Here is an 88,871-nt window from a genome sequence, read left to right as displayed (position 1 = left end):
CGGAGGATTTCACCCTCGACAACCTCCTCGAACGGTTGGAGAACACGGGGTCGACGATGCGAGGCGAGGCCGTGAAGGCGCTCGCGCACGGCAATCCCGACCTCGCCCAGCGAGCGCTCAACCGCGAGCGACAGGCGAACAAGATCTTCGTGCTCCTCCTGCGGCTGATCTTCACGGCGTACCAGAACCCGAACCTCGCCCGCGCGGTGGGACTGGAGGAGGGGTTCCCGCTCATCGGCTACCGCTCGGTCGCGAAGAACCTCGAACTGACCGCCGACAACGCCGAAGACATCGCCGACATCGTGATGGAGGCCGACGGCCACACGCTCAACGTCGACACCGCGACGATGCGGCAGATACGCGAGTTCACGGATCAGGTGGACGAGCTGACCGCGCTCGCGGTTCGTGCGGTCGTCGAGCGCGACTACGACCTCACGGTCGAGTGTCGGAACCTGTTCGCCCGACTCGAAGACCGCGAGCAGGAGATACTCAGCGAGCTCCCGGACGATCTGGACAACGAGACGCTCCTGATGACACGGGAGGTACTGGTCAGCCTTCAGCACACCGCCGAGTACGCCATGCGAAACGCCGAGATCGCCGCGAACCTCGCGCTCAACGAGCCCTCGGACCACGTCGAGATCATCTGATCTCGCGGGGTCGAGGTCGACTCGTAACTGCGGCGCTGATTCGCTCGCATCACATAAACTAAGTAGTCGCCCGCGAAGCGACGCGTATGAGCGAGGGATCCATCGGATCGGACAAGGAGGTCGGCGTGGCACTGGTGTTGACGGCGGTCGCGCTGGTCGGTGCCGTGGTACTGTTCGGATACCCGACGCAGATCGGACGCGCGTGGGGATTCGCGGCGGCGTTGGTCTTCGCAGTGCTCACGGTCGTCGCCGCACAGGTATTCGATTGAGTTCCGACCGACGAGAATAGTGCAGCGACGAGAAACCGTTAAGAACGTCTGACACCTATCTTCAGGTCATGGACGAGTACACCGAGGAGGAACAGCGCATCCTCGCGTACCTCACGGACAGCGTCACCCGCGGCGAGCGCTACGTCCGGTCGAAGACGATCGCCGACGCCATCGGTCTCACCGCGAAGCAGGTGGGATCGCGCCTCCCCCGGCTCGCTGAGAAGTCGGACGACGTCGACATCGAGAAATGGGGGCGCGCCCGGTCGACGACGTGGCGCGTGACGCCGCAAGGGTAGGTTCGCGCACGTCCGGTTCGGCTCACCGGCGCCGAGGACGCGCGTGTTTTTAACCCCGGTAGCCCCAACGGAATCGTATGACCGTCCGAGTCTCCCGGACGTTCGAGTTCGACGCGCCCCCGGCCGACGTGTGGGCGTTCATCTCGGACGCCGAACAGCGCGCAGGGGCGATAAGCGTGGTCGACACCTTCGAGGTCCACGGCGAGGGCCGCGCGACGTGGCACGTCGCGCTCCCGATACCGATGATCCGATCGACCATTGCCGTCGAGACGGAAGAGGTCGCGAGCGAGCCGCCGAACCGAGTGAAGTTCGTCGGGAAGTCGCGCGCGTTTCGCGTGACCGGTGAGCACGTCATCACCGAGACCGACAACGGCTGTCAACTGGCCAATGAGTTCGTGGTAGACGGGCGACTTCCGGGCGTGGAGTCCTTCTTCAAACACAACTTCGACGCCGAGCTCGACAACTTAGAAGACGCGCTCCGCGCGTCGCTCGGACCGACCGCATGAGACTCGCCTGCGTCCAGCTCGGCGTCGAGGGGGGTGCCGTCGCGGCCAACGTCGACGGGGCGATCGATCGGGTCCGAGCGGCGGCCGCGAACGGGGCGGACCTGGTCGTTCTCCCGGAGCTGTTCGACGTCGGTTACTTCGCGTTCGAAACGTACGCTCGCGCGGCCGAAAGCGTCGGTGGCGACCGCTTGGCCCGGATCGCGTCGGTCGCCGCGGACGCCGACGTCAACGTGCTCGCCGGGACCGTCGTCGAGGATCTCGCCGCGTCCGCGGCCGACGGGATCGCGGTCCCGGCGGCGTCGGGGCTCGCGAACACGGCCGTCCTCTTCGACCGCGAGGGCGAGCGGCAGCTCGTCTATCGGAAACACCACCTGTTCGGGTACGGCTCGGAGGAGACCGACCGGATGGTGCCGGGCGAGTCGGTCCCGGTGATCGACCTTGAGGGGGTACGCATCGGCGTGACGACCTGTTACGATCTCCGGTTCCCGGAGCAGTTCCGCGAGATGGTCGACGACGGGGTCGAGTGCGTGCTCGTTCCGAGCGCGTGGCCGTATCCCCGCGTGGAACACTGGCGGACTCTCGGCCGCGCGCGAGCGATCGAGAACCTCGCGTACGTCGCGGCGGTCAACGGGAGCGGCGCCTTCGGCGAGGACGCGCTCTGCGGTCGGACGACCGTCTACGACCCGTGGGGGACCACTCTAGCGTCGGCGGGCGAGGAGCCGACCACGGTGACCGCCGAGGTCGACCCCGAGCGCGTCGCGGCAGTTCGCGAGGAGTTTCCCGCCCTGCGGGACCGTCGGTAACTGCCTCGACCCCACGTGATCGTCGGTAATCGCGGACCGTCTCATTTATACCTCCGAAGCGACAACTGGTAACTGCCGAGGTCCGACGCTTTTCTCGTTGGAGTTCGGCGACAACAACACGCCCGTCCCGACCACTCGGGCGGCGACGCCGAAGACAGCCTGGGGGTCCGCTGTTCGGCCGCCGCCCGCCCGCCTCCCACCATCTCGTTCCGCCGCTCCGCCGTTCACCGCTTCCATCCGAGTGCCGCACGTTCCCGTTCGCCGGTTCTCTGTTTCCGCGTCGAGCCTCGTCTGTCGCGATTCCGGGCTCTGTGTTCACTCCTCACTCGCCCGTCGCCGCCCCGATATCGTATCGTTCGTGATAATTCGGCCGATAGTTACTTACACCGATTCGGACTCGGCTCAAACGCCGCGGACGAACCCGGTCGACCCCATCCCGTTTCGGGCGGGCCGACCGGACGCTCGCTTCCACCGTCCGTCGTCCGTTGGCTTCCGGGTTCGGGTCCACCCGCTCCCACACCGTACCCGAGCCCCACTTCTCATCGCGCAAGCCGGTACGCGGAGCGGAGCCCTCAGCGCCGGTGAAGCGCAAGGACGAAACCCCCGGATTCCGAACTGACGGTCGAATGTTCCCCCGCGAGTACCGCGGCGTCGCCTTCGTCGTCGGCCTGTTCCTCGCCGTCCAGCTCGGCGCACTGGCGCTGGTCCCCGAGTTCGCCGAAAGCGGCTATCAGGCGGTCGAGGATCCCGACAACCCGACGAACAGCCTCCTGTACATCGTCGCGATCATCGTCATGGCGGGGCTGATGCTCGCGGCGTTCCGTTACGACTTCGATCAGGGGATTCGGCTCCTGATCGTCGGCGTCTCCGCGTGGCTCTCGTGGTACGTCTTCTCCGCGCTGGTGTCGCCGCTCGCGGCCGCGGTGCCCGCCGTCGTCGTCGGCGTCGCGCTGCTCGTCCACCCCGAGTGGTACGTGATCGACATCGCCGGGGTGTTGATGGGCGCCGGCGCGGCGGGGTTATTCGGCATCTCCTTCGGACTGCTGCCCGCGCTCATCCTCCTGTCGCTTCTGGCCGTCTACGACGCGATCTCGGTGTACGGCACCGAGCACATGCTCTCGCTCGCGGAGGGCGTGATGGACCTGAACATCCCCGTGGTGCTCGTGATTCCGCTGTCGCTGTCGTACTCGCTGCTCGACGGCGACGCCGAGCAGCCCGAGCAGAGCGCGGACGGAGACCGCGGCGAGCGCGCGGACGCGGGGGCCGACACCGACACAGCGGAAGGCACCGACGCTGGGTCGGCCGAAACCGAGACCGACGTTTCCGAACCGACCGATATCGAGGACCGCGACGCCTTCTTCATCGGACTCGGCGACGCCGTGATTCCGGCGGTGTTGGTCGCCAGCGCCGCGACGTTCTCGCCCGCGGCGAGCCTCGCGGTCCCGCTCATCGGCGTCAACCTCCCGGCGCTGCTCGCGATGGTCGGGAGTCTCGCGGGGCTGCTCGTCCTGATGAGTTGGGTTATTAAAGGCCGACCGCACGCCGGACTCCCCCTACTGAACGGCGGCGCAATCGGCGGCTACCTGATCGGCTCCGTCATCGCCGGCGTCCCGTTGATCGAGGCGCTCGGCGTCGGCGCGTTCTTATAAGGAGACGCTCGACATCAGCGCTCGGCCGTCTCGTCGCCGCCGTCTCGACCCGTGGGGTCGCCGACCCCGTTACGTACTTTGACGGCCGCGCCCGAGTGAAAGGCCTCGGCCTCGGCGCCCGACAGCTCCGCGCGCCCGACCGCGAACAGGGTGTCGTCGTCGTCCACGACGAGCACCTCGTCGCCGGGGCGGATGCCCTCGTCGGCCGCCGTGACGAACTTCGCGAACGCGTTCCGCCCCTCTCGGACGAACGGCTCGCTCTCCTCGCCGACGACCATCCGGTGCCGCGGCGCGTCGAACTCCCGCTGGAGGGCTCGACCGCCGGCGACACCGAGGGTGAACCGTCCGTCGGTCCCGTACGAGACGAGTCGGTCGCCCTCGGAGCTCCCCGGCGTGTCGTTGACGTCCCCGCGGATCACCTGTCGCGGGCGGCCGCCGCTCGACTGGCGAACGGTCAAGGTGTCGTCGTCGGGAAACAGCGCGTCGCCCGCGCCCGCGCCGAACTGGTAGTCGGCGCCGGTCCGAAGGTCCGCGAGCACGTCGGCGTCGGTCATACCTCCGGTAGCCGTACCGTCCGGAAAGCCGTTGCGACACGGGGCGGGTAGGGGACGTTGGAGGAGGCCGCCTACAGCTCGATCCGGTCGACGATCGGCCCGTTGCCGTCGCCGTCGCGGTGCGTGTTGATCGCGATCGTCCGGATCTCCGACTCCAACAGCGACCCCTCGATCTTCGCTTTGAGCAGCGAGTCGACCTGGTACACGCCGGCGGCATTGTTCATGTGTATCACGACCTGTGCCGGCGTCTTGTCCCCCTCCCGGAGCGAGACGCGCTCGATCGCCTGCGAGGAGACGGTGTTGATCCCGCGACCGCCCTCCTCGTAGGGGACCCGCGAGCGCCCGCGCTCCATGTCCAGTCCGTCGGCGATCCGAACGATTCCCGCCTCTCGGGTGAGCGGCTCCTCCTCCGTATGATGACAGAGGATCGCGTGGAGCACCTCCGCCTTGATCCGGACCTGCTCCGGAACCCCGTAAAACGAGGGAAGGAAGTCGTCGAGGAGGTCCGCGGCGAGCGGGATCGAGTAGTACGGGTGGTCGTGTCGGTGGACGACGTGGCCGATGTCGTGGAGCGTCGCCGCGAGCGCGATGATCACCGGCTCGTCCGCCTCGTCGAGCCCCTGCTGGCGCGCCCCGTTGAATTCGACGCCGCCGGATTTCAAGAGGTCGTACAGCCGGAGCGCTCTGTCACGGACGATCTCGACGTGTTTCGTGCCGTGGTCGTTGAACCCCTTGCGATCGACCGGGTTGACGTTTTGCGCCTCCAGGTACGCCTCGATCTCGGCGTCCGACGTGATCCGGTCGAGCACCTCGTTGAGTCGCTCGTCTGGAAACGCGTGCTCGCTCTCGGGGTCGTACTCGCGTCGATCGGCGTCCTCCTCTTCCAGCGGCGTCGCGGCGTCTGGCACGGACTCTTCGTCCGCCTCCAGTGGATTCACGGCCTCACCGTCGGGATCGGAGGGGTTCTCGTTCATGGAGTAGGGAACGCGAGCCACCCCGATAAGGGTGTGGCTGCTCGGTTCGCGTGTCGAGGTGGCTACCCGGTCCGGAGATCTGCAGGGGTCAGTACCCCAGCCGCAGCGCTCTGTTGAGTGCAAGTGCACAAAACGTCGCGGCGAGCAGCGCGCCGAGGACACCGAACGCGACCGCCCAACCGAACAGGTCCGCGAGGGCCCCGACGACGACGGATCCGAGCGAGGCGATCATCATGTACACCGTCCGAACGAGCCCGAATCCGGCGTTCTCCTCTTCGGTCGAAAACTCGCGCAGGAACCGCGGCATGAGCGCGGCGCCGAAGCTCATCGACACGCCGAGAGCGACCATCGCGGCGAGCAGCGCGGCCCAGCTCGACTGCGTCACGGCCGTCGCGATCCCCAGCGTTCCGACGATCATGCAGCCCGCCAGCGTCCGATCGCGACCGATCCAATCGGAGACGGCACCGACGCCGACCTGTCCGACCCCCTGCGAGACGAAGTACGCCGAGAAGAACGCGCCCGCGGCGGTCGTCGAGAGCCCGTGGTGCGCGATCAGAAACGTCGGGAGAAACGAGGCGATCCCCTGCCACGTGAACTCACCGACGACCGCGATGGCGAGCGTGAACGCGATCGGCGGACGCGTCACGATGTCCCGCGCCACCGAGAACTGGACCCGGTCCCGGAGAGGAGTGTCAGGGCGTCGCGGTGGAGTCGGGCGGATTCGTCTCGCGAAGAGCACCGCGGCAGGGACGCCCACGATGGCGACCGTCGCGACGGCGACGCGCCAGCCGAACCGAGTGGCGATCCACGCGACGGCGACGGGCGTGAGCAGTCCGGCGACCGTCGCGCCGGTGTTGTGGATGCCGATCGCGGTGCCGACGTTGTCGTACGTCCGCGCGAGCAGCGTCGTCGCGACGCTGTAGTGGAGCCCCGCGACCGCACCGAGCAGGACCGTCCCGAAAAAGAACAGCGCGAAGACGGGAGCGAAAGAGAGGACCACGGCGGCGACGGCCGACCCGCCGACGGCGACGAGGATGACCCGCCGCTCGCCGTACCGGTCCGCGAGGATCCCGCTCGGGTACTGCGCGAGCCCGTACGCCAGCCACATACCGGTCAGCGCCAACCCGACGACCGCGTTCGAGACCGCGAACGTCTCGACGACGAGAGGGAGGACAGGGCTGACCGCAAGCCGGCCGACCATCGTCACGAAAAACGCGAGGGTACACAGCGCGAGGACCGTCTCGCGGTATCGCCATTTCATCGGTGATTCGGTCGTGCTCGTCAGAAATCGGAGCGGTCACTTATGCGGATCGGAAGACGAAGGAGGGAGAAGCCGTCTCAGGAACAGGTGTCGGTTCGGTTTCCACCACGGTTCCGGCAGTATCTGGGCGCGGACACAACGTATAAGCGGGCGAGGGACACACCTACCGATGTGACTCGACCCGCGTCCGTACGCGGCCCGCCGACGCCACCAGCGACGCGGCTCTTCTCGAAAAAACGCGCGTGATCCGTCCACCGGCGGGAGTGGCGACCCCGTCCCGGACGACCCCTGACCCGCGCGCACCGGTCCGCTGACCGATCCAGACTCACCGCAGTACCCATGACAGACACGACCACCACGACACCCTACGACGCACAGGACGCGACCGATCGATATCGAACCGACGAGCCGTTCGAGGGCGTTTACCCGGCGATGACGACCCCGTTCACCGACGACAACGAGATCGACCACGACCAGCTCGCAGACAACGCCCGCTACCTCGAACGCGCCGGCGTCGACGGCGTGGTCCCCGTGGGCTCGACCGGCGAGTCCGCGACGATGACCCACGACGAGCACGTCGACGTGATCGAGACGGTCCGGGACGCCCTCGAAGACGTGCCCGTCATCGCCGGAACGGGGTCGAACAACACCGCCGAGGCGCTCTCGCTGTCCGAACGCGCCGCAGACGCCGGCGCCGACGGCCTGCTCCTCATCTCGCCGTACTACAACAAGCCCGAGCCGCAGGGATTCTTGGAGCACTACCAAACGATCGCCGACGCGGTCGACCTCCCGCAGATCGTGTACAACGTCCCGAGCCGGACGGGCCAGTCCATCCCGGTCGACGTCAGCGTCGAACTGGCCGGACACCCGAACATTCGAGGGTATAAGGCAGCCTCCGGCGACCTGAACCTCATCAGCGAGGTGATAGAGCGCACCCGGGACGAGGCGTTCTCGGTGCTCTCGGGCGACGACGGGCTCACGCTCCCCGTCCTGTCCATCGGCGGCACGGGAACGATCAGCGTCGTCGCCAACGTCGAGCCGGAGCGCTCCTGCGCGATGGTCGGCTCGGCGCTCTCCGGCGACTACGACCGCGCGCGTGACCTCCACCACGAGCTGTCGCCGCTGGTCCGGGAGCTGTTCGCCGAGACGAACCCGATCCCCGTGAAGGAGGCGATGCACATCCGCGGCCGGGGGAGTTCCCACGTCCGTTCGCCGCTCTCGCGGCTCTCCGAGGAGCGGCGCGGTCCGCTCCGCGAGCTCCTCGCGGAGTACGAGAGCGGAACTCCCGACCCGGCCGAGGCCGCGAGCCCCTCGGAGGGCGCGGAATGAGCGGCGGGCGCGACGGACGCGGAGCGAGCGGCGAGCGCGACGGACGGGCGGGCCCACTCCGCCTGGCCGTCACCGGCGCGGGCGGCCGGATGGGCCGCGAGGTGATCGAGGCCGCCGCCGACCGCGAGGGCGTCGCCGTCGCGGTCGCGGTCAATCGCACGCCGATCGACCCCGTTTCGGGCGTCGACGTCGATCCGGCTGACCGCCTCGGAGCGCTGCTCACGGCCGAGGAGCCCGACGCGCTCGTCGATTTCACCGGGCCCGAATCTGCCGTCGGGTACGCCGAGACCTGTGCCGACGCCGGCGTCCCGCTGGTCACCGGAACGACCGGGTTCGACGACGGAGGGCTCGACCGCCTCCGAGCCGCAAGCGGGGCGATCCCGGTGCTCAAGGCGTCGAACTTCGCGCGCGGCGTCGCCGCGCTTCGCCGGGCGGTCCGCGAGGCGGTCGCCGCGCTCCCCGGCTACGACGTGGAGCTGACCGAGACGCACCACAACGGCAAGCGCGACGCCCCCTCCGGCACCGCGAAGTCCATCCTCGACGACGTGGAGGACGTCCGTGGGGACCTCGACCGACGCGTCCACGGCCGCGAGGGCGACGCGCCGCGCGAGGCCGACGAGATCGGCGTTCACGCCCGACGCGCCGGCGACGTGACCGGCGAACACGAGGTGCTCGTCGCGGGTAACCGCGAGACGCTCGAACTCACCCACCGCGCCGGCGACCGCGGCGTGTTCGCGGAGGGCGCCGTCGACGCCGCCGCCTGGCTCGCCGACCAAGACCCCGGTTGGTACGGGTTCGACGACGCGCTAGACGCGGGCGGGGCCGACGAATAACCCGAGCACATACGCACATCGACGAATAAATACCGACACTCATCCATACACCATTCAATGACACTCCGAACCGACGTATCCGACCTCTGGGATCGCTACCAGGACGGGCTGACCGTCGCCGATTCGACCGACGACGACGCCGCCGTTATCGACGAGTTCCTCGCCGCGCTCGAAGCCGGCGAGGTCCGCGCCGCCGAGAAGACGGGCGACGACGTGACCTCGTGGGAGGCCAACGAGTGGGTCAAGCGAGGGATCCTGCTGAACTTCGGCCTGCGAGAGACCGAGGCGCGCGAGTACGGCGGCGTGACGTACTACGACGTGCTCCCGCTGCGCGACACCGCCGACCTCGGCGAGCGAGGTACGCGCAACACGCCCGACGGCACCGCGATTCGCCGCGGCGCGTACCTCGGCAGCGACTGCATCATGATGAGCCCCTCGTTCGTCAACATGGGGGCGTACGTCGGCGACGGCACCCTCGTCGACTCCTGTGACACGGTCGGCTCCTGTGCGCAGCTCGGCGAGAACGTGAAGCTCGGGGCGAACACGCTGGTCGGCGGCGTCCTGGAACCGGTCGAGGACGCGCCGGTGATCGTCGAGGACGGCGTCTCGCTCGGCGCGGGCTGTCGCGTCACGAGCGGATTCCGCGTCGGCGAGAACTCGATCGTGGGCGAGAACACCCTTCTCACGCCCCGGATCCCCGTCTACGACCTCGTCGAGGAGGAGGTAATTTACGGACACCTCCCGGCCGAGCGCCGGGCGTTCACCCGGATGGTCGAGTCGTCCGTCGGCGACCACGAGCTGTTCGAGGGCGGCGCGTACAAGCCCGCGGTGGTCGCGACTCACGTCGAAGAGGACACGCTCGAAGCGACCCGGCGCGAGGACGCGCTCCGGGAATGAGCGACCGCGACGCGGCCGCCGAATCCCCTGTGAACCCCTCGATCCGACGCGTGAGCGACTGGAACGCGGACGGCCTCAGCGACCTCGCTGGCGAGCACGACACCCCGCTCTACGTTCAGGACCTCGATCGCGTCCGCGAGAACTGCGAGCGGCTGCGGGACGCCTTTCCGGACGCCGACATCCGCTACGCGGTGAAGGCACACACCGGGCGTGCGGTCTTGAAGGCGGTCCGCGAGGCCGGTCTCGACGCGGAGTGCGCCTCCGCAGGCGAGCTCGACCGCGCGCTCGCGGCCGGCTTCGGCGGGGATCGGCTCCACTACACCGCGGTCAACCCGCCCGCCCGCGACCTCGACTACGTCGTCGGCGTCGCGGAGGCGGAGCCCGATCTGACGGTGACGGTCGGCGCGGTCGACACGCTCGACCGGCTAGCTGACCGGGGGTACGACGGCCGCGTCTGCGTCCGAGTCAATCCCGGCGTCGGCGCCGGACACCACGAGAAGGTGCGGACCGGCGGCGCGGCGAAGTTCGGTGTCCCGTACGACCGCGCCGCGGCTGTGACTCGGTCTGCGGCCGAGCGGTTCGAGGTCGTCGGGATCCACGCCCACGCGGGCTCCGGGATCGACCCCGCACAGCTGGACAGCCACCGAGAGCTGGTCGCGCGGTTGGGCGAGCTCGCGCGCGACCTCCTCTCCCCCGCCGAGGGCGACGCCGCCCCCCTCGACCTCGAGTACGTCGACGTCGGCGGCGGGTTCGGCGTCCCCTACGAGGAGGACGAACCGCCGCTCGATTTGCCCGCGGTCGCCGATGCGACCCGCGAGGCCGTCGCGCCCCTCCCCGCGGGCGTCGACCTCGCGATCGAGCCCGGACGGTACGTCGTCGCCGACGCGGGCGTTCTCCTGACGCGAGTGAACACGGTGAAGCCGACGCCAGACGAGCGCGTCGTCGGCGTCGACGCCGGGATGACTGACCTGCTCCGCCCCGCGATGTACGGGGCGTACCACCCGATTCGGAACCTCGGCGGGGCCGACGGGGCTCCCGCGCCCGACGAGCGGGACGCAACCCCTGTCACGGTCGCAGGACCTATCTGCGAGACCGGCGATACCTTCTGTAACGACCGAGCGCTCGCCGATCCGATGCGCGGGGACCTCCTCGCGGTCGGCATCGCGGGCGCGTACGGATACGAAATGGCGAACCAATACAACTCACGGCCGCGACCCGCAGAGGTCGCGATCGACGACGGCGAGGCGGCGATCGTTCGGCGACGAGAGCGCATGACGGACCTCACGACGGTCGAACGAACGGTCGAGGAGGAGGGACGATGAGTACCCACGCCGTCCCGGTCGAGAAGTACCACGGCACGGGGAACGACTTCCTCGTCGTCGATGCAGACGCGGAGAACGTGCGGGACCGCGCGGCGTTCGCGCGCGCGCACTGCGACCGCGAAACCGGCGTCGACGGACGCGACTTCGACGCCGACACGGACGAACTCAGCGCAGACGGGCCCAACGCGGACGAACCCGACCGCCGCGGGGCCGACGGCGTCCTCTTTTTAAGCGTCGAGGAGCGTTTCGACCCGACTCGCGTCGTGATGTCGCTCGTGCAGCCCGACGGCTCGACGGCGACGATGTGCGGCAACGGCGCCCGCGTCGTGGCTCGGTGGGCCCACGACCGCACCGGCGACCGCGAGTTCATGATCGATACGCTGGCCGGGACGCGCCGCGCGTGGGTGAACGACGACGCCACGGCGGCGACGATCGAGATGGGCGAGCCGACGTTCGACCCGCGACGCGTCCCGGTCGACCGCGCCGATCCGCTGATCGACGAACCGGTCGAGGGGCTCACCGTGACCGCGCTCAACACCGGCGTCCCGCACGCGGTGTCGTTCGTCGACGGCGGCCGCGACGACCCGGACGGGATCGACGCGGTCGACCTCGACCGGGTCGCCTCTCCGGTCCGTCACGCCGCCGTCTTCCCCGACGGCGCGAACGTGAACCTCGCGAGCGTCGTCGACGACGGGAGCGGTGACGGGCCTGCGATCCTCGACCAGCGCACCTTCGAGCGCGGCGTGGAGGGCGAGACCTTATCGTGTGGCACCGGCGCGGTCGCGATCGTCGCCGCGGCCCGACGACTCGGTCTGATCGAGGGCGAGTCCGCGGTGGCCCGGCCTCCGGGCGGCGAACTCGAGATCACGGTGCCGGACGCGGGCCACGCGACGCTCACCGGCCCGGTCGCCCACGAGTTCTCCGGGACGCTGTCAGCGGACCCGCGATGAGCGGGGGCAATCGCGAGCGAGCCGAATCGCCCCCGAACGGGCCCTTCGATCCGGTCGCTTTCCTCGAAGATGCGGTGCAGATCCCCTCTCACGAGTCGGTCGAGGAGATGCGGGCGTTCGTCGTCGAGACGCTGGACCGGTTCGGCGTCGAGAGCGAGGTCGTCGCCGGCGGCTGCGTGATCGCCGAGAAGGCCTCGCCCAGACCGGACGCCGGGCCGCACCTCGTGGCGAACACCCACCTCGACACCGTGACGCCGCACGTCCCGTTCGAGCGGGGAGCGGCCCGCGAAGACGAGACGGCGTCAGGCACCGCTGGGACAGAGACGGCGATCCGCGGCCGCGGTGCCTGCGACGCGAAGGGACCGCTCGCCGCCCTGTTGGCGGGCTTTCTCGCCGCCGAGCCGGAGCGAGGGCGACTCACGCTGGCGCTCACGCCCGACGAAGAGGTGCTGTCGCTCGGCGCGGCGGCGCTGACCGGGCTGTCGCCCGGCACCGAGGACCGACTCGACGGTGACCTGTACCTCGTCGGCGAACCGACCGGACTCGACGCCTGCACGGCGGCGAAAGGGAGATTTCAGGGAACCGTCGAGCTGTCGGGCGTCGCCGCTCACGCCGCCGAGTTCGCCGGGGCGAACGCGGTCGCGGCCGCGGAGGGCGCGCTGGCCGCGATCCGGACGTTCGACGAGGAGGCCGACCCGCACCCGCAACTCGGGCCGCCGAAGCTCACGCCGACCGTCATCGAGGGCGGCGAGGCGACGAATCAGGTCCCGGCGGACTGCGCGATCACGGTCGATCGGCGGAGCGTGCCGCCCGAGTCGGCCGAGGAGTTCCGGTCGTCACTGGCCGCGACGGTGCGCGAGGCGGTCCCCGAAAGCGTCGACACCGAGGTGGCGCTGACCGACCGAGAGTCGCCGTTCTTCGAGGCGTTCGCGACGGACCCGGACCACGAACTGGTCGCGACGGTCGCGGAGGCGGCGCGCGCGGCCGCGAAGTCGAGCGGGCTGCCCGCCGAGCGCGGCGGCGCGGTCCGCCCGTTCGGCGCGGCCACGGAAGCGTCCTACTTCGCGCCAGCGCCGACGGTCGTGTTCGGCCCCGGAGACCTCGCCGACGAGGCGGGCGCGGTGGCGCACGCGGAGCGGGAGTACGTCCGCGTGCGGGAGGTCGAGGCGGCGGCGGCTGCGGTCGGGAAGACGATTGCGGCACTACTCGGGGACGTGGAGACTGAGGGTCAGACGCGAACCGAAGCCTAGAGCAGGAACGTCTCCTCCTGCTCGGCGAGATCGACGAACTCGTCAGCGGCGTCGATCAGTTCGTCGGCGGCGGAGTTACCGAACCCCATGGCCTCGACGCGAACGCCCTCGTGACGGAGGTGCGAGCAGAGGCGGGCGAAGTCGCCGTCGCCGGTACAGAGCACGACGGTGTCGACGTGGCTCGCGAGCGAGACGGCGTCGAGGCTCATCCCGAGGTCCCAGTCGGCCTTCTTCGACCCGTCCGCGAACGTCTTGATGTCCTTGATCTTCGTCTCGAAGCCGATGTCGCGGAGGGCTTCGAAGAAGCTCTCTTCTTCCGGCGAGTCGGCGCGAATGACGTACGCGATTGCGCGAACGAGCGCCCGGTCGTTGACGGCCTCCGCTAAGAGTCCGGAGTAGTCGATGTTCTGCGAGTACACGCTCTGTGCAGAGTGATACAGGTTCTGCGAGTCGACGAGGACCGCGACGCGCTGGTCGGGGTGAATCTCGGTCATACCGGTCGTTCGCAGGCATCCCATAGGGGCTTTGGGATCTGACGGCGACCGCATCGACGCGAGCGGTGTCCGTTCACCGAAACACGTCCGCGACCGGGACGGAACGGGCCTCGGGAGCCGTCTCTTGGCCCTCGGCGACGACGGCGAGATCACCCCGGGCGTCGCCGTCGGTCCCGCTCGGGTCCGTCAAGACGACCGTCCCGCCCGCGGCGAGCGGCGCGACGATTCCGGCCGTCACCGCGCCGACCGTCGCGAAGCTGCCGCGCAATACGACCCGAGTCTCCTCGTCGATGTCGTGCGCCTCGATCACGGACGCGGCCGCGGAGAGCACGTCGGCGTGAGAGACATCCCGATCGGCGTCGCGGACGAGGGGATCGGTCGACTCCACCGAACTCGGCGGCATTCCCGGGTTCTCGCTCCACAGATCCTGCTCCCAGTGGGTCGTCTCGGCGCGCTCCGGGGGGCCGTCGAAGACCGCGAGGTTGGTGCCGGGCGCCGGGTCCGTCCGCTCCTCGTCGGCGACGTCGACGAGCACCACGCGATCACCGGCCGCGATCCCCGCGTCGGGATCGAACCGGACCGCCGCTCCCAACCCCGCCGCGCCCAAAAAGGCGAGCGTCGTGTGGAGCCGGGGCGTCGGCTCGACGGCGACGGTGGACCCCTCGCGCGCGCCGAGGTACCGGAGCACGTTCGCGGCCTTGTACGCGTTCGTGATCAGGTCGTGGTAGGTGCGCTCGCGACCGTCGGCCGTGACGAGCGCGATGTCGCGGCTCCGCCTGTCGCGTGCGAGTAGATCGCCGACGACGTCCATACGCGTTGCTCGGGGCGGCCGAGACTTAAAAACGCGGAGGCGCTCCCGCGAGCTGGAGCGGTTCGGCGGCGTCTTGCGAACCGGATCCGCTCGGCGGCGGCCACCGCTCAGGGCGCGCCGGCGATGACCATCTTCGAGCCGTCCGCCGCGAAGGACAGCGTGCGGGCGGAGTCCGCGTCCACGCGCACGGCGTCGCCCGGACTCAGCTCGACGTCGTCGCCGTCAACGGTCAGGGTCGCCTCGCCGTACAGTAGCACGTACACCTCTTCCTGGCCGTCCTCGGCGTGATCGTGTTCCATGCCCTCCCAGCCGGCGTCGGCCTCGACGACGGTCACGCCGAGCCCCTCGCAGTCGAGCGCGTCGCGGAGGAAGTACATGCCCGGGGCGCGCGGTTCGACGTCGTCGTAGGCGGTCGCGTCGTAGCCCATGGGTGACGGAACGGGTCGAACCGCGGAAAAGGTACGGGTCGACGAGGGGACCCCGAAGCCGGGGATTAAAACGAGCTCTTCAGCCGCTCGAAGAACCCGCCGCCGACGTCGATGTCCTCGCCGCCCGCCTCGGCGAACGCCTCCAGCGCCTCGCGCTGCTCCTCGTTCAGCGACTCGGGGATCACGACGCCGACCTGCACGTAGAGGTCGCCGCGGCCGCGCCGCCGCAGGCGGGGCATCCCCTTCCCCTTCAGGCGGAACGTCTCGCCGCTCTGCGTGCCGGCGGGCACGTCCATCTCGACGCTCCCGTCGACGGTCTCCACTTCGATCGTGTCGCCGAAGACGGCCTGCGGGAACGAGACCGCCTCGCTCACGCGGAGGTCGTCGCCGTCGCGCTCGAACCGGTCGCCGACGTCGACGTCGACCTCGATCAGGAGGTCGCCGTTGGGGCCGCGGTTCTCGCCGGGCGCGCCCTCTCCCTCCATCCGAAGGCTCTGGCCCGACCGGATCCCGGCCGGAATCTCGACGGAGAGCGTCGCCTTCTCGCGGACGACGCCGTCGCCGCCGCAGTCCGCGCAGTCCTCGCTGTACAGTTCGCCCTCGCCCTCACAGCGCGGGCACGTCGAGGTCTGTTGAACCCGGCCGAGCGGCGTCTGCTGGACCTGCTGGACCTGCCCTTGGCCGTTACACTGCGGGCACGTCTCCACGTCCGCGTCCGGCGGGTGACCCGCGCCGTCACAGGTGTCACAGGTCGTCGGCCGCCTGAGCGTGACTTCCTTCGTCGCCCCCTCGAACGCCTCCTCGAGGTCGATCGTGAGCCCCGTCCGGAGATCGCGACCCTGGCGGGGGCGGTTGTCCGGACCGCCGCCGCGGCCGCCGCCGAAGAACTGGTTGAAGATGTCCTCGAAGCCGCCGGCCCCGCCGGCCCCGCCGGCTCCGCCGAACGGACCGCCGGCTCCGCCCGGGCCGCCGCCGGTCGCGCCGCGCTTGTCGGCCTCGGTGAACCGATCGTGGCCGAGCTGGTCGTACTGCCGGCGTTTCTCCTCGTCGGTGAGCACCTCCTTGGCCTTCTGGATCTTCTTGAACCGTTCCTCGGCGTCGTCGTCGTCGCTGACGTCCGGGTGGTGTTTGGCGGCCTTTTTACGATACGCCTTCTTGATCTCCTCCTCGCTGGCGTCCCGCGAAACGCCCAAGACGTCGTAGAAGTCCTCACTCATTCGTTATCGACTGTAGCCGACTCAGATACTTCAAAAGCCCGGGTCGACGGCCGCCGATCCGTAGCGTCCACGCGCCAGGGAACGATTAAGTCGGAGCAGACGGAACTCGCCGAACATGACAGCTGACCAGTACGTACCCGTCACCGACCTCGACGACTTAGTCGCCGAGGGGCGGGCGGTCGTCTCGGCGGGCGGGCAGGCCGTGGCGCTGTTTCACCACGAGGGCGACGTGTACGCCGTCGACAACCGGTGTCCCCACATGGGGTTCCCGCTGTCGGAGGGGACCGTCGAGGAAGGAGTGCTCACCTGCCACTGGCACCACGCGCGGTTCGAACTCGAGGCGGGCGACACGTTCGACCCGTGGGCCGACGACGTCCAGACGTTCCCGGTGGAGATCCGTGACAGTCACGTGTACGTCGATCCGGACCCGGAGCCGGACGTTCCGCCGGCGACCCGATGGCGCAACCGGCTCGCCGACGGCCTCCAAGAGAACCTGCCGCTCGTCATGGCTAAGTCGGTGGTGGGACTCGACGACCACGGCGACGGGTTCGTCACGCCGCTGGAGACCGCGGTGAATTTCGGCACCCGATACCGTGCCAGCGGATGGGGGCGGGGACTCACGACGCTCGGTTGTCTGGCGACGCTCCACGACCACCTCGGGGGTCGAGACCGACGGCGGGCGATGTTCCACGGGGTCCGCGAGGTAGCGGCTAACTGCGCCGGCGAACCGCCGCGGTTCCAGGGGTACTCGTTCGACAACCGCGACGTCCCGAAGCAACGGCTCAAATCCTGGTTCCGCGACAACTGTGAGGTCCGCGACGGGGACGGCGCGGAGCGGGTGCTGTTGACCGCGGTCGACGCGCTTCCTCCCGCGGACGTCGCGGACCTGCTGTTCACGGCCGCCACCGACCACCTCTACATGAACAGCAGCCACACGCTCGATTTCATCAACACCGCGTTCGAGACGCTGGACCACGTTGGCTGGACGGAGCACGCCGACGCCGTCCTCGCCTCGGTCGTCCCGGCGATCACCGACGCGAGTCGAGCCGAGGAGCGCTCCTCGTGGCGGAGCCCGGTCGACATCGCGGCGTTGTGCTTCGACGCAGCCGACCGCCTCCCGGAACTGGTCGCCGAGGGCGAGGGCGCGCGTTGGGAGCGTCCCGAGGGGTTCGTCGAGACGCTCCTCGCTGCGGACCCCCGCGAGATCGTCGAGGCGCTCACCGGCGCGATCCGGTCCGGGGCCTCGTCGGAGCAACTCGCCGATGCCGTCGCTCGGGCCGCGACGCGACGGGTGGCGTACTTCGCGACCAACAACGAGTTCGACGACTGGAACACCGTCCACCACACGCTGTCGTACGCCAACGCCGTCCACCGAGCGACGACCCGAACCGATACGACGGCGCTGTACCGCGCCTGTTTCGACGGCGCGATGTCGGTGTACCTCGACCGGTTCCTCAATTCGCCGCGGGCACCGGTCCCCGAACCGGGCGAGGGCGACGACGACCGCGACCCCGAGGCGATCCGCGAGGACCTGCTCGCGTGTTTCGACGAACACGGCGCGGTGAACCGCGCCGGCAGGCTGGTCAACGACCACTTCGACGCGGGCGGGGACCCCGCGGCGCTCAAGCGGACGCTGGGTCGCGGGCTCCTCCGGGAGGACGCCGGCTTCCACGCGATTCAGAGCCTGGAGGCCGGGGTCCAGCGGTTCGAGGCCATCGACGACGAACGGGGGCGACGGCTGGCGCTGATCGCGCCGGCTCGATACATGTCCGCGCACTTCCCGACCCGCCGCGAGAACGAACAGACCTTCTCGATCGCGACGCGGCTCCACCGCGGCGAGAAGCTTCACGAGGCGACGTGACGGTCGCTCGAAAGGAGAATTGGACGTAACAGAACGGGAACTCGACCGCGGATCGAGCGGTTCGGCGTCGTGTCGCGCTCAAGCGAACACCGCCCCCGCGGAAGAATCGGGCGGGGACTACGCCACGTCGCCTGCGCGGATTACGTCTCGCCGCTCGCGCTGATTTCGCTTCTTCGCTCGCGCGGATTACGTCTCGCCGCTCGCGCGGACTACTCCTCGTCGTCTTCGTCGTCCACGTCCTCGAAGTCGGCGTCGACGTACTCCTCGTCGTCCTCGTCGGGGCCGGCTCCGGGGCCGGCCGCGCCACCGGGACCGGCACCGCCGCCCATGCCGCCCATACCGCCGGGACCGGCACCGCCGGCAGCGCCGCCGGCACCGCCCGGACCGGCCTGTGCCGCCTGCTCCTGGTACATCTGCTTGCCGATCTCCTGGAGCGCCTCGGAGAGCGCCTCGGTGACGGACTCCAGCTCCTCGGTCTCGGCGTCCTCGTCTTCGAGCGTCTCCTCGACGTCCCCGATGGCGGCCTCGATGTCGTCGACGAGGTCCTGTTCGAGGTCCTCCTCGTTCTCCTCTAAGAGCGTCTCGGCGCGCTGGATCGACGTCTCGGCCTCGTTGCGAGCCTCGATGTGTTCACGGCGGGCCTCGTCCTCCTCGGCGTGCTTCTCGGCTTCCTCCTGCATGTGCTCGATCTCGTCGTCCGAGAGCCCGACGCCGCCCTCGATGGTGATCGACTCGGCGTTGCCCGAGCCCTGGTCTTCGGCCTCGACGTTGACGATGCCGTTCTCGTCGATGTTGAACGAGACCTCGATCTGCGGGGTCCCGGCCGGTGCCGGCGGGATCCCGGAGAGCTGGAACGCGCCGAGCAGCTCGTTCTTGTCGGCGATTTCGCGTTCGCCCTGGAAGACGCGAACGTTCACGGAGGTCTGATTGTCGGCGGCCGTGGTGAACACCTTGGACTCCTCGGTGGGGATCGTGGTGTTCTTCTCGATGAGTCGCTCGAAGAGGCCGCCCTTCACCTCGATACCGAGCGAGAGCGGGGTGACGTCCAGCAGGACGATGTCGTCTACGTCGCCGGAGAGCACGCCGCCCTGCACGGCCGCGCCGAGCGCCACCGCCTCGTCGGGGTTGACGTTCTTTTTCGGCTGCTGGCCGACGAGTTCCTCCACTTTCTCCTGGACCTGCGGCATCCGGGTCGAGCCGCCGACGAGGATGACCTCGTCGATGTCCGACTTGGCGTAGTCGGCGTCGGAGAGCGCCTGCTCGGTCGGGCCGACCGTCCGCTTGAGGAGGTCCGACGTGAGCTTCTCGAACGTCGCGCGGGTGACCGACTGTTCGAGGTGGACCGGACCGCTGTCGGTCGCGGTGATGAAGGGGAGGTTGACGGTCGTCTCCTTCTTGCTCGACAGCTCGATCTTGGCCTCCTCGGCGGCGTCTTTCAGCCGCTGGAGCGCCTGCCGGTCCTCGCGGAGGTCGATCCCGTGGTTGTTCTCGAACTCGTCTGCGAGGTGGTCGATGAGCGCCTCGTCCCAGTCGTCGCCGCCGAGGTCGTTGTCCCCGTTCGTGGCGACAACTTCGTAGACGCCACCGCCGAGGTCGAGGACCGAAACGTCGAACGTGCCGCCACCGAGGTCGTACACGAGGACTGTCTGGTCGGACTCGTCGTCGAGGCCGTACGCCATGGAAGCGGCGGTCGGCTCGTTGACGATCCGTTCGACCTCGAACCCGGCGATCTCGCCGGCGTCTTTGGTCGCCTGCCGCTGCTTGTCGTTGAAGTAGGCGGGAACCGTGATGACCGCCTTCTCGACGTCGTCGCCGAGGTACTCCTCGGCGTCGCGTTTGATCTTCTGGAGGATCATCGCCGAGACCTGCTCAGGGGTGTAGTCGTCCTCGCCGATCTCGACGGTGTAGTCGTCCTCGCCCATGTGCCGCTTGATCGACTGGATCGTGCGGTCCGGGTTCTGGACGGCCTGGTTCTTCGCCGGCTTCCCGACGAGCCGTTCGCCGTCGTCGGCGAACGCAACCACGGAGGGCGTGGTCCGATCGCCCTCCGCATTCGCGATGATCTCGGGCTCGTCGCCCTCCATTACTGCGAACGCAGAGTTGGTGGTACCGAGGTCGATACCGAGGATCTTGTTGCTCGCCATCTTAGCCAAAGTTAGCGTCTTGCGTCGGTTAAAGGTTACTAGACGGCGCGATCTCAGCGGACGGCCGATGCCTCTCACGTCGTGCGGTTTCTCCGATCGTGTGAACCGATCGCATCGGTGTCTTTATCATGATCCGCAAGCGCAGGAACCGGCGTCGGTCTCCGTCGAAGCGTATCTCGTTCTTCGCGAGATGGCGCTCGGTCTCCAGAAGGTCGCGCTCAGATTCCGGACACGAGGTCTTCGAGCGCCGCCCGCGGGTCGTCAGCCTTCGCCACGCCGGACGCGAGCAGGATGCCGGAGGCGCCGAGGTCACCGGCTGCGGCGACGTCGTCGCCGGTGGAAACACCGGCGCCACAGAACACGTCGACGTCGGAGTCGACCGCGTCGGCGGCCGCGACCGCGTCCTCGACGATCCCGGGATCGGCCGTCGAGACGGAGACGTCTCCGCCGATGAGTTCGGGCGGCTCGACGGCGACCGCGTCGGGGCCGAGCGCGGCGGCCGCACCGACCTGCGCCGGGTTGTTCGCGCAGACGATCGTCTCGATGTCGGCCCGCTCGGCGGCGCGGACGGAGCCGTCGATGTCGGCGAGTTTCAGGCGGTTCTCGGAGTGGTTAATGAGGGTGCCTTCCGCGCCGTTATCGGCGACGGCCTCGGCGAGCGTCGAGCCGGTGTGCGAGCCGTGGGCGTTCGGCGAGACGTGCTGGGCCCACGTCTCGACGCCGGTGTCAGCGACGCGGGCGATGTCGGCCGCCTGCGGGGAGACCGCGATACGCGCGCCGGACGTCTCGGCGACGTCGCGGGCGGCCGTCGCGACTTCGATCGGATCACACGGGTACGCCTTGAGGTTCACCAGGATGAACATGGCTGTACTCGGATGCCCGAGCGCAAATAGCTTCATACTCCGGCGACGTTCGACCACCGAAGATCCCCTACTCGTGTCGGCTTCGACCGCTCACCTGGCCGCGGGAGCATAAACGACCTTATACCCCGATACTGTGGGTTCGACAAGAGATGTCCCTCATCGAGCTCATCGCCGGCGTGGAAGCTCACGAGGCCACGCTGACGGTCTTCAACGCGGACTCGGCGGTCACAGCGACCCTCCGAGAGCACTTCGCCGACCGCAACATCGAGATCGCGGCCGCCAAAACGCCGTCAGGCCCGGAGAACTACGCCGTCCTCGAGCGTGACGGCGCGTTCGTCACGGCCGTTACCGTCGACGAGCTGTTGCCGCAGAGCGGCCCGGAGGACGCCGGATCCGTCGAGTCGGGCGGTGACTCAGCCGGACAGGGGGTCGAAGATATCGACAAGCGGTCACCGCGCCGGGTCGGTCAGCGGATCCTCGACCACCTCGACGAAACGATGTTCACCTCGTACTCGCGGGCGGACATGGTCGCCGCGTCACGGGAGATCGAGGACCGCGCGTGGCGCGTCGGTGACGGCGAGCTTCACGCGGGCTTTCAGACGCTCGACGTGCTCACCGGTGAGAGCGATACGTACGACCTGCTGGGCGAGAAGGAGGCGCTCGACGTCCACGCGTACGCCGCCGACGAGGGTGACGCCCCGGACGTCGAACACTACACCGTTCACATCGGTCAGACGGCTGAGATACGCGAAACGTGGTTCGTCGCGTACGACGGCGGCGGCATCGACGAGGCGAAGTGCGCGCTGCTCGCCGAGGAGCGCGCGCCCGGAGAGTTCTTCGGCTTCTGGAGCTACGACCCCGAGACGGTCGATTACATCATCGACTACCTGACCGACCGGTACGGGACGGTGAACGGGGAGCAGACGGAGGGTGACGCCGGACGGAGCCGATAGCGCCCGGACGGAGCCGGTAGCGCTCGAACGGAGTCTCAGTCTTTTCGCTTGACGACGTCGCCGAGCGTCATGGTCCCGGAGTCGCCGCTGTCCCACTCGGCGTCCTCGACGGACTCGCCCTCGACGAGCGAGATGTCGAGCTCGCGCTCCAACTTCCGCTGGATGTCGTCGGTGGGGAGGGTGTCGCCGCGTTCGAGCTTGCGGATGAGACTCGCCTTCTCGTTGAGCTGGTCGGCCAGTTCCTCTTGGCTGAGACCGCGGGACTCGCGGGCGTTCCGGATCTGGTCGTCGTAGTCCGTGGCGATCTCGTCCATGTTGTCGAACATGTCTCGGGGGCGCGTCGATCCGCCGCTGGAGCCGCCGGAACCGCCGGATCTGGACGACGAGGAAGACGACGACTTCCCGGTGCTCGAACTCGTGGAGTACTTGCCGCCGCCGGAGCTGGGTGACTCATCGCGGACCTCGGTACCGAAGTCCGTACACGAGCTACACAGCTCCAGTTCGGCGCCTTCGACCTTCGTCGTCGTCAGCGAGGCCTGGTCGGCGCCACACATCTCACACTGGGGCATACGCGACGGTAACGCTCCCGGTGGTATAAAGGAAGCGCCGGGGACCGCAGAGGTTGGATCTGACGCCGAACGGATCCGTTCACGGCGCCGCAATCGTGCCGCAGCCGGTACCGACTTGTCGCCGCGGCCGGCACAGGAGATATGGACGTTCACGTCACCAACTCGACCGTGCGCGGGTCGACCCGCGCGCCGCCCTCGAAGAGCTACACGCACCGCGCGCTGCTGGCCGCGGGGTACAGCGACGGCGCGATCGTCGAATCACCGCTCGTCTCGGCCGACACGAAGGCGACCGCCCGCGCCGTAACCGCGTTCGGCGGCGCAGTTGCGCCGGAGTCCGCAGACGCTATTGACGACGCCGACGCCCTTGTCGTGGACGGGTTCGACGGTCGCCCGTCCGTCCCGGACGACGTGATCGACTGCGCGAACTCCGGGACGACGATGCGGCTCGTCACCGCCGCGGCCGCGCTCGCGGACGGGACGACGGTGCTGACCGGTGACGGCTCTCTGCGGTCGCGGCCGCAGGGACCGCTCCTCGACGCGCTCTCCGACCTCGGCGTGCGCGCGGAGTCGACCCGAGGCAACGGGCAGGCGCCGCTCGTCATCACCGGGCCGCTCGCGGGCGGCGAGGTTTCGATTCCCGGCGACGTCTCCTCGCAGTACGTCACCGCGCTGGTGATGGCGGGGGCGGTCACCGACGACGGGATCGATATCGAGTTGACGACCGAACTCAAGTCCGCGCCCTACGTCGACATCACGCTCGAGCTCCTCGACGAGTTCGGGATCGAGGCGACGCCCGTGGGAGCCGACGGCGAGGCGCTCGACGGCGCCGCGGGCGCGGAGGGATTCCGCGTCTCCGGCGGCCAGTCGTACGCGCCCGAAGGCGGGGGCTACACCGTTCCCGGGGACTTCTCGTCGATCTCGTACCTCGTGGCCGCGGGCGCGGTCGCCGCCCAAGAGGATGAGGTCGTGCGCATCGAGGGCGCGAAGCCGAGCGCGCAGGGCGACGCCGCGATCGTCGACGTCGTCGAGCGGATGGGCGCCGACATCGAGTGGGACCGCGACGCGGGCGTCATCACCGTCGCGCGCTCCGAGCTGTCGGGTATCGAAGTCGACGTGGGCGACACGCCCGACCTCCTGCCGACCATCGCGACGCTCGGGGCCGTCGCCGACGGCGACACGCGGATCGTGAACTGCGAGCACGTCCGATACAAGGAGACGGACCGGGTGTCCGCGATGGCCGAGGAGCTGGAGGCCATGGGCGCGCAAACGACCGAGGAGCCCGACACGCTCACGATCCACGGCGACGAGAGCGACCTGCGCGGCGCGACCGTCGACGGGCGGGCCGATCACCGGATCGTGATGTCGCTCGCCGTGGCCGCCCTGGTTGCCGAGGGAACCACGACGATCCGCGGCGGGGAGCACGTCGACGTCTCCTTCCCGAACTTCTTCGACGCGATGGCCGACCTCGGGATGGCGGTCGAACGCGACGACGCGAGCGAGTAGCCGGTAAATACGTCTCGCCCGGCGAGCGTCGTTGTATATAACGAACATCGGCGTGCGCCTGCGAGCGGGCCATCGGCCCGCGAGCAGCCCGCGCGAGGGAGGCAGCGGTCCGGCGCGGCTACGCCCGCGCCGGGCCGTCTGCCGAGGCTGGGGAGGCGTGAGGCCGCGGTTGCTGTGTGGTCGGGTGGGACTCAAAGGGGTAGCCGCGAGGGCGAAGCTCGGCGACGGAAGCACCGCAGCGAAGGAGCGACAGCGACTGAGCGAGGAGCGTGGTTCGAGAGAGCGGAGCTCTCTCGTCATCACGAGACGCCTTCGGCGTCTCGAACGACACCGAGCCGCGCGAGTCGTCGCGGCTGGGGCTTTGGAGTCTTCGCCGCGGGTCAGTAGTCAGTAGTGATAAACGAGCCGCCGGGCCGTTGGAGAAGCTCGTAGCGACAATATGGCGCCTCAGACCGTTCCGTCGCTACAGTCAAAAGTGTCTCCGTTGAAGTCATCTGAGACAGTCAGGACAACCTGCTGGATACAGAAGATGCAGTCAGCACGACGGCTGTGTTTGGAAACACCATTTAAATGTGGGCTTGGTGTCATTAATAGGCGCTTAGTTTGTTCCTGTCTTCAGAAAACCTGGAGAAGTATCTCGATTATGCTGACTGACGTTGATTAGCTAATAATGATATTCAAATTTGACAACTAGTCTGAATGATATACTTTACTATGTATTTGTAGGGTGAGAGCTAGTCACCCCTAACGGGGAGGATTACAAATGACCAACGACCCAGACAAGATCGAGTGGGGAATAGATCGACGAACTGTACTGAAGAGCGCGGGGGCGGCCTCTGGCGCAGCACTCGTCGGAGGGTCGTTCAGTGGCGTGGCTGCAGCTCAGAGCGGTGGGAAACCCTGCTACAAGGCCTTCGACAGTACTGAAGGTGATGCCTACGTCAAATTCGAGTTCGTTACCGAGACCGATGAGGATGGAAACGTCATTGGTTGTTATTTCGAGGAAGAGACAGACACTGGACTCGTCGAGATAACGGACTGGGACAGCAAAGACGGGCAGGACTGCGAGCCAGTCTCCGTCGAATGGGAGGCAGACGGATACGTCGCGGCGACGGTGATGGCCTTTGGCGGTAACGACTGTGACACTGTGGATGATCCGGGCACCGCCTACACATCGAGCCTCGAGAACAACGGCGGGAACACAGCTGCTATCAGCAATCTCCAATTCTGCCTCGAAGAGACGCCGTTCCCGCAATGTCCGTTCTATGGTACCTCTCGGGAGGACCCAACGTCCATCGTCAGCATCAGCTACGATCCGGACGCCGGCGAAATCACTGAGACGATAGTCGGTAATATCCCAGACGACTTCTCGAACAGCAACTACCCGAACGGGCTGGCCTTCGACGACGATAACGACGTCTGGTACTTCGCCGAGGAGAACGGTGTTCTCAAGACGATGAACGAGGACGGCGCACTCGGCATCGAAACCTACGGCGTCGTCTCACCGAACGGTGAACCTATCGCCGGGGCGGCCTTCCACGATGGGCTCTACTACTACATCCCGAATGGCAGTGATGAGCTCTGGACGGCAGACATCAGCGGTGGTTCGGCCAGCGGAGCCAAGTTTGCCGATCTGGACTGGTCCAACGTCGGACTCGGGGACCTCGCCATCGACGAGGACGGGATGCTCTACGTGAGCACCACCAACTCGAGTCTCGGGCCGATCTTCTTCAGCGTCGACCTGAGCGACACGTCCGATCAGCAGTTGATCGTGCAGGACAGCGCGGATTCGACGAAATTCGCCACGGGCAAGCAGCTCGCCTTCGAGAATGAGACCCTCTGGGCCCACGAGGCGGGCGGTGGCGAATGGTATACGGTTGACCCGACTGACGGCAGCCTGAGCGACGTCGTCGCGATGACCAACGAATACACCGACTTGGCCTCGTGTGGCGAAGCCGAGTGGGAGCTCCAAGGGTAGCCCGAGAACCAGCGGGTCGGCCACCGCTGTCGATTACCAGCCAGATCAGTATCGGTGGTCTCAGATCATTTAAACTGTAGGCGGAGTAGGGCAGTGCCGCTCGGTACTGTCCTCAATCTACTTCTTGGAATTGATTATACCGATCTCCGCTGATTCAGGATCCGTGATACTGGTACCGAGCAACACGCTGCATACGCGCTCTGTATTCAGCACGGCCCAAGAGATCTGTCATCGGCTGAAGAGTTCGACGGAGCCACAAACACCACCCCCTACCTCTCGGGACCGACGGGTACACAAACACCCCCCGCCCACTACCTCGCATGGACAATATCGACGTCGAGCCCGTGGATCGCGTCGACGAGCCGGAGATACCGGACGACGACACTCACGAGCCCGCTGAGACCGATCACACGGTCCAAACCGGCGAGGCCACCGATCTTCCGCAGGGCGTCGACGCTCCCGACTACGTCCTCTACGGTGGGAAAGGCGGCGTCGGAAAGACGACGATGGCGGCCGCGACCGGGCTCTCGTCGGCCGCGGGCGGCGTCCGCACCCTCGTCGTCTCGACCGACCCGGCCCACTCGCTGTCGGACACCTACGAGACCGATATCCCGGCGGAGCCGGCGCGCATTCGCGAGGACATGCCGCTGTACGCCGCCGAGATCGACCCCGACGACGCGATGGAGGAGGGGATGTTCGGCGCCGACGGCGACCCCCTCGGCGGGATGGGCGAGATGGGCGATATGCTGGGCGGTATGGCGGGAGCTGGTGGCGCGGGCGGCCCGAGCGGAACAGGTGGATCGGCTGGCACGGGAGACACCTCCGACGGCGAGGAGGGGCTCGGCTCGCTGCTCGGCGGGACGATGCCCGGCGCGGACGAGGCCGCCGCGATGCGCCAGCTGCTCGAGTACCTCGACGACCCGCGATTCGACCGAGTGATCGTCGACACCGCGCCGACGGGTCACACCCTTCGACTCCTCCAGTTGCCCGAGATCATGGACTCGATGATCGGGCGCGTGATGAAGCTCCGCCAGCGCTTCTCCGGAATGATGGACGGGCTTAAAGGGATGTTCGGCGGCGACGACGAACAGGACCCGTCCGCCGACCTCGACGAGTTGCAAGCGCGGATCGAGCGCCTCCGAAGCGTGCTGCAGGACCCCGAGAAGACCGACTTCCGCGTGGTCACGATTCCGGAGGAGATGAGCGTCGTCGAGTCGGAGCGGCTCGTCGCGCGCTTGGACGAGTTCGGTATCCCAGTGAACACACTGGTCGTCAACCGCGTGATGGAGGGCGTCGGCGGGATCGCCGACGTCGACCCCGAGTGGATCGTCGAGCCGAATCCCGAGACGTGCGACTTCTGTGCCCGACGCTGGGAGGTACAACAGGGCGCGCTCCGGCGGGCGACGGAGCTGTTCCGCGGACGCGACGTGAAGCGCGTCCCGCTGCTGGCCAACGAGGTTCGCGGGGAGGCGGCGCTCCGCGTCGTCGCGGCGTGTCTGCGCTGAGGACCGGCTGAGGGCTGTCGCGATAGCGATCAGGGTGCCCGCGCCGACTACTCGTCCGACCGCTTATCGCCACGGAGCGAGCTACCGAACAGCCCGTTCCGGACGTTCTCAGCGGTCCCCGAGAGGTGCGCCTGACCGAACGTCGCCACGATCAACGCTCCGAGCGTGTTGTACATCGTGTCGAGCACCGTGTCGTCGAGTCCGTGCTGCGCGAGCGGCATCGTGATCCCCGTCTCGTCGGCCACGAGGTCCAGTCCGAACTCGAACAGCTCCCACACGACGCCGAACGCGAGGACGACGACGAGGATGAACACGAACGCGAAGCGGGTCGGGATCCGGATCGCCTCGTTGTGGAGGTCGACGGCACGGAGCGTCGTGTACCCGGCTCCGGCGATGAGCGACGCCGAGAGGGCGTGCGTGAGATGGTCCCACCACGCGAACTGTTGATAGAACCCCGCAGATCCGAGGGTGTGGAGGAAGACGGCCGACGTGATCCACACGCCGAGCCACGGGTCGAGCGGGATGTCGTAGTTCCGTTCGAGCAGCGCCGGGAGGAACGTGACGAACAGCCCGAGTCCGCCGTTGGTTATCGCCTTGGGCGCGCCCGCCACGACGCCGTAGAGAACGATACCGAGGAGGACGACCTGCATCCCGCGCGTGAGTCGCCGCTGAGTCGTGACGGACGGTCGCGGAAGCGGGAGGAACCGACCGATATTCATTGGCGCACCACCCGCCAGATGGCCCGGCGGAGCCGCAGCCCGCGCCGACGGAAGTAGGCGTCGAAGAGGACGCCCGCGGCGAACCCGGCCAGCGTCACGTAGAGCCATTCGATCATCAGGGCCTCGTTCGTCGTGAGGTAGGAGGTTCCCAGCATTCGATCCATGTTCCAGCGGAGGATCGTCCACACCGCCGCGGTCGCCATCGTCGTCATCACGACGAAGACGACGGCGAACCAGTGAGTCACCCGCAGCGACGTGAACATGTGTAACTCGACGGTGATGATGAGCGCTAACGCGGCGATCGCGAGATACGTCGCGAACACGCCGACCTCGCCGCCGAGTAGGGCGCGAACGAGCACGGGCAACAGCGCGAGTCCCAGCACTTCCCACGGCAGCATCACCTGTGGGTTGCGGGCCGCGACCGCGGGGGCCACGACGACGACGCCGATCACCGCGATCAGGATCATCGGCAGGAGATCGAAGTCTAAGAGGCTCTCGACGAACACCCCGACCAGCACCGCGATCATCGACCACGCGATCACCGCGTTCGTCCGCCCGTCGCGAAACAGCCGCGCCAGCCGGTCCTCAACCCCTGATTCCTCGGGGATCGGAGAGTCGAGCCCCGCAGGAACCTCCCGCTCGGCGTCGTCGGGGAGGTCCGCCTCCAACAGCGCGGCTGCGCGTGACCCGGCCGCGTCGGCGGCGTCGCGGCCGCCGTCTGTGGAGTCCGCCTCGGAGCGGTCGGCGTTCATGTGTCTTCTCACGGCGGCGGCCACTAATATGGGTTGCTCTGTGGGTCCGGCGGCACGTCATCGAGTCCCAGCGATCGTCTCGAGCGATTCACTCCGAACGAACGCGCTTTTACCCGTCACGCGCCTCCGTTGGGTATGAACTGCAGGCGGTGTGGAACCCCCCTTCGCAAGCCCGGGGATTACTGTCTCACCTGTGACACCGCCAACGCCGACGCCGTCGTCGTCGAGTTCGCCGCGGACCGCGCGCACCTCACGATGCTCGACGAGGACGAAATCGTCGGCGAAACGACGGTAACGACTCGGCCCGAGCGCGACGAGCAGCTGAGCGAGATCCAACTCCGCAACTTCGCCGGCCGAGTCGCCGACGAGATCCGCCGCAAGCGACCCGGCACCGTGTACGCCGCTGGCGAGCGCGAGCCCCTCCGAGAGACCCGCGCGCAAGTCCACCACGAGTTCTATCGCGTGCCGGACGCGGAGGCGGGCCGGGACGGACAGCGCGACGCCGCAAGCGATCCCGCAGGCGACGCGACCCCTGTCGTCGCGTGGGTGCTCGACCGCCGCGGCGAGCGCGCGCTGGAGGTCGTCGAGACGCCGCCTCGCGAGAAGATCGGCGGCTCGCACTCGACGCTCATCGGCGACCGCAAGGGACGGAAGGCTGTCAGCACGGTCGCGCAACACCCCCACGTAAAGAAGATCGTTCCCGGCCCCATCGACGCGGGCGGCACCGGTTCGCGGACCGGGCTCCGCGCGAAGGCGACGCGCGCGGGGACCAACGGCAACGTCCGACTCCTCCTCCGAGACGGCTCCAGCGTCCAGGAGAACCGGATCGTCACCACGGCGATGGACCGCGAGACCGGCGAGCGCGTCCGCGAGGACCTCAACGAGGCGCTTCGGGAGGCGGGATTACAGGACGAGTGAGGAACCTCGTAAGCGACCCGATCGTTGGCAACTCCCGAGACCGTCAGTGACTCCTGGTACCGTCAGTGACTCCTGGTACCGTCAGTGACTCCCGGTACCCAGACCGCTTCCCGGTAGCTATTTCCGGCACCGTCGCCGATCGCTTATAAATGCTGAGCGACGTCATGGAGGACTACCTGAAGGCGGTGTACGTTCTCCAATCCGAGCATGGGCCGCCCGTCTCGACGTCCGCTATCGCGGAGTACCTCGACAAGACTCCCCCCTCCGTCACGGACATGCTGGGGAAACTGGAGGACCGCGGGCTCGTCGAGCGCGAGCCGTACCGGGGCGCGGAGCTCACGGCGGAGGGGGAGGCGGTGGCGCTCGAAATCGTCCGTCACCACCGGCTGTTAGAGGCGTTCCTCGCCGATCAGCTCGATTACGACTGGAGCGACGTCCACGACGAGGCCGACGCCCTCGAACACCACATCTCGGAGGAGTTCGAGCGACGCGTCGCGGAGGCGCTCGGCGACCCCGTCGTCGACCCCCACGGCGACCCGATCCCGAGCGCCGACCTCGAACCGGTCGACGAGGGGAGCGGTCCGCGTCTCTCCGATCACGGCGAGGGGGAACGGCTGGTCGTCACCCGCGTCTCCGACCGCGACGAGGCGGAGCTGGAGTATCTCGCGGACGCCGGGATCACCCCGGGAACCGAGATCGAGATCGTCGACGTCGCGCCGTTCGGGATGGTGACCGTCAGGACGGCGTCCGGCGAGCAGAGCCTCCCGGCCGAGATAGCTCGGTCGATTCGGGTCGAAGCGCGCTGACGACGGAGGCGGGCGCGACCGCGGCGGATCGTATTCACGAGCCGACCGATCGACATATCTGCGCATCGATGTCCTTCCGGCGACGACAGCCGCCACGTCTCGTTCGCGGGGCTTTTCACGAAAACGACCGTTTAAACCGACGTGAGTCTCCTCGCGACGCTGGCGGTCGGTGCCGTGTTCGGCCTGGCGCTCGCCGCGCCGCCCGGACCGATGAACGCGGTAATTGCCGAGGAATCCGTGCTGCGCGGCCGATTCGCCGGCTTCCGGGCCGGTCTCGGGGCCGCGACCGCGGACGTGGTATTTCTCCTGCTTGCGTACGTGGGCGTCGTTGCAGTCGTCGAGTCGTACCCGCTGCTGCGGGCCGTTATGATCGCGGTCGGCGGCGTGCTGATGCTGTACTTCGCCGTGGGCGCGGCCCGGGGCGCGCGGGCGTCGTTCCGCCCGACCTCCGGCAACGAGCCGTCGCTCGCGGCGGGGAAGGGGTTCCGCAAGGCGCTCGTGCTCGCGCTGACGAACCCGTATCAGGTGCTGTTCTGGCTCACTGTCGGCGTCGGCCTCCTGCGGCCCGGCGAACTCGACGTGCTCGCGTACCTTCCGATCGTCGGCGACGACCTCACCGGGGTCCTCGTCGTCGCCACCGGCTCGCCGACCCTCATCGCGGGCTTCTTTCTCGGCGTGCTGATCTGGATCGTCGGCTTTCCGACGGGGCTGGTCGCCGCCGAGCGCCGGATCGAGACGTTCGCGCCGATCGTCGCGATCGGGTCGGCACTCGTGCTCGCCGGGTTCGGCGTGTTCTTCCTCGTCGACGCGGCGACGACGTTCGCCGCGCTGTGAGCCGATCACGGCGACGGCGCTTGCACCGCCGTGAGCCAGTCGGGGCGACCCGCAACACGAGTCGTCATGGACAACGGCTTTGGCCCGCCGGCGCAACCGCCCGGTATGTTCGAGAAGTCCACGTGGATCAAGCTCCCGCGAAACGTGCTCGTCGGGCACGACGTGCTCGACGACCTCGGCGAGGCCGTCGGCGAACTCTACCTCACCGGTCGGCCGCTTATCGTGACGAGCCCCACGCCGAACGATATCGCCGGCGACCGAGTGCGCGCGCAGTTCGACGATCCCGCGACCGCCGTCGTACGGGAGGCCTCGTTCGACGCCGTCGAGCGACTCAAAGAGACCGCCGAAGCGGTGGACCCCGGCTACCTGATCGCGCTCGGTGGCGGCAAGCCGATCGACATCGCGAAGATGGCCGCCGACCACCTCAACGTCGGCTTCGTCTCCGTCCCCACGGTCGCCTCACACGACGGAATCGTCTCGGGGCGCTCCTCGATTCCCGAGGGCGACACGCGCCACTCGGTCGCGGCCGACCCGCCGCTGGCCGTCGTCGCGGACACGACCCTGCTCGCGAACGCCCCGTGGCGGCTCACCACCGCGGGCTGTGCCGACATCATCTCGAACTACACCGCCGTGAAGGACTGGCGACTTGCTCACCGGCTCCGCAACGTCCAGTACAGCGAGTACGCGGGCGCGCTCTCGGAGATGACCGCGGAGCTCCTCGTCGAAAACGCCGACATGATCCGCCCCGGCTTAGAAGAGTCGTCGTGGGTCGTCGTGAAAGCGCTCGTCTCCTCGGGCGTCGCGATGTCGATCGCGGGCTCCTCGCGGCCCGCCTCCGGCGCGGAACACCTCATCTCGCACCAGCTCGACCGGATCGCCCCCGACAAGGCGCTCCACGGTCACCAAGTCGGCGTCGCTTCGATCATGACGGAGTACCTGCACAGCGGCGAGAACGGGCGGTGGAGCGCGATCCGAGACGCGCTCGGGGAGCTCGACGCCCCGACCACCGCCGCGGAGCTCGGGGTCGACGACGAGGAACTGATCGCGGCTCTGACCACCGCACACGAGATCCGCGACCGCTACACGATCCTCCAGGGCGGGATCAACGAGGAGGCCGCCGTCGAGGTGGCGACCGCGACGGGCGTCATCGACCGATAGCTGAATTCCGACTCCCCGTTCGGCGGGAGGAGCCGGGGCCGACTCCCCGTTCGGCGGGAGGACCCGAAGCCGACTTATCTCTCCGTTCACTTCTTGTGGTATGTCCACCGCCAGCGTTCGCGAGAGCGTCAAACGTCGGCCCGGGGCGACCGTGCTCCTCCTTACCGTCGTCGGCTACGGCGCGGTGCTCGGCGCGTTCCTCGTTCCAGGGTTTCAGGCGCTGTTCCCCGACCTCTCGCGAGCGACCGTCGAGTTTCTCACCCACGCCATCGCCGCCGTCAACACGCTGACCGTCGTCACGCTATCGCTCGGGTGGTACTTCATCCGGCGCGGCGAGGTGCGAAAACACGCCGCCTCCATGATCACCTCGTTCGGCCTCATTCTCGTGTTCCTCGGGATGTACGTCCCGCGCGTCGCCGGCGGCGGGACGAAGTACTTCGTCGGCCCCGACCCGGCCTACTACGCGTATCTGATCATGTTGGCGATCCATATCCTGCTGTCCATCGTCTCCGTCCCCGTCGTCTTGTACGCCATCGTACTCGGACTCACGCACACCGAACGAGAGCTCCGCGAGGAGACCCCGCACGCGAAAGTGGGACGGATCGCGGCCGGCGCGTGGCTGCTCTCCTTAGTCCTCGGGGTCATCGCGTACGTCCTGTTAAATCACGTGTACGACTCGACGTTTCGGGCCGCGGAGGCCGCGGCGGTCCTCGTCCCGACCGTTCCCGGACTGTAGCACGCCCGACACCGAATACAGTTCCGGCCCCGTCCGCCGTCACCGACCGCCGCTTCCGACCCGTCCGCCGTCACCGACCGCCGCTTCCGACCCGTCCGCCGTCACCGACCGCCGCTTCCGGCGCCGCCCGCCGCCACCGTAACGCTTGACTCGTCGCCGACGCACCCTCAGCCATGACTCACTGGATCGGCGACACCTTCACCAGCGACGTCGGCTGGACGCACCTCGAATCGCTCGTGGACGTCGGCAACCGGATGGCCGGCTCCGAGGGCGAGCGCGAGGCCCTCGAACTGACGCGAGACGCCCTCGCGGCTGTCGGCGCGCGAGACGCTCACGTCGAACCGTTCGACATCCAAGGGTGGGAGCGCGGCGACAGCGAGATCCGGCTGGGCGACGGTCCGATCGCGAGCGGCGCCAACAGCTGTATCGCGCTCCCGCGCAGTCCGAGCGGCGAGGCGACCGGCGAGTTCGTCGACCTCGCTCACGGGGTTCCAGAGGACTTCCAGGAAGACGTTGAGGGAGCGGTCGTGATGGTCTCGTCGGACACTCCCGACTCCGTCGACCGGTTCGTCCACCGGCGAGAGAAGTACTACCACGCGGTCGAGGCCGGCGCCGCGGCGTTCGTCTTCGCGAACCACGTCGAGGGGACGCTCCCCCCGACCGGAAGCGTCGGCACCGCGGACGCGCCGATCGGTGAGATTCCGGCCGTCGGCGTCTCGAAGGAGACCGGCTCGCGGCTCGCGCGTCGGCACGCTGGCGACGAGTTGACCGTCGAGGTCGACTGCGAGACGCCGGACGCGACGAGCGGGAACGTCGTCGCCGATCTCGGTCCCGACACGGAGGAATATCTCGTCGTCTCCTCGCACGTCGACGCCCACGACATCGCGGAGGGCGCGATGGACAACGGCGCCGGCACGGCGACGATAGTCGAGGTCGCCCGCGCGCTCGCAGCGCGTGAAGACGAACTGGACACGCGCGTCCGGTTCGTCGGCTTCGGTTCCGAGGAAGTCGGGCTCGTCGGATCGTCGCTCGTCGCGGGGGACGCTGAGCCGTCGCGCGTGAAAGCCGTCGTCAACGTCGACAGCAACGTGTTCGGCCGGACGCTCAAGCTCGATCACCACGGCTTCGACGCGCTGGAAGCGGCCGCCGAGCGCGTGAGCGATCGGTTCGATCACCCGGTCTCGCTCGGCGGAGAGCTGGTCCCGCACAGCGACCACTGGCCGTTCGTCCAGCGCGGGATTCCGGGCTACATGGTCTCCGGCGAGACGGAAGGACGCGGTCGCGGGTGGGGCCACACCGGTGCCGACACGCTCGACAAACTGGAGTCGCGAAATCTCCGCGAACAGGCGATTCTGCTGACCGAGTTGGTCGTCGAGCTCGTCGACAGGGACGTGACGACGACCCCGAAGACGGACGAGGAGATCGCGTCGGCACTCGAAGCGGAGGGGAAGGCGACGGGCATGAGAATCACCGGCGACTGGCCGTTCTAGTCGAGAAACGGGGGCAGGTCGTCGTCTGTCGCTACGCGACGACGAACTGGTTCCAGACGCCGGACACGAGGAAGAACAGCGCGTAGTAGGCGGCGTACACCACGACCAGGAGCGAGGCCGCGATCGCGCTCTTCGGGGCCTCGATCGGCATGTCGTTGCGGGCCTCGACGTTACGCGCCTCGAACTCGAACAGGTCGGCGATCAGCATCGTGATCACGAGGATCGCGAGGAGCGTTCCGCCGACGGGCGCGTGAAGGACGAACAGGAAGCTCAACAGCAGTAGTCCGATATTGGTGAACGCGTGTGGATCGTACGCGTCAACGCTGTCTTCGTCGGCGCCCTGTTCGACGTGTCGTTTGTACGCGACATGCCGAGTCGCGAGGTTCGCGACCGCCATCACGAGTATCGCGTACGGCAACACCGGTCCGACCGCGGCCAGCCAGCCGAGGGGGACGAGGAACTGCAGTGGGTCCATACCGACACATCCGGCCACGAGTTATTAGAGTGTTTCCGATCGTCGCGCTCGTGGCCTCGTCGCCGACGCTGGCGCGAGCGCGGCGACCCGAGCGACCGTCTCGATCCGTATCGACCGATCCGGCTCGACGGGCCCGCGGGCGGCGCCGTCCACGACGAGCGACACCGGTTCCTCGTCGCGCTCGACCGAGAGCGTCACCCGCCCGTCGACGACCCGCGGTCCCGTCCGCGTGCTGAACGGTGCGACGGGGACGACGGCGAGCCCGCCGCCCGGTTCGACCACCGGCCCTCCGGCCGCGTTCGCGTACCCGTCGCTCCCGAACGGCGTCGCGACGACGACTCCGTCCGCCCGGAACGACCCCTCGCGTCGCCCGGGGTCACCGATCCCGAACTCGGAGATCCGTGCTGGCCTCTCGGCGACGAGCGCGACGTCTGCGACCGCCCGGTAGACCGTCCCCGCTCCGGCGTCGACGCCGAGTACGGGGTGGGTCACTCGTCGAACGTCGTCGATCTCGTCGACAGGGACAGACCCGTCCGCGTCGATCAGTCCGCCGATCACCTTCGCGGCGTCGTCAGTCCCGAACGCGTATCGACGGTCACCGACCGGAATCACGAGGGTATCGGATACGTGCGCGAACGTATCGTGGATCGCGTTTGTGCCCACCGCGAGCAGTGCGTCGGCATCGGTCGACGCGTCCGCGGTGTCGACGACCCGACCGCCGGTCGTCCGGACCCTCTCGCGGAGGGTCGCCGCTCGGGCGTCGTCTCCGACGACGGCGACGCGCCGTATCGACTCTCCCATACCCGAGGGGTGCGCCCGGCGCGCGTGAAAACCTCCCGGTTCGGCGCCGTCGCTCGACGACCGATCGCGATAGCAGCGAAGATCAGGGACCACAAGAGTCGGACTTCCGGCAGAACGGAATCGCGTTCGCGGTTTAGTTCGCGGCCTCACCGTCGTCGTCGAGCGCGCGCCGGAGTTCGCGACTCGCCGGGACGAGCACCCAGAACGTGAGCGCACCGAGGACCATCAGCCAGAAGAACGCGTCGCCCGCGAACAGCCCCACTTCTTGGTAGACGGTTTCGACGCCTTCGGGTGGGTTGACCAGCTGAGAGACTTCGTAGTACGTCGGCGTTCGGTACCAGCCCGCGAACGTGATCCATCCGAGACCACCGAGTGCGAACAGGGCGAACCCCTTCATGAACTCGTCTGCCATTACCCTACGTTTCGCTGGCGTCGTCTTGAGACTTTCCCATCCCGCGGCCGCGGAACCGCGTTCCCAACACGTACACGGCGGTCCCCGCGACGATACAAGCAATCCCCGTGATCGCCAGCGTCGCGACCAACACGTCGTCTGACGGGAACAGACCGACGCTGTTGAGCACGTACACGATCGCGGTTCGAACGAAGCTGATCTGCAGCGTGGCGGCGTCGATGAGCGTGAAGCCGACGAAGTAGGCGACGACCGCGGCCAGCGTGGAGAACACGGTGACCGCCTTGTACAGCCGGAAGGGGACGACGATCTCGCGGCCGTCCGGACCGACGCGAGGACCGGTAGGCTCGTTGCGGGGGTCGTCCGGGTCGTCTTTCGCGACTGGGTCGCCCGTCTCGTCGAACGCCTGTGTGTCGTCGCGGTCTGTGGAAGATGACATCGGAGCTGTGTGAGGGGAGGAGCGAGAGACGGGGCGGTAAACTGTGTCCGGAATCGGATGCGGTGGCGGGACGTTACTTCACTTCGGCGGCCGCAGCATGTAGTACCGGCGGTTCAGGTCGTACATGTAGCCCTCACGCATCGTTTTCAACACGGCGTAGGTGAGGATTCCCCCCACCACCGGGAGCATGAACGTGAGCGTCACGATGAGCTCCAGCTGCAGCGGGAAGAAGTTCTGGATCGCGAGCGCCGCGAGCGTGAACGACAGGATGACGCCCGTCACGCCGACCGCGGCCCAGAACGGCTGCTCCACCGGTCTCCGCGCGCTCCCCTTGTTGAGGAAGGGAACGAGCGTGATGACGCCGAACACGATCCCGTGCGCGACGATGCCGAGCAGCTCGTTGGACATCACGATGTTGCCTCCGAGCACGGCCAGGTCCGGGTTGAGGGGGTCGAGCTTCAGCAGGCCGAACGACCAGTAGAGGTACCAGTCGGGCAGAATGATCGCTGGCGTCGTTCCGGGGTTCGCGGGATCCCCGAAGTGCGGGGGCAGTATCGCTGACACCAAGAGGATCATCCCGACGAAGAAGCTCGTGATGGCGAGGTTCCGGATGGTCTCGTGCGGCCACGTCGGGAAGCCGAGCACGTCGCGCTCGACGTACGTGGACTCGGCCCGGAGGTCCTCGTCTTCGCGGCGCGAGCGCTCGAAGTACTGGTACGTGAGCTGTGCGAGCCCTTGCGAGCGCTCCTTGCGCTCTGACCACGCCGGCGTCTCGTCGTCGGGCGGCACCGTCGCCGGCGGCCCGCCGTCCGTGCGTGCTTGTTCGTCTGTCCCGCCGTCCGTCATGGGAGTAGTGTCGTCGGTCATTGGATTAGTGCGGCTCCGCGATGCCCTGCACCCACACGATACCGACGTGGAGCGCGATGAGCCCCGTGACCACGAACGGTAACACGAAGACGTGCAGGATGTACATTCTCACGAGCGTCGCCTGTCCGAGCGTGAACCCGCCGAACAGGAGCTGTGCCGCCCACTCGCCCACGAGGGGCGTCGCGAGCGCCATCTCGACGCCGATCTGTGCGGCCCAGAAGGACAGCTGCTTCCACGGGAGCACGTAGCCGGAGAACCCGAACAGCAGTGTCAGGCCGATGAGCACGATCCCGAGGATCCAGTTGACCTCGCGCGGCTCCTTGTACGACCCGGTGAAGTACACCCGCAGCATGTGCAGGAACACCGCTGCCACCATGAACTGGGCGGACCAGCGGTGGATAGAGCGGAGCATAAAGCCGAACTGGACGTCCTGCATGATCTCGACGAGAGAGTCGTACGCGGCCGTCGGGTCGCCCTGTGCGACGGCGCCTGCCGTCGACGGAGCGTAGTAGAACCCGAGCAACGCGCCGGAGACCGCCGCAACTAGGTAGGCGATGATCGAGAGCGAACCGAGCGAGTACAGGGGGTACCAGTACCAGAACTTGTTGTCGAGGTCGTACTGTTCGGTGTGGCTCTTCGGCATCTGGAGGTTCGCGCGGTAGTACATCGTCTCCAGCAGTTCGAGGTAGTCGACGATGCGCAGCCGCTTGTCGAGCCAGATGAGCGTGGTGAGGAACGCGGTCTCGATAACCGTTAGATCCTGCGTTTTGAGCCACGCGTTGTGGTCCATCTCGTCTTGTTTTTTGAGACTCATTGTCGGATCACTTCTTGTAGTACGGGTAGACGGCCCGCTTGATCGTCTCCACCGCGTTGCCGGTGTCGACGCCGACGCCGTCTTTGTCTTCTTCACGCACGTACAGGTCCTCCCACTTCCGGCGACGCTTCTTCACTATCATCACGTCCGGGAGGAACTCCTTGCGGTATAACAGGAGGATGAAGGCGAGATCGACGAATATCAGCGCCAACAGCGCACCCGTGTACATGTTTCCGAACTCCGTCGACGCCCACGCGGACATGAGCCCGTAGACGAACAGCGCGACGAACACGACCTCGATGATCGTGAGGAGCACGATCGCAATCGCGGCGGCGGTGCTCTCGCGTGCGGGTTCGTACCGATGAATATCACCGTACGAGGAACCGCCGGAACTCATTGGTTCCCCCCGTGTCCGGTGTGGGCGGACTCACCGTATTTGAGCATGTAGAACGTGAACACGAAGGTGAGTCCGATGCCGAGCATCGAGACGATGCCGACCCAGTGAGCGTGGAGGGGGATCCCGACGTAGGCGATGTTCTCGGGCCACCCGGTCGAGGCCCCGCCGACTTCGACGGTGTCGATGTCGTCGCCGACGGCGATGCCGGCGTGCATCCCGACCGCGTCGTGAGGCACGCAGTGGTAGTGGGTGATCCCCGCGTCCTCTTCGGTCACCTCGTACTCGTAGGTGTGCCCTTCCTCGTCGACGGCGTCACCGCTGTCCAGGTCGGCCGGACCGTCGACCGTGACGACGTTGTGCGCGCCGCCCGCGCCCGTCCACTCGAAGACGATGGTCGTTCCCGGATCGACCCACAGCTGCGTCGCGTCGTACGCCAACCCGTCGGAACCAGCCCCGACCGCGACCGTCACCTCGTCTTGGCCCCGAGCGTCCTCGTAGGTGCCCAAGTTTCCGCCGGTGACACCGCTCGGCCAGTCCGGTTGTTCTTCCTGCGCGGCGGCCGATCCGGTGGCCGCGGTCGAGGCCGCGACCGCGGCGGACGCACCGCCGGCCGTCCGCACAAATTCCCGCCTTTTCATACAGGTTCACTCAGGACGGTGTGTGCTTAAACCCACCGACTGAACCCGTTGACGTGGAGGGCTTTACAGGGTCTGTATGTCCCGATATCGGCCGTTTATTCGTCCGGGTCGTCGTCGTTTACGACCCCCCCTTCGACCGGCACGAAGTCGGGGCGTTCCTTCGCCTCGCGAAGGGCGCGCAGCCGGTTGCGGTACTCCTCGGATCGGAACCGATCGGAGAGCCGCGCGTTGGCGACGATCACGAACAGAAACAGGCCGATGAGCACGAACACGATCCCCATCGCCGGCGCGACGACCGTGTCGAGATCGGTGAAGATCGTGGCGCCGATCAGCGCCGCTCCCGCGAGCAGCTGGATGGCGGCGATCACCTGGACCATCAGGTTGCCGAACTCGCCGGACCCTTCCGGAACCGTGTCCGGGTGGGGGAGCGACCAGTCGTCCGGCGGCTCCGGCACGTCGTACGACTCCATCGCCGCGAGCGCGACGATCGGCTCGATGTCTCTCAGCACCGTCCCCTGTCCCGCGATCTCGCCCGTCGGGCGAACGATGGCGTAGCCCTCGTCGGAGTAGACGAGGATCCGCTCTTCGCCGTCCTCGCGGACGCGTTCGAGCACGCCGAACACGTCGCGACGGGCGATCCGAGACTTCAGCTCCGCCTCGGCGCGGTCCAACAGGCGGTCGCCGGTGATCCACGAGTCGGGGTCGAAGGCGGCGTCCCACTCCTCGGGGCTCATCCGCGCCATGTCGGCGGGACCGAAGTCGTCGAAGTCGTACTCCGCCTCGACCCGTTCGCGGAGTTCGTCGAGATCGGCGGCGGCGCCAGCCGAATCCGGCTCGTCGACTGCGTCGTCGCCCCCCGTCTCCGGCTCGTCCGGTCGCGGCTCCGGGCGCTCGGCCGGCTCCGATCCCGTCGAGGTATCCTCCATTGGTCCCCCGTACGGGCTCCGGACGCTAACTGTTTTCGTCCGCGGGCGTGACACAGTTCCTTCGCGGGCGTGACACAGCCGAACGTGTTCGGCCGCCGCGTGTGGCGGATCGGGGAGTTTTACGCGGCGGAGCCCATAGCGACGATCGATGGTTGACCCGTCGGTTATCGCGACGTTGGCCGGGCTGTCGGTGACGGCGAGTCTCCCGTTCCTCCTCTACGGGGCGTGGATCATGATCGACGCCGAGACGGTCACGTGGAACGTGTTGATGCACCACCTGCGATACATCGTCGTCGGCCTGACGCTCACGACGGTGCCGATCGTCGGGTGGATGATCCCTCGCATCCTCGAACAGCTGACCGGGTTGGCGGTGTTCCACGCGTTCCTCGGACTCCAAGCGTACGCGCTTCTCGGGTTCGCGCTGACCGGGATCGTCCGCATCCTCCAAGCGAAGCGAAACGCCGACGCGTACGACGACCCAACCGTCGACATCGACGAGATTCACGAGGATATGGGCCACTGGCGCAGTCGCCTTCGGGTCGGCGTGGCGGGATTCATGGTTCTCTGGATCTGTGCGTGGCTGACTGGCCTTTACCGGCTGTACACGCTGCATCTGGCGTCGCTAGTGTGAGCGTCACTGTGTCTGACCACGTGGTGTGAGCGTCACCGTGTCGGATCGCGTGCTGTGTCCGAGCGTGCGTGACGCAGTCGGGGGACCGACAACTTCAATCCCGTTTTGCCCGTAGTGGGGATATCGTGGCAGTCACATTCGATCTGTTCGGGACGCTCGTCGATGTCGAGTACCCGTCCGACCCCGCAGAGGTCGTCGCGCGCGAACTGGAGTCCCGGGGCGTCGCGGTGCCGGACGACTGGCACGTCGCGTACGGCGAGCGACACGTCGACGCACCGGCGGGCGCGGAAGTGCCGCTCCCGGCGCACGTCGCGCACGCGCTCGACTCCCGCGGCGTCGAGGTCACCGACAACGTCGCGCGCCACGCGGTCGTCGCGGCGTTCGACCCCGACGTTACTCGACGCGACGGCGCGCTGACGGCCGTCCGAGACGTCGCCGATCAGGGCCCGGTCGGGATACTGTCCAACTGCGCGGTCCCCGAACTCGTCTCGAAGACGCTGATCCGCGCCGGGCTCCGCGGCGAGTTCGACGCCGTCACGACGAGCGTCGGCTGCGGCTGGCGGAAGCCCCACCCGAACGCGTTCGAGGCCGCGGCCGACGCGCTCGGCGTCGCCCCCGCGACGCTCGTCCACGTGGGTGACGACCCGGCGACGGACGGCGGGGTCGAAGACGTCGGCGGCCGGTTCGTCGACGTGACCGAGACCCCGCTGTCGGCGATAGCGAGCGAACTCGAAGCCGAGCCCTGATCACTCGTCGGTCCGTTCGGTCCGCGTCGACCCGATCCGCTCGGTCCATACCGGACCGATTCGTCCCTCCGTGAGCAGCTTTTTCAGGTGTGCGACGACCGTCGCCCGCGCGAGGTCTTCGACGCCGGTGAGATCCTTCTCGTAGGCGGCGTCGACGACCGCGTCCACGTCGCTTGCACCCCCCTCGACGGCGGCCAGGACGGTCCGCTCGCGAGCTAGCCGGTGACCGATCAGCCGCTGACAGGTCTCCGCCGGATCGGATATCGGCGGACCGTGTCCGGGGAGAAGCCGTTCGTATCCGGCGTCTCGAACGCGTTCGAGGCTGTCGAGGTACGCCCGGAGATCGGCGTCCGGACCGCCCACGACGACGCTTCCCTCGGCGACCGCGAGATCGCCGCAAAGCAACGCCTGAGAGCCCGTGCGGTCATCGCTCCTGACTTCTCCGCGCTCTTCGACCGCGAAGGCGACGTGGTCGGCGGCGTGTCCGGGGGTAGCGACCGCGCGAACCCCGGTGTCGCCCACTCGCTCTCCGCCATCGAAGACCCCGTCCGGCTCGACTCCCGCCGCCGCGACGAACCGGTCGACGTGGGCCGCGTGCGCGAACACCGTGGCGTCCATCAAGTCGGCGTACTCGGCGACCGCGCCGACGTGGTCCGGGTGGGTGTGTGTGACCGCGATGGCGTCGACGCCCTCGGCAGCGGGTTCCAATGCGTTTGCGACCTCGGCTGCCGCGTCTGTGACATCGACCGCCGCGTCCCCGACCCCGACCGCCGCGCCTCCGACCCCGACCGCCGCGTCCAGCGCGTCGGTTCGCGCGGCGGGATCGACGAGGAGCCCGTCGACGACGTACGCGTTGGTCGTTCCACCGGGCGCGCGGGTATCGACGGGGACCTCGATGCGAGCGATCCCGGGACCATCGCCGTAACCGGTCATGGGTTCAGTCGCCGCGACCGAGTGAGGACGCGTCCCGGCTATCGAGCCTCGACCGCGCCTCCGAACCGGGGCCGGACCCGGGGCGCTCGCGGCCGGGGATCGGCACGTCGACGTCGTCGACCACGGCGAACCGCGAGAGGTCCACGACGCCCGCGTCGACCTCGTCGAGGGAGGCGTACGGGCGCCCGACGACGACGTCGCCCGCCGTGCTCCGATTTATCCCGGGGATCGCGGTCAGCTCGTCCATCGACGCGGCGTTGACGTCGAGCGGATACGGTACCCCGGTGACCGACCGGTAGCCGTGGTCGGTGATCGCCACGTCGATGGCGGTCCCGAGCTCGCGCTCGCCGGGAACCGCGACGAGGAGGGCGTACGTGCCGAGCTGCCGACCGAACGTCTTCCCGTCCTGGTGGTACTCCAGGTGCACGTCCGGCAGGACCGTCCCCGGCGGGACGACCCGTTTGAGCATGGGGTTGTCGATGGTCTCGCGGACCTCCCGTTTGTACGCCTGGAACTGGTCTTTGTGTTCCTTCGCGATGTCCGCGCCCGTCTCGGCCATCTCGGTCCCCGCGAACGCCATCACCTGCCGGACGTTGATGCGGCGGAGCATGAGCCCTTCGTCGTAGACGGACTGGAGGAACGCCTTGTTGTGCTCGTACGTCTCCGGGCGCTCGCCCGCGAGCCCGTGCACGAGGTTGATACCGGGGAGCAGCTTCGGAAGCCGCGGACTCGCGTCCGGACCGGTCGACGGGCCGCGGAGGCGGTCGTCGCCGCCCGGCGTCGCCTCCGGCGTGTCGCCCGGACGCCAGCCGCCCTCCTCGTTGACGACCCGGACGGCCTCCAGGCACTCCTCGGCGGTGACGAGCAGGTTGTTCTGCTCCTGCACGACGGGATCGGCCGATTCGAGGCCGAACGCCGCGGTGTCGCCGGGCGTGTTGTGCTCGGCGATGACCCGGATCGCCTCGCGGGACGCCTCGGGGTAGTCCGTGATCGTCACCGGGTTCATGTTGTCGAGGTGTAGCGTTTTGAGACCGGGCGCGACCTCGCGGATTCCGGTGTACAGCTCGCGCAGTGCGTCCGGATTTGGGGCCTCGCCGTCGCCGCCGAACGCGAGGATGTCGGCCTGCCGACCGAGTCGGAAGTGCTTGACGCCGCGGTTCGAGAGCGCGTCGACCTCGTCGACGACGGATCGGGCCTCGCGGAACGCCGGACTCCCGTACAGCGGCTCCGTACAGAAGGAACAGCGGTACGCACAGCCGCGAGAGGTCTCCATCTCGCAGATGAGGTAGTCGGGGTGGTTCGGGTGCTGTTCGACGACGAACGCCCCCTTCGCGGCCCAGCGGTCGATTTCGGCGTTCTCGCGCATCCGGTTGCCGAACCCCTCTAACCCCTCGCCCACGAGGTCGTAGGCGGCGGCCTCGACGTCGCCCATGGCGACGAAGTCGTAGTCGAGGTCGTCGCGTTCGGTCTCCTGTGCGCCCGCGTTCTCCTCGCCGACGCCGAACCGCACCGGGCCACCGAGCAGGGTGACGCCGTCGGCGGTCCACCCCAGTTCGCGGACCTCGTCCGGCTCCGCCGGGGTGCCGCCGACGTACTTGCCGGGGACGGTCATCCCGCCGACGTACACCATGAGATCGGCGTTCGCGACGTCTGCGTGTTTGCTCCGGTCGTCGCGAAGCTCGTCGATGGTGTGGTAGGTGATCTGTGCTTCGGGGACGCCCGCGTCGACGAGCGCGCCGGCCGTGTACCGCGGATACGTCGAGACGTACGGCGGCACGCCGAAGTGCGCCGGCTCGTCGACGTACCCGTCGACGATGGTGACGGAGAGATCGGCCGGGTCCGGCGGCAGCGAGCCGCGACCCGACGCGGACGAATCGGTCATGTTACGCCACCGTAGTCGGCCGAGACGGGAAAAGCGTGCGGAACGTCTGGGATTCCCCGGATCGCTTATAAGGGCTCTCGCGGAACCGGCCGATATGCCCTCCGAAGCCCCTCCGGACCCGGACCCATCCCTAGCCGACGAGTCCCCATCCCCAGCCGACGAGTCCTCTCGCTGGCAGCGAGTCGGAAACTACGTCTCGTTCGCCGCGGTCTCCGCGCTCGCCGCGGGGGAGTTCCTCGGTACCGACCCCCGGCCGTGGGGACTCGCCGCCGGCTGGGCCGCGGCGACCGCAATCGCCCTCGGGCCGATCGCGTGGCTCGCCCGCGACCGCCTCTCGCCGGATCGGCTGGAGACGCTGACGTACGTCGCCTTCGGCGCCGCGGTCCTCGCCATCCTCGTCGCGGTGGGGGTCGCTCTCGCATTCGAGGTCCCGTATCTCCCGTATGGTCCCGGCTTCCTCGCCGGCGCCGCGCTCGGTACCGCAGTCGTCTCGGTCGCCGAGCGCGCGGTCGTTCCGGAGCGGCTCCGCGGATCCGGGATCTGACCGGCCTCGCGGAGTCGACGCGCCCGCTCGATCGGACCGCCGCCGCCACGCCGTTTAAGCCCTCGCCGACACAACGGTATCGCATATGCCATCGACGATGGAGGTCAAGTGCGAGGCCGACGACTGCGAGCTCGACATGTTCGAGAACCACTACACCTACGACGTGCCCGACGACCACGCGGTCGGAGACCTGTCGTGTCCGTACTGCGGCGGGAACGACCTCGCCGAAATCGAGGTGTAGCCCGTGACCAGACTGCTCGAAACGGGCCGGTCGGTGTTCCGGCAGGCCCTCGAACGAGTCGGTCGCGGCTGGAGCAAGATGCAGGAGCGCCGCCCGCTCTCGTACGACCTCCTCGAGAGCGACGACGCCTACCTCGTCGTCTTCGACGCTCCCGGCGTCCGCGGCGAGGACCTCAACGTGACCTTCCTCGACCGCACTGTCGAGGTGGAACTCGACCGTTTCCGCGACTTCTACGACGGCTACGAGATGCGGTTCCCCGGCCGCGGCGTTTCGCTGTCCGGCAGCGCGGAACTCCCCGCGGACGCGAACGTGACGCCGCAGGGCGCGAACGCGACGCTGACCCGAAACGGAACGCTACAGGTCGAGATCCCGAAGGAAGACGACGCGAGCGACGTCGAGGTCGTCGAGGAAGGTGAATCGGACGACTGAAACTCGCGAAGACGCCTGACAGCCGCCGTCTTTGCTTACTCACCCGCGCGCCGCTCGACCGTCATCCCCTCCACGATCTCGAACTCCTCGTCGCCGTCGAAGCGGTCGGGATCGAACGCGTCGATCCACGGTGCGGGCTGCGCGTGTGACGCTCGCGTCCGTGCACCGGTGGCCGTACCGCTCGCGTCGAGCGACGCCAGCACCCCCTCCGCGAGGTGTTCGCCGATCGCCGGTGCGCGCATGAACCCGTGTCCCTGCCAGCCCGCGGCGACGAACACGCCGCCAGCGTCGAGGCCGTCGACCGGGCCGACCAGCGGATCGCCGTCCGGAGTCGCCGTGCAGAGCCCGGCCCACGCCCGGTCCGTGTCCGGGTCGTGGCCGACGCGGTGACGCAGCGTCTCCGAGACGGAGTCGACGAACCAGTCGTCGCCAGCGCGGTCGTACCCGTCCGGATCCGCCGGAACCGGCTCGGTGCCGTCGCCAGCGAGCAGGCCGGTCGGATGCGGCCTGAAATAGGCCCCCGCGGTCGCGTCGTACACCATCGGTCCGTCGTAAGCGACCCGGCTCGTGAGCGCCTGCACGCGGTAGGGGACGACCGGGAGGTCGACTCCCGCGTCGTCGAAGAACTCGGCGGTGTGAGCGCCGACGGCGACGACCACGGCGTCGAACCCCGCGAGAGGCGTGCCGTCCCCTCGGACGAGTCCGTCGTCCTCGAACCCCACCCGAGCGCCCGTCTCGATCCGGACCCCTGCCCGCCGCGCGCGCTCTCCCATCGCGGCGACGTAGCTCGCGGGGTCACACCAGCCGCCCCCGTCGGCCACCGCGGCGGCCGCGAGGTCGTCGGTGCGGAGCGGGTACCGCTCGCCGAGAGCCGTCGGGTCGACGACCGACACCTCCCGGCCGTGGGCGCGCATCCGGTCCACCATCGTCGGGATTGCGTCCGCGTCCGGGTCCCCCTCGCGGACCGCGATGACGTAGGGACACGGCGTGAACGAGAACCCCGGAAGCGACCGGTCGAGCGCGCGAAAGCGATCCATGGCGCGCGCGGCGAGCGCGGCGTCGACGTCCTCCGCGTACGCGTCGTACAGCACGCCCGCGGCTCGGCCGGAACTGCCGCTGGCGAGTTCCCCGCGGTCGTACAGCGTGACGTCCGCGCCGCGGGCGGCCAAGTCGGCCGCGGCGGTGACTCCGACCGCCCCGCCGCCGACGACGGCGACCGCCGGGGTCCCGCGCTCGGTGCGCTGATCTCCGTCCGGCGACGCGTCTCGGTTCATGCCGACTCGTCGCGGTGCGTCGTGTTAAAAACCGCGGGGGTCGCTACGAGAGGAACTCGTCGATGCCGCGCGCCGGGTAGCCGACCACGTGGTCGACCCCGGCCTCGCGGAGGTCGTCGACGCGCTCGCGGACCGTCTCCGGCGACCCGACCAGCGCGAAGTCGCGCGCGGCCGCGGACAACACCTCTCGCGTCCGACCCGTTGCTGCAGAGTCGGTCGGCGGCGTACCACCGGCGTCGGCACCGTTACCGGTGCCGCCGTCGGATCTGGGCTCTCCCGGCAGCGCGCGGGCGACCGGACGGCGCCGAGAGACGTAGGCACCGACCGCGTCGAGGACGGCGTCCTCGTCGTCGGTGAGAACGGTCGGCGCGTACACGGCGACCTCGCCTTCGAATCCGGCCGCCCGAAGCGCCCGCACGTCGCGGACCGTCGACCGGGAAAGCAGCTCGAACTGGGTTCCACCGGCGGCCAACGCCACGCGCTCGACGCCCTCGGTACCGACCCACGCGTCCGGCGCGTCGCGCCGTGCGGCCCCGATCCGAGGTGCGACCGCTCGCGACGACTCCTCGTCCGTGAGGTACGCGCCGTGACCCGCGACGAGCACTCGGCGGGCGCCGTCCGGAAGCCGATTGAGCAGCGAGTCGTCGCCCAGCGGGTCGAACCCGTCCGCGCGGACCGGCGTCGTGACGTACAGCGTCGTCTCGTCGGCCACCCGGTCGAGCGCGTCTGCGTCCGGGAGGTGTTCGCGGCCCTCGTAGTCGATCGTCACCCGGTCGACCGGTAGCTCGCCGGCTCGGGTGACGTCGCACTCCGCGGGCTTCAGGGCGACCGCGTCGAGGCCAGCGCTGACGACCGCCTCGCGGCCGGTCAGCATCGGTCACCCTCCTCGGCCGAACGGTAGCGTTCGCTCATGCGGCGTCGGTCGTCGACGGGACAGGTTGTACTACTCACGGAGAAGACCTCATCACGATCGCGGAACGCGATCCATCGCCTGTGCGGCCATGACTGATCACGCGTAACGTCGTGGAACTGATAAACCCGTCGCGACGCGGCAATATTCCCCTCGCTCAAGCCGTGACAACTCTCATCGCTCGGGCCGGTGACACACACGTCCCTACCCACGTTATGCGGCTGGCTCCCCACGTGTGCGTATGAACCAGCTTGTCGACGGCGAGTGGCGAACGGACACGTACGAGGCGACCGACGAGGACGGCGCGTTCCAGCGCGGCGAGACGACCTTTCGCAACTGGATCGCCGGCAGTGACGTACCTGACCACGTCGACGCCGAGCCGGACGATCGGTTCCAACCGGAGGCCGGACGGTATCATTTGTACGTCTCGTACGCGTGCCCGTGGGCGCATCGCACGCTGCTCGCGCGGTCGCTGCTCGGACTGGAGGACGCGATCGGCGTCTCGGTCGTGGACCCGTACCGCGGCGAGGGGGGCTGGCAGTTCACTCCCGAGAAAGCGGGCTGTACGCCCGACAAACTCCACGGCAGCGAGTACCTCCGCGAGCTGTACGTCGCCGCCGACCCGGACGCGACCTGCCGCGTGACCGTTCCGGTCCTCTGGGACACCGAAGAAGAGACGATCGTCAACAACGAGTCCCGGGAGGTCCTCCGAACGCTCTCGACCGCCTTCGACGGTCTGGGCAACGACGTCTCGCTGCTGCCCGGTCCCGAAGACGAGGCCAGCGTCGCCGACGTCGACGAGGCCATCACCGAGATCTACGAGCCGGTCAACAACGGCGTCTACCGCGCCGGATTCGCGACGTCGCAGGCGGCCTACGACGACGCGATCGAGGAGCTGTTCGGCGCACTCGATCACTGGAACGACCGCCTCGCGGAGCGGCGCTACCTGGTCGGCGACTCGCTCACCGAGGCGGATATCTGCCTGTTCACCACGCTCGTGCGATTCGATCAGGTGTACCACACGCACTTCATGTGTAACCGGAAGTTCATCCACCAGTACGAGCACCTCTGGCCGTACCTGCGCGACCTGTACCAGACGCCGGGGGTCGCCGAGACCGTGAACATGGACCACATCAAGGAGCACTATTACACGACGCATCCGGACGTGACGCCGACGGGGATCATCGCGCGGGGTCCGGACTTGGACTGGGACGCGCCGCACGACCGCGACCGGCTCGAAGGGGCCGCTCCGACGCCGAACGCCGCGGAGTAGGTTTCTGTACGAGTCCCGCTAATCGTACGTGAGCACCCGTATCATCCCGGTTTCCATGTGATACAGGTGGTGACAGTGGAACACCCAGCGTCCGGGGTTGTCAGCGACCAGGTCCAGCGTGCGCCGACCCATGTGACCGGGAACGGTCACCGTGTCCTTCACGGCGTCTCCAACGGTGAAGTGGTGACCGTGGAGGTGCATCGGGTGTCGCACCGGACTTCGGTTCGTGATCCGGACTCGAACGTGCTCTCCCTCTTGAATCGGAAGCGGGTCCGCGTCGGGAAACGATTGCCCGTTGATCGTCCACGCCGGGTCGCCGTCGGCGTCCGTTCCGGCACTCAGCGTGAGGTCGACGGTGCGGTCGGGTGACCCGTCGAGCCCGGGCTGGGGCGTCACCGACCGGAGGTCGGACAGACGGAGCGCGCGCGATCCCGCCGTGCCGTCTGAGGATCCCCCGTCGACCGGCTCTCCGTCCGGCGACGGGTGGCCGAGGAGCGCTCGACCGGCCGGTGTCGAACCGTCGAGCGGCTGCGCCCGAACGGCGAACGGGCCTTCCGCTGTGATCTCGACAATACAGTCGTAGCGCTCCCCCATACCGATGTCCACCGCGTCAACTACGACCGGCTCGACCGCCGGGCCGTCCGTGTGCGTGACCTGCATCGAGCGCTCCGCGACGGAGACGCGGTACGTGGTCGATCCGGCCGCGTTGATGAATCGGAGCCTGACGCGCTCGCCCGGCTCGGCGTCGAGGACGACCGGATCGGCCGGGAGTCGTCCGTCGAGAAGCGTCCCGTCAGAGGCGGGTCCGTCGGCGAATCCGCCACCCATGTGCCCGGGGCCGCCCGATTGCGTGACGTGCGGCTCACCCGCGAGGTGATCGTCGATCACGACCGTGTGTTCGCGGTCGAACGCGACGTGCGGCTCGGCCTCTTCGACGACGAGCGGGCCGAGCAGTCCGCGGTCGAGCTGCAGCCCGGAGTGGCTGTGATACCAGTGGGTGCCGATTGGCCCGACGTCGAACTCGTAGACGAACTCCTCGTCCGGCTCGATCGGCGGCTGGGTCACACCCGGAACGCCGTCCATCGCGTTCTCGCCGTCGAGCGCCATCCCGTGCCAGTGGACTGACGTCGACTCCGGAAGGCCGTTCTCGACGGTCACGCGAACGCGATCGCCCTCGACCGCCCGAATCTCGGGACCGGGATACCGGCCGTTGTACAGCCACGTCTCGACCGTTTGACCGCCGCCGACGTCGATCTCACCGACCGTCGCGGTGAGCCGGTACTCGCGGTCGGGGTCCCCGTACGTCGGCTCGGGGAAGTCGTCCGCGTCCGTCGCGTCGGTGTCGCCGTCGGTAGACGTCGCGAGACAGCCCGCACCGGCGACGCCGGTCACGGCGAGGGCTCCCGACCGGAGCAGCGCGCGACGCGGGAGCCGAGGCCCGTCAGAGAATCGATTCTCGTCTGGAACCCGGCTCATTCCTCACCCTGTCGAAGTCGCCAGCGGCGGTTCTCGAACTCCTCGTCGTCGATCTCGCCCCGGGCGTAGGCGGCCCGAAGCTCCGCGAGCGCCTCGTCCTCGGACTCATCGGTCCCGTTGTCGTCCAGCGCGGCAATGACGAGGTAGCCGACGACGGCGACGAGGATCAGCGGCACCGCGAGCGCGAACAGCCAGCCGAACCCCCAGCCGGTGCCGGACATGTGTCCCCAGCTACCGGTCGTCGTGCCCATGTGGCCCCAGCCGAACAGTCCGGTCATCGGACCCAGAAGGAACGGGAGCGCGAGAAGCCCGAGGACGATCAGGAGGATCGTGGTTGTACGGGTGCGGTCGGTCATGCACGAACACCTCCGACTCGCGCCTCCGTCGTGGCCGGTCGGTTCAGGCCGATAGCGGCTCGCCGAAGTCTACTCTCGCTGTCACGGTCGGTTTCGTCGGTTGCCGAGTGTCCGGCTCGGACAACGCGGTCTTGTATTATCATGGCTACACTCTACGGTATGCACCCGACTGCGGTAAGCATACGGGTGTGAATTCATCTCTGAGATCGTTCGAGAACGTTTATACTCGTGTTTGAATCGGTATGAGACTCACGACCGTTCATCCGTGGCCCGCGCGGACGGCTCGGGAGCCACGCCTGTGCCGTCAGGGGATTTGTCGGTTGCGGTCCCGTCGAGACGGTGGGGCGACCCCGATCAGCGCCGGTCGCCGAAGTCATCCGCGGGATACACCCGATACGTGCGTCCCTGCCGTTCTCGGTAGAGCAGGCCGCGCTCTTCGAGATCGGTGACCGTCTGACTCACTTTGCTGCGAGAGTAGTCCGCGCGGTCGGCGACCGCGGTCTGCGTGATCCCGGGCGACTCGATCACCGGTCCCAAGATCCGCCGCTCGTCTTCGGGAAGCAAGTCGAGTACGCGGCGCTCCGCTCGCGTGATCGTGACCGTCGTATCCGACCCGTCTGACGTGGTCGTTGCGGAATCGACATCGGTCGCGACGACACCCGACGGCGAGCCCGGTCCGTCGGTCTCGGACGTCGTGGACGCTGCAGGCGTTGCCGTCTCGGCGTCAGCTGCCCGGAACACGTCATCCCTAACGAGCGCGTAGGCAGCGGCGATGCTCGCGGCGACGAGAAGGCTCACCAGCAGCGGACCCAGCACGTGAATCGCGGGGACGGACCCCACGTCTCCCATCATCGGATCGTCGGAGACGAACAACTGCCCGGTACTGACGAGGCCGACCAGCAGTACGGCTCCGACGATCGCACCGACGATCCGGTCTGCCTGCCGCCGATTCATACCGCAACCGGCGTGCCGGAGTGAAAAGAAGGGTCGGGTTTTGAACGACGGCCGAACGAGTGCCCGCTGCTCCACGAGACCGGCACGGCGCCGGGCCCGACGAAACGACCGGAACAGAGAGAAAACGAGAACGCTACGCTCGGATCGAGAAGGGCGTCACCCTTCCATCCCGCCGAAGGAGAGTCCGCTTTCGACCGAGCGCTGGGCCGCGAAGTAAACGATCGCGACCGGCAGCGCGAACAGGTTCGCGAACGCCGCGAACCGCGTCCACGGCGTCTGGAACCGACCCTCGGTCGCGAGGTTGTACAGCTCGACGGAGAGCGGATAGTTCTCCGGCGAGAGCAGCGTCTGCGCGATGATGAACTCGTTCCACCCGGCGAGCCAGATGAAGATCAGGATGACGGCGAGCCCCGGCTTCGTCAGCGGGATGATGATCTCCCGGATCGTCTGCAGGAAGCTCGCGCCGTCGACCATCGCCGCCTCCTCGTAGGAGACGGGGATGTTGTCCATGTACGTCTTCAACAGCCAGGTGTTGAACGGGATCGCTCCCGCGGCGTAGAACAGCCCGAGGATGAACAGGTTGTTCGTCAGACCGTACGAGCTGAACAGCGAGTACAGGGCGACGAGCGTCGCGATCGAGAGCCCCGCGCCGATCTGCGTGAACAGCACGTAGCCGTAGAGGATGCGCTTACGGCCGAGGAAGCTCCGTCGCGAGAACGCGTACGCGGCCGGAACGACCATGAAGAATCCGGCCGCCAGCGTGACGGACACGAGGTAGAGGCTGTTAAACAGCGCCCCCGGACCGGTCTCGGTTCCCCCCCAGCCGACCCCGAGCGGGATCAGTCCGCCGCCGCCGATAACGAGCTGCGGGTACCCCCAGTCGCCGTCGACGAAGAAGAAGTCCGACTCGAAGATCACCCAGCGATACGCTTCGAGGTTGTACGTCGCCGGATCCGGGAAGATTCCGGCCGTGTTGAACAGCCGAGTCCCCTCGGCGAGCGACGCCGCGGTGATCCAGTACAGCGGGAACAGCAACACGAGTAGCATCGCCGCGCCGAACAGCGTCATCAGAACGCTCTTCGTGACGTCCCAGACGGAGCGTTTGCCCGTCCGGACGTCGTATACCGCGCGTCGGACCATGACGACGAACCGCTTGGGAGCGGTCGCGAGGTGCACGAGCTTGCCGCGGACCGTGTCGACCGCGGAACGGAGCGCGCTCACGAGTCATCCACCCCCTCTGCGAGGCGGCCGTACTTCACGGCGAAGTACATGAACGCCCCGATGAAGGCGATCGCCACGATCAGGATCGCCGCCGAGAGCCCGAACTCATTGAAGCTTATCGCCTCGCGGTAGCCGTACACGATGATCAGCTCGTTCTGTCTCGACGGACCGCCTTGGTTGAACACCCATGGGATCAGGAACTGTTGGAACGAGGTCGCAGCGGTGAGGATCGACGCGAACAGCACCGGCCGACGGATGGCCGGTAGCGTCACGTTCACGAACCGGTGTAGATACCCCGCGCCGTCGACCATCGCGGCCTCGTGAAGCTCGCGCGGAACGTCTTGGAGTGCGCTTACGATGATGATCACCATGAACGGGTACGCGAGCCACACTTCGGTGGTGACGTACGCGAAGAAGGCCTCCCATCGACCGCTGAGGAAACCGACCGGGACGTCGACGAGCAGCGCCTGTGGCACCGAGACGGCGGTGAAGAACACGAGGGTGTCGACCCCGCTCGCGACCCACTGGACGAACTCGTTGTACCGTCCGAGAAGCACGTTAAACACGCCGAATCGGGCGTCGCTGAACATACCGCGCCAGATGGTGATCGTGAAGATCGCCGGGAAGCCGAGCGGCACGATGGCGATGGCGCGCATGTACCGCTTCCCGGCGACTCGCGCGTGATTCAGTAGCAGCGCGATCCCCACGGCGACGAACACCTTGATGACGAGGGAGACGGCCACGAACAGCCACGTGACGGACATCGAGGTCCAGAACTGCGAGTCGCTCAGGAGCTGGACGTAGTTGTCGAACCCGATCAGCTCCGCGCCGCCGCCGATGACCGACCCGGCGAAGGTCGCGTCGGTGAGCGAGATATAGAAGAGATAGAAGATCGGATACAGCATGAAGCTGGAGAACAACACGATCCCCGGGATAACGAGGAGCAGGCCCCAGTCACGTCTGGAGAACGGTACCCACTCACCGACCCGTGCAAACGGGGTCTTTCCGGTCCCTGTTGAAGAAGCCATAATGGTTGGATTGGATCCGCCTTTACAGCTGTTCGCGGATCTCTTCCGCGGCCTGATCGAGGGCCGCGTCGCCGTCTTGGTCGCCGTTGAACACGCGACTCAGGGCCTCCTCGACCGGCACCCACACGCTGTCCATGTCGGGGTGGGTCGGCATCGGAACCCCGTGGTCGACCTGCTGTGCGAACGCCTGCACGTCGTCGGACAGATCGCTGTCCTCGACGACCGATTCGAGCACCGGGATGTACCCGTGTCGATCGGCGTTGTTCCGTGCGACCTCCTCGCTCGTGGTGTGCCACTCGGCGAAGTCGGTTATCGCGTCGATGCGCTCTTGGTCGGCATCGGCGAGCATCGAACTGAAGTAGAACATCTGGATCCCCGAGTAGGTGCGCGGGTTGTTCCCGTCGACCGTCGGCAGGGTCGTGACGCCGAGGTTGTCGACCTCCTCGTTGAGGTTGCCGAGCTCCCACGGGCCGTTGATCGCGAACGGCGCGAGCCCGTCGGCGAACACGACGATCTGCGACTCGTATGACGGGTCGGACGGGACGTAATCGAACAGCGTCTCGAGCGCTCCGAGTCCCTGTTTCACCTCGTCGCTGTCGACGCCGACCTCGAGGTTCGCCTCGTCATAGAGGTCGCCGCCGTACGCCTGGAGGAACCCGCTGGTGAAGTACGGGTCCGTCACGGGGTACGAGAGCCCGTACTCGCCCGCGGCCGGGTCGTGGAACTCCTCCATGATCTCGACCATCTCGTCGAACGTTTCCGGCGGCTCGTCGACCATGTCCTCGTTATAAAACAGGGTGACCGTCTCGGAGGCGAACGGGAGCCCGTACACGCCGCCGTCGAACTGGACGGCCTCTTGGGCGGCACCGGTGTACACGTCGAGGTCGACATCGAGATCGTCGGCCGCGTCGTACAGGAACGGAGGCTGTTCGCGGACCGCGAATCGGCCGACCCAGTCGTGCGCCCATATCCACGAGTCCGGACCGTCACCGGCCGGAATCGACGTGTCAAGCTGTTCGTCCAGCTCGCCGCCGGGCGCCTCCTTGTTGATGACGTGTCCCGTCTCCTCCTCGAAGTCGGCGATGTACCCGTCGACGTCCTCGTCTTCCGCGTCGAGGAGGTCGACCCAGAGGGTCGCCTCGCCGGCCCCGTCGGTGGGCTGGCTCGAACCGTCGTCGCCCGAACCGTCGTCGCCCGAACCGTCGCCGCTCGAACCGTCGTCGCTGTCGTCAGTGGTCACACAGCCCGCGAGCGTCGCGATAGCGGTCGATCCTCCGATCGTCTTGAGTAGCGTCCGGCGTTTCTCATTCATATTCGGTAACAATTGATGAATTACGTGTTCACACATTTAGTATTTGGGATGTGCATCAGTGTTCATTATATATAGAATAGTATACGAGTGGTAACGAGATATGTGCGAAAAGATATTTCGTCACAGTTTGTAAAAATGAGGAAGGATTATTACCCCCGGCGAACGAAGTGCGACAACGAATGGCGGACGTCACACTAGACACTCTCAGGAAGGAGTTCGACAGAGGCACCATCGTCGCCGTCGAAGACCTCGACTTGGAGATCGAGGACGGGGAGTTCGTCACCGTGGTCGGTCCGTCTGGCTGCGGAAAGACGACAACGCTTCGGATGGTTGCGGGGCTGGAAGAGCCGACCTCCGGTCGCGTCTACTTCGACGACGAGGACGTGACCGAGCTCCACGCGAAGAACCGTCCCGTGGCAATGGTCTTCCAGAATTACGCGCTGTATCCGCACAAGACCGTCATGGAGAACATGGCGTTCGGGCTCAAGATGAGTACCGACCTGTCGCAAGCGGAGCGCCGAGAGCGAGTCGCGGAGATGGCGGAGATGATGGGGATCGCCGACCTCCTCGACGACAAGCCGGACGAGCTCTCGGGCGGGCAGAAACAGCGCGTCGCGCTGGGCCGCGCGATCGTTCGCGAGCCCGAGGTCTTCCTGTTCGACGAGCCGCTCAGCAACCTCGACGCCAAACTCCGCACGGAGATGCGCGCGGAGATCCAGAAGCTCCAGAAGGAGTTCGACGTCACCGCGATGTACGTCACACACGACCAAGAGGAGGCGATGACGATGGGCGACCGCCTCGCTATCCTCAACGAGGGGAGACTCCAGCAGGTCGGCAAGCCGACCGAAGTGTACCAGAACCCCGTCAACGAGTTCGTCGCCGGGTTCATCGGGTCGCCTTCGATGAACTTCATCGACGTCGCGGTCGAATCCGGCGATCGCTCGGTGACGCTCGTGAACGAAGCCGTCGGACTCGAGTTCGACCTCAGCGCCGAGTACGTGACCGACCACGCCATCGAGAGCGACTCGTACACGCTGGGAATCCGTCCAGAGAACATCGGGATCATCGAGAACCCCGCCGGCGACGAGACGATAACGGCCGCGGTCGAGGTCGTCGAACCGATCGGCTCCGACAACTACGTTCACCTCGACGTCAACGACGACTTTCTCGCGCGGTCCGATCCGAGTATCAAGCCGGAAGCCGGCGACGAGGTCGGCGTCACGTTCGGCGAGACCGACATTCACCTGTTCCACCCCGAAACCGGAGAGGACGTGTTCCTGACTGAGGAGGAGGTCGCGGCCGCCACAATTTAGACCGCCTCGCGGCGGTACGCAGGCGCATCTCGGCGACAACGGTTTCAAGTGCACGCTCATCCGAAGAGCGGTACGAATGGAGCCGCCAGAGATCCACCGGTTGGACGAGCAGACCGTCCAACGCATCGCGGCAGGCGAAGTCGTCGAGCGCCCGGCGAGCGTCGTCAAGGAGCTGATCGAGAACAGCTTGGACGCCGGCGCGAGCCGGATCGCCGTCGCGGTCGAGTCCGGCGGCACCGAGGGGATCCGCGTCCGCGACGACGGCGCGGGCATTCCCGACGATCAGTTGGAGGCGGCCGTCGCGGAGCACGCGACCTCGAAGATCGCCGACATGGACGACCTCGATCACGGCGTCGGCACGCTCGGGTTCCGCGGCGAGGCGTTGTACACCGTCGGCGCGGTGTCGCGGCTCACCGTTCGATCCCGCCCGCCCGGAGCGGAGGCGGGTGCCGAGATCACCGTCGAGGGCGGCGACGTCGGCGAGGCCCGGCCCGCGGGATGTCCGGAGGGTACGACCGTCGAGGTCGACGATCTCTTCTACAACACGCCCGCGCGGAAGAAGTTCCTGAAGCGGACGACCACGGAGTTCGATCACGTGAACACGGTAGTGACGGGGTACGCGCTCGCGAACCCCGGTGTCGCCGTCTCCTTGGAACACGACGGCCGCGAGACGTTCGCGACCGAGGGGAACGGCGACCTCCGATCCGCCGTCCTGGCGGTCTACGGCCGCGAGGTGGCCGAGTCGATGGTCGACGTGGCGTGGACGCCGGAAGGCGGCGAGGAGGGTGACGGCACCGGTAGTTCGCCCGTCCGCAGCGTCACCGGGCTCGTCTCCCATCCCGAGACGACGCGATCGACCCGCGACTACCTCGCGACCTACGTCAACGGGCGGTACGTCACGGCGAGCGCACTCCGAGAGGCGACGCTCGACGCGTACGGCGGCCAGCTCGCGCCCGATCGGTACCCGTTCGCGGTGCTGTTCGTCGAGGTCCCGCCGGGCGACGTCGACGTGAACGTCCACCCGCGCAAGCTCGAGGTCCGGTTCGACGAGGAGCCCGCGGTCCGCGCAGCTGTCGAGGACGCGGTCGAGTCGGCGCTTTTAGACCACGGACTGATTCGGTCGACCGCACCGCGCGGCCAGTCCGCACCCGACGAGACGGCGGTTCGCCCGGAGGGTCCGGAGACGGAGGCGGTCGGCGGGGCCGGGACCGACCACGAGCGCGCCGCGCTCGACGGTCGGACCGAAGCCGAGGCGGGGTCGGCTCCGGACGAGACGGTCGCCCCCAAGGGGGCGGCAGACGACGCCGAAAGGGCGACGAGCGATTCTAACACTGGAGCGGCCATTGGTGACAGCAACGCGACTACCGAGACCACGATCGAAGCCACGGAGGCGGATCCGACCGACGAAGACGCGTGGGCGATCGGTGGCGGCGGGGGTAGTGACGGTCCCACCGACGACACGGGCGACAGCGACGACGACACGGGCGACAGCGACCGACCCTCGCCCCGGAGCTGGCAGTCGGACTCGGCGGCGTCCGACGCCGCGAGTGAAGCCGACCACAGCGAGGCCGTCGAGAGCGGCTCATCAGATCTCGGTTCCACTGCGCCCGGTACCGAGACAGGCCCTCGGCGAGAGCCCGAATCGACGCCGGCAGATCCGTCGACGCCAACCCCCCGGCCCGCCCGCTCGACGGCCCAGCGAACGCTCGGTGGCGACGAGACGACGACGGCGGAGCGCACCTATGACGCCCTCCCGCCGCTGCGGGTCCTCGGCCAGTTACACGAGACGTACGTCGTCGCGGAGGCGCCGGACGGGCTGGTGTTGATCGACCAGCACGCGGCCGACGAACGGGTGAACTACGAGCGCCTGCAGGGGGCCTTCGCGGGCGGGGTCGACGCGCAGGCGCTCGCGGAGCCCGTCCGCGTCGAACTGACCGCGCGGGAGGCGGCGGTGTTCGACGAGTTCGTCGACGACCTCGCGGCGATCGGGTTCCGCGCGGAGCGCGCCGGGGACCGCGAGGTCGTCGTCGAAGCGGTTCCGGCCGTCTTCGACGCCGCGCTCGACCCGGACCTCGTGCGGGACGTCCTCTCGGCGCTCGTCGGCGACGCCACCCACGGCTCCGAGCCGGTGACCGACGTGGTCGACGAGCTGCTCGCCGACCTCGCGTGTTACCCGTCGGTGACCGGTAACACCTCGCTGACAGAGGGGCGGGTCGTCGACCTTCTCGACCGACTCGACGCCTGTGAGAACCCCTACGCCTGCCCGCACGGACGCCCGGTCGTGATCCGCCTCGATCGCGAGGAGATCGGCTCGCGGTTCGAGCGCGACTACCCCGGGCACGCCGGGCGGCGCGCCGAGTGAGACGCTCGCCCTCCGCCGACCGACGCGTTCGCCGCAGAGAGGTACGTTTTAGGTGGGGGCGGTGGACCGACTCGTATGGAACGCGTAGCGATCATTGGCGCGTCGATGACCCGGTTCGGGCAGCGTGACGCGTGGGTGCGCGAGCTGTTAGCCGAAGCGGGCACGGCCGCGCTCGCCGACGCCGGAATCGACGGCGACGACCTCGATCACCTGTACGTCTCGAACATGGCGAGCGGCGAGTTCGAAGGACAGACCGGCGTCCCGAACGCGCTCGCACACGATCTGGCGGCGCAACCCGCCTACACCGCCCGGATCGATCAGACCTCTTCATCCGGTGGGGCTGGCGTGTACGCCGCGTGGCAGTCGATCGCGTCCGGCGCATCGGACCTCACCATGCTGGTCGGCGGCGAGAAGATGACGCACCGGACGACCGCGGAGGCGACCGACGTGATCGCGTCGCTCACCCATCCGGTCGAGTACAAACACGGCGTGACGCTCCCCTCGTTCGCGGGGCTCACCGCCCGACTCTACCTCGACACCTACGACGCGCCCCGCGAGAGCCTCGGGAAGGTCGCGGTGAAGAATCACAAAAACGGCGTGGACAACCCCCACGCGCAGTTCCAGAAGGAAGTGGACCTCGACACGGTGCTCGAGTCGCCGATCGTCGCCGACCCGCTCCGGCTTTACGACTTCTGTCCGATCACGGACGGCTCCGCGGCGCTCGTCTTCTGTCCGGAGTCCGTCGCCGAGGAGTACGTCCCCCGAGATCAGTACGCCGTCGTCTCCGGGATCGGCGGCGCGACCGACACCCACGTCGTTCACGAGCGCGCGGACCCGACGACGATGGGCGGGGTCGCAGACTCCTCCGATATCGCCTACGAGATGGCCGGGATCGGACCGGACGACGTCGACGTGGCGGAGCTCCACGACATGTTCACCATCCTCGAGTTCCTCCAGAGCGAGGACCTCGGATTCTTCGAGAAGGGAGAGGGATGGAAGGCGGTCGAAGAGGGCGTCACCGACCGCGACGGCGACCTCCCGATCAATACCTCCGGCGGGCTCAAATCGAAGGGTCACCCGCTCGGAGCCAGCGGCGTTGCACAGGTGTACGAGATATACAAGCAGGTCACCGGCGACGCCGGCCCGCGACAGGTCGAGGCCGACACGGGGCTCGCCTGCAACGTCGGCGGGTTCGGGAACTGCGTGACGACGGCGATTCTGGAGGGAAGCCAATGAGCGAACACGAAGCCGACGACGCGATCGGAACCGACGACGAGGGACAGGGCGCCGAACCGACCTTCGCGGCCGCCGAGTACGCGGACGGCACCGTCACGTACCCGCCTCACACCGTGAGCCCGAACGGCGCGGAGCGCGTCGGGACGGTCGACCTCCGCGAGTACGCGGCCGAGGTTATCACCTGGACGACCTCGACGGCGACCCCGCCGGGCGTTCGCGAGCCCAACACCCTCGCGATCGTCGAGTTCGAGATGGGCGAGACATACGACGGCCCGCCGGTCCGCGCGCTCGGACAGGTCGCCGACCGCGAGGACGGCTCCGACGAGACGTTCGACGTCGACATCGGCGACCGCGTCGAGCCCGTCTACGCCGACGAACTGCGCGAGCCCGGTGCCGGGATCCGCGAGCCGGACAGTCAAGCGTGGGACGGGTTCCGGTTCCGACCGGTGGAGTAACCGGGTGATCGATCGGCTTCGCTCCCCGAAGTCGATCCGGATCCCTACACGCCGCGAAAACTGCCGAGTCGCGTTCCGTCCAGTAGGTACGCGTCGCCAGCCGGGAGCGCGTTCGGAAGGAACGGGGCGAGAAACGACTGACCGTCGACGTTGACCCACGTGCCGCCGGAGCGCTCGTTGAACGCCGGGAACACGACGAGTTCGGGCGGGTCGGCAGAGCGAGACGTGGTGTCGGCGTTGGTACTATCCTCAACAAATGCCGCAGGATCGATCTCACCGCGCAGCCACGCGCGCTCGACTCGCGACCCGCCGACGGCGTCCTCCAGCCGGACCTGCGGGTGCTCGTGGCCCATACAGATCACGTCGGCGTCGAGCAGCGCGGGGTCGGGCCACGTGTGGCCGTGGAGGACGCCCACGCCGCCGCGTCGGGTTCCGTCCGCGTCGTCTCCTTTACCGCCGAGCGCGTCACCGAGTAGGCCGCCTCCGGGACCGATCACGTCGATCCTGCCGGCGAACGTCTCGGAAACGCCGGCGTCGTGGTTCCCCTCGACGAGCGTCAGCGGGACCCGGTCGGTGATCGCACGGATGAGCGACTCCAGCTCCTCGCGTTCGTCCCCTTCGGGTGCCGCGATTCGGTGGGCGAGATCGCCGAGGACGACCAGCCGGTCCGCGTCGGTCTCCGCGACGAGTTCGCAGAGTCGCTCGCGGCGGTCGTCCGCGCGGCTGTCGAGTTCGACGCCGCGCTCGTACCGGAGTCCGACTTCGATACCGGCGTGCACGTCGGCGACGAGCAGCGCGCGCTCGCTCCCGAGGTCGGCGACCGCCGCCGGTTCGTCGACGACCGGTTCGACGGCGACTCCCGCGTCCGCGGGCATCAGATCGGCTTGAGCACGCCGTCGCCGGGCTCGTAGCATTTACCGCCCATCAGCGCGTCTTGGATCGCGTCCTCGACCGCGGCAGCGTCGACCCCGTGTTCGGAGACGACGTGCTCGACGACCGCCTCGCGGTCCGCGCCGTCTCCGTCGTCGAGCGCGCCCATGGCGTCGACGGCCGCGGCTTCGAGGTCGAGGTCTTCGGCGTCGGCGTCGTCCCCGGAGGCGGCGTGCTCGACGGCAGAGTCGTCGCTTCCCTGAGCGTCGGCGTCGCCGAGACCCTCCGGATCCGCGTCCGCGGGCGTCTCCGACAGCTCCTCGGGATCGGGTACGTCGATGTCGGCCTCGCCCGGCTCGTCGACCTCGGAGCCGGTCGCGAAGTCGGTGCCGAACTCGGATTCGATCTCCTCGCGTTCGTCGTCGTCGAGTTCGTACATCTCGTCGGTGTCGGCCGCCGCGTCGTCGAGAGCGGGCTCGGACGTGTCGGTCTCGTCGGATCCCGCGTCGAAGTCGCCGAGTCCGCCGTCGTCACCGGTGGTGTCGGGGATAGGATCGGCGTCCGCTTCGGATCCCGACTCGGCGTCCCCCGCGGGCTCGTCTTCGGCCTCTCCGACGTCGGAAGAAGTGCCGAGTGTCGCGTCCGAATCGGACGACGGTTCGGCGTCCGCAGACCCAGTTGGCGAATCGACATCGTCGGCGGCGGTTACGTCGGTAGAATCGGATTCGGCTGCTTCCTCGTCGCCCGACGACTCGGGTTCGGTCAGCGACTCGGACTCAGTCGACGAGTCCGACGACTCGGGCTCGGTCAGCGACTCGGACTCAGTCGACGAGTCCGACGGTGACGCAGCGGCCGCCGCGATCGTCACGTCGGTCTCGGGGAGCGCTCCGATCGAGGTCTCGCCGCCTTCGGCGGGCGAAATATCGGGGACGCGAACCTCATCGCGGTCGCCCGCGATCAGCTCCAGCGCGTCGACGGCGAGCCGTCGGACCGCCTCGACGTACGCGGTCGAGGTGTCGTAGTGGGCGATCGCCTTCGGGATCCCGGCCGCGAGCGCCGCCGGCGCGCCACCGGCTTCGAGCGCCGCGCGGAGGTCGTCGCCGCGGAGATCGGAGTCGAGGGCCTGCGCGAACACCGCGAGCCGGTCGAGCGTCGCCTCCGCGGCGGAGACGACCCACCGGTCGCGGGTGTCGGCGTCGACCTCGTTGAGGCTCTCCGGACGGACCGAGGTGAAGACTCGATCGGAATCCTCCGGCTCGAAGGTCCGCGCCTTTCCGGTCAGCGCGACGAACGCCGGGGGCTCGGCCCGTTCGAGGAACGCCTGTGCCTCGGGCTGGTACTGACCGGCGTAGGTGACGAACGCGCCGGAGGGGTCGACCACCCGCCCGCGGCGCGTCTCGTCGTTGACGCGCTCGACCTCGGTGAGCACGCCCGCGACGAACAGCCGGTTGATCCGCGCACCGGTCGGGGTGACGACGTAGTTCGGCGCCCGCTCCTCGTCGCTCTCGGAGTACGAGAGGGAGGCGTCGTCGAACTCGGCGGCGAACACCCGGTGAGCGACCTCGCGGGCTCCCGGCCCGTCGTCGCTCATCGGCCCACCTCCGCGAGCGCGGCGCGAGCGGTGTCGGCGGGATCCTCGTCGGCGAGTTCGAACTCGGTCGCGTCGAGGTTGGCGCCGTAGTCGTCGACGGAGAGGTTTCCGCGGACGCGGTACGCCCGCCCGACGAGCGAGTCGGCGATGTCGTCGGCGACGACCGCTTTGTCCATCGCGTCTTTCGCGGCGTCGAGGGCGTCGTCGAGCCCGCCGCCGTACACCTCGGCCGTCATCTCGTCGTCGAGCACGACGGTGACGGTGTCGGTACCGTCGTCGAGGATGGCCTTCACGCGGAGGTCGTCTTCCCCCTCGACGTCGCCGTGGCTCCGACACTGGCCGTTCTGGACGACGCGCCCGCACTCCGGACAGCGCTCGATGAGCCCGGAGCCGTCGCGGATCTCGAGGACGTTCCCGACGACCTCGACGTCGAACATCCCGCCGGAGGCGACCGCCTCACCGACCGAGAGACGCGGAGCGTCCTCGGCGACTGCAACGGGGTCGGGAAGCGGCGTCACCGTCGAGAACTCGGTGAGGTTGAGCGACGGGACGCCGCGGAACTCGCGGACGTACACGTCCTCGATCCGGAGGTCTGTGCCCGCTTCGATTTCGGGGCGGGGGTTCCAGTCGGTAAAGGGGAGCTTCGCCGTGGCGTCGCCGACGACGCCCTCCAGAATATCGGTCTCGCCGTCGCGTCCGGAGATCGTCTTCTCGTCGACCTCCAGCACGCGGACCTCGACGTTTCGGCCGCGATCGCCTGCAGCGATGTCGACGAGGTTCCGGTCGCCGCCGATCTCGTGGTCGACTTCGACCGGTTCGTCGGCGATGGCGACGGTCGTCGAGTCGTTGAGGTTGAGCTCCGGCTCGCCCTCCCATTCGCGGACGCCGGCGTTGCCGATCGTCAGCGAGTCGCCCGGCTCGAAGCCGAAGTCCGACCACGCGGTGTACGAGATCGTTCCCGTCTCGTCGGCGACTTCACCTTCGCGGATCGTGAGGTCGTCGCCCTGATACCGGATCGTCCGAGTCCCCTGCGTGAGCACGCGGACGGTGACGGTTACGCCGTCGTTGTCCGTGGTGATCTCGCCGACGTCGACCGCGTCGGGCGTCGGCGTCGATCCCCCGGCACCGCCGCCGTGCTTCCGTCGGACGCTCTGTACCGCTTCGTCGAGCGGGACGCTGTACTCCAGTAGGTTTTCGAGATCCGCTTTGACCTCCTCTTTGTCGACGCCGAGATCGGAGGCGAGATCCTCGGCATGGCTGTTGACGTCCATCGGTACCGACTTCGGCGCGACTGCACAAAAGGGTTCACCACACGGGCGGGAGACGGGGATCAGTCCCCCGTGACGATCCGAATCGCGGTCGGCGGTGGCCCGAACCGCAACCGGCGGTGGCCCGAACCGCAACCGGCGATGACCCGGGTTGCGGCCGGTAGGGATAAACCGCCCCCGTCCGCAACGAGGGGTATGGACGATATCGATATCGACACGCGCGTCACGGGGGAGCGCACCATCATCGACGTGACAGGGACTCGAGACCTCGCCGTCGTCGTTCGGTCGGAAAGCGGCGAGCGGATCTACCTTCCGCCGGAGCGGTTCGACGAACCGGTGTCGTCGTCGCCGTACACCTCGCCGTACCAAGGATCAGGGGTCGACGGCGAGGAGAGCCCGTACGGGGGCGAATCGGGGAGCACGCGCGGAATGATCGACACCGCTGACGGGTTCCGGATCACCCACCCGGAGCCGGCGACGGAGTTCGACGTGTATCGGGGCGACGAGGAGTAGCCGAGAACGACGACAGGGCGTAGTCGAGAGCGACGCACTGCGGGCCTTAGGCGACGTCTTCGTACACCGCGAGCGTGTCTTCCGCGACTTCGATCCACTCGCGTCGCTCGTACGTCGGCGGCTCCTCGCGGTCGAGCGCCGTCACGAGCCCCTCGACGATCGACTCCGAGTCCGTCTCCACCTCGACGAGACAGCCGTCGGGGAGCACCTCCGCGACGCCTGACGGGGTGGCGACGACCTGCGTGCCCGCTTCCAGCGCCTCGGTGATGGTGATGCCGAAGGGTTCCGCGTACGAGGGCGAGACGAACGCGTCGGCCGCGGCGTAGTAATCTCCCAACTCCGCCTCGGGAACGTACCCCACGAACTCCACGCGGTCCTCGATACCGATCAGTTCGGCGAACCGCTTCAGCTGGTCCGTCTGGTGGCCCGACCCGCCGACGACGAGGGTGGTGTCGCGGCCGCGGAGCTTCTTCATCGCGTACAGCAGGTGCGAGATGCCCTTCTGATCCGTGTGGCGGCCGACGAAGAACAGCATCTCGCCGTCGATACCGAGGTCCGCGCGGACGTCTTTCCCGGAGAATTGGGGAGTCGAGAAGCCGTTGTACACGACCCGCGAGTCGGCGTCGTACAGCTCTCGGATGTCCGCGCGGACGATCTCGCTGACCGCGATGTTCGTGTCGGCGGCGTTCGCGAGCCGCCGCTCGGTCTCGACCTCGCGTTTCGGCGGATTGATGTTTCGATCGCTCGCGAGCGAGTGGAACGACGACACCCACGTCGCGTCGGACGCGCGCGCCGCCTGCCGACCGGGTCCGTACCCGAACCAGTCGTGCGTGTGGATCACGTCGTGGTCGGGAGCGAGCTCGGCGAATCGGTCGCTGAGTCGGCCGACGCGGGCGGCGACGTCTCCTTCGCCCGTCTCGACCGGTTCGAGTCCCGGTTCGTCGTCCGGCGCGAACTCCGCGGGTAACACTAACGTGGCGTCCACTCCGAGCTCGTCTCGGAGCCCCGAGAACAGTTCCCCGACGTGAACGTCGAGACCGCCGGTGATGTTCGGCGGGTATCCCCACCCCAGCATGAGTACGCTCGGTGTCATGCTTCCCCGTTTCGTGAGTCGGTACTTAGGTATGACCCTCGCTCGCGGGTGGAGGACGGGGTCGAGGGGGGTCAGAAAAGCGGAACGAGCGACACGAGCAGACTGAGAGAGAAGAGCGGACGAGCGCCAAGATCGAAAGCGCGGGAGGGAAAGAAAACGAGTGACCCCGGATTTCGGGCGGTCCGTTCAGGCGGCCTTGACCGCGTCGCGCAGCGCTGCGGTCCGATCAGTGATAGAGCCGGCGGCGTCCGCGAGCACGTCGAGCGGGTCCCCGGACTCGGCTTTCACCGTCAACACCGGCTCGGTCTGGCCGCCGGACTGCTCGGGGTTCACGTCGTACGTCGCGGCCGCGACGTCGTCGGCCTCAAGCAGGACGCCCTTCAGCACGTTCATGAACGTGTGGTCCTCGCCGGCGATCTCGATGCGGAGTTCCGTGTCGGTCTTTTCGATGACCCGCAGTTCCATGCGTTCCGATTCGCCCGAGGCGCGTTTCAAGCTTTCGTCTCCCGGATATTCGGGGTTGCGGACGACCCGCACACCGGTCGGCGTCGACACCGAGGTCGGGCGTCGTCTCCGACGAGACAGCGGCTTCGCTCGCGGCGGAGTCCGGCGCGATCCGAGAGACGAATCCCCGCGCAGATTCCTCATGTTAATTTATTATATTCCCGTGAGAGCGGGTAGACGAGGTACATACAGTATGACACACGTAACATTAGACGTCGCCAAGGAGGTCATCGCAGCCGCGGAGGAGGAAGCCGCGGGCATAGACGTGCCGATGTGTATCGCGGTGATGGACGAGGGTGCGAACCTCGTCGGCTTCCACCGGATGGACGGTGCGCTGCTCGGGAGCGTCGACATCGCTCAGAACAAAGCGTACTCCTCGGTGTCGCTGAAGTTGGACACCGAGACGATCAACGAGGAGTCACAGCCGGGCGCGTCGCTGTATGGGATCGGGAACACGAACGGCGGGCGAATCGTCACGTTCGGTGGCGGGTTCCCGCTAGCGGACGACGGAACCGTCGTCGGCGGCGTTGGCGTCTCCGGCGGCAGCGTCGACGAAGACATGGAGGTTGCACAGGCAGGGGTGGAGCGCTTCGAGAGCCTCTGAGGACGCAGGTCGCGGGACTGTTCCCCGAGAGAGCGCTCAGAGGACACTTTTCACTGCGATCACCGTTCTCGTCGTCTTGACTGGAATTAGGCGTAGAAGCTCGTGTACCGAGTGTACCGAGTGTACGCCGATCGAAATCGCATATGACCGGGTTTCAGTACCTGAACGCGATACATCTCGATCAGTCAGCGTAATTCAATTTTGCATCTGCGATTCCACCGAATCCGTATTCAGTAGCCTCGGACTTCGCAGCTCAGGAGACGTCGATAAGCGTGCGAACCGCTCTATGACTCCCTGGAGTATTACAGCAGGCTGAACCGACGGCGCCGTCGCTACGCGACTGATAAACGGAGACGGTGCGTGGGTGCGCTCGACGACGAGTTACTCGGCGTCGTCGACCGCGACCTCGTCGGCGTCGACGTCGACGGCCGTTTCCTCTTCGGCGGCGACCTCAGACGGACGCGCCTCGAGGGTCAGCTTCTGGACCTCGACGCGGCGGAGCGGGTAGATCAGCTTCGCCTCGCCGTAGATCGCGGAGGAGAGGTTCCCGTCGACGATCGCGTCGACGAACGCCTCGAAGGTTCGCTCCTCGGCGGCCGCGTGGACCTTATCGATCATGACGCGGCGGATGGCCTTCTCCTGGGAGCGGTCGGCCTTCTTCGTCGTCAGCGCGACGGGCTGGACGCGGATTCGGTAATCGTCCGTCGTCAGCACCGTGATCGACGCCTCGACCTTCGAGGCGCCGCGGCGGACGAGCGAGCGCAGGTAATCCCGCGTGAGCTCGTACGTGATGAACTCGGTGTAGGCCGTGTCGCTGCCGACGTCGGTGATCTTGAACGTCAGCTTCGTGTTGTTCGCACCGGAGTCGCCGGTGAGCTCACCGAGCGTCGTCGTGATCGTGCGGCCGACGACTTGGCTCGGCTCCTCGGCGAGGGTCTCGCCGAGTTCCTGTCGGTCGAACTGTTCGGGCGCCAGCACGGTGTACCAGCGCTTCTGGTCTCTGCTCTTGGATACGGATCGTTCGCTCATGTGTTGGTGTTGGTGTCTGCGGTAGTGTCTGCGTTGGTGTCGCTATCGGCGGAGCCGTCCGTGCGCTCGGCGACTCCGCCGTCGTCGGCCGCCGCGAGATGCGCTCGCGCGCGGTCGATAACTCGGTCGGCGACCCGGAGGTTCACGACGTAGTCGTCCACGGTCGACCGGAGACCGCCGGTGGTCGGCCGCTCGACGGTACACTCGATGGCGTCGCCGTCGACGCGAGTCCGGATCGACTCGGTGTCGTCCGGCGCCAGCGCGGCGGCGACGAGCGCGGCGTCGGCGTGGGTCGTCCGAACGGTCGCGGTCCGGGTCGCCCCGGAACCGACATCCGCGTCGGTCCGTGGCTCCGCGCCGGTCATAGCGCCTCCCGGAGCGCGGCGAGCGCGCCCGTGATGTCGCCGCCGTTCGTGTCGACCGATACCGGTTCGTCGGCGGTCCCGTCGTCACCGACCGCGAGCCCGCCGCAGTCGGCGGTTCCCCAGCCGGCGCCGTCGAACTCCGTGGCGACCGACCGGCAGGCGTCGCCGAGACCGATCGGCTCGGTGGCCGCGTCGTCTGCTGTGCGGCCCCCGGCAGTCGCGGCGGCCGCCAGTGTTCCAGACGACTCGTCGACGGCGACGGCGACGGGTTCCGGCGATCGGAAGTCGCGGACGAGCCGAGCGACGGTCGAGAGGACCGCGGCGGTCGAGGCGTCGTCATCGCGGCCATCGGTATCGTCACCGTCCCCCGCGACATCGAGACGAGCGACGACACAGCCGTCGTATCGGCTGATCGTCGCCGCATCGAGCGCGCGGTGTGCCGCCACTCCGTGGGTCCGCCACGCGTCGAGCGCCGCGGTCCGAAGCGTCTCGCTTGAGTCGGCGTCGAGCGCCAGTGCGACCCCCGTGCCGGGAGCCTCACGGGCGAGCGCGTCGAGCACGTCGGCGTAGCCGCCGACCGTCTCGAACGGCGCCGCGTTCTCGGCGATCGCGTACGGGCGGAGCGCGCGCTCGACCGCCGACGCGGCCCGAGCGCTCGCCCCGTCCGCGTCCGCGACGTCGACGGCGACCAGCGACGCGAGCCGCCGGTGCGCGTCGGCGTCGAGATCGGCCGGGAGGCCGAGCCCGTTCACGGCGTCGCTCGCTGCGTCCGAGTCGCCGGAGTACGGGACTCGGATCAACGTCGAGGCCGCGAGCCCGTCCGCGAGGTCCGCGGTCGGGAGTGCGACGCCGGGACGGCGGCGGATCGATCCAGCCGAGTCGGCGGCGTCGAGCGCGTCACCGGACCCGTCCGTTCCGGGGACGGAGCCGGCCGCGACGACGCCAGCGAGGGCGACGACCGGGTCGGGGTCGACGCCGAGTGCGCGGGCGGTCGCGAACGCGTCCACGCTCGCCGGTCGAGCCGCCCCTGGAATTGCGTGCGGGCCGCGGGTAGTCCCGATCGTCACCGCGACGGTGTCGTCGCTGGCGACGGGGACCGGATCCCGAGAGATGCGGACCTGAAACGGCGTGCCGACCGCTCGAAGCGCTCGGGCGAGCAGCCCGGCGGCTGCCAGCGCGTCGCCGTCGTCGGTCGCGACGAGCCGAACGAACGGCGCGTCGACGAGGACGTCGGCGAGGGCGTCGGGGGCTGACTCGGCGGACGTCGTTTCGGTCATCGTGGGTTGTGGGTCGCGTGGTCGGGTCGTATGGTCGGATCGCGTGGTCGGCGCGTCGTGACGCTACGCGTCGCGTGTCGTGCGGTAGCGTTACTCGTCTTCGAGCAGCTCGGCGGCGAGTTCGTGGGTGTACGTGAACTCCTCGTCGAGCTCGTCGCCGCGGTAGTAGTTCACGAGGCGGCGGATCTTCGATTCGGTGTTCTGGAGCGAGCGCTTGTTCTGGTAGTCCTGGCCGTTCTCGGCCATGTGCTCGCGAAGGCGGACGGCGCGGGCCATCAGGTGGCGGAGGTCTTCGGGGTACTCCGACGCCGCGTCGTGTTCCTCGAGGATCTCGGTGAGCTTCTTGCCGGTCGCCAGCTTCACGTCGGGGACCGGGACGCCCTTGACGCCCTCGTCACGGAGTTTGAGTCCGATGACGCTGGGGTCGTGGCCCTGTTCCGCTAGTTCGACGACGCGGGACTCGATGTCCTCGGCGTCGACGTCGCTCCACTCCGGGTTCTCGTCCGTCGCCGGCTTGTCCGAACCGGACGAACCGCGACGGCGCGTGTGCATTCGTGCCATTGTTGGAAATTGGAACGGCACAACCACAAACGTGACCGCGACTCCGCGCGGCGCGGCTGACGGTCGGCTCGCCGATGCGAGCGGTCCCGATGAGTCGGTCCGCGCGAGCGGGCGACTCGGGCCGCGACGCCGGAGGCGTCGGTGCACTGCTACATTCCCAAGCCGTGGGCGAAAAGGCCCCGGCGCGTCGGATCTGCAGCTGTGCTGTTCCCGTTCGACAGGTCGCCGTCGGGGTTCTTAAGCGTGTTCTTGTGCGATCGGACCGGACATCGGTGAGAGGCAGGCGCCGAGAGACGGTTCCCGGAGAGACGGTTACCCGAGAGACGGTTCCCGGAGGGACATCTCACGGCGAGGCGACCGTTGGAGAGACAACTGTTGGAGAGACGACCGTGGGAGAGATACGAGGATTTAGGTGGGCGGTCGAGTACCGGGTGCGTAGAAGCGAGCCATGACTGATCCATCCGAGGGCGATCCGGCCCACCGGACGGGCGAGGAGTCACCGGGCGACGAACCACCGGACTCGAAGCGGTCGAGCGCGACCCCAACAGGCGGCGGATCGCCCGGCGGCTGGTCGTCCCCCGAAGACGAGCCGACTACCGAGCACGAGCCGACTACCCCCGCGGAGGGGAGAGCCCTCGCCGACGGAGGTGGGTCGACCGCAGCCGACGGCTTCGACGACGGTTCAGAGGGCGAATCTGGACATCGGATCGCGTTCTACGGCGGGAAGTGGATGAGCACGATCCCGCTCGGCGTCTTCATCCTCTGGGCGATCTTCCAGAGCGGCGTCCTCGGAATCGGCAGCACGGAAGGGCTCGTTGTCGGCGCGCTCGTCGGCACGATCCTCGGGATGTTCCTCGCGCGCGGCGACTGGAAGACGTACGCGGACACCATCTTCGAGGGAATGACCCAGCGGGTCGCGGCCACCGCCATCGTGGCGTGGCTGTGGGCCGGGATGTTCGCCGAGACGCTGCAGGTCGGCGGGTTCGTCGAAGGACTCATCTTCGCGGCCGACGCCTTGAACGTCGGCGCGGCGACGTTCCCCGCGGCCGCGTTCGTCCTCTGTGGACTGCTCGCGACGGGGATCGGGACCGGGTACGGCGCCACCGTCGCCTTCGTGACCCTGTTTTTCCCCGCCGGCGTGCTGATCGGCGCGAACCCGGTGTTGCTGTTCGCCGCGATCTTGTCGGGCGCGGTGTTCGGTGATAACCTCGCGCCCGTCAGCGACACGACGATCGTGAGCGCGGTGACGCAGGACGCCGACATCGGTGGCGTCGTCGCCTCGCGGTTCAAGTACGCGATCATCGCCGCGGTGCCGGCGTTCATCGCGTACCTCGTCGCTGGCTCCGTGCTCTCCGGAGCGAGCCTCGAGGGTGCCGCAGCGCTCCGCGAGACGGCGACCGCACCGGGGCTAGTCCATCTCCTCTCGATGGGGGTCGTGATCGCGACGGCGATCGCGGGCCGGCACATCGTCGAGGCGATCTCGTGGGGACTCATCGTCGCGATCGCGTTCAACCTCGCGTTCGGGCTCTCGTCGGTGAGTGACATCCTCGCGTTCACCGTGACCGAGGCCGGGACCTTCACCGCGCTCCCGTTCGTCGCGGTCGGCGAGACCGCGGGCGTCGGCGGGAGCCTCTACAGCGGCGCGATCGGCTTCTTCCCGCTCATCGTGTTGACGCTGCTGATCGTGGCGATGGCGCAGATCATGATCCGCGGCGGCGGGTTCGAGGCCATCCAGGAGTTCCTGCTCAACTCCGTCGCGACCAACGTCCGCCGCGCCGAGGTGACGATGGTCGCCGGAACGGCGGCGATCAACGGCATGATCACGATCAACACGGCCGCCGAGATCGCGATCGCGCCGTACATCGCGCGGATCGGCGAGAAGTTCAACATCAACGGCTACCGGCGGGCGAACATTCTGGACGCGAACACGTCGGCGCTCGGTTACATCTTCCCGTGGGCGGGCGGCGTCCTCGTGGGCTACCAGGTGATGGTCGGGCCGGGCGGGCTCGGCGAGCAGTACGGCCCCGAGATGGTCGTCAACCCGATCGACGTCGTTCCCTACGTGTTCCACGGGTGGTTCCTCGTGATCGTCTTCCTGCTGGCGGCGATCACCGGATTCGGCCGCGAGTACATTCCCGACCGCGCCTCCGAGGAGGTGTCGCGCGCATGAGCCGCTTCGAGAAGTTCCTCGCCGGCTGGTCGTTCCGGAGCGCGACCCCGGACTACGAGCCCGGCGACGTGATCGAGGTGATGGTGACGGGCGACGCGGACGGCACGGCGGTCGCCCGCATCGGCGACTCGACGCTCCGAATCGACGGTGCGCCAGCCGACGCCGTGAACACGCGGGTGCAGGTCGCGGTCGAGACGTGGGACGAGACGCGTCACGCCGGGACCGGGACCTATCGCGAGACGGTCGGCGAGAGCGCGTTCTGAGTCGATTCGGGGGCGCGTTCGACGGCGGTGTTCCCCCCGGATCGGCCGGATAGACCGGATCGGCCGGATCGGGGCGCTTTTTTACTCAACCACCGAAGCTCCGGCCGTGCTATCGGTCGAGCTGCATACCCACTCCGAGCTGTCTCATGACGGGCGCGACCCGGTCGACCTCCTCTTGGAGCAGGCGGCCGCGATCGGGCTCGACGCGCTCGCCGTCACGGACCACGACGAGATCGACGCCAGCGTCGAGGCCGCCGAGCTGGCCCCCGACTACGGGCTCGTCGGGATCGTCGGTATGGAGGTGACGAGCGCGGCCGGACACATCCTCGCGTTCGGCATCGGCGAGCGCGTCGAGAGCGGGCTCTCCTTCGACGAGACGCTCGACCGAATCCACGACCAAGGCGGGATCGCCGTGATTCCGCATCCGTTTCAGAAGTCCCGTCACGGCGTCGCCGCGCACATCACCGACGATCAGCTGGCGAGCGCCGACGCCATCGAGGTGTACAACTCCCGGCTGTTCACCGGACGCTCGAATCGGCAGGCCGAGAAGTTCGCGATCCGCAACGGACTCCCGATGACCGCCGGCAGCGACGCGCACATCTCCGAGATGGTCGGACAGGCGGTGACGGAGGTCGGCGCGGACGACCGGTCCGCGGAGGCGATCCTGTCGGCGATCGCCGACGGCCGCACCAGCGTCGTCGGGAAGCGAACCCCGTGGCGCGTCTCGCTCCGCCAGTTCGGCGGCGGCGCAAAGCGCCGCGCGCTCCGCGCGGTCAGATCCCTGCGCTGATCGCGATGACGGGTGACCGCTCCGAGGCCGATCGTTCCCCACGCTCCGACGGGGGAGGCGTAAACCACCTCCGCGGCGCGCCCGCGGAGCGCGTTCGCGCTGCCCTCCGCGACGGCGACTCGCTTCCCGGTGGTCGGGGATTCGCCGGACTTCTCACGGACCCGCCGGGACGAGGGGGACCGGTCCTCGCGCGCGACGTGCTCGGTCGCGAGCCGCTGTTCGTCGAGCGCGGAGTTCTCTCGGCCGCCGAGACTGACGGCACGGAGGGCCGCGGCGACCCCACTGAGCGGGGCGCGTGGAGCTTCGACCGGGCTGATCTCGACGATCCTCAAGCGGTGCCAGCGGGGAGCGTCGTCTCCGCGAACGGAGTCGAACGCGTCTGGGCGCTGCCGGACGAGGAGCCAGCTACCCCCGCGGACGGCCAAGCAGCCGTCGACACCGCGATAGCCGCGTCGCTAGACGAAGTCGGCGGCGAGAGAGCGGAGATTGCCGAAAACGACGACCTCGCGGTCGCCTTCTCCGGCGGCGTCGACTCCGGGCTCGTCGCCGCCGGAGCACCGACCGCCCCTCGGTACGTCGCCGGCTTCGAGGGGTGCCACGACGTGGCGGCCGCGCGGGAGGCCCACGCCGAGATGGTCGGCGACGGCTCCGGGCCTCCGTTGCACGTCGTCGACATCACCCACGACGACCTCGTTCGCGCGGTCCGCGCGGTCGCGCGTGCGACGGGCCGACGGAACCCGATGGACGTCGCGATCGCGGTACCGCTGTACCTCACGGCGGAGGCCGCCGCCGCCGATGGAGCACAGCGGGTCGCGGTCGGTCAGGGCGCGGACGAGCTGTTCGGCGGCTACAGCAAGGTCGTCGACCCCGCCGCGGACCACCGCGTCGACGCCGACACGGTGCGCGGCGCGCGCACCGAGACCGTCCGAACCCTCCCGGAACAGCTCGAACGCGACGTGCTGGCGATCCGCGCCGCCGGGGTTGAGCCCGTCGCACCGCTGCTCGACGACCGGGTGATCGCGGCCGCGCTCGCGCTCCCGGGAGCGCTGCTGGCGAGCGGCGGGGAGCGAAAGGTCGCGCTCCGACACGCGGCTCGCGGTCACGTCCCCGAGTCGGTTCGGACGGCGGACAAGAAGGCGGTCCAATACGGCACGTACGTCTCCCGCGAACTCGACCGACTGGCGCGACAAGCGGGGTTCAAACGCCGGATGGACGACCACGTCGGGCAGTACCTCGACGCGCTGCTGGCCGACGAGTAACGCCTCGCGGTCGGGGAACACGACATACGCACAAAAACGGCCCGTGAGGGCCGATGCTGACCAAGCCGCCGTATGGAGTACCAGTCCTACGGCCGACGCCCGATCGTTCGGGCGTCTGCTGACGAATAGCGGGGACCGGTATAAAATCCGGGGAGTAGTGACAAATATGACTGCAGAAGCGGACACGTAGCTGACGAACAGTCACCGATCTACCGAATTTGGTTCGAACGATCCGATCGGTGTCGACATCGGCCGTCGAAACTTCACATCCATCCGGTCGGGCATCGCTGGAACCACCCGCGGGTGTCGGTGGAACCCCCCGCGGGTGTCGGTGGAACCCCCCGCGGGTGTCGGTGGAACCCCCCGCGGGGATCACCTGACGAAGTACGGATCGCTCCCCGCGATGAAGCGGCCGAGGTCGCTCTCGCGTCGGAAGTCGGTCGACTGCAGTTCTCGGAGGGCTTCGACGAGTCGGTCGGCGTCGTCCTCGACCCACTCGGCCGGATCTTTGATCGGGAGGACGAGCCACCCCGAGCCGAGCAGCTCCTCCGCGTGGAGCGCGTCCATGTCGACGTCCGTCTTCCACGCTCGCGCGGTGTACTCCCTGAGCACGTGAGCCGTCGCCCGCGCGCCGACGGGAAGCAGGACGTGCGCGGCGATGGCGCGGAGCTCCGCGTCGAAGAATCGCTCCATATCGTCGTACGACCGGTCGCTCGGCGCGCCGTCGACTGCGCACATGTGGAGGTACGAGAAGTACGTCCGGCTGGCCCGGATCGGATCGACGGGATCGGTTGTCGGGGGCTCCCCGTTCCCCGAAGTAGGCTCGTTCCCCGAGGCGGGATCGCCTCCGTCGGAGGACGCTGCCGACGGGACGAGGGAGACCGTCCCGTCCGGCTCGGCGTCGGGGTGAAGGCCGTCGATGAGCCCGCCAGCTGTCAACGCTGATAGGAACGCGGGCGACCACGGCTCGCCGGTGAACGGGACGCCCGCCTCGAGACCACCGTGGACTCCGGGGTGGTCGCCGACGACGTGAAAGTCGGCGTTGGCGTTACCGTAGCCGGGGACGAACGACGGGCAGTCCGGACGCATGCCGAACGGGTTGCGCGTTCGGTCCGTGACGTTCTGCACGCGCCATCGTATGCGATGGACCGGTAATAGCCCGTTCGGTCTCCGACGGTCACGAGCGGGCCGTCGCGGACGGTCGCGACCGACCGAACCGACGCCGAATCGGTCACGAACCGACATCGAATCGGTCACGAACCGACATCGAATCGGTCCCGAGCCGCGATCCCGAGGCGCACTCAACAGCGGGGCAACGTGAGGCGCACGAGCCGCGATGGATTCTCATAACTTATGGAAACGAGGCGGGTGAGACCGCCTTGCGATATCCGTCGCACCGACGCTCGGCCGAGATAGTTCAGTATTGTTAACGAAAGACTCCAAATCGCCAGACTGCGTCGGGTTCTGTTCGACGAGACGGTCACAAGATATTTATATAACCCGCTGTTCCGGTCGGCCGAAGACCAATGTTCGACCGCATCCGCACCGCGGCCCTGTTCGGGCTGCACCAAGCGTCCGTCGCCGTCGGGATCTCGCTGTTCCCGGTGGCCCTCTTCGCCCGCGATCGGCTCGGTATCAACGTTCCCATCGGTCGGCTCGTCGAGACCACCGGCCAAGTGTACCAGAACGCCGACGACTGAGCGCTCTTCTCGTTCGATCCGCGTTCGTGCCGAGTCGACGAGCGACGGCCCGAGGCGAGTCACGGAGTAGACCGGCCAGCGATCCCGGACGAGACCCTCGCCGTTGTCGACAACCAATAGACCCGTCGGAACCGGCGGGCGGTCCCCGAAGGGTTGCCTTTATCTGCGCGCCGGGCCAATCGGTGCGTAATGCGAACACCGACTGGCGACCTCTCTAACGGACCGGCCGACGAGTTGGGTCGCGACCAGCCCGTCTTTGGACCGGAACTCGGCGAGTTCGAACACAGCGAACGCCGCGCGGCGCAGGCCGACGGCGAGGGCGAGATGAAGACCGGCACGACGACCGTCGGCATTCGGACGGCCGACGGCGTCGTGATGGCGACCGACATGCGCGCCTCCCTCGGCGGCATGGTCTCCTCGAAGGACGTTCAAAAGGTCGAGGAGATCCACCCCCGCGGCGCGCTGACGATCGCTGGCTCCGTCTCCGCCGCGCAGAACCTCATCTCGACGCTGAAAGCCGAGACGAGCCTCTACGAGACGCGCCGCGGCAAGGACATGTCGATGGAGGCGCTCTCGACGCTCACCGGAAACCTCCTCCGGACGGGCGCGTTCTTCATCGTCCAGCCGATCCTCGGCGGCGTCGACGACGAAGGCGCGCACATCTACTCCATCGACGCCCTCGGCGGCACGACCGAGGAGGAGTACACGGTCACCGGCTCCGGCTCGCAGTACGCCCTCGGTGTGCTCGAACAGGAGTACCACGACGAGGTCACCGTCGACGAGGCGACTGAGATCGCCGCGAAGGCGATCCAGTCGGCCGTCGAGCGCGACCTCGCGTCCGGGAACGGGATCAACGTCGCCGTCGTCACCGAGGACGGCGTCGACATCACCCGGCACAAGGATATCAGCGACCTGTTATAAGCGGCGGTAGCGTCGGCGGCTCGGTTCTATTTGTCCCGTCTCAACGCCCGACAGCACTTGTACCGGCGCGTTCACGCCCGGCCGTCGTCCGCGCTAGCCGGAGGCGATCGGATCCCGTCCCCCCAGTAGAATCGCGGCCCGAGAACGAGGTAGCCGACGGCGAGGAACAGCAGCGCGAACGCGAACCCCTCGCCGATCCACGGCGGGAGCATCGGGGTCACCACGTGTCCGAGCGGGGTGAGGATCACCGCGACCTGGACGACGCCCATGACGAGCGCGTCCTGCGCGTGGAGGTCGGGGTACGTGACCGTCGACCCCATGAGAAGCGCGAATGCGACAGTCCCGGCGACGAGGAGCGCCGGCTCGGTGTAGCCGGCGATGACCGCGGCCGCGAGAATCGTCGCGGCCAGCGTCGTCGGTACGCCGACCGTCTCTCGCCTGCCGCTGTCGTACGCGGTGTACATCCCGAGTCGGGCGACCGCCATGGCGACGAACAGTCCGCCGGCGGCGACGCCGAGGGCGACGAACAGCGGGTCGGTCGCGAACGAGTGCGACTCCAAAACGAGGAACGCGACGAGCCCCGCGGGCGCGACGCCGAACGACGCCACGTCCGCGAGCGAGTCGAGGTACGGACCGGCGTCGGTCGACCCGCGGTGGCGAGCGACGACGCCGTCGAGCCCGTCGGCGACGGCGGCGAGGAGGATCAGCCGGGCGGCGAGCCCGACATCGATGGTGGCGGCGACGACCGCGACGAACCCCAACGCCGCGTTCGCCACCGTCACCGCGTCGGCGAGTCCGAGACGCCCGACGAACCGCAGATACATGTCGTATCGGTCGACAAGCCGGGGTTTATGGCTTATTATTCGCGGAGATATCCGGCGTCGACCCGCCGCGTGCGGCTCGGTGAGCGAACCGCTCCGGAGTCACGGGACGTACCAGATCCCCCGCCCGGAGTCGAGCCACTCGCCGACGACCACGTGCGGGAGCGCGATGACACAGACGAAGATGGTGTAGAACGCGACCGCGCCGGGAAGGAGCGACGCGCCAGCGAGCGGATTCGGCGCCACGGCCCACAGCGAGGCCGCGACGAGCGCGGTCACGAGCGCGCCGACGACGAGGACGCCCCACGCCATCACGACCGAGACGCCCTCGGTTCGGCTCGGGCGCTCCTGCTCGACGACCATGCTCCGCGCGGACTGTCGCAGCGAGTACCACAGCGGGAAGTACAGGCCGATCGCGATAACGACAGGCACGAACGCGAAGAAGGCGACGAGCAGCAGCGTCTCGAACGCGTCGAGCAGCCACGACCGCGTGACGCCGCGACCGGTCACCACCCCGCCGACGAGATGAACGAGGACGGCGGCACCGAACCCGACGCCGAGCGCCGTGGTGAACGCGGTCGGAGCGGTCGCCGCCGGTCCGACCAGCTGTCCGTCGAACACGTTCAGCATGTACCCGGTGAACGCGTAGAACGTCTCCGTCCAGAACACGACCGGGACGATCATGACGGCGCCGCCGCGGACCAGCGCCGCGAGGGCCCGCTGTGGCCGTGAAGTCAGGTGGTCGGTGCCCACGAGCGCGTCCATCACGTGGAGGTCTCCGTGACCGCCCTTCGCGACCGCGGTCCCGAACGCGAGCGCGAGCGCCGGCAAGGGCGCGACCGCGAACAGGCCGACGAAGGCGACGACGAAGGCGAGATAGAGGACCACGTATCGCGCCCCGAACGGGAGTCCACGTCGCCGGAGGTTGGAAAAGTGCTCGTAGCCGCCGTGCGGGAGGTTCAACGCGACCATTCCGACGAGGTAGACGAGCATCTGCGTTCTGAGTGTCGGCTCCGTTCCGGTCGCGTACAGCGCGGCGAACCCGACGGTGAGTACCGCCAGCGCGCCGCGGGAGACATCGATTGCGGTCCGTTCCGGTTCCCCAAAGAATCGACGGCCGACGAGACTCGCGGATGGCGTCGACATACGCGAACGTACGAGCGCGTGCCCGTTGTGTGCTCAGTGCAATTATGGTGTCTTTTAAATAACACCCACGGTGGGATACCCGTGACACCCGTCGATGAGCGTCGCCTCGCTCGGGGGTCGGACAACATCAAACCTTAATCTCCGGCGGGACGAAGACGGGGGTATGCCGGGTTCACGGGCCTTGTTGGTCCATCCGGAAGACGGGGCCGACCGGATCACATCGGCGTTGGACGAAGCCGGGTTCGACGTGACGACGGTCCACACTGCCACGGCCGCCGTCGCGAAGGTGACTACCGGCGAGTACGACTGCGTCGTGAGCGAATACGCTCTACCGGGCGACGACGGCGTCGCCCTCGCGGGGGCTATAGAGGAGTCCGACGCGCGCGTTCCGGTGGTGATGTTCACCGCGACCGAAGGGGAAGCGATCCCGGAAACCGTCTTCGAGGGCGGCGTCGACAAGTTCCTCCACAAGAACGGCTCCGCGTCGATAGATCGGCTCGTCGCCGACGTGTCGGCGGTGTGTTCGAGCGAGGCGGCTTCGGGGTCACAGCGAGATATCACCGGCCACGAGCCCTCGAAGGGCGACATCGCTCGCGCGGTGAGCGAGGCGCCCGTCGGCCTCAGCCTCAGCGATCCGGAGCTCACCGATTACCCGCTCGTGTACGTCAACGACGCGTGGGAGGACCACACCGGGTACCCGATCGAGGAGGCGCTCGGTCGGAACCCCCGTTTCCTGCAGGGGCCAGGAACGGACCCCGAGACGGTCGAACGACTCTCACAGGCGATCCAGAACGAGGAACAGCTGACCGTCGAGATACGGAACTACCGACGCGACGGCACCCCGTTCTGGAACGAGTTGACGGTCGCTCCCGTGTACGACGACGGGGAGTTAGCCCACTACGTCGGGTTCCAGAACGATGTCACCGACAGAAAGACCGCAGAGCGGCTCGCCGAGGAGCGCGCGGAGAAGCTCGCGACCGAGCGACGGGCGCTCGATCGAGTGCTCGGGAGGGTAAACGGTCTTCTCAGCGAGATCAGTCGGATCCTCGTCGAGGGGCGCGACGCGGAGACGATCGCCGAGCGCGTCTGCGAGGAGATCGCCGACGAGCCGGGATACATGGGCGGCTGGATCGGCGAGGTTTCCTCGGCGACCGGGCGCCTGGAGATCACCGCCGCGAGCGGAGTCCCGGTGACGATCGGAAGCTCGTTCGCGCTCGACGAGACGCCGATAGAGGTGCAGCGTGCGATCGAAACCGACGAGGTTCAGGGGTGTGTCGCCGGGAGAGGGTCGGACAAGGAGCTCGGACCGCAGACAGTCGGCGGGGCGCGGCTCCTCGTCGTCCCCATCACCTACGGACATCGGCGATACGGCCTGCTGGGCATCTACAGCAGCGAGGGGGACGCGCTCGACCGCCGCGAGCGGAAGGTGTGCGAGTCGGTCGGCAAGATGATCGCGAACGGGCTCCACTCGGTAGAGACGACCCGGATCCTCACGACCGATCGCGTCGTCGAACTGTGCGTGACGATTTCCGACCCGTCGTTCACCCTTTCGCAGATCGCCGACGCGGTCGATACGTCCGTCGAGCACCTCGGGACGACGCGGCTCGACGACGACGCGTGCGAGCTGTATCTCAGGGCGACAGGCGTGAGCGACGACTACACCGCGGTCAAGGAGCTACCCTTCGTCAACTCGGTACGGCCCGTCTCAGAGACGAACGAGGATATCACATTCGCCGTCACGGCGACTGAGTCGCCGCCGCTGGCGCGGATCGCGGAGCACGGCGGCGTCGTTGTCGCGGTGACAGCGGAGGCGTCGAGCGCGGAGCTGACGATCGAGGCGCCTCCGGAACAGGACGTTCGGGGGATCCTCGACGTGTTCAGGGCCGAGTACGTGAACGTCGAACTCCGGTCCCGCGTCGAGCGGGAGAGCCGAGACCGGAGCCTGACCGAGTTCGCGGCGGCGGTGGACGACCGGCTCACGGACAGACAGCGGTCCGCGCTGAAGACGGCCGAGCTGAACGGGTACTTCGAGTGGCCTCGGCCGGTCGACGGCTCCGAGATCGCCGAGCGGATGGGGATCACCAGACAGACGTTCCACCAGCACCTGCGAGCGGCAGAGCGGAAGCTCGTGGAGGCGTACGTCGACCCCCGGTCGCGAGACTAGCCCGGTTATCGCCGGGAGAGACGAAACGAGACGAGTAATCAACGTCGTATCCGTATCAATGTTCGACGCACGAGACACCGTTCACATCGATGCCGACGTCGGTGCGGTCTTCGAGTTCCTGGACGACCCGCACAACCACGCCGCCGTGACGCCTGGGCTCACCGACGTCCGGGACGTCGAGCGGTTGCCGAACGGCGGCAAGCGGCTGTCGTACACCTATCGGATGGCCGGGCTGGGCATCGACGGCGAACTAGTGCAGGTGGAACACGAGCCGAACGAGCGGATGCGCTTCGAGCTTCGCGGCCGGCTGTCGGGGACGATCGATCTCACTTTTACCCCCACAAACGGCGGTACGGAGCTGACGTACGCAGCCGAGTACGACCTCCCGGAGAACGCGCTGACGACGGTCGGCGAACCCGTGATCCGCCGGTTCAACGAGCGACAGCTCCGGAAAACGCTCGACAACGTTGCGGTGGAGCTTACGTCGACGCGCGGATGAGCCGCCGAGTCGCACCGACTGAACGAACCGCCGAGTCGCACCGACTGAACGAACCGCCGAGCCACGTCGATTAAAAGGTGAGTCGCACCGTTGCGACGGTGTCGGGCGAAGTATTAAGCCCGCGATGGCCCAAATCGGGGTATGGATACGGTTCCCCTCCAGTTCGGGTTTGGTCTCGTAAGCGTCGGCCTGCTCTTCCTGCTATTGGTGGTCGTCACCCTCTGGCAGTCGTTCGAGATCGTCGACGCGTACGAGAAGAAGACGCTCACGGTGTTCGGCGAGTACCGGAAGCTGCTCGAACCGGGTATCAGCATCATTCCGCCGTTCGTCTCCCGAACGTACCCGTTCGACATGCGGACCCAGACCCTCGACGTGCCTCGTCAGGAAGCGATCACGCGAGACAACTCGCCCGTGACCGCCGACGCGGTCGTCTACATCAAGGTGATGGACGCGAAGAAGGCGTTCCTCGAAGTGGACGACTACAAGAAGGCCGTCTCGAACCTCGCGCAGACGACCCTCCGGGCCGTCCTCGGCGACATGGAACTCGACGACACGCTGAACAAGCGTCAGGAGATCAACGCGAAGATCCGCAAGGAGTTGGACGAACCGACCGACGAGTGGGGGATCCGCGTCGAGAGCGTCGAGGTCCGCGAGGTCAACCCCTCGAAGGAGGTCCAGCAGGCGATGGAACAGCAGACGTCTGCAGAACGTCGTCGCCGTGCGATGATCCTCGAAGCACAGGGAGAACGTCGCTCCGCGGTCGAGCAGGCGGAGGGTGACAAGCAGTCGAACATCATCCGCGCGCAGGGTGAAAAGCAGAGCCAGATCCTCGAAGCGCAGGGGGACGCGATCTCGACCGTGTTGCGCGCGCGGTCCGCCGAATCGATGGGCGAGCGCGCCATCATCGAACGCGGCATGGAGACCTTAGAGGAGATCGGCAAGGGCGAGTCGACGACGTTCGTCCTCCCGCAGGAACTCACCAGCCTCGTCGGCCGCTACGGCAAGGCCCTCTCCGGCTCCGACGTCCAGCAGATGGACGGCCTGGAGGGCCAGGAGTTCGACGCCGACACGCGGAAGATGCTCGGACTCGACAACATCGACGAGATCCTCGGCCAGATCGACGAGGCGGCGGAGATGGACGTCGAGGAACTGGAGAAGGAAGCCGAGGCGGTGAAGACCGGCGGCGCGGGCGCGGACATCAAGTCCGCCGACGAGGTCATCCAAGAGATGGACGAGGAGGCACCCGACGGCGAGGTCGAACGGGAGACGTAGCGCGAACACGGAGTTGAGCGAAGGAGCGTACCGCGGAGACGGACCCATTCCGCCCCGAACGATGCGTTTTTGTCGAGTCACAGACTAGTGTGCGTCGTGACGGACGGGTTCGACGGGAAAAAGCGTGAGACGCTCCGGCGGTTCGCCGCCATCGGAGCCGCCGCGCCCTTCGTCGGGTCCGCGAGCGCCGAGCGGGGAGACGACACCAACGAGACCCGTGAGGCGATTCGCGGATACGTTCCGACGACACCCGGTGCACACTTCTCGAAGCTCCGAGACGACCTCCGACTCGGAACCGGTGAGGCGCAGTACCACCTACGGAAGTTGGAGTCAGACGGCGAGATCGAATCCGCAAAGGACGCCGACTACCGCCGGTACTTCCCGACTGGGCGGTTCGACGACCTCGACAAGCGCGCGCTCGGCTACCTCCGACGCGACACGCCCCGCGGCATGCTGCTCGCCCTGCTGCGCGATCCCGAGGCGACGGGCGCGGATCTCGCGGACGAAGTCGGTGTCTCGCGACCGACGATAAGCGCCGCGGCCGCCGACCTCGACGATGCCGGGTTACTCGACCGAAACGACGGCTACGCGCTGACTGAGCCGGAGCGGCTGCTCACGCTCGTGGTTCGGTACGCCGACTCCTTCGACGCCGACGCGGTCGCGTTCGCCGACGACGCCGCCGCGTTCGTGCGGTACGACCCCGATGATTCCCGATGATTCGTAGCCCGCGAACGGTGCGTATTACGCGGTGACCATCCACGTCGTCCCGGAGGAGTACCCCCACTTTTCGACGTCGATGTCGGTCGCCGCCTCGGCGACCGCGGTCATGTTCGCCCCGACCTCTTTCGCCGAGAGGTCGAGATCGTCCGCGATCAGCCGCGATTTGAAGTACGTCCGGTCGGCGGCGTTCGTACGGAGATACTGAAGAATCTGCGCCTGCTTCGCGGAGAGACCCGCGTCGTCAGCGGCGTCAACGGCGACCGCGTTCGGTTGTACGGTACTCATGTCGAGAGACACGCCGTCTCGGCGTATAAGCGGGTTGGTAAATCGGACTAACACTACGCAGTCTGTCGATTTCGTGGCTTCACGCCGGGAGACGTCCACGCAGAGAGCGCCGTTTCGGTACGATCCCCGAACGTGCGCGCCGTTCAGTCTCGCACGAACGGCGGAACCCGTTCAGTATAGTTCCGAAACGAACGGCCCGGCAGCACCGGCGACCGCCGTTGCGAGGGCTTCTGCCCGGTCGACCCGCTCGTCGGTGAGCGCTCCGGCGGCACCGCCTCGCCTCGCGATCCCGGTCGTGTCGAGCGCGTCGTCCATCACGGGACCGAGCTCTTCCCCGTCGTCGACCCGGGCGGCGATGTCGGTCGGGAGTTCGAGACTCGGGCCAGCGCCGCGACCCGTACGGGAACCGTCGGAGACGACCGCCCACATGATCAGAAAGAGCCCGTCGGCCCCCGAAAAACGAGCGACACCGCCCTCGAGACCGACGGCGAGGTCGTACGCGCTCGCATTGAGGACGGCCGCTGCGCGGTTTTCGGCCCCCGAGATCGTCTCCGCGTGACCGGTCGGCTGCTCGCTCACGCCCGACGAGACCGGAACCGACTCGACGGTGAGCCGCTCGGCGCTCCCGAACGCCAGTTCGACCGCCCGCCGCTTCACCGGATTTCCGCTGCCGACGCCGATTCGCATACCGGTGCTCGGTCGAGCGGCTACGAATAAGCGTCGGGATGGAACAGCCGTGCCAGTCGCTCGACGCCGTCGATGAGCGCCGGGCTCGGTTGATTGAGTAGGGTGTCGTCGATCACGTGGACGGGCGCGTCGACGCTCCAGTCGCGACGTTCGATTTCCGCGGGATCGACGCGGTCGCCGTGCCCGCAGACGTGGACGACGACGTGGTCCGGGTCAGCGGCCGCGACCGCACCGAGGTCGACTTCCCGCGAGCGGTCGCCCGCGTCGACGAACGGGTATCGACCGCCGGCGGCGCGCACGGCGTCGGGAACCCAGTTTCCGGCGGCCATCGGCGGATCGGACCACTCCTCGCAGTAGACGGTCGGCCGCGGCCGGTCCGCGACCGCCTCGGCAACCCGGTCGAGTCGCTGGCGGGCTTCGGCCGCGAGTCGCTCCCCCGCGTCGGGCCTGCCGACGTCGGCGCCACGAGCGGCGAATCCCGCGATCGCCTCGTCGAGCGTCGCGGGCTCGCGGTGCCGCACGTCGAACCCCCGCTCACGACACTCGTCCGCGAGGTCGGCCTGCAGGCCGTCGCTCGTGAGGACGACGTCCGGATCGAGATCGGCGACGCGATCGAGGGAGGGGTTCAGCCAGCCGCCGACGGTTGCGGGGAGGTCCGCGGCGTCGCCCCCCTGCTCCGCGTGTGCGGTCCCCGCGTCCGGGTTCGGGTCGCAGTGCTGTGTCACGCCGACGAGCGCGTCGGCACCGCCGAGAGCGGTCGCGGTCGCGGTGGCGCTCGGTGCGAGCGAAACGACGCGGGGGACGGTCATGACCCGGGATCGGCGTTCGATCGTCGCAAGCGTTTCGATCGGCGAAAACACGTGATAGATCGTGTCCTTTCGTCGGGTTTCCGGCGACACGTTCCGGTCGTTTTAAGTCACGTTCCACCGTCACTCCGGTAAGATCGCTCTCGGGCGGCCTTCAGTTACCGGGAGACAGATAGCCATGAGTGAACGACTACATACACGCGGGAGTCGCTCCCGAACGGAGACGGAAGACGAATCGGAACGCACCGACGAGACGCTGAGCTGTCCGGAGTGCAGCGGGAACGTGATCAACGACGAGGAGCACGGCGAGAGCGTCTGTGCCGACTGCGGACTCGTCGTCGAGGCCGACTCGGTCGACCGCGGGCCGGAGTGGCGCGCGTTCGACTCCCGCGAGAAAGACGAGAAGAGCCGCGTCGGCGCCCCGACGACGAACACGATGCACGACAAGGGGCTCTCGACGAACATCGACTGGCGCGACAAGGACGCCTACGGGCGCTCGCTCGGCGCCCGTCAGCGCCAGAAGATGCAGCGGCTCCGCAAGTGGAACGAGCGGTTCCGCACCCGCGACTCGAAGGAGCGCAACCTGAAGCAGGCGCTCGGCGAGATCGACCGCATGGCCTCCGCGCAGGGGCTCCCGGACAACGTCCGCGAGACCGCCTCGGTCATCTACCGCCGCGCGCTCGACGAGGACCTGCTGCCCGGCCGCTCCATCGAGGGCGTCTCCACGTCCTGCGTGTACGCCGCCGCCCGGATGGCCGGCGTCCCCCGCTCGCTGGACGAGATCGCCGACGTCTCGCGGGTCGAGAAGGCCGAGATCGCCCGGACGTACCGATACGTGGTCCGCGAGCTCAAGCTCGAAGTGAAGCCCGCCGATCCCGAGCAGTACGTCCCGCGGTTCGCCTCCGATCTGGAGCTCTCCGAGGAGTCGGAGATGCGCGCGAAGAGCCTCCTGCGGAACGCCAAGGAGAAGGGCGTTCACTCCGGGAAGTCGCCGGTCGGCCTCGCCGCCGCCGCCGTCTACGCCGCCGCGCTCCTCACGAACGAGAAGACGACGCAGGCCGCCGTGAGCGAGGTCGCCGACATCAGCGAAGTCACGATCCGGAACCGGTACCACGAGCTGCTCGAAGCCGAGGACGGTCTCGTCGCGTAGAGCGGCTCTGGGTCGTATCGGCCGCCCGCCGTCCGAACGGTCACAGCTAAGTTTTCTCCCGCGAAATTCTCAGTCATGTTCGACGAGTTCGTGCTGACCGCGAGTACGGCAGACCTCTCTGAGGAGCCGCAGGCACGCGAGCACGCCGACGCCGCGGAGTTCCGGATGGATCTGGCGAACGGCCCGCTCGCGCAGCTCGACGCGTACGACGGCGATCTCCCCCTGCTCGTCACGAACCGGGCGTCGTGGGAGGGCGGCGAGGCGGAGGGGCTCGGGCGGTACGACGCGCTCTCGACCGCAATTTCCCACGACGCGGTCGCCGCGGTCGATATCGAGCTCGCCGCGCTGCGCGGGAACGCGCCGGAGGGCGAGCGGTCGCACGCGACCGCGCTCCGCGAAACGGCTCGCGACGCGGGCGTCGACGTGGTCGCGTCCGTCCACGACTTCGAATCGACGCCGGAGGTCGACGCGCTCGTCGCCCTGCTCGCTGAGGCCGCGAGCGAGGGCGACGTGGGGAAGCTGGCGACGACGGCGACCGCACCGGCGGACGCCCTCGCGATGATCGAGGCGACCCACGAGGCGACCGCGGCGGGCCGCCGCGTCGCGACGATGTGCATGGGCGAGCCGGGGCGGCACACCCGTGCCGTGACACCCGTGTACGGCTCGAAAATCGGCTACGCACCCGTCGATCCCGCGAACGCGACCGCGCCCGGACAGTATCCGCTGGCGACGCTCCGCCGGCTCGTCGACGACCTGCGGGACGGCGACGCGAGCGAGTGACTAGTTATAACTGATTGGCCGCGGCTGCGGCGGCTATTTATGAGTGAATCCGGTGCGGTGGCGCGTGCCTCCGAGTGGCCGCCCTCGGCGGCCGCGAGGAGCACCACGCGAGGGAGTCGCGGGGGGGGGGGGGCGCCCCCCC

Annotated in this window: 93 protein-coding genes; 47 read left to right on the top strand and 46 right to left on the bottom strand. The window is 68.0% G+C overall.

Features of this window, described 5'->3' with window-relative positions; genetic code table 11:
• From ACNSN4_RS03815 to ACNSN4_RS03790, 6 genes are all read left to right on the top strand, one after another.
• The coding region (locus tag ACNSN4_RS03815; RefSeq protein ID WP_418284454.1) for a PhoU domain-containing protein at positions 1-647 on the top strand (647 nt) is incomplete at its 5' end.
• Positions 648-733: 86 nt separating this feature from the next.
• A complete protein-coding gene (locus tag ACNSN4_RS03810) occupies positions 734-916 on the top strand; it encodes a DUF7525 family protein (protein WP_418284453.1) in 183 nt (60 codons plus the stop codon).
• Positions 917-984: 68 nt separating this feature from the next.
• Entirely contained in the window at positions 985-1,212 is a 228-nt protein-coding gene (locus tag ACNSN4_RS03805; protein ID WP_418284452.1) for a DUF7123 family protein, read from the top strand.
• 77 nt (positions 1,213-1,289) lie between these two features.
• Positions 1,290-1,718 (top strand): SRPBCC family protein, encoded by a 429-nt coding sequence (locus ACNSN4_RS03800; RefSeq protein WP_418284451.1) that lies wholly within the window; start codon positions 1,290-1,292, stop codon positions 1,716-1,718.
• Entirely contained in the window at positions 1,715-2,521 is an 807-nt protein-coding gene (locus ACNSN4_RS03795) for a carbon-nitrogen family hydrolase (protein WP_418284450.1), read from the top strand. The genes ACNSN4_RS03800 and ACNSN4_RS03795 overlap by 4 nt, the downstream gene beginning before the upstream one ends.
• 626 nt (positions 2,522-3,147) lie before the next feature.
• Positions 3,148-4,170: a presenilin family intramembrane aspartyl protease PSH gene (locus ACNSN4_RS03790; protein WP_418284449.1), complete on the top strand. Its 1,023-nt coding sequence runs from the start codon at positions 3,148-3,150 to the stop codon at positions 4,168-4,170.
• Between the two features lie 14 nt (positions 4,171-4,184).
• Here the strand turns inward: ACNSN4_RS03790 and ACNSN4_RS03785 are convergent, their stop codons facing one another.
• From ACNSN4_RS03785 to ACNSN4_RS03775, 3 genes are all read right to left on the bottom strand, one after another.
• On the bottom strand, positions 4,185-4,724 hold the full coding sequence (locus tag ACNSN4_RS03785; protein WP_418284448.1) for a PUA domain-containing protein: 540 nt from the start codon (positions 4,722-4,724) through the stop codon (positions 4,185-4,187).
• A 71-nt stretch (positions 4,725-4,795) separates the two neighbouring features.
• Complete coding sequence (locus ACNSN4_RS03780) at positions 4,796-5,698, bottom strand: HD domain-containing protein (protein ID WP_418284447.1); 903 nt, start codon at positions 5,696-5,698, stop codon at positions 4,796-4,798.
• Positions 5,699-5,786: 88 nt separating this feature from the next.
• A complete protein-coding gene (locus ACNSN4_RS03775; protein ID WP_418284446.1) occupies positions 5,787-6,959 on the bottom strand; it encodes an MFS transporter in 1,173 nt (390 codons plus the stop codon).
• Positions 6,960-7,298: 339 nt separating this feature from the next.
• On the opposite strand from ACNSN4_RS03775, the gene dapA reads away from it, so the two are divergent.
• The 6 genes from dapA to ACNSN4_RS03745 are packed head-to-tail and all read left to right on the top strand — an operon-like array spanning position 7,299 to position 13,540.
• Complete coding sequence (gene dapA / locus ACNSN4_RS03770; protein ID WP_418284445.1) at positions 7,299-8,288, top strand: 4-hydroxy-tetrahydrodipicolinate synthase; 990 nt, start codon at positions 7,299-7,301, stop codon at positions 8,286-8,288.
• Entirely contained in the window at positions 8,285-9,121 is an 837-nt protein-coding gene (gene dapB, locus ACNSN4_RS03765; protein ID WP_418284444.1) for a 4-hydroxy-tetrahydrodipicolinate reductase, read from the top strand. The genes dapA and dapB overlap by 4 nt, the downstream gene beginning before the upstream one ends.
• A gap of 57 nt (positions 9,122-9,178) precedes the next feature.
• Positions 9,179-10,018: a 2,3,4,5-tetrahydropyridine-2,6-dicarboxylate N-succinyltransferase gene (locus tag ACNSN4_RS03760; RefSeq protein ID WP_418284443.1), complete on the top strand. Its 840-nt coding sequence runs from the start codon at positions 9,179-9,181 to the stop codon at positions 10,016-10,018.
• On the top strand, positions 10,015-11,340 hold the full coding sequence (gene lysA / locus ACNSN4_RS03755) for a diaminopimelate decarboxylase (protein WP_418284442.1): 1,326 nt from the start codon (positions 10,015-10,017) through the stop codon (positions 11,338-11,340). Before ACNSN4_RS03760 ends, lysA begins: the two co-directional genes overlap by 4 nt.
• Complete coding sequence (gene dapF, locus ACNSN4_RS03750; RefSeq protein ID WP_418284441.1) at positions 11,337-12,290, top strand: diaminopimelate epimerase; 954 nt, start codon at positions 11,337-11,339, stop codon at positions 12,288-12,290. Before lysA ends, dapF begins: the two co-directional genes overlap by 4 nt.
• Positions 12,287-13,540 (top strand): M20/M25/M40 family metallo-hydrolase, encoded by a 1,254-nt coding sequence (locus ACNSN4_RS03745; RefSeq protein WP_418284440.1) that lies wholly within the window; start codon positions 12,287-12,289, stop codon positions 13,538-13,540. The genes dapF and ACNSN4_RS03745 overlap by 4 nt, the downstream gene beginning before the upstream one ends.
• Here the strand turns inward: ACNSN4_RS03745 and ACNSN4_RS03740 are convergent.
• The 4 genes from ACNSN4_RS03740 to dnaJ all read right to left on the bottom strand — a co-directional run bounded on the left by ACNSN4_RS03740 (position 13,537) and on the right by dnaJ (position 16,490).
• Positions 13,537-14,034, bottom strand: coding sequence for a LabA-like NYN domain-containing protein (locus ACNSN4_RS03740; RefSeq protein ID WP_418284439.1), 498 nt, complete (start codon positions 14,032-14,034; stop codon positions 13,537-13,539). The two genes, ACNSN4_RS03745 and ACNSN4_RS03740, sit on opposite strands and share 4 nt — an antisense overlap.
• Before the next feature lie 73 nt (positions 14,035-14,107).
• Complete coding sequence (locus tag ACNSN4_RS03735) at positions 14,108-14,845, bottom strand: hypothetical protein (RefSeq protein WP_418284438.1); 738 nt, start codon at positions 14,843-14,845, stop codon at positions 14,108-14,110.
• 107 nt (positions 14,846-14,952) lie between these two features.
• Positions 14,953-15,273, bottom strand: coding sequence for a cupin domain-containing protein (locus ACNSN4_RS03730; RefSeq protein WP_418284437.1), 321 nt, complete (start codon positions 15,271-15,273; stop codon positions 14,953-14,955).
• A gap of 65 nt (positions 15,274-15,338) precedes the next feature.
• On the bottom strand, positions 15,339-16,490 hold the full coding sequence (dnaJ, locus tag ACNSN4_RS03725) for a molecular chaperone DnaJ (protein ID WP_418284436.1): 1,152 nt from the start codon (positions 16,488-16,490) through the stop codon (positions 15,339-15,341).
• A gap of 115 nt (positions 16,491-16,605) precedes the next feature.
• Here dnaJ and ACNSN4_RS03720 point away from each other — a divergent pair, with 115 nt between their 5' ends.
• Positions 16,606-18,351 (top strand): Rieske (2Fe-2S) protein, encoded by a 1,746-nt coding sequence (locus tag ACNSN4_RS03720; protein WP_418284435.1) that lies wholly within the window; start codon positions 16,606-16,608, stop codon positions 18,349-18,351.
• 209 nt (positions 18,352-18,560) lie between these two features.
• Here ACNSN4_RS03720 and dnaK read toward each other — a convergent pair whose 3' ends face one another.
• Together dnaK and tpiA are read right to left on the bottom strand one after the other, a co-directional pair.
• Positions 18,561-20,495 (bottom strand): molecular chaperone DnaK, encoded by a 1,935-nt coding sequence (dnaK, locus tag ACNSN4_RS03715; protein WP_418284434.1) that lies wholly within the window; start codon positions 20,493-20,495, stop codon positions 18,561-18,563.
• Between the two features lie 218 nt (positions 20,496-20,713).
• Positions 20,714-21,358 carry a triose-phosphate isomerase gene (tpiA, locus tag ACNSN4_RS03710; protein ID WP_418284433.1) on the bottom strand — a complete coding sequence of 215 codons (645 nt, stop codon included), beginning with the start codon at positions 21,356-21,358 and terminating at the stop codon, positions 20,714-20,716.
• Positions 21,359-21,507: 149 nt separating this feature from the next.
• On the opposite strand from tpiA, the gene ACNSN4_RS03705 reads away from it, so the two are divergent.
• Positions 21,508-22,311: a DICT sensory domain-containing protein gene (locus ACNSN4_RS03705; RefSeq protein ID WP_418284432.1), complete on the top strand. Its 804-nt coding sequence runs from the start codon at positions 21,508-21,510 to the stop codon at positions 22,309-22,311.
• A 35-nt stretch (positions 22,312-22,346) separates the two neighbouring features.
• On the opposite strand, the gene ACNSN4_RS03700 is transcribed toward ACNSN4_RS03705, so the two are convergent.
• Complete coding sequence (locus ACNSN4_RS03700; protein WP_418284431.1) at positions 22,347-22,880, bottom strand: multiprotein bridging factor aMBF1; 534 nt, start codon at positions 22,878-22,880, stop codon at positions 22,347-22,349.
• Between the two features lie 141 nt (positions 22,881-23,021).
• On the opposite strand from ACNSN4_RS03700, the gene aroA reads away from it, so the two are divergent.
• The 3 genes from aroA to ACNSN4_RS03685 all read left to right on the top strand — a co-directional run bounded on the left by aroA (position 23,022) and on the right by ACNSN4_RS03685 (position 27,866).
• Entirely contained in the window at positions 23,022-24,383 is a 1,362-nt protein-coding gene (gene aroA, locus ACNSN4_RS03695) for a 3-phosphoshikimate 1-carboxyvinyltransferase (RefSeq protein WP_418284430.1), read from the top strand.
• Between the two features lie 763 nt (positions 24,384-25,146).
• Positions 25,147-26,361, top strand: coding sequence for an SMP-30/gluconolactonase/LRE family protein (locus ACNSN4_RS03690; RefSeq protein WP_418284429.1), 1,215 nt, complete (start codon positions 25,147-25,149; stop codon positions 26,359-26,361).
• A 320-nt stretch (positions 26,362-26,681) separates the two neighbouring features.
• Positions 26,682-27,866: an ArsA family ATPase gene (locus ACNSN4_RS03685; RefSeq protein ID WP_418284428.1), complete on the top strand. Its 1,185-nt coding sequence runs from the start codon at positions 26,682-26,684 to the stop codon at positions 27,864-27,866.
• A gap of 47 nt (positions 27,867-27,913) precedes the next feature.
• On the opposite strand, the gene ACNSN4_RS03680 is transcribed toward ACNSN4_RS03685, so the two are convergent.
• Positions 27,914-28,585, bottom strand: a complete 672-nt coding sequence (locus ACNSN4_RS03680) for a DUF2238 domain-containing protein (protein WP_418284427.1) — start codon at positions 28,583-28,585, stop codon at positions 27,914-27,916.
• Positions 28,582-29,337 carry a hypothetical protein gene (locus ACNSN4_RS03675; RefSeq protein WP_418284426.1) on the bottom strand — a complete coding sequence of 252 codons (756 nt, stop codon included), beginning with the start codon at positions 29,335-29,337 and terminating at the stop codon, positions 28,582-28,584. The genes ACNSN4_RS03680 and ACNSN4_RS03675 overlap by 4 nt, the downstream gene beginning before the upstream one ends.
• A 135-nt stretch (positions 29,338-29,472) precedes the next feature.
• On the opposite strand from ACNSN4_RS03675, the gene ACNSN4_RS03670 reads away from it, so the two are divergent.
• From ACNSN4_RS03670 to ACNSN4_RS03645, 6 genes are all read left to right on the top strand, one after another.
• Positions 29,473-30,255: a DUF2103 domain-containing protein gene (locus ACNSN4_RS03670; protein ID WP_418284425.1), complete on the top strand. Its 783-nt coding sequence runs from the start codon at positions 29,473-29,475 to the stop codon at positions 30,253-30,255.
• A 149-nt stretch (positions 30,256-30,404) separates the two neighbouring features.
• Positions 30,405-31,061: a metal-dependent transcriptional regulator gene (locus tag ACNSN4_RS03665; protein ID WP_418284424.1), complete on the top strand. Its 657-nt coding sequence runs from the start codon at positions 30,405-30,407 to the stop codon at positions 31,059-31,061.
• 141 nt (positions 31,062-31,202) lie between these two features.
• On the top strand, positions 31,203-31,895 hold the full coding sequence (locus ACNSN4_RS03660; RefSeq protein WP_418284423.1) for a LysE family translocator: 693 nt from the start codon (positions 31,203-31,205) through the stop codon (positions 31,893-31,895).
• A gap of 105 nt (positions 31,896-32,000) precedes the next feature.
• The gene (locus ACNSN4_RS03655; protein WP_418284422.1) at positions 32,001-33,053 is read left to right on the top strand and encodes an NAD(P)-dependent glycerol-1-phosphate dehydrogenase; all 1,053 of its coding nucleotides are present in this window, start codon (positions 32,001-32,003) and stop codon (positions 33,051-33,053) included.
• A gap of 100 nt (positions 33,054-33,153) precedes the next feature.
• The gene (locus ACNSN4_RS03650) at positions 33,154-33,789 is read left to right on the top strand and encodes a DUF420 domain-containing protein (protein WP_418284421.1); all 636 of its coding nucleotides are present in this window, start codon (positions 33,154-33,156) and stop codon (positions 33,787-33,789) included.
• Positions 33,790-33,962: 173 nt separating this feature from the next.
• Positions 33,963-35,279, top strand: coding sequence for a M28 family peptidase (locus ACNSN4_RS03645; protein WP_418284420.1), 1,317 nt, complete (start codon positions 33,963-33,965; stop codon positions 35,277-35,279).
• Positions 35,280-35,310: 31 nt separating this feature from the next.
• Here the strand turns inward: ACNSN4_RS03645 and ACNSN4_RS03640 are convergent, their stop codons facing one another.
• The 9 genes from ACNSN4_RS03640 to ACNSN4_RS03600 form a co-directional block, all read right to left on the bottom strand.
• Positions 35,311-35,754, bottom strand: a complete 444-nt coding sequence (locus ACNSN4_RS03640; protein ID WP_418284419.1) for a DUF7313 family protein — start codon at positions 35,752-35,754, stop codon at positions 35,311-35,313.
• Between the two features lie 24 nt (positions 35,755-35,778).
• A complete protein-coding gene (locus ACNSN4_RS03635) occupies positions 35,779-36,555 on the bottom strand; it encodes an NAD(+)/NADH kinase (RefSeq protein WP_418284418.1) in 777 nt (258 codons plus the stop codon).
• Between the two features lie 133 nt (positions 36,556-36,688).
• Positions 36,689-36,967: a DUF7314 family protein gene (locus tag ACNSN4_RS03630; protein ID WP_418284417.1), complete on the bottom strand. Its 279-nt coding sequence runs from the start codon at positions 36,965-36,967 to the stop codon at positions 36,689-36,691.
• A 4-nt stretch (positions 36,968-36,971) separates the two neighbouring features.
• Positions 36,972-37,403: a DUF7315 family membrane protein gene (locus ACNSN4_RS03625; protein WP_418284416.1), complete on the bottom strand. Its 432-nt coding sequence runs from the start codon at positions 37,401-37,403 to the stop codon at positions 36,972-36,974.
• Positions 37,404-37,481: 78 nt separating this feature from the next.
• Positions 37,482-38,270, bottom strand: a complete 789-nt coding sequence (locus tag ACNSN4_RS03620; RefSeq protein ID WP_418284415.1) for a cytochrome b family protein — start codon at positions 38,268-38,270, stop codon at positions 37,482-37,484.
• 4 nt (positions 38,271-38,274) lie between these two features.
• Positions 38,275-39,084: a cytochrome b gene (locus tag ACNSN4_RS03615; protein ID WP_418284414.1), complete on the bottom strand. Its 810-nt coding sequence runs from the start codon at positions 39,082-39,084 to the stop codon at positions 38,275-38,277.
• A 7-nt stretch (positions 39,085-39,091) separates the two neighbouring features.
• Positions 39,092-39,481: a DUF7318 family protein gene (locus ACNSN4_RS03610; protein ID WP_418284413.1), complete on the bottom strand. Its 390-nt coding sequence runs from the start codon at positions 39,479-39,481 to the stop codon at positions 39,092-39,094.
• Complete coding sequence (locus ACNSN4_RS03605; RefSeq protein ID WP_418284412.1) at positions 39,478-40,119, bottom strand: halocyanin domain-containing protein; 642 nt, start codon at positions 40,117-40,119, stop codon at positions 39,478-39,480. Before ACNSN4_RS03605 ends, ACNSN4_RS03610 begins: the two co-directional genes overlap by 4 nt.
• Positions 40,120-40,214: 95 nt before the next feature.
• On the bottom strand, positions 40,215-41,045 hold the full coding sequence (locus ACNSN4_RS03600; RefSeq protein WP_418284411.1) for a DUF2304 domain-containing protein: 831 nt from the start codon (positions 41,043-41,045) through the stop codon (positions 40,215-40,217).
• Positions 41,046-41,193: 148 nt separating this feature from the next.
• Here ACNSN4_RS03600 and ACNSN4_RS03595 point away from each other — a divergent pair, with 148 nt between their 5' ends.
• Both ACNSN4_RS03595 and ACNSN4_RS03590 read left to right on the top strand, forming a co-directional pair.
• Entirely contained in the window at positions 41,194-41,676 is a 483-nt protein-coding gene (locus ACNSN4_RS03595) for a DUF7321 family protein (RefSeq protein ID WP_418284410.1), read from the top strand.
• 125 nt (positions 41,677-41,801) lie between these two features.
• On the top strand, positions 41,802-42,422 hold the full coding sequence (locus tag ACNSN4_RS03590; RefSeq protein WP_418284409.1) for an HAD family hydrolase: 621 nt from the start codon (positions 41,802-41,804) through the stop codon (positions 42,420-42,422).
• Here ACNSN4_RS03590 and ACNSN4_RS03585 read toward each other — a convergent pair whose 3' ends face one another.
• Complete coding sequence (locus ACNSN4_RS03585) at positions 42,423-43,355, bottom strand: MBL fold metallo-hydrolase (RefSeq protein WP_418284408.1); 933 nt, start codon at positions 43,353-43,355, stop codon at positions 42,423-42,425. It lies immediately after the preceding gene.
• Between the two features lie 4 nt (positions 43,356-43,359).
• Entirely contained in the window at positions 43,360-45,237 is a 1,878-nt protein-coding gene (locus ACNSN4_RS03580) for a radical SAM protein (RefSeq protein WP_418284407.1), read from the bottom strand.
• Positions 45,238-45,331: 94 nt separating this feature from the next.
• On the opposite strand from ACNSN4_RS03580, the gene ACNSN4_RS03575 reads away from it, so the two are divergent.
• The 3 genes from ACNSN4_RS03575 to ACNSN4_RS03565 all read left to right on the top strand — a co-directional run bounded on the left by ACNSN4_RS03575 (position 45,332) and on the right by ACNSN4_RS03565 (position 46,451).
• Complete coding sequence (locus ACNSN4_RS03575; RefSeq protein ID WP_418284406.1) at positions 45,332-45,781, top strand: hypothetical protein; 450 nt, start codon at positions 45,332-45,334, stop codon at positions 45,779-45,781.
• An 85-nt stretch (positions 45,782-45,866) separates the two neighbouring features.
• A complete protein-coding gene (locus tag ACNSN4_RS03570) occupies positions 45,867-46,022 on the top strand; it encodes a DUF7559 family protein (RefSeq protein WP_418284405.1) in 156 nt (51 codons plus the stop codon).
• Between the two features lie 3 nt (positions 46,023-46,025).
• Complete coding sequence (locus ACNSN4_RS03565; RefSeq protein WP_418284404.1) at positions 46,026-46,451, top strand: Hsp20/alpha crystallin family protein; 426 nt, start codon at positions 46,026-46,028, stop codon at positions 46,449-46,451.
• Positions 46,452-46,486: 35 nt separating this feature from the next.
• On the opposite strand, the gene ACNSN4_RS03560 is transcribed toward ACNSN4_RS03565, so the two are convergent.
• Both ACNSN4_RS03560 and ACNSN4_RS03555 read right to left on the bottom strand, forming a co-directional pair.
• Positions 46,487-47,725: an NAD(P)/FAD-dependent oxidoreductase gene (locus tag ACNSN4_RS03560; RefSeq protein ID WP_418284403.1), complete on the bottom strand. Its 1,239-nt coding sequence runs from the start codon at positions 47,723-47,725 to the stop codon at positions 46,487-46,489.
• Positions 47,726-47,768: 43 nt separating this feature from the next.
• Positions 47,769-48,599 (bottom strand): DUF7388 family protein, encoded by an 831-nt coding sequence (locus ACNSN4_RS03555; protein ID WP_418284402.1) that lies wholly within the window; start codon positions 48,597-48,599, stop codon positions 47,769-47,771.
• A 277-nt stretch (positions 48,600-48,876) separates the two neighbouring features.
• Between ACNSN4_RS03555 and ACNSN4_RS03550 the strand changes: the two genes are divergently transcribed.
• Positions 48,877-49,908, top strand: coding sequence for a glutathione S-transferase family protein (locus tag ACNSN4_RS03550; RefSeq protein WP_418284401.1), 1,032 nt, complete (start codon positions 48,877-48,879; stop codon positions 49,906-49,908).
• A gap of 18 nt (positions 49,909-49,926) precedes the next feature.
• On the opposite strand, the gene ACNSN4_RS03545 is transcribed toward ACNSN4_RS03550, so the two are convergent.
• From ACNSN4_RS03545 to ACNSN4_RS03520, 6 genes are all read right to left on the bottom strand, one after another.
• Positions 49,927-51,384: a multicopper oxidase family protein gene (locus ACNSN4_RS03545; RefSeq protein WP_418284400.1), complete on the bottom strand. Its 1,458-nt coding sequence runs from the start codon at positions 51,382-51,384 to the stop codon at positions 49,927-49,929.
• On the bottom strand, positions 51,381-51,740 hold the full coding sequence (locus ACNSN4_RS03540) for an SHOCT domain-containing protein (RefSeq protein ID WP_418284399.1): 360 nt from the start codon (positions 51,738-51,740) through the stop codon (positions 51,381-51,383). Before ACNSN4_RS03540 ends, ACNSN4_RS03545 begins: the two co-directional genes overlap by 4 nt.
• Before the next feature lie 354 nt (positions 51,741-52,094).
• Positions 52,095-52,694 (bottom strand): helix-turn-helix transcriptional regulator, encoded by a 600-nt coding sequence (locus tag ACNSN4_RS03535; protein WP_418284398.1) that lies wholly within the window; start codon positions 52,692-52,694, stop codon positions 52,095-52,097.
• Positions 52,695-52,850: 156 nt separating this feature from the next.
• Positions 52,851-53,915 carry a sugar ABC transporter permease gene (locus ACNSN4_RS03530; protein WP_418284397.1) on the bottom strand — a complete coding sequence of 355 codons (1,065 nt, stop codon included), beginning with the start codon at positions 53,913-53,915 and terminating at the stop codon, positions 52,851-52,853.
• Positions 53,912-54,943, bottom strand: coding sequence for a carbohydrate ABC transporter permease (locus ACNSN4_RS03525; RefSeq protein ID WP_418284396.1), 1,032 nt, complete (start codon positions 54,941-54,943; stop codon positions 53,912-53,914). Before ACNSN4_RS03525 ends, ACNSN4_RS03530 begins: the two co-directional genes overlap by 4 nt.
• A gap of 22 nt (positions 54,944-54,965) precedes the next feature.
• Positions 54,966-56,255, bottom strand: a complete 1,290-nt coding sequence (locus tag ACNSN4_RS03520; RefSeq protein ID WP_418284395.1) for an extracellular solute-binding protein — start codon at positions 56,253-56,255, stop codon at positions 54,966-54,968.
• Between the two features lie 179 nt (positions 56,256-56,434).
• Here ACNSN4_RS03520 and ACNSN4_RS03515 point away from each other — a divergent pair, with 179 nt between their 5' ends.
• The 4 genes from ACNSN4_RS03515 (at position 56,435) to ACNSN4_RS03500 (ending at position 61,621) form a co-directional block, all read left to right on the top strand.
• On the top strand, positions 56,435-57,568 hold the full coding sequence (locus ACNSN4_RS03515) for an ABC transporter ATP-binding protein (protein WP_418284394.1): 1,134 nt from the start codon (positions 56,435-56,437) through the stop codon (positions 57,566-57,568).
• A 76-nt stretch (positions 57,569-57,644) separates the two neighbouring features.
• Complete coding sequence (gene mutL, locus ACNSN4_RS03510) at positions 57,645-59,930, top strand: DNA mismatch repair endonuclease MutL (protein WP_418284393.1); 2,286 nt, start codon at positions 57,645-57,647, stop codon at positions 59,928-59,930.
• A 75-nt stretch (positions 59,931-60,005) separates the two neighbouring features.
• Positions 60,006-61,166 (top strand): thiolase family protein, encoded by a 1,161-nt coding sequence (locus ACNSN4_RS03505; RefSeq protein ID WP_418284392.1) that lies wholly within the window; start codon positions 60,006-60,008, stop codon positions 61,164-61,166.
• Entirely contained in the window at positions 61,163-61,621 is a 459-nt protein-coding gene (locus ACNSN4_RS03500; RefSeq protein ID WP_418284391.1) for a PhlB family protein, read from the top strand. The genes ACNSN4_RS03505 and ACNSN4_RS03500 overlap by 4 nt, the downstream gene beginning before the upstream one ends.
• Positions 61,622-61,665: 44 nt before the next feature.
• On the opposite strand, the gene ACNSN4_RS03495 is transcribed toward ACNSN4_RS03500, so the two are convergent.
• The 3 genes from ACNSN4_RS03495 to ACNSN4_RS03485 are packed head-to-tail and all read right to left on the bottom strand — an operon-like array spanning position 61,666 to position 65,353.
• Positions 61,666-62,496 (bottom strand): metallophosphoesterase, encoded by an 831-nt coding sequence (locus tag ACNSN4_RS03495; RefSeq protein WP_418284390.1) that lies wholly within the window; start codon positions 62,494-62,496, stop codon positions 61,666-61,668.
• On the bottom strand, positions 62,496-64,082 hold the full coding sequence (locus ACNSN4_RS03490) for a hypothetical protein (RefSeq protein WP_418284389.1): 1,587 nt from the start codon (positions 64,080-64,082) through the stop codon (positions 62,496-62,498). Before ACNSN4_RS03490 ends, ACNSN4_RS03495 begins: the two co-directional genes overlap by 1 nt.
• Entirely contained in the window at positions 64,079-65,353 is a 1,275-nt protein-coding gene (locus ACNSN4_RS03485; protein WP_418284388.1) for a Single-stranded DNA binding protein, read from the bottom strand. The genes ACNSN4_RS03490 and ACNSN4_RS03485 overlap by 4 nt, the downstream gene beginning before the upstream one ends.
• 192 nt (positions 65,354-65,545) lie before the next feature.
• Between ACNSN4_RS03485 and ACNSN4_RS03480 the strand changes: the two genes are divergently transcribed.
• Positions 65,546-65,863 (top strand): DUF7510 family protein, encoded by a 318-nt coding sequence (locus tag ACNSN4_RS03480; protein ID WP_418284387.1) that lies wholly within the window; start codon positions 65,546-65,548, stop codon positions 65,861-65,863.
• A gap of 46 nt (positions 65,864-65,909) precedes the next feature.
• On the opposite strand, the gene ACNSN4_RS03475 is transcribed toward ACNSN4_RS03480, so the two are convergent.
• Together ACNSN4_RS03475 and ACNSN4_RS03470 are read right to left on the bottom strand one after the other, a co-directional pair.
• Positions 65,910-66,938, bottom strand: coding sequence for a glycosyltransferase family 4 protein (locus tag ACNSN4_RS03475; protein ID WP_418284455.1), 1,029 nt, complete (start codon positions 66,936-66,938; stop codon positions 65,910-65,912).
• A 204-nt stretch (positions 66,939-67,142) separates the two neighbouring features.
• A complete protein-coding gene (locus ACNSN4_RS03470) occupies positions 67,143-67,421 on the bottom strand; it encodes a DNA-directed RNA polymerase subunit L (protein WP_418284386.1) in 279 nt (92 codons plus the stop codon).
• Positions 67,422-67,653: 232 nt separating this feature from the next.
• Here ACNSN4_RS03470 and ACNSN4_RS03465 point away from each other — a divergent pair, with 232 nt between their 5' ends.
• Complete coding sequence (locus ACNSN4_RS03465; protein ID WP_418284385.1) at positions 67,654-68,064, top strand: GlcG/HbpS family heme-binding protein; 411 nt, start codon at positions 67,654-67,656, stop codon at positions 68,062-68,064.
• Between the two features lie 381 nt (positions 68,065-68,445).
• On the opposite strand, the gene ACNSN4_RS03460 is transcribed toward ACNSN4_RS03465, so the two are convergent.
• The 4 genes from ACNSN4_RS03460 to ACNSN4_RS03445 all read right to left on the bottom strand — a co-directional run bounded on the left by ACNSN4_RS03460 (position 68,446) and on the right by ACNSN4_RS03445 (position 71,296).
• Positions 68,446-69,093, bottom strand: coding sequence for a 30S ribosomal protein S3ae (locus ACNSN4_RS03460; protein ID WP_418284384.1), 648 nt, complete (start codon positions 69,091-69,093; stop codon positions 68,446-68,448).
• Positions 69,090-69,458, bottom strand: a complete 369-nt coding sequence (locus tag ACNSN4_RS03455) for a KEOPS complex subunit Pcc1 (RefSeq protein WP_418284383.1) — start codon at positions 69,456-69,458, stop codon at positions 69,090-69,092. The genes ACNSN4_RS03460 and ACNSN4_RS03455 overlap by 4 nt, the downstream gene beginning before the upstream one ends.
• The gene (locus ACNSN4_RS03450; RefSeq protein WP_418284382.1) at positions 69,455-70,735 is read right to left on the bottom strand and encodes an exonuclease RecJ; all 1,281 of its coding nucleotides are present in this window, start codon (positions 70,733-70,735) and stop codon (positions 69,455-69,457) included. The genes ACNSN4_RS03455 and ACNSN4_RS03450 overlap by 4 nt, the downstream gene beginning before the upstream one ends.
• A gap of 90 nt (positions 70,736-70,825) precedes the next feature.
• Positions 70,826-71,296: a 30S ribosomal protein S15 gene (locus ACNSN4_RS03445; protein WP_418284381.1), complete on the bottom strand. Its 471-nt coding sequence runs from the start codon at positions 71,294-71,296 to the stop codon at positions 70,826-70,828.
• Positions 71,297-71,744: 448 nt separating this feature from the next.
• Here ACNSN4_RS03445 and ACNSN4_RS03440 point away from each other — a divergent pair, with 448 nt between their 5' ends.
• The 4 genes from ACNSN4_RS03440 to ACNSN4_RS03425 all read left to right on the top strand — a co-directional run bounded on the left by ACNSN4_RS03440 (position 71,745) and on the right by ACNSN4_RS03425 (position 75,778).
• Complete coding sequence (locus ACNSN4_RS03440; protein WP_418284380.1) at positions 71,745-73,466, top strand: Na+/H+ antiporter NhaC family protein; 1,722 nt, start codon at positions 71,745-71,747, stop codon at positions 73,464-73,466.
• Entirely contained in the window at positions 73,463-73,729 is a 267-nt protein-coding gene (locus tag ACNSN4_RS03435; RefSeq protein WP_418284379.1) for a DUF7513 family protein, read from the top strand. Before ACNSN4_RS03440 ends, ACNSN4_RS03435 begins: the two co-directional genes overlap by 4 nt.
• A gap of 106 nt (positions 73,730-73,835) precedes the next feature.
• Positions 73,836-74,519 (top strand): PHP domain-containing protein, encoded by a 684-nt coding sequence (locus tag ACNSN4_RS03430; RefSeq protein WP_418284378.1) that lies wholly within the window; start codon positions 73,836-73,838, stop codon positions 74,517-74,519.
• A 5-nt stretch (positions 74,520-74,524) separates the two neighbouring features.
• Positions 74,525-75,778 (top strand): asparagine synthase C-terminal domain-containing protein, encoded by a 1,254-nt coding sequence (locus ACNSN4_RS03425; protein WP_418284377.1) that lies wholly within the window; start codon positions 74,525-74,527, stop codon positions 75,776-75,778.
• A gap of 372 nt (positions 75,779-76,150) precedes the next feature.
• On the opposite strand, the gene ACNSN4_RS03420 is transcribed toward ACNSN4_RS03425, so the two are convergent.
• Positions 76,151-76,906 (bottom strand): uracil-DNA glycosylase family protein, encoded by a 756-nt coding sequence (locus tag ACNSN4_RS03420; protein WP_418284376.1) that lies wholly within the window; start codon positions 76,904-76,906, stop codon positions 76,151-76,153.
• A 398-nt stretch (positions 76,907-77,304) separates the two neighbouring features.
• On the opposite strand from ACNSN4_RS03420, the gene ACNSN4_RS03415 reads away from it, so the two are divergent.
• Both ACNSN4_RS03415 and psmB read left to right on the top strand, forming a co-directional pair.
• Positions 77,305-77,478 carry a hypothetical protein gene (locus ACNSN4_RS03415; RefSeq protein ID WP_418284375.1) on the top strand — a complete coding sequence of 58 codons (174 nt, stop codon included), beginning with the start codon at positions 77,305-77,307 and terminating at the stop codon, positions 77,476-77,478.
• A 189-nt stretch (positions 77,479-77,667) separates the two neighbouring features.
• Positions 77,668-78,399, top strand: coding sequence for an archaeal proteasome endopeptidase complex subunit beta (gene psmB, locus ACNSN4_RS03410; RefSeq protein WP_418284374.1), 732 nt, complete (start codon positions 77,668-77,670; stop codon positions 78,397-78,399).
• 71 nt (positions 78,400-78,470) lie between these two features.
• On the opposite strand, the gene ACNSN4_RS03405 is transcribed toward psmB, so the two are convergent.
• Together ACNSN4_RS03405 and ACNSN4_RS03400 are read right to left on the bottom strand one after the other, a co-directional pair.
• Positions 78,471-79,223: a protein sorting system archaetidylserine synthase gene (locus ACNSN4_RS03405; protein WP_418284373.1), complete on the bottom strand. Its 753-nt coding sequence runs from the start codon at positions 79,221-79,223 to the stop codon at positions 78,471-78,473.
• A 99-nt stretch (positions 79,224-79,322) separates the two neighbouring features.
• Positions 79,323-80,366, bottom strand: coding sequence for a Brp/Blh family beta-carotene 15,15'-dioxygenase (locus ACNSN4_RS03400; RefSeq protein WP_418284372.1), 1,044 nt, complete (start codon positions 80,364-80,366; stop codon positions 79,323-79,325).
• A 163-nt stretch (positions 80,367-80,529) separates the two neighbouring features.
• Between ACNSN4_RS03400 and ACNSN4_RS03395 the strand changes: the two genes are divergently transcribed.
• From ACNSN4_RS03395 to ACNSN4_RS03380, 4 genes are all read left to right on the top strand, one after another.
• Positions 80,530-82,530 (top strand): bacterio-opsin activator domain-containing protein, encoded by a 2,001-nt coding sequence (locus ACNSN4_RS03395; protein ID WP_418284371.1) that lies wholly within the window; start codon positions 80,530-80,532, stop codon positions 82,528-82,530.
• Positions 82,531-82,588: 58 nt separating this feature from the next.
• Positions 82,589-83,029 carry an SRPBCC family protein gene (locus tag ACNSN4_RS03390; RefSeq protein ID WP_418284370.1) on the top strand — a complete coding sequence of 147 codons (441 nt, stop codon included), beginning with the start codon at positions 82,589-82,591 and terminating at the stop codon, positions 83,027-83,029.
• Between the two features lie 141 nt (positions 83,030-83,170).
• Positions 83,171-84,301, top strand: a complete 1,131-nt coding sequence (locus tag ACNSN4_RS03385; protein WP_418284369.1) for an SPFH domain-containing protein — start codon at positions 83,171-83,173, stop codon at positions 84,299-84,301.
• Between the two features lie 96 nt (positions 84,302-84,397).
• A complete protein-coding gene (locus tag ACNSN4_RS03380; RefSeq protein WP_418284368.1) occupies positions 84,398-85,018 on the top strand; it encodes a winged helix-turn-helix transcriptional regulator in 621 nt (206 codons plus the stop codon).
• 24 nt (positions 85,019-85,042) lie between these two features.
• Here the strand turns inward: ACNSN4_RS03380 and ACNSN4_RS03375 are convergent, their stop codons facing one another.
• The 3 genes from ACNSN4_RS03375 to ACNSN4_RS03365 all read right to left on the bottom strand — a co-directional run bounded on the left by ACNSN4_RS03375 (position 85,043) and on the right by ACNSN4_RS03365 (position 86,802).
• Entirely contained in the window at positions 85,043-85,306 is a 264-nt protein-coding gene (locus tag ACNSN4_RS03375) for a DUF7123 family protein (protein ID WP_418284367.1), read from the bottom strand.
• A gap of 171 nt (positions 85,307-85,477) precedes the next feature.
• Positions 85,478-85,993 (bottom strand): DUF84 family protein, encoded by a 516-nt coding sequence (locus tag ACNSN4_RS03370; protein ID WP_418284366.1) that lies wholly within the window; start codon positions 85,991-85,993, stop codon positions 85,478-85,480.
• 20 nt (positions 85,994-86,013) lie between these two features.
• Entirely contained in the window at positions 86,014-86,802 is a 789-nt protein-coding gene (locus ACNSN4_RS03365) for a helical backbone metal receptor (RefSeq protein WP_418284365.1), read from the bottom strand.
• 175 nt (positions 86,803-86,977) lie between these two features.
• Here ACNSN4_RS03365 and ACNSN4_RS03360 point away from each other — a divergent pair, with 175 nt between their 5' ends.
• Together ACNSN4_RS03360 and ACNSN4_RS03355 are read left to right on the top strand one after the other, a co-directional pair.
• Positions 86,978-87,949, top strand: a complete 972-nt coding sequence (locus tag ACNSN4_RS03360) for a transcription initiation factor IIB (protein WP_418284364.1) — start codon at positions 86,978-86,980, stop codon at positions 87,947-87,949.
• 75 nt (positions 87,950-88,024) lie between these two features.
• Positions 88,025-88,729, top strand: a complete 705-nt coding sequence (locus tag ACNSN4_RS03355) for a type I 3-dehydroquinate dehydratase (protein WP_418284363.1) — start codon at positions 88,025-88,027, stop codon at positions 88,727-88,729.
• Positions 88,730-88,871: the final 142 nt, after the last annotated feature.

Source organism: Halorubrum marinum, assembly GCF_048381195.1.
Taxonomy (GTDB): domain Archaea; phylum Halobacteriota; class Halobacteria; order Halobacteriales; family Haloferacaceae; genus Halorubrum.
The sequence above is the reverse complement of the archived record's forward strand: the minus strand, read 5'-3'. Positions and strand labels throughout refer to the sequence as shown.

Bases quoted from the DNA above. Each gene is read 5' to 3' on its own strand.
- ACNSN4_RS03670 (WP_418284425.1), top strand. From the start codon at position 29,473: ATGAACTGCAGGCGGTGTGGAACCCCCCTTCGCAAGCCCGGGGATTAC.
- dapA (WP_418284445.1), top strand. From the start codon at position 7,299: ATGACAGACACGACCACCACGACACCCTACGACGCACAGGACGCGACC.
- ACNSN4_RS03580 (WP_418284407.1), bottom strand. From the start codon at position 45,237: ATGACCGATTCGTCCGCGTCGGGTCGCGGCTCGCTGCCGCCGGACCCG.
- ACNSN4_RS03555 (WP_418284402.1), bottom strand. From the start codon at position 48,599: ATGCTGACCGGCCGCGAGGCGGTCGTCAGCGCTGGCCTCGACGCGGTC.
- ACNSN4_RS03480 (WP_418284387.1), top strand. From the start codon at position 65,546: ATGGACGATATCGATATCGACACGCGCGTCACGGGGGAGCGCACCATC.
- ACNSN4_RS03630 (WP_418284417.1), bottom strand. From the start codon at position 36,967: ATGGCAGACGAGTTCATGAAGGGGTTCGCCCTGTTCGCACTCGGTGGT.
- aroA (WP_418284430.1), top strand. From the start codon at position 23,022: ATGGACGTTCACGTCACCAACTCGACCGTGCGCGGGTCGACCCGCGCG.
- ACNSN4_RS03415 (WP_418284375.1), top strand. From the start codon at position 77,305: ATGTTCGACCGCATCCGCACCGCGGCCCTGTTCGGGCTGCACCAAGCG.
- ACNSN4_RS03730 (WP_418284437.1), bottom strand. From the start codon at position 15,273: ATGGGCTACGACGCGACCGCCTACGACGACGTCGAACCGCGCGCCCCG.
- mutL (WP_418284393.1), top strand. From the start codon at position 57,645: ATGGAGCCGCCAGAGATCCACCGGTTGGACGAGCAGACCGTCCAACGC.
- ACNSN4_RS03500 (WP_418284391.1), top strand. From the start codon at position 61,163: ATGAGCGAACACGAAGCCGACGACGCGATCGGAACCGACGACGAGGGA.
- ACNSN4_RS03360 (WP_418284364.1), top strand. From the start codon at position 86,978: ATGAGTGAACGACTACATACACGCGGGAGTCGCTCCCGAACGGAGACG.
- ACNSN4_RS03385 (WP_418284369.1), top strand. From the start codon at position 83,171: ATGGATACGGTTCCCCTCCAGTTCGGGTTTGGTCTCGTAAGCGTCGGC.
- ACNSN4_RS03745 (WP_418284440.1), top strand. From the start codon at position 12,287: ATGAGCGGGGGCAATCGCGAGCGAGCCGAATCGCCCCCGAACGGGCCC.
- ACNSN4_RS03370 (WP_418284366.1), bottom strand. From the start codon at position 85,993: ATGCGAATCGGCGTCGGCAGCGGAAATCCGGTGAAGCGGCGGGCGGTC.
- ACNSN4_RS03460 (WP_418284384.1), bottom strand. From the start codon at position 69,093: ATGAGCGAACGATCCGTATCCAAGAGCAGAGACCAGAAGCGCTGGTAC.
- dnaK (WP_418284434.1), bottom strand. From the start codon at position 20,495: ATGGCGAGCAACAAGATCCTCGGTATCGACCTCGGTACCACCAACTCT.
- ACNSN4_RS03810 (WP_418284453.1), top strand. From the start codon at position 734: ATGAGCGAGGGATCCATCGGATCGGACAAGGAGGTCGGCGTGGCACTG.
- ACNSN4_RS03400 (WP_418284372.1), bottom strand. From the start codon at position 80,366: ATGTCGACGCCATCCGCGAGTCTCGTCGGCCGTCGATTCTTTGGGGAA.
- ACNSN4_RS03515 (WP_418284394.1), top strand. From the start codon at position 56,435: ATGGCGGACGTCACACTAGACACTCTCAGGAAGGAGTTCGACAGAGGC.
- ACNSN4_RS03780 (WP_418284447.1), bottom strand. From the start codon at position 5,698: ATGAACGAGAACCCCTCCGATCCCGACGGTGAGGCCGTGAATCCACTG.
- ACNSN4_RS03790 (WP_418284449.1), top strand. From the start codon at position 3,148: ATGTTCCCCCGCGAGTACCGCGGCGTCGCCTTCGTCGTCGGCCTGTTC.
- ACNSN4_RS03785 (WP_418284448.1), bottom strand. From the start codon at position 4,724: ATGACCGACGCCGACGTGCTCGCGGACCTTCGGACCGGCGCCGACTAC.
- ACNSN4_RS03605 (WP_418284412.1), bottom strand. From the start codon at position 40,119: ATGAAAAGGCGGGAATTTGTGCGGACGGCCGGCGGTGCGTCCGCCGCG.
- ACNSN4_RS03450 (WP_418284382.1), bottom strand. From the start codon at position 70,735: ATGACCGAAACGACGTCCGCCGAGTCAGCCCCCGACGCCCTCGCCGAC.
- ACNSN4_RS03490 (WP_418284389.1), bottom strand. From the start codon at position 64,082: ATGAGCGACGACGGGCCGGGAGCCCGCGAGGTCGCTCACCGGGTGTTC.
- ACNSN4_RS03705 (WP_418284432.1), top strand. From the start codon at position 21,508: ATGTCCCTCATCGAGCTCATCGCCGGCGTGGAAGCTCACGAGGCCACG.
- ACNSN4_RS03690 (WP_418284429.1), top strand. From the start codon at position 25,147: ATGACCAACGACCCAGACAAGATCGAGTGGGGAATAGATCGACGAACT.
- ACNSN4_RS03545 (WP_418284400.1), bottom strand. From the start codon at position 51,384: ATGAGCCGGGTTCCAGACGAGAATCGATTCTCTGACGGGCCTCGGCTC.
- ACNSN4_RS03470 (WP_418284386.1), bottom strand. From the start codon at position 67,421: ATGGAACTGCGGGTCATCGAAAAGACCGACACGGAACTCCGCATCGAG.
- ACNSN4_RS03760 (WP_418284443.1), top strand. From the start codon at position 9,179: ATGACACTCCGAACCGACGTATCCGACCTCTGGGATCGCTACCAGGAC.
- ACNSN4_RS03610 (WP_418284413.1), bottom strand. From the start codon at position 39,481: ATGAGTTCCGGCGGTTCCTCGTACGGTGATATTCATCGGTACGAACCC.
- ACNSN4_RS03600 (WP_418284411.1), bottom strand. From the start codon at position 41,045: ATGGAGGATACCTCGACGGGATCGGAGCCGGCCGAGCGCCCGGAGCCG.
- ACNSN4_RS03650 (WP_418284421.1), top strand. From the start codon at position 33,154: ATGTCCACCGCCAGCGTTCGCGAGAGCGTCAAACGTCGGCCCGGGGCG.
- ACNSN4_RS03665 (WP_418284424.1), top strand. From the start codon at position 30,405: ATGCTGAGCGACGTCATGGAGGACTACCTGAAGGCGGTGTACGTTCTC.
- ACNSN4_RS03475 (WP_418284455.1), bottom strand. From the start codon at position 66,938: ATGCTGGGGTGGGGATACCCGCCGAACATCACCGGCGGTCTCGACGTT.
- ACNSN4_RS03720 (WP_418284435.1), top strand. From the start codon at position 16,606: ATGACAGCTGACCAGTACGTACCCGTCACCGACCTCGACGACTTAGTC.
- ACNSN4_RS03405 (WP_418284373.1), bottom strand. From the start codon at position 79,223: ATGTATCTGCGGTTCGTCGGGCGTCTCGGACTCGCCGACGCGGTGACG.
- ACNSN4_RS03800 (WP_418284451.1), top strand. From the start codon at position 1,290: ATGACCGTCCGAGTCTCCCGGACGTTCGAGTTCGACGCGCCCCCGGCC.
- ACNSN4_RS03465 (WP_418284385.1), top strand. From the start codon at position 67,654: ATGACACACGTAACATTAGACGTCGCCAAGGAGGTCATCGCAGCCGCG.
- ACNSN4_RS03585 (WP_418284408.1), bottom strand. From the start codon at position 43,355: ATGACCGGTTACGGCGATGGTCCCGGGATCGCTCGCATCGAGGTCCCC.
- ACNSN4_RS03655 (WP_418284422.1), top strand. From the start codon at position 32,001: ATGTTCGAGAAGTCCACGTGGATCAAGCTCCCGCGAAACGTGCTCGTC.
- tpiA (WP_418284433.1), bottom strand. From the start codon at position 21,358: ATGTTCATCCTGGTGAACCTCAAGGCGTACCCGTGTGATCCGATCGAA.
- ACNSN4_RS03700 (WP_418284431.1), bottom strand. From the start codon at position 22,880: ATGCCCCAGTGTGAGATGTGTGGCGCCGACCAGGCCTCGCTGACGACG.
- lysA (WP_418284442.1), top strand. From the start codon at position 10,015: ATGAGCGACCGCGACGCGGCCGCCGAATCCCCTGTGAACCCCTCGATC.
- ACNSN4_RS03575 (WP_418284406.1), top strand. From the start codon at position 45,332: ATGCCCTCCGAAGCCCCTCCGGACCCGGACCCATCCCTAGCCGACGAG.
- ACNSN4_RS03435 (WP_418284379.1), top strand. From the start codon at position 73,463: ATGAGCCGCTTCGAGAAGTTCCTCGCCGGCTGGTCGTTCCGGAGCGCG.
- ACNSN4_RS03375 (WP_418284367.1), bottom strand. From the start codon at position 85,306: ATGAGTACCGTACAACCGAACGCGGTCGCCGTTGACGCCGCTGACGAC.
- ACNSN4_RS03685 (WP_418284428.1), top strand. From the start codon at position 26,682: ATGGACAATATCGACGTCGAGCCCGTGGATCGCGTCGACGAGCCGGAG.
- dapF (WP_418284441.1), top strand. From the start codon at position 11,337: ATGAGTACCCACGCCGTCCCGGTCGAGAAGTACCACGGCACGGGGAAC.
- ACNSN4_RS03635 (WP_418284418.1), bottom strand. From the start codon at position 36,555: ATGGGAGAGTCGATACGGCGCGTCGCCGTCGTCGGAGACGACGCCCGA.
- dnaJ (WP_418284436.1), bottom strand. From the start codon at position 16,490: ATGAGTGAGGACTTCTACGACGTCTTGGGCGTTTCGCGGGACGCCAGC.
- ACNSN4_RS03520 (WP_418284395.1), bottom strand. From the start codon at position 56,255: ATGAATGAGAAACGCCGGACGCTACTCAAGACGATCGGAGGATCGACC.
- ACNSN4_RS03620 (WP_418284415.1), bottom strand. From the start codon at position 38,270: ATGACCGACGACACTACTCCCATGACGGACGGCGGGACAGACGAACAA.
- ACNSN4_RS03535 (WP_418284398.1), bottom strand. From the start codon at position 52,694: ATGAATCGGCGGCAGGCAGACCGGATCGTCGGTGCGATCGTCGGAGCC.
- ACNSN4_RS03775 (WP_418284446.1), bottom strand. From the start codon at position 6,959: ATGAAATGGCGATACCGCGAGACGGTCCTCGCGCTGTGTACCCTCGCG.
- psmB (WP_418284374.1), top strand. From the start codon at position 77,668: ATGCGAACACCGACTGGCGACCTCTCTAACGGACCGGCCGACGAGTTG.
- ACNSN4_RS03675 (WP_418284426.1), bottom strand. From the start codon at position 29,337: ATGAACGCCGACCGCTCCGAGGCGGACTCCACAGACGGCGGCCGCGAC.
- ACNSN4_RS03640 (WP_418284419.1), bottom strand. From the start codon at position 35,754: ATGGACCCACTGCAGTTCCTCGTCCCCCTCGGCTGGCTGGCCGCGGTC.
- ACNSN4_RS03615 (WP_418284414.1), bottom strand. From the start codon at position 39,084: ATGAGTCTCAAAAAACAAGACGAGATGGACCACAACGCGTGGCTCAAA.
- ACNSN4_RS03540 (WP_418284399.1), bottom strand. From the start codon at position 51,740: ATGACCGACCGCACCCGTACAACCACGATCCTCCTGATCGTCCTCGGG.
- ACNSN4_RS03735 (WP_418284438.1), bottom strand. From the start codon at position 14,845: ATGGACGTCGTCGGCGATCTACTCGCACGCGACAGGCGGAGCCGCGAC.
- ACNSN4_RS03550 (WP_418284401.1), top strand. From the start codon at position 48,877: ATGAACCAGCTTGTCGACGGCGAGTGGCGAACGGACACGTACGAGGCG.
- ACNSN4_RS03525 (WP_418284396.1), bottom strand. From the start codon at position 54,943: ATGGCTTCTTCAACAGGGACCGGAAAGACCCCGTTTGCACGGGTCGGT.
- ACNSN4_RS03445 (WP_418284381.1), bottom strand. From the start codon at position 71,296: ATGGCACGAATGCACACGCGCCGTCGCGGTTCGTCCGGTTCGGACAAG.
- ACNSN4_RS03425 (WP_418284377.1), top strand. From the start codon at position 74,525: ATGACGGGTGACCGCTCCGAGGCCGATCGTTCCCCACGCTCCGACGGG.
- ACNSN4_RS03395 (WP_418284371.1), top strand. From the start codon at position 80,530: ATGCCGGGTTCACGGGCCTTGTTGGTCCATCCGGAAGACGGGGCCGAC.
- ACNSN4_RS03365 (WP_418284365.1), bottom strand. From the start codon at position 86,802: ATGACCGTCCCCCGCGTCGTTTCGCTCGCACCGAGCGCCACCGCGACC.
- ACNSN4_RS03560 (WP_418284403.1), bottom strand. From the start codon at position 47,725: ATGAACCGAGACGCGTCGCCGGACGGAGATCAGCGCACCGAGCGCGGG.
- ACNSN4_RS03795 (WP_418284450.1), top strand. From the start codon at position 1,715: ATGAGACTCGCCTGCGTCCAGCTCGGCGTCGAGGGGGGTGCCGTCGCG.
- ACNSN4_RS03680 (WP_418284427.1), bottom strand. From the start codon at position 28,585: ATGAATATCGGTCGGTTCCTCCCGCTTCCGCGACCGTCCGTCACGACT.
- ACNSN4_RS03440 (WP_418284380.1), top strand. From the start codon at position 71,745: ATGACTGATCCATCCGAGGGCGATCCGGCCCACCGGACGGGCGAGGAG.
- ACNSN4_RS03485 (WP_418284388.1), bottom strand. From the start codon at position 65,353: ATGGACGTCAACAGCCATGCCGAGGATCTCGCCTCCGATCTCGGCGTC.
- ACNSN4_RS03390 (WP_418284370.1), top strand. From the start codon at position 82,589: ATGTTCGACGCACGAGACACCGTTCACATCGATGCCGACGTCGGTGCG.
- dapB (WP_418284444.1), top strand. From the start codon at position 8,285: ATGAGCGGCGGGCGCGACGGACGCGGAGCGAGCGGCGAGCGCGACGGA.
- ACNSN4_RS03740 (WP_418284439.1), bottom strand. From the start codon at position 14,034: ATGACCGAGATTCACCCCGACCAGCGCGTCGCGGTCCTCGTCGACTCG.
- ACNSN4_RS03805 (WP_418284452.1), top strand. From the start codon at position 985: ATGGACGAGTACACCGAGGAGGAACAGCGCATCCTCGCGTACCTCACG.
- ACNSN4_RS03505 (WP_418284392.1), top strand. From the start codon at position 60,006: ATGGAACGCGTAGCGATCATTGGCGCGTCGATGACCCGGTTCGGGCAG.
- ACNSN4_RS03455 (WP_418284383.1), bottom strand. From the start codon at position 69,458: ATGACCGGCGCGGAGCCACGGACCGACGCGGATGTCGGTTCCGGGGCG.
- ACNSN4_RS03570 (WP_418284405.1), top strand. From the start codon at position 45,867: ATGCCATCGACGATGGAGGTCAAGTGCGAGGCCGACGACTGCGAGCTC.
- ACNSN4_RS03645 (WP_418284420.1), top strand. From the start codon at position 33,963: ATGACTCACTGGATCGGCGACACCTTCACCAGCGACGTCGGCTGGACG.
- ACNSN4_RS03625 (WP_418284416.1), bottom strand. From the start codon at position 37,403: ATGTCATCTTCCACAGACCGCGACGACACACAGGCGTTCGACGAGACG.
- ACNSN4_RS03595 (WP_418284410.1), top strand. From the start codon at position 41,194: ATGGTTGACCCGTCGGTTATCGCGACGTTGGCCGGGCTGTCGGTGACG.
- ACNSN4_RS03355 (WP_418284363.1), top strand. From the start codon at position 88,025: ATGTTCGACGAGTTCGTGCTGACCGCGAGTACGGCAGACCTCTCTGAG.
- ACNSN4_RS03495 (WP_418284390.1), bottom strand. From the start codon at position 62,496: ATGCCCGCGGACGCGGGAGTCGCCGTCGAACCGGTCGTCGACGAACCG.